This window comes from Nostoc sp. DedQUE02 (assembly GCF_034531035.1).
Classification (GTDB): Bacteria; Cyanobacteriota; Cyanobacteriia; order Cyanobacteriales; family Nostocaceae; genus Nostoc.
The window spans coordinates 85,441-200,783 of record NZ_JAVRBY020000003.1; the positions used below are offsets into that span (position 1 = coordinate 85,441).

At 41.3% G+C, this 115,343-nt stretch carries 94 protein-coding genes and 1 pseudogene (1 of these 95 running past the window's edge); 45 read left to right on the plus strand and 50 right to left on the minus strand.

Annotated features, from left to right (window positions below; all coding sequences use genetic code 11):
- Nucleotides 1-130: 130 nt before the first annotated feature.
- Complete coding sequence (locus tag RMX98_RS04390; RefSeq protein WP_322676671.1) at nt 131-805, minus strand: energy-coupling factor ABC transporter ATP-binding protein; 675 nt, start codon at nt 803-805, stop codon at nt 131-133.
- Between the two features lie 332 nt (nt 806-1,137).
- On the opposite strand from RMX98_RS04390, the gene RMX98_RS04395 reads away from it, so the two are divergent.
- The 3 genes from RMX98_RS04395 to RMX98_RS04405 all read left to right on the plus strand — a co-directional run bounded on the left by RMX98_RS04395 (nt 1,138) and on the right by RMX98_RS04405 (nt 3,207).
- Entirely contained in the window at nt 1,138-2,070 is a 933-nt protein-coding gene (locus RMX98_RS04395; RefSeq protein WP_322676672.1) for a Sll0314/Alr1548 family TPR repeat-containing protein, read from the plus strand.
- 244 nt (nt 2,071-2,314) lie between these two features.
- Nucleotides 2,315-2,767 carry a DUF3531 family protein gene (locus RMX98_RS04400; RefSeq protein WP_069070833.1) on the plus strand — a complete coding sequence of 151 codons (453 nt, stop codon included), beginning with the start codon at nt 2,315-2,317 and terminating at the stop codon, nt 2,765-2,767.
- An 8-nt stretch (nt 2,768-2,775) separates the two neighbouring features.
- The gene (locus RMX98_RS04405; RefSeq protein ID WP_322676673.1) at nt 2,776-3,207 is read left to right on the plus strand and encodes an NUDIX hydrolase; all 432 of its coding nucleotides are present in this window, start codon (nt 2,776-2,778) and stop codon (nt 3,205-3,207) included.
- 62 nt (nt 3,208-3,269) lie between these two features.
- Here RMX98_RS04405 and RMX98_RS04410 read toward each other — a convergent pair.
- From RMX98_RS04410 to ssuD, 6 genes and pseudogenes are all read right to left on the minus strand, one after another.
- A pseudogene (locus RMX98_RS04410) lies at nt 3,270-3,371 on the minus strand (toxin-antitoxin system HicB family antitoxin); the annotation flags it as partial.
- A gap of 4 nt (nt 3,372-3,375) precedes the next feature.
- Nucleotides 3,376-4,731, minus strand: a complete 1,356-nt coding sequence (locus RMX98_RS04415) for a (Fe-S)-binding protein (protein ID WP_322676674.1) — start codon at nt 4,729-4,731, stop codon at nt 3,376-3,378.
- 62 nt (nt 4,732-4,793) lie between these two features.
- Nucleotides 4,794-6,128 (minus strand): FAD-binding oxidoreductase, encoded by a 1,335-nt coding sequence (locus RMX98_RS04420; protein WP_322676675.1) that lies wholly within the window; start codon nt 6,126-6,128, stop codon nt 4,794-4,796.
- Between the two features lie 883 nt (nt 6,129-7,011).
- Complete coding sequence (ssuE, locus tag RMX98_RS04425) at nt 7,012-7,578, minus strand: NADPH-dependent FMN reductase (protein WP_322676676.1); 567 nt, start codon at nt 7,576-7,578, stop codon at nt 7,012-7,014.
- Nucleotides 7,575-8,213 carry a carbonic anhydrase gene (locus tag RMX98_RS04430; protein ID WP_322676677.1) on the minus strand — a complete coding sequence of 213 codons (639 nt, stop codon included), beginning with the start codon at nt 8,211-8,213 and terminating at the stop codon, nt 7,575-7,577. The genes ssuE and RMX98_RS04430 overlap by 4 nt, the downstream gene beginning before the upstream one ends.
- A gap of 27 nt (nt 8,214-8,240) precedes the next feature.
- Nucleotides 8,241-9,401, minus strand: coding sequence for an FMNH2-dependent alkanesulfonate monooxygenase (ssuD, locus tag RMX98_RS04435; RefSeq protein ID WP_322676678.1), 1,161 nt, complete (start codon nt 9,399-9,401; stop codon nt 8,241-8,243).
- 582 nt (nt 9,402-9,983) lie between these two features.
- Here ssuD and RMX98_RS04440 point away from each other — a divergent pair.
- Together RMX98_RS04440 and msrB are read left to right on the plus strand one after the other, a co-directional pair.
- A complete protein-coding gene (locus tag RMX98_RS04440; RefSeq protein ID WP_322676679.1) occupies nt 9,984-10,514 on the plus strand; it encodes an MgtC/SapB family protein in 531 nt (176 codons plus the stop codon).
- A 441-nt stretch (nt 10,515-10,955) separates the two neighbouring features.
- Nucleotides 10,956-11,450, plus strand: coding sequence for a peptide-methionine (R)-S-oxide reductase MsrB (gene msrB, locus RMX98_RS04445; RefSeq protein ID WP_322676680.1), 495 nt, complete (start codon nt 10,956-10,958; stop codon nt 11,448-11,450).
- Between the two features lie 567 nt (nt 11,451-12,017).
- On the opposite strand, the gene RMX98_RS04450 is transcribed toward msrB, so the two are convergent.
- Nucleotides 12,018-12,617, minus strand: a complete 600-nt coding sequence (locus RMX98_RS04450; protein WP_322676681.1) for an MBL fold metallo-hydrolase — start codon at nt 12,615-12,617, stop codon at nt 12,018-12,020.
- Nucleotides 12,618-12,807: 190 nt separating this feature from the next.
- Between RMX98_RS04450 and RMX98_RS04455 the strand changes: the two genes are divergently transcribed.
- Both RMX98_RS04455 and RMX98_RS04460 read left to right on the plus strand, forming a co-directional pair.
- Nucleotides 12,808-13,986 carry a pyridoxal phosphate-dependent aminotransferase gene (locus RMX98_RS04455; protein WP_322676682.1) on the plus strand — a complete coding sequence of 393 codons (1,179 nt, stop codon included), beginning with the start codon at nt 12,808-12,810 and terminating at the stop codon, nt 13,984-13,986.
- 480 nt (nt 13,987-14,466) lie between these two features.
- Nucleotides 14,467-14,838 carry a four-helix bundle copper-binding protein gene (locus tag RMX98_RS04460; protein ID WP_322676856.1) on the plus strand — a complete coding sequence of 124 codons (372 nt, stop codon included), beginning with the start codon at nt 14,467-14,469 and terminating at the stop codon, nt 14,836-14,838.
- Between the two features lie 123 nt (nt 14,839-14,961).
- Here RMX98_RS04460 and modB read toward each other — a convergent pair whose 3' ends face one another.
- Complete coding sequence (gene modB / locus RMX98_RS04465) at nt 14,962-16,812, minus strand: molybdate ABC transporter permease subunit (protein WP_322676683.1); 1,851 nt, start codon at nt 16,810-16,812, stop codon at nt 14,962-14,964.
- Nucleotides 16,813-17,106: 294 nt separating this feature from the next.
- Here modB and RMX98_RS04470 point away from each other — a divergent pair, with 294 nt between their 5' ends.
- Nucleotides 17,107-19,155, plus strand: coding sequence for a potassium channel family protein (locus RMX98_RS04470; protein WP_322676684.1), 2,049 nt, complete (start codon nt 17,107-17,109; stop codon nt 19,153-19,155).
- A 187-nt stretch (nt 19,156-19,342) separates the two neighbouring features.
- Here the strand turns inward: RMX98_RS04470 and RMX98_RS04475 are convergent, their stop codons facing one another.
- Nucleotides 19,343-20,245 carry a class I SAM-dependent methyltransferase gene (locus tag RMX98_RS04475; RefSeq protein WP_322676685.1) on the minus strand — a complete coding sequence of 301 codons (903 nt, stop codon included), beginning with the start codon at nt 20,243-20,245 and terminating at the stop codon, nt 19,343-19,345.
- A gap of 273 nt (nt 20,246-20,518) precedes the next feature.
- On the opposite strand from RMX98_RS04475, the gene RMX98_RS04480 reads away from it, so the two are divergent.
- Both RMX98_RS04480 and RMX98_RS04485 read left to right on the plus strand, forming a co-directional pair.
- On the plus strand, nt 20,519-22,027 hold the full coding sequence (locus RMX98_RS04480) for an FAD-dependent oxidoreductase (protein WP_322676686.1): 1,509 nt from the start codon (nt 20,519-20,521) through the stop codon (nt 22,025-22,027).
- 107 nt (nt 22,028-22,134) lie between these two features.
- Complete coding sequence (locus RMX98_RS04485) at nt 22,135-22,488, plus strand: DUF6464 family protein (RefSeq protein WP_322676687.1); 354 nt, start codon at nt 22,135-22,137, stop codon at nt 22,486-22,488.
- A gap of 83 nt (nt 22,489-22,571) precedes the next feature.
- Here RMX98_RS04485 and fmt read toward each other — a convergent pair whose 3' ends face one another.
- Nucleotides 22,572-23,576, minus strand: coding sequence for a methionyl-tRNA formyltransferase (fmt, locus tag RMX98_RS04490; RefSeq protein WP_322676688.1), 1,005 nt, complete (start codon nt 23,574-23,576; stop codon nt 22,572-22,574).
- Between the two features lie 971 nt (nt 23,577-24,547).
- Between fmt and RMX98_RS04495 the strand changes: the two genes are divergently transcribed.
- Complete coding sequence (locus RMX98_RS04495; protein ID WP_322676689.1) at nt 24,548-25,867, plus strand: hypothetical protein; 1,320 nt, start codon at nt 24,548-24,550, stop codon at nt 25,865-25,867.
- Nucleotides 25,868-25,976: 109 nt separating this feature from the next.
- Here RMX98_RS04495 and RMX98_RS04500 read toward each other — a convergent pair whose 3' ends face one another.
- The 4 genes from RMX98_RS04500 to rsmI form a co-directional block, all read right to left on the minus strand.
- The gene (locus RMX98_RS04500; protein ID WP_322676690.1) at nt 25,977-29,597 is read right to left on the minus strand and encodes a response regulator; all 3,621 of its coding nucleotides are present in this window, start codon (nt 29,595-29,597) and stop codon (nt 25,977-25,979) included.
- A gap of 871 nt (nt 29,598-30,468) precedes the next feature.
- Complete coding sequence (locus RMX98_RS04505; RefSeq protein WP_322676691.1) at nt 30,469-31,380, minus strand: hypothetical protein; 912 nt, start codon at nt 31,378-31,380, stop codon at nt 30,469-30,471.
- Nucleotides 31,381-31,438: 58 nt separating this feature from the next.
- Entirely contained in the window at nt 31,439-31,717 is a 279-nt protein-coding gene (locus RMX98_RS04510; RefSeq protein WP_289796500.1) for a GlsB/YeaQ/YmgE family stress response membrane protein, read from the minus strand.
- A gap of 481 nt (nt 31,718-32,198) precedes the next feature.
- Entirely contained in the window at nt 32,199-33,059 is an 861-nt protein-coding gene (rsmI, locus tag RMX98_RS04515; protein WP_322676692.1) for a 16S rRNA (cytidine(1402)-2'-O)-methyltransferase, read from the minus strand.
- A 156-nt stretch (nt 33,060-33,215) separates the two neighbouring features.
- On the opposite strand from rsmI, the gene RMX98_RS04520 reads away from it, so the two are divergent.
- The 3 genes from RMX98_RS04520 to RMX98_RS04530 all read left to right on the plus strand — a co-directional run bounded on the left by RMX98_RS04520 (nt 33,216) and on the right by RMX98_RS04530 (nt 36,062).
- On the plus strand, nt 33,216-34,103 hold the full coding sequence (locus tag RMX98_RS04520) for a sugar kinase (protein WP_322676693.1): 888 nt from the start codon (nt 33,216-33,218) through the stop codon (nt 34,101-34,103).
- Nucleotides 34,104-34,304: 201 nt separating this feature from the next.
- A complete protein-coding gene (locus RMX98_RS04525) occupies nt 34,305-35,165 on the plus strand; it encodes a 3'(2'),5'-bisphosphate nucleotidase CysQ (protein WP_322676694.1) in 861 nt (286 codons plus the stop codon).
- A gap of 579 nt (nt 35,166-35,744) precedes the next feature.
- The gene (locus tag RMX98_RS04530) at nt 35,745-36,062 is read left to right on the plus strand and encodes an RNA-binding protein (protein WP_322676695.1); all 318 of its coding nucleotides are present in this window, start codon (nt 35,745-35,747) and stop codon (nt 36,060-36,062) included.
- A gap of 235 nt (nt 36,063-36,297) precedes the next feature.
- On the opposite strand, the gene RMX98_RS04535 is transcribed toward RMX98_RS04530, so the two are convergent.
- The 5 genes from RMX98_RS04535 to RMX98_RS04555 all read right to left on the minus strand — a co-directional run bounded on the left by RMX98_RS04535 (nt 36,298) and on the right by RMX98_RS04555 (nt 44,023).
- A complete protein-coding gene (locus tag RMX98_RS04535) occupies nt 36,298-36,687 on the minus strand; it encodes a response regulator (protein WP_322676696.1) in 390 nt (129 codons plus the stop codon).
- 97 nt (nt 36,688-36,784) lie between these two features.
- Nucleotides 36,785-40,915: a PAS domain S-box protein gene (locus RMX98_RS04540; RefSeq protein ID WP_322676697.1), complete on the minus strand. Its 4,131-nt coding sequence runs from the start codon at nt 40,913-40,915 to the stop codon at nt 36,785-36,787.
- Nucleotides 40,916-40,928: 13 nt separating this feature from the next.
- Nucleotides 40,929-42,908 carry an ATP-binding protein gene (locus RMX98_RS04545; protein WP_322676698.1) on the minus strand — a complete coding sequence of 660 codons (1,980 nt, stop codon included), beginning with the start codon at nt 42,906-42,908 and terminating at the stop codon, nt 40,929-40,931.
- On the minus strand, nt 42,895-43,149 hold the full coding sequence (locus RMX98_RS04550; RefSeq protein WP_322676699.1) for a hypothetical protein: 255 nt from the start codon (nt 43,147-43,149) through the stop codon (nt 42,895-42,897). Before RMX98_RS04550 ends, RMX98_RS04545 begins: the two co-directional genes overlap by 14 nt.
- A gap of 373 nt (nt 43,150-43,522) precedes the next feature.
- The gene (locus RMX98_RS04555) at nt 43,523-44,023 is read right to left on the minus strand and encodes a fatty acid hydroxylase (RefSeq protein WP_322676700.1); all 501 of its coding nucleotides are present in this window, start codon (nt 44,021-44,023) and stop codon (nt 43,523-43,525) included.
- Nucleotides 44,024-45,504: 1,481 nt separating this feature from the next.
- On the opposite strand from RMX98_RS04555, the gene RMX98_RS04560 reads away from it, so the two are divergent.
- A complete protein-coding gene (locus RMX98_RS04560) occupies nt 45,505-45,651 on the plus strand; it encodes a ribbon-helix-helix protein, CopG family (RefSeq protein WP_094348756.1) in 147 nt (48 codons plus the stop codon).
- Between the two features lie 474 nt (nt 45,652-46,125).
- Here the strand turns inward: RMX98_RS04560 and RMX98_RS04565 are convergent, their stop codons facing one another.
- Complete coding sequence (locus RMX98_RS04565) at nt 46,126-46,305, minus strand: CopG family transcriptional regulator (protein ID WP_322676701.1); 180 nt, start codon at nt 46,303-46,305, stop codon at nt 46,126-46,128.
- Between the two features lie 440 nt (nt 46,306-46,745).
- On the opposite strand from RMX98_RS04565, the gene RMX98_RS04570 reads away from it, so the two are divergent.
- Entirely contained in the window at nt 46,746-50,291 is a 3,546-nt protein-coding gene (locus tag RMX98_RS04570) for an NB-ARC domain-containing protein (protein ID WP_322676702.1), read from the plus strand.
- A gap of 137 nt (nt 50,292-50,428) precedes the next feature.
- Here the strand turns inward: RMX98_RS04570 and RMX98_RS04575 are convergent, their stop codons facing one another.
- The 3 genes from RMX98_RS04575 to RMX98_RS04585 are packed head-to-tail and all read right to left on the minus strand — an operon-like array spanning nt 50,429 to nt 54,349.
- Nucleotides 50,429-51,400, minus strand: coding sequence for an SGNH/GDSL hydrolase family protein (locus RMX98_RS04575; RefSeq protein WP_322676703.1), 972 nt, complete (start codon nt 51,398-51,400; stop codon nt 50,429-50,431).
- Nucleotides 51,401-51,441: 41 nt separating this feature from the next.
- Nucleotides 51,442-52,581, minus strand: coding sequence for a 3-oxoacyl-ACP synthase III family protein (locus RMX98_RS04580; RefSeq protein WP_322676704.1), 1,140 nt, complete (start codon nt 52,579-52,581; stop codon nt 51,442-51,444).
- A complete protein-coding gene (locus tag RMX98_RS04585; protein WP_322676705.1) occupies nt 52,541-54,349 on the minus strand; it encodes a ScyA-related TPP-binding enzyme in 1,809 nt (602 codons plus the stop codon). Before RMX98_RS04585 ends, RMX98_RS04580 begins: the two co-directional genes overlap by 41 nt.
- Before the next feature lie 374 nt (nt 54,350-54,723).
- Between RMX98_RS04585 and RMX98_RS04590 the strand changes: the two genes are divergently transcribed.
- Both RMX98_RS04590 and RMX98_RS04595 read left to right on the plus strand, forming a co-directional pair.
- Nucleotides 54,724-55,416 (plus strand): haloacid dehalogenase type II, encoded by a 693-nt coding sequence (locus tag RMX98_RS04590; RefSeq protein WP_322676706.1) that lies wholly within the window; start codon nt 54,724-54,726, stop codon nt 55,414-55,416.
- A gap of 389 nt (nt 55,417-55,805) precedes the next feature.
- Nucleotides 55,806-56,675: a DUF5895 domain-containing protein gene (locus tag RMX98_RS04595; RefSeq protein WP_322676707.1), complete on the plus strand. Its 870-nt coding sequence runs from the start codon at nt 55,806-55,808 to the stop codon at nt 56,673-56,675.
- 93 nt (nt 56,676-56,768) lie between these two features.
- Here the strand turns inward: RMX98_RS04595 and RMX98_RS04600 are convergent, their stop codons facing one another.
- Nucleotides 56,769-58,052, minus strand: a complete 1,284-nt coding sequence (locus RMX98_RS04600; protein ID WP_322676857.1) for a murein transglycosylase A — start codon at nt 58,050-58,052, stop codon at nt 56,769-56,771.
- Between the two features lie 3 nt (nt 58,053-58,055).
- Nucleotides 58,056-58,310, minus strand: a complete 255-nt coding sequence (locus tag RMX98_RS04605) for a hypothetical protein (protein WP_322676708.1) — start codon at nt 58,308-58,310, stop codon at nt 58,056-58,058.
- Between the two features lie 338 nt (nt 58,311-58,648).
- On the opposite strand from RMX98_RS04605, the gene RMX98_RS04610 reads away from it, so the two are divergent.
- On the plus strand, nt 58,649-58,972 hold the full coding sequence (locus tag RMX98_RS04610) for a DUF4278 domain-containing protein (protein WP_322676709.1): 324 nt from the start codon (nt 58,649-58,651) through the stop codon (nt 58,970-58,972).
- 166 nt (nt 58,973-59,138) lie between these two features.
- Entirely contained in the window at nt 59,139-60,515 is a 1,377-nt protein-coding gene (locus RMX98_RS04615; RefSeq protein WP_322676710.1) for a serine/threonine-protein kinase, read from the plus strand.
- Between the two features lie 42 nt (nt 60,516-60,557).
- Here RMX98_RS04615 and RMX98_RS04620 read toward each other — a convergent pair whose 3' ends face one another.
- Entirely contained in the window at nt 60,558-61,472 is a 915-nt protein-coding gene (locus RMX98_RS04620) for a DUF3365 domain-containing protein (RefSeq protein WP_322676711.1), read from the minus strand.
- Nucleotides 61,473-61,649: 177 nt separating this feature from the next.
- On the opposite strand from RMX98_RS04620, the gene RMX98_RS04625 reads away from it, so the two are divergent.
- Nucleotides 61,650-62,501 carry a phosphate/phosphite/phosphonate ABC transporter substrate-binding protein gene (locus tag RMX98_RS04625; protein WP_322676858.1) on the plus strand — a complete coding sequence of 284 codons (852 nt, stop codon included), beginning with the start codon at nt 61,650-61,652 and terminating at the stop codon, nt 62,499-62,501.
- Between the two features lie 53 nt (nt 62,502-62,554).
- Here RMX98_RS04625 and RMX98_RS04630 read toward each other — a convergent pair whose 3' ends face one another.
- From RMX98_RS04630 to RMX98_RS04655, 6 genes are all read right to left on the minus strand, one after another.
- Nucleotides 62,555-63,325: a hypothetical protein gene (locus RMX98_RS04630; protein WP_322676712.1), complete on the minus strand. Its 771-nt coding sequence runs from the start codon at nt 63,323-63,325 to the stop codon at nt 62,555-62,557.
- 695 nt (nt 63,326-64,020) lie between these two features.
- Nucleotides 64,021-66,762: a GAF domain-containing protein gene (locus RMX98_RS04635; protein ID WP_322676713.1), complete on the minus strand. Its 2,742-nt coding sequence runs from the start codon at nt 66,760-66,762 to the stop codon at nt 64,021-64,023.
- A 555-nt stretch (nt 66,763-67,317) separates the two neighbouring features.
- Nucleotides 67,318-67,788 (minus strand): N-glycosidase, encoded by a 471-nt coding sequence (locus RMX98_RS04640; protein WP_322676714.1) that lies wholly within the window; start codon nt 67,786-67,788, stop codon nt 67,318-67,320.
- 232 nt (nt 67,789-68,020) lie between these two features.
- Nucleotides 68,021-69,256, minus strand: coding sequence for a DUF445 domain-containing protein (locus RMX98_RS04645; RefSeq protein WP_322676715.1), 1,236 nt, complete (start codon nt 69,254-69,256; stop codon nt 68,021-68,023).
- Between the two features lie 274 nt (nt 69,257-69,530).
- Complete coding sequence (gene ubiE, locus RMX98_RS04650; RefSeq protein WP_322676716.1) at nt 69,531-70,244, minus strand: bifunctional demethylmenaquinone methyltransferase/2-methoxy-6-polyprenyl-1,4-benzoquinol methylase UbiE; 714 nt, start codon at nt 70,242-70,244, stop codon at nt 69,531-69,533.
- 39 nt (nt 70,245-70,283) lie between these two features.
- Complete coding sequence (locus tag RMX98_RS04655; protein ID WP_322676717.1) at nt 70,284-71,222, minus strand: response regulator; 939 nt, start codon at nt 71,220-71,222, stop codon at nt 70,284-70,286.
- Between the two features lie 292 nt (nt 71,223-71,514).
- Here RMX98_RS04655 and RMX98_RS04660 point away from each other — a divergent pair, with 292 nt between their 5' ends.
- The gene (locus RMX98_RS04660; protein WP_322676718.1) at nt 71,515-72,603 is read left to right on the plus strand and encodes a RuBisCO accumulation factor 1; all 1,089 of its coding nucleotides are present in this window, start codon (nt 71,515-71,517) and stop codon (nt 72,601-72,603) included.
- A 403-nt stretch (nt 72,604-73,006) separates the two neighbouring features.
- On the opposite strand, the gene RMX98_RS04665 is transcribed toward RMX98_RS04660, so the two are convergent.
- Complete coding sequence (locus RMX98_RS04665; protein ID WP_322676719.1) at nt 73,007-74,236, minus strand: ATP-binding protein; 1,230 nt, start codon at nt 74,234-74,236, stop codon at nt 73,007-73,009.
- A gap of 178 nt (nt 74,237-74,414) precedes the next feature.
- Here RMX98_RS04665 and RMX98_RS04670 point away from each other — a divergent pair, with 178 nt between their 5' ends.
- Nucleotides 74,415-76,865: an ATP-dependent helicase gene (locus RMX98_RS04670; RefSeq protein WP_322676720.1), complete on the plus strand. Its 2,451-nt coding sequence runs from the start codon at nt 74,415-74,417 to the stop codon at nt 76,863-76,865.
- A gap of 254 nt (nt 76,866-77,119) precedes the next feature.
- Entirely contained in the window at nt 77,120-77,842 is a 723-nt protein-coding gene (locus RMX98_RS04675; protein ID WP_322676721.1) for a hypothetical protein, read from the plus strand.
- A 5-nt stretch (nt 77,843-77,847) separates the two neighbouring features.
- On the opposite strand, the gene RMX98_RS04680 is transcribed toward RMX98_RS04675, so the two are convergent.
- The gene (locus RMX98_RS04680; RefSeq protein WP_322676722.1) at nt 77,848-78,387 is read right to left on the minus strand and encodes a GrpB family protein; all 540 of its coding nucleotides are present in this window, start codon (nt 78,385-78,387) and stop codon (nt 77,848-77,850) included.
- Nucleotides 78,388-78,630: 243 nt separating this feature from the next.
- Between RMX98_RS04680 and rpmI the strand changes: the two genes are divergently transcribed.
- The 4 genes from rpmI (at nt 78,631) to RMX98_RS04700 (ending at nt 80,642) form a co-directional block, all read left to right on the plus strand.
- The gene (rpmI, locus tag RMX98_RS04685) at nt 78,631-78,828 is read left to right on the plus strand and encodes a 50S ribosomal protein L35 (protein WP_069069782.1); all 198 of its coding nucleotides are present in this window, start codon (nt 78,631-78,633) and stop codon (nt 78,826-78,828) included.
- Nucleotides 78,829-78,847: 19 nt separating this feature from the next.
- Entirely contained in the window at nt 78,848-79,204 is a 357-nt protein-coding gene (gene rplT, locus RMX98_RS04690; RefSeq protein WP_322676723.1) for a 50S ribosomal protein L20, read from the plus strand.
- Nucleotides 79,205-79,216: 12 nt separating this feature from the next.
- A complete protein-coding gene (locus RMX98_RS04695) occupies nt 79,217-80,032 on the plus strand; it encodes a transporter substrate-binding domain-containing protein (RefSeq protein WP_322676724.1) in 816 nt (271 codons plus the stop codon).
- An 85-nt stretch (nt 80,033-80,117) separates the two neighbouring features.
- Nucleotides 80,118-80,642 (plus strand): tetratricopeptide repeat protein, encoded by a 525-nt coding sequence (locus tag RMX98_RS04700; RefSeq protein ID WP_322676725.1) that lies wholly within the window; start codon nt 80,118-80,120, stop codon nt 80,640-80,642.
- A 132-nt stretch (nt 80,643-80,774) separates the two neighbouring features.
- Here RMX98_RS04700 and RMX98_RS04705 read toward each other — a convergent pair whose 3' ends face one another.
- Complete coding sequence (locus RMX98_RS04705) at nt 80,775-81,389, minus strand: hypothetical protein (protein ID WP_322676726.1); 615 nt, start codon at nt 81,387-81,389, stop codon at nt 80,775-80,777.
- Between the two features lie 559 nt (nt 81,390-81,948).
- Between RMX98_RS04705 and RMX98_RS04710 the strand changes: the two genes are divergently transcribed.
- Nucleotides 81,949-83,931, plus strand: a complete 1,983-nt coding sequence (locus RMX98_RS04710) for a primary-amine oxidase (protein ID WP_322676727.1) — start codon at nt 81,949-81,951, stop codon at nt 83,929-83,931.
- Between the two features lie 118 nt (nt 83,932-84,049).
- Nucleotides 84,050-84,619 carry a peptidylprolyl isomerase gene (locus RMX98_RS04715; RefSeq protein WP_322676728.1) on the plus strand — a complete coding sequence of 190 codons (570 nt, stop codon included), beginning with the start codon at nt 84,050-84,052 and terminating at the stop codon, nt 84,617-84,619.
- Between the two features lie 226 nt (nt 84,620-84,845).
- Here RMX98_RS04715 and mutS read toward each other — a convergent pair whose 3' ends face one another.
- From mutS to RMX98_RS04735, 4 genes are all read right to left on the minus strand, one after another.
- Nucleotides 84,846-87,440 (minus strand): DNA mismatch repair protein MutS, encoded by a 2,595-nt coding sequence (gene mutS, locus RMX98_RS04720; protein WP_322676729.1) that lies wholly within the window; start codon nt 87,438-87,440, stop codon nt 84,846-84,848.
- 86 nt (nt 87,441-87,526) lie between these two features.
- On the minus strand, nt 87,527-88,051 hold the full coding sequence (locus tag RMX98_RS04725; protein ID WP_322676730.1) for a hypothetical protein: 525 nt from the start codon (nt 88,049-88,051) through the stop codon (nt 87,527-87,529).
- An 8-nt stretch (nt 88,052-88,059) separates the two neighbouring features.
- Nucleotides 88,060-89,301: an ATP-binding protein gene (locus RMX98_RS04730; RefSeq protein ID WP_322676731.1), complete on the minus strand. Its 1,242-nt coding sequence runs from the start codon at nt 89,299-89,301 to the stop codon at nt 88,060-88,062.
- A gap of 189 nt (nt 89,302-89,490) precedes the next feature.
- Nucleotides 89,491-91,092, minus strand: a complete 1,602-nt coding sequence (locus RMX98_RS04735) for an alkaline phosphatase D family protein (RefSeq protein ID WP_322676732.1) — start codon at nt 91,090-91,092, stop codon at nt 89,491-89,493.
- A gap of 289 nt (nt 91,093-91,381) precedes the next feature.
- Here RMX98_RS04735 and RMX98_RS04740 point away from each other — a divergent pair, with 289 nt between their 5' ends.
- Nucleotides 91,382-92,284 (plus strand): ABC transporter ATP-binding protein, encoded by a 903-nt coding sequence (locus RMX98_RS04740; protein WP_322676733.1) that lies wholly within the window; start codon nt 91,382-91,384, stop codon nt 92,282-92,284.
- A 2-nt stretch (nt 92,285-92,286) separates the two neighbouring features.
- Here the strand turns inward: RMX98_RS04740 and RMX98_RS04745 are convergent, their stop codons facing one another.
- Nucleotides 92,287-92,967, minus strand: a complete 681-nt coding sequence (locus tag RMX98_RS04745; protein ID WP_322676734.1) for a tetratricopeptide repeat protein — start codon at nt 92,965-92,967, stop codon at nt 92,287-92,289.
- Nucleotides 92,968-93,588: 621 nt separating this feature from the next.
- Between RMX98_RS04745 and RMX98_RS04750 the strand changes: the two genes are divergently transcribed.
- Complete coding sequence (locus RMX98_RS04750; protein WP_196528493.1) at nt 93,589-93,915, plus strand: YbjQ family protein; 327 nt, start codon at nt 93,589-93,591, stop codon at nt 93,913-93,915.
- A 308-nt stretch (nt 93,916-94,223) separates the two neighbouring features.
- Nucleotides 94,224-94,856, plus strand: coding sequence for a hypothetical protein (locus RMX98_RS04755; protein ID WP_322676735.1), 633 nt, complete (start codon nt 94,224-94,226; stop codon nt 94,854-94,856).
- A gap of 237 nt (nt 94,857-95,093) precedes the next feature.
- On the opposite strand, the gene RMX98_RS04760 is transcribed toward RMX98_RS04755, so the two are convergent.
- Entirely contained in the window at nt 95,094-95,354 is a 261-nt protein-coding gene (locus tag RMX98_RS04760) for a hypothetical protein (protein WP_322676736.1), read from the minus strand.
- Between the two features lie 65 nt (nt 95,355-95,419).
- Nucleotides 95,420-96,103, minus strand: coding sequence for an iron-sulfur cluster biosynthesis transcriptional regulator SufR (gene sufR, locus RMX98_RS04765; protein WP_322676737.1), 684 nt, complete (start codon nt 96,101-96,103; stop codon nt 95,420-95,422).
- A 458-nt stretch (nt 96,104-96,561) separates the two neighbouring features.
- Between sufR and sufB the strand changes: the two genes are divergently transcribed.
- The 6 genes from sufB (at nt 96,562) to RMX98_RS04795 (ending at nt 102,894) form a co-directional block, all read left to right on the plus strand.
- Nucleotides 96,562-98,001 carry a Fe-S cluster assembly protein SufB gene (sufB, locus tag RMX98_RS04770; RefSeq protein ID WP_322676738.1) on the plus strand — a complete coding sequence of 480 codons (1,440 nt, stop codon included), beginning with the start codon at nt 96,562-96,564 and terminating at the stop codon, nt 97,999-98,001.
- 107 nt (nt 98,002-98,108) lie between these two features.
- Entirely contained in the window at nt 98,109-98,900 is a 792-nt protein-coding gene (gene sufC, locus RMX98_RS04775; RefSeq protein ID WP_322676739.1) for a Fe-S cluster assembly ATPase SufC, read from the plus strand.
- A complete protein-coding gene (gene sufD / locus RMX98_RS04780) occupies nt 98,900-100,270 on the plus strand; it encodes a Fe-S cluster assembly protein SufD (RefSeq protein ID WP_322676740.1) in 1,371 nt (456 codons plus the stop codon). Before sufC ends, sufD begins: the two co-directional genes overlap by 1 nt.
- Before the next feature lie 15 nt (nt 100,271-100,285).
- On the plus strand, nt 100,286-101,548 hold the full coding sequence (locus RMX98_RS04785) for a cysteine desulfurase (RefSeq protein ID WP_322676741.1): 1,263 nt from the start codon (nt 100,286-100,288) through the stop codon (nt 101,546-101,548).
- A 103-nt stretch (nt 101,549-101,651) separates the two neighbouring features.
- The gene (locus tag RMX98_RS04790; protein WP_322676742.1) at nt 101,652-102,260 is read left to right on the plus strand and encodes a hypothetical protein; all 609 of its coding nucleotides are present in this window, start codon (nt 101,652-101,654) and stop codon (nt 102,258-102,260) included.
- Nucleotide 102,261: 1 nt separating this feature from the next.
- Nucleotides 102,262-102,894, plus strand: coding sequence for a Uma2 family endonuclease (locus RMX98_RS04795; protein WP_322676743.1), 633 nt, complete (start codon nt 102,262-102,264; stop codon nt 102,892-102,894).
- Here the strand turns inward: RMX98_RS04795 and RMX98_RS04800 are convergent, their stop codons facing one another.
- Complete coding sequence (locus RMX98_RS04800; protein ID WP_322676744.1) at nt 102,895-103,761, minus strand: HNH endonuclease; 867 nt, start codon at nt 103,759-103,761, stop codon at nt 102,895-102,897.
- Nucleotides 103,762-104,025: 264 nt separating this feature from the next.
- On the opposite strand from RMX98_RS04800, the gene RMX98_RS04805 reads away from it, so the two are divergent.
- Nucleotides 104,026-104,658, plus strand: coding sequence for an Imm1 family immunity protein (locus RMX98_RS04805; RefSeq protein ID WP_322676745.1), 633 nt, complete (start codon nt 104,026-104,028; stop codon nt 104,656-104,658).
- Between the two features lie 24 nt (nt 104,659-104,682).
- Here the strand turns inward: RMX98_RS04805 and RMX98_RS04810 are convergent, their stop codons facing one another.
- Entirely contained in the window at nt 104,683-105,381 is a 699-nt protein-coding gene (locus tag RMX98_RS04810; RefSeq protein WP_322676746.1) for a Uma2 family endonuclease, read from the minus strand.
- Between the two features lie 112 nt (nt 105,382-105,493).
- Here RMX98_RS04810 and RMX98_RS04815 point away from each other — a divergent pair, with 112 nt between their 5' ends.
- Together RMX98_RS04815 and RMX98_RS04820 are read left to right on the plus strand one after the other, a co-directional pair.
- Nucleotides 105,494-107,071 carry a CPBP family intramembrane glutamic endopeptidase gene (locus RMX98_RS04815; protein ID WP_322676747.1) on the plus strand — a complete coding sequence of 526 codons (1,578 nt, stop codon included), beginning with the start codon at nt 105,494-105,496 and terminating at the stop codon, nt 107,069-107,071.
- Nucleotides 107,072-107,874: 803 nt separating this feature from the next.
- Nucleotides 107,875-108,150 (plus strand): TM2 domain-containing protein, encoded by a 276-nt coding sequence (locus tag RMX98_RS04820; protein ID WP_322676748.1) that lies wholly within the window; start codon nt 107,875-107,877, stop codon nt 108,148-108,150.
- 795 nt (nt 108,151-108,945) lie between these two features.
- On the opposite strand, the gene RMX98_RS04825 is transcribed toward RMX98_RS04820, so the two are convergent.
- Nucleotides 108,946-109,146, minus strand: a complete 201-nt coding sequence (locus RMX98_RS04825) for a hypothetical protein (RefSeq protein ID WP_322676749.1) — start codon at nt 109,144-109,146, stop codon at nt 108,946-108,948.
- Nucleotides 109,147-109,487: 341 nt separating this feature from the next.
- On the opposite strand from RMX98_RS04825, the gene RMX98_RS04830 reads away from it, so the two are divergent.
- Nucleotides 109,488-111,983, plus strand: coding sequence for a heavy metal translocating P-type ATPase (locus tag RMX98_RS04830; RefSeq protein WP_322676750.1), 2,496 nt, complete (start codon nt 109,488-109,490; stop codon nt 111,981-111,983).
- A gap of 223 nt (nt 111,984-112,206) precedes the next feature.
- Entirely contained in the window at nt 112,207-112,695 is a 489-nt protein-coding gene (locus tag RMX98_RS04835) for an FHA domain-containing protein (protein ID WP_322676751.1), read from the plus strand.
- A gap of 72 nt (nt 112,696-112,767) precedes the next feature.
- On the opposite strand, the gene RMX98_RS04840 is transcribed toward RMX98_RS04835, so the two are convergent.
- Nucleotides 112,768-113,115 carry a hypothetical protein gene (locus RMX98_RS04840; RefSeq protein ID WP_322676752.1) on the minus strand — a complete coding sequence of 116 codons (348 nt, stop codon included), beginning with the start codon at nt 113,113-113,115 and terminating at the stop codon, nt 112,768-112,770.
- 201 nt (nt 113,116-113,316) lie between these two features.
- Between RMX98_RS04840 and RMX98_RS04845 the strand changes: the two genes are divergently transcribed.
- On the plus strand, nt 113,317-114,237 hold the full coding sequence (locus RMX98_RS04845) for a TIGR01777 family oxidoreductase (protein ID WP_322676753.1): 921 nt from the start codon (nt 113,317-113,319) through the stop codon (nt 114,235-114,237).
- An 81-nt stretch (nt 114,238-114,318) separates the two neighbouring features.
- On the opposite strand, the gene RMX98_RS04850 is transcribed toward RMX98_RS04845, so the two are convergent.
- The 3 genes from RMX98_RS04850 to RMX98_RS04860 form a co-directional block, all read right to left on the minus strand.
- On the minus strand, nt 114,319-114,564 hold the full coding sequence (locus tag RMX98_RS04850) for a hypothetical protein (protein ID WP_322676859.1): 246 nt from the start codon (nt 114,562-114,564) through the stop codon (nt 114,319-114,321).
- A gap of 153 nt (nt 114,565-114,717) precedes the next feature.
- The gene (locus RMX98_RS04855) at nt 114,718-115,140 is read right to left on the minus strand and encodes a tetratricopeptide repeat protein (RefSeq protein WP_322676754.1); all 423 of its coding nucleotides are present in this window, start codon (nt 115,138-115,140) and stop codon (nt 114,718-114,720) included.
- 109 nt (nt 115,141-115,249) lie between these two features.
- A protein-coding gene (locus tag RMX98_RS04860; RefSeq protein ID WP_322676755.1) for an iron-sulfur cluster assembly accessory protein crosses the window boundary here: on the minus strand, nt 115,250-115,343 show its final stretch. The gene runs 263 nt beyond the window's last position; 94 of the gene's 357 nt are visible here — the last part of the coding sequence; the start codon falls outside the window, past its right edge; its stop codon occupies nt 115,250-115,252.

Here is a 115,343-nt window from a genome sequence, read left to right on the forward strand (position 1 = left end):
TTTGAGAGATTTATTTGATGCATTCTCTTAGTATTCTTATAGTTGTATTGGGCATTCTCCCCCTGCCTCCCCTGCCTCCCCTGCTCCCCCTGCTCCCCCTGCCCCCTGCCCCTTGTCCCCCTCTCTTTTCTCACACAATTGGTAAAGGTTCTTTAACTTTGGATTCTAGTGACTTTGGGTCTACTGATTCTAGTTCGCCGTGGTTGAGTGTCCAACAACGGTCTGCGATCGCTAACAGATCCCCAGCATCGTGTGTCACAATTAACAATGTCCAATCTTGTTTCAGTTTCGCTAATAAATTTACCAGTTGCCGACGCATTGACCAATCTAACCCAGCTGTGGGTTCATCTAATAACAGTAAATTTGGCTGGCGAATCAATTGCACTGCCAAAGCTAAACGTCGTTGCTGTCCACCACTCAAAGCATGAGGAGCAGCAGAAAGCGATAAATGCTCTAATCCCACTTCACTCAGGGCTTGTTTAACTCGTTCTGACCCTAATTCAGGATGTCCTAAACGCAATTCTTCTAAAATCGAACCACCGCAAAAGTGCCGCTCTGGAAACTGAAATACTAACCCGGCTAATTGTTGTAGCTGTTCGGCTATAAGTTCTTGTTCCCGCCAGAAGAGTGCGCCAGTAGTGGGTTCAGCTAGCCCCGACAAAATTTCTAGTAGGGTACTTTTACCCGAACCACTCGGGCCAATAATCAAACCTAGCTGCTGGGGTGCTAATTCTAAATTGATCGATTTGAGAATCGCTGTTGGGCACGCTGTGGGGTGATAATTTACATTTCGGAGATAAAGCATTTGTTAAGATTACCAAAAAGTCAGCAAATTACTAATTAGCTACACTGAAAGTGTCTGGAAAATTCTAGAAAAAAATTTACAGCGCATTACCTGGATTAACACCTTAATTTAGCAGCAAGAATTATCCACTTTTTCTCCATTGTGGCAGACTCAGCCTGAAATAATGGCTAGAGCAAGCCTGGAAACATGGAAAGATTACCAATATATAAGAAAATTTTGGTTGAAGCAAAGGCAAGTTAACACTTCGACTTCGCTCAGTGTAAAAATTAACCATTTTTGCATTCTAAGTAACACATACAACTATTTCAACCACAATTATTTTGAAGGTCAAAATGACTAATAGGTTTTCTTTGCCTCAATTATTAGTGTCTCCTAAACTCACTACCTTTGCTCAGACTGCTTTTACAGTTGCGATCGCACTTAATGTCTGGGTAAATCCCTCGCTGGCTGGCGATCCGTTTCGCGATCGCGAACCTCATCAAATTGGCGACCAAACAGAAGCAGCTTTTAAAGCAATTTTCCAACAGGGCAACTATCCAGCAGCACAGCGTTATCTGGAACAAGCACTATCCAAAGAGCCAAATGAACCTCTAGCTTATGCTATGAGTGCATCTTTGGCATACGGAAATAAGGATTGGGCTAAACTAAACACTTACAGTCAGAAAACTTTAGAAACCGGACAAAAACTGATTTCTAGCGATCCATTGCGTGGTAATTTATACACTGCTGTTGGTCATTTTTTGGAGGGAGCAGTAATTATCACCCGTGAGGGTACTGTCAATGGTGTGCCACAAGCTTTTAGTCGGCTGCGGCAAGTTTATGAATATTTAGACAAAGCCGAAGCAATTTCTGCCAACGATCCAGAACTGAATTTAATCAAGGGTTATATGGATTTATTATTGGCGGTTAATTTGCCTTTTGCTAGTCCAGATCAGGCAATTGGACGCTTAGAAAAAAATGCTGCTCCTGGGTATCTCGTGGATCGGGGTATTGCTCTTGCTTACCGGGATTTAAAACGGTATCCACAGGCACTAGAGTATGTCAACCGGGCGATCAAAATCACATCAGATAATCCAGAAATTTATTATCTTAAAGCCCAAATACTTAAACAACTGGGGCAAAGAGAAAAAAACCAGCAGATAATTCAGGAAGCGATCGCTAATTTTGACAAAGCATTGACCAAAAAATCTCAACTCCCAGGCGATTTAGTCAAACAAATTGAGCGTGAACGCAAAAATGCTGTTAGCCTTAAAAATCCTGGATAGTTGGGCATTGGCGATTAAGTTTTTTCTCTATCCCCTATGCCCCATTCCCGTTCGACTACGCTACCTCGGCTCCCTTCTCTACGAGAGGCTGCGCCCGAAGCGTAGCTATGCCGCAGGCTTTACGACTGCGCTACCTCGACTTCTCTACGAGACGCTACGCGAACGCTCGGCACAAGTCACGGCAAGCCCATGCTCTACTTTGATATGCTTATTTGCAGAAGAGTAATTGAGATATTAGACCAAAATGGAGATTCAGTTTCGCGAAATTAATCCTTTTGATATGTGGATTTGGCTGAAATTCAGCACAAATCCTTCTGCGCGTGAAAAGCAGTATGTAGAAGAAGTTTTCAATTCCTGGTTTTATTTAGGTAAATTGGGTGCATTTAATGCAGAAAATCTCCAGGTGCAGGACACTGGACTCGATATCAGCTACATGAATTATGATGAACAGGGATATGACAAAAGCCTGCTAGCACTGATGCACAACATTGGTGAGTTTGAATATGAGGGACAGTGGGGACGTTGTTGGTTTGACTTAGGAACCAGTGATGCGATCGCATTGGATATTTTAATCAACGCTCTCACCCAGCTAAGTCAAGAATATGTGACCATTGAAGAATTGTACATCGGTGGCGAAAATCCAGATTGGCCTATTGAGGATAGCGAAAGTCGTCCTCAGTCTATTTACGATAATTAGTTACCAAAATGAATAAAGCAGGGGAAATTCGGGTAATAGCCTTGGGGCTAATTCGGGATGGCGAACGCATATTTGTTTCTGAAGGCTACGACCCTGTAAAGCAAGATAGATTTTATCGTGCTTTGGGCGGCGGGGTGGAATTTGGCGAAACCAGCCGCGACGCGCTACAACGAGAATTTCAAGAGGAAATTCAGGCAGAGTTAAAGAATATTAAATATTTAGGTTGTATAGAAAACCTGTTTACATTTAATGGTAGACAAGGTCATGAAATTATTCAGCTTTATCAGTGTGACTTTGTTGATTCAAAATTTTATCAACTAGAAAGTTTAGTTTTTTCAGAATCACAAACACATAAACATAAAGCGTTATGGATGGATATTTCTCGCTTTAAATCTGGGGAATTCAGATTAGTACCTGAAGTATTTTTTGAATATTTATAAATCATCTGGAAATTTACTAAGATTGCTTTGCCGTTAATTAATGCAATCGCACTCAGCAAAGAGACAATATACTGGTTGAGACTAACGCCTTCTTGTTCAGAAGTCTCAGCTAAACGCCGATGTAAATAGTAAGGTGCGTTAAACTCAGTCTTAACGCACCCCAATTTACTACAATTTCAACTTTTCACCGCGAATTGAATAATCTAACAACTCCATCGGGTGAATAACTGAAATCTTCTTACCTTGCAACTGCAAATGCTTTGTAATCTGCAAAGTACACCCCGGATTAGCAGAAGCAATTAACTCAGCACCAGTATTTAACAAATTCTGCACTTTTTGCCGACCCAATTCTTCAGAAACTTCCGGTTGCAGCATATTATAAACTCCAGCACTGCCACAACACAAAGCCGCATCTATTGGTTCCCTCAACTTTACCCCTGGAATTTGCCACAATATCTGACGCGGTTGCACACTAATTTTTTGTCCATGCAATAAATGACAAGCATCTTGATAAACTAAATTCAAGGGTTTATCGCTCAGTGATGAAAGTTTTGCTGTTAAGCCAACAGTTGCCAAAAATTCTTGAGCATCTTTCACCTTAGCTGCAAAATCCTTCGCTTTTTCTCGATATTCTGGGTCATCTTCTAAAATGTGACCGTATTCTTTCAAAGTATGACCGCAACCAGCAGCATTGATAATCACGAAATCTACATCTGTTTTGGCAAAACTATCAATCATCTGTCTTGCTAAAGCTTTCGCTTGTTCTGTTTGTCCTTGGTGTTCGGGAAGGGCCGCACAACAACCTTGAGATTTGGGAATCACAACTTCACAACCATTCGCTGTTAAAACCCTCACCGTCGCTTCATTCACAGGTGAGAAAAACAGCCTTTGGACGCAACCCAAAATCACCCCGACTCGATACCGCTTCTCACCTTTAGCAGGAATCACGCTAGGCAAATTATTTTGAAAAGATTTGAGAGTAATTTCTGGCAGAATTGATTCCATTGCTGCCAAACGGGGCGATATTTTATTCAGTAAACCCGTAGCCCGAAAGAATTTATCAAACCCCAACTTTTGATAAACTAACAACGGAACTAATAAAACCCGTAAAAGATTGGGATAAGGAAACAGAGAAAATATCAGTTGACGAAAAAATTGATCTGGTAAACTGCGAGGATAATTTCGTTCAACTTGGTGACGAGTTGCAGAAATTAACTTATCATACTGCACACCAGAAGGACAAGTACTCACACAAGCAAGACACCCCAAACAAGAATCAAAATGTTCTACAGTTGCCGTATTGAGAGCAATTTCCCCCTCATTAATTGCATCCATTAAATAGATGCGTCCTCTAGGAGAATCCATCTCCTTGCCAAGCACCCGATAGCTGGGACAAGTCGAGAGACAAAATCCACAATGTACACAACTATCAATCAACTTCGGATCAGGCGGATGACCCTCATCAAACCCCTTCAAATTCTTTAAACTAGCCGTATTATTAACAGAATTGTCTGAAACTTGCATAATTAATTCTTTTCCCCTCTTCCTTTGCGTCCTTTGCGCCTTCGCGGTTCGTTTCTTATTTCTTAAATTCCACCCACAAACCGACCAGGACTTAAAATATTCTTATTATCAAACTGTTCCTTAATACGGCGCATTAACGGCAAAGCATTGCCCGTGTAACCCCAAACATCTATTTGTTCTTTAACAGCCCTTGGTGCTGACAAGATTGTTAAAAAACCACTACTCGCTTGAGTGCGTACGCGCAGCCCACCGCAGGCATCCCGCACCTTTAAAACTTGATTTTTACTCTCTAATTGTAACAAACCTAAACCACTACTAATATGAATCAAACCTAACTCCACCTGAGTCAAAATCTCCACAGCAGTAGTAGGTAACACTCCTATTTTGCAGGTAATTACTGATTCTGTAGCAGCAGTATGTATTCCTTCTTGCAATCTCTGCCATAGATTAGCCTCGTCATTATCAGCAAAAATTGCCCCATCTAAGCCCAACTTTTGCCCTACTTCCAAAACTCGATTTGACTGTTCCTTGACACTTTCACTAATACTTTGAAAGCGAGCAATTAATCCCAGTCCTTCACCCAAACCTAAGCTGGACACCAAGTTAGCTGATAGCAAATCAGCCTGAACTGGTGTTAACGCCGAACCTCGAAGGATATCAGCCGCTTGAGATACAGCCTCTGCATTACCTGTTAGTACCACCGTCCCTGATGCCTCTGCTAGCGGATACAGGCGAAAAGTTAATTGACTAATAAAGCCTAATGTGCCGTAAGACCCCGTAAGCAACTTCATCAAGTCATATCCAGCAACATTTTTAACTACTCTTCCTCCAGCTTTGGCGATTTCTCCATCAGCACGGACAAAGGTAATACCTAGTAACTGGTCGCGCACACTACCATAACGTTGCCGCAGAGAACCTGTATCACCTGTGGCAACAATACCGCCAATAGTTGCAGATTCTGGTGCTGTGGGGTCAAGGGCGAGAAATTGCCGCGACTTTGCCAAAAGTGCTTGCAAATCGGAAAATTTCATCCCAGCTTCTACCGTGACAGTCAAATCACCAGCAGCGTGTTCAATCAGTTGGTTCATGCGTTCTGTACTGACTACAACATCAATACCTTTGGCTAAACCACCCCAGTTGAGTTTACTGCCACTACCACAGGGGAGGACGCGCCAGTTATTTGTGTGAGCTGTGGCAATGACTGCGGCTAGTTGTTTTTGAGTGCGAGGATAGACAATACAAGTAGGTGATTTTCCAGAAGCTATAGCCTGTTGAATACGTTTTTTCTGACCGAGTTCGATATTTTCCCAAAGACAAACAGCATTTTCTTCGCCGACGATAGATGCAAAATCAGAAGCGCAGACGGCTTTTGGTCTGTCATTAGACATTGCTTTCATTGAGTTTATTTTTTTACGCCCTACATCTAATTTACTGGCTAAACTGACCAAAAAAGCACATCGCCATTAATATACGGTGGCTTCAATATGGGGAGCTTGTAATCAGTGCCAAATAAAAGCAGGTTTGTTCTTCAGGCGATCGCTACTCTTTTACAATAAATTCTTACAGTAGTCTGTAACTTTAACGTTGACGACAAATGATCTACCAATATGAAAATCAATAAATCAGGAGTCAGAATACAGAATTCAGAATTCAGAATACTCTACCGATAAAGGGATAGAGTTTTAGCTTGTTGAATATTTTATTTTTTTCGCTCACCAAGGACGTATATTCATTAATAACTCGTACAGAATTCATGCTGTTAGCGGATAGCTAAGGTTTAGCCCATTCTGACCGGAGGCGGAGCGTCTCCGGCTCCGCTCCTGATTTCTGAATTCTTATAAAATTTCAGGGGAAAAAGTAGTAGATGAGTGAAATTTACTCATCTACTACAGGTAGAGTTAGGAGACAATTTGCATATATACAAGATATTGTATAGAAAAAATTATGAATTACAAAGGTTTTATTTGAATACAATAAAAAAGTTTGGAGATAAATATGAACGTAGTATAGGACTCATATTTGATTTTTGAAAAAATTCGGTACACCTTAATCTTCCTTCTGAAATCCTCTTGCCTATTGCCTATTGCCTATTGTCTATTCCCTACTAAGCCAACTGATTTCAGTAATCAAACCGGATTCCTATATATTAATTTTAATATTGCGATAAAAGTGCAATTTTTGAGAGTAAATTTCTGTGGCTTTGATTAACTTTAAAAAAAGTAACAGATGGGTAAAAATTACCCCTCTGCTACAAGCAAACGGAGGTATAAACTTGATTATTTAATTGGCATGAACCAATTCTTGAGGTGCGGCGGCATCATATTCTACAGCTTTCACAAATTCTTTGAGAACGTCTTTGAGTCTTTGCTCAATTTCCTCATCTAACAGGACGCTGTTATCGGGTTGTCGTTGAATTTGTTTGTCTACTGCATAAATTGTAGCGAGGATATGCCGCGCTCCTAATTCAGATAACACAGGTTTCAGGGCATATTCAATTGCCAATAAATGAGCGATCGTTCCACCCAAAGCAATTGGTAACACGGGTTTACCTGTTAATGATTTTTGTGGCAACAAATCTAGAAATGTTTTTAGCACTCCTGTGTAAGCAGCTTTGTAGATTGGGGTGGCAATAATCACACCATCTGCCTTTGCTAATAATTCTTTTGGCTGTTCTAAAGCAGGGCTGTCGTAACGCCCAAAAACTAAATCTTCAGCAGGCAAATCTCGAACTGAAATAATGTCTACGTGCAAGCCTTCTTGTTGTAAAAGCTTGGCTGTGTATTCGACAAAACCGTAAGTTCGAGATGGATGGGTTGGACTACCTGCGATCGCTAGAATATTTGTCATTCAATTAAACTCCCAATTTCTGAAATGGGTTCAGTATGGTTTACAGTTTTGGTCTTCATAGCTGATGCTGTGTTGACCTTCTCACTCAGACGTTTGTGGGGACGGCGCAAACTCATACTTTCTACTTCCCAGATGTAACCATGAATAACCACATCTTGGGGAATTAAAGCAGAATTACGCAGTAATTCCACCTGCTGTATGCAGATTTCATCCACATCAGTAAACGTTTTGATCCATTTGGAAAAAACGCCTTTTGGTAGCTTCAACTCTGGCAAAGCGGGATCGACATTAACTCGATCCACATCAATACCTTGATTTCGCAATACCTCACTGAGAAAATCTCCTGATGCTGTCATCATGCCACATTCGGTATGATTAATAACGATGATTTCTTTGGTGCCAAAAAACTGTGTAGTTAACATTGCTGACCGAATCGCATCATCCGTAACTAATCCCCCAGCATTACGGAAAATATGAGCATCTCCTTCACCAATTCCCAATGCTTTTTCTATCGGTAATCGCTCATCCATGCACGCTAACACCCACAAGCGTTTATTGTTAGGTATTCCCAACTGACGACGCAATGCCCACGCTTCTTTTTCTGAGATTTTTTGGTCGATTTGTTGGTGCAGCATGGCTATTAATCTCCTAGTTCATAACTACTAGGATATGGACGTTGCTCTTTCTTGAAGCTTTTGCTTAGGGAAATCTTCATTTGCCACAATCTCGCCGAATGGACTTAAGACGTGTTGCTTCTCCACTGCGGGTAAATTATCTAATGGCAAATGGGGAAATAGAAGTTCTGCAACTCGATAAGCTTCCTCTAGGTGGGGATAGCCAGAGAGGATAAAGGACTCAATACCTAAAGAAGCATATTCTAATATCCTGGCAGCTACGGTTTGGGGATCGCCGACTAAGGCTGTTCCTGCACCACCCCGGACTAAACCGACTCCCGCCCACAGATTCGGGCTAATCTCTAATGCCTCACGATTACCGTGGTGTAATTGAGTCATTCGCTGTTGTCCAACTGAATCCATTCGGGCATAAGCTTTTTGAGCTTTAGCGATCGCCTCATCATCTACATATTTAATCAAATCATTCGCTGCATCCCAAGCTTCACTCTCGGTTTCACGCACAATCACATGTAGGCGAATCCCAAACCGCAAAGTCCGGCCTTCTGATAAAGCAAGTTTGCGAACTGATGCAATCTTCTCGGCTACTTGCGCCGGTGGTTCGCCCCAAGTTAGATAAACATCTACGTGCTTGGCAGCAATTTTTTGGGCGATGACAGAAGAACCCCCAAACCACAAGGGCGGATATGGCTTCTGAACAGGTGGAAACAGCAGCTTACCATCTTGGATATTAAGATAGTCGCCTTGGAGATTGGCTTGTTCACCACTAGCGATCGCTCGCCATACTGTCAAAAATTCATCTGTTAATTCATAGCGCTGATCGTGATCCAAATGCAAGCCATCTCCCGCTAACTCCACGGGATCGCCACCGGTCACGACATTAATCAGCAAACGTCCTCCAGAGAGGCGATCAAAAGTCGCCGCCATCCGTGCTGCTACCCCAGGTGATACCAAGCCGGGACGAATCGCCACCAAAAAACGCATCTGTCGCGTCAGTGATACCAGCGTTGACGCGACAATCCAAGCATCTTCGCAAGAACGACCCGTGGGCAGCAATGCCCCTGTATAACCAAGGTCATCCACCGCTTGGGCAATCTGCCGCAGATAAGGAAAGCTTACTGCCCGTCCGCCTGTAGCAGTTGCAAGGTAACGTCCGTCGCCGTGGGTTGGGATGAACCATAGTAGCTGCATGAGTCCTGTCCTTTTAAACTACGGCAATTCGATAGAAATACCGTGCTTTATTTATAGTTTTAACAATATCACATATCCTACTTAATCAAGCAAGATGTTTTTCATAAAACTCCGGTATCTCTATCAGACCAATGTATATTAGGCGTGTTCAATAAGCTAGCGATCGCAAAAATTGGGAAAGAGGAGGCAAGAGGCAGGAGGTCACTGAATCTCGACTCACAACGACTGCGCGGTAGTTGAATCTCGACTTCGCTCGATTACCGCGTAGTCGAAACTCAGTGCAAGTCGCTCGATTTCCGCGTAGTCGAAGTGAGGCAGAAGTTCTTTAATTTTGAATCTGGAATTTTGAATTGATTTCTCCTTGCTCCCTCATCACCTTCCTTCTGTCTCTAGGAAGAATCCAGCAATGGTGGCTTTGTGTATACTTATTTACTTATACGTAACCTTTTGTTAAATTAACCTTAATGTACTAAAAACCTATTGATTTGCTGTGCTTAAGCTTTCAGCTACAAAAGTGAGTAGCCATCCATCTCACTGCCAATAGGTGCAAAATTGTGTTCTATCTCTTGGAGAAATAAGGCAATGGGGCCGATGTTTATTGCTGCCAACGATTGGCCACATATAGCGTTTAGATTATCTTTGGCGCTCCTGGTTGGTTGCTTGATTGGATTTAACCGTCAGCAAGGAGGAAGGCCAGCAGGGATGAGAACATTCATGCTTGTGAGTATGGGGGCAGCACTATTCGTGATGATTCCTTTGCAGGCTGAGGGCGAGAGTCCCTATGCTGCTACCAATGCACTGAGTCGCACAATTCAAGGTGTAGCTACCGGGGTTGGATTTCTCGGAGCTGGATTGATTTTACAAGAGTCTCCGAGAAAATCTGCAACGCCAAAAGTTAAGGGTTTAACTACAGCCGCCTGTGTCTGGACGGCAGCTGGTTTGGGGGCTGCAATTGGTTGTGGTTTGTGGCAAATGGGATTATTAGGAGGCTTACTGACTCTGATTACCCTCAGTGGGGTAAAGCGGCTCAATCGCGCATTTGTATTTCTGACGAGCCAGGGTAAACACCGAACTACTGAGCATTTCAATACCTCTGATGAAGATGATGATTGACCGTAGTTTATGCTCCAATTGAAAACTATACTTGCTATTGTCCAAAAATCAGGTGAAATAGATCCGATTCCCACCTAGTATTTAGAGGTTGTTTGAAAAGTGTTTTGCTGTGACTTTAGGCACTTTAGATCCCCCCTAACCCCCCTTAAAAAGGGGGGAACCGGAGTCAAAGTCCCCCTTAAAAAGGGGAGCCAGTGCGGTCTTGGGGTTTCCCCAAGTGGAGCATCTGGCGTGGATTTAGGGGGATCTAAAACTTTTGATACCGACAAGAGGACTTTTCAAACATCCTCTTAGCTGAAAAATAATTTGTTGTTTCTTTGCTTATTTTAATCAGTTTATCAGGGCTAATTCAGAGCGATCGCTGATTATAGTCATTCATGTAGGGAATTCCGTACTGGAGTTGATTGTCCAGTGAAGCTGAAAATAGAAAATAATAGATATATGGACAAACGCTATTTTTTACAGGCTAGTGCAGTCATAGTCGGCACAGCATTGTTATCAAGGTATATCAAATGGGGGCCAGAAGCGATGACAACTTCTAGTAGTGGATTTGAAGTTACCAAACCAGAATCAGAGTGGCGCACGATTTTAACGCCAGAACAGTTTAATGTATTGCGTAAACATGGGACTGAACGCCCTTATACTAGCCCATTAGATAAGGAATACGACAAGGGTACTTATTATTGTGCTGCGTGTGAACAGCCACTATTTACATCTGATACCAAATTCAACAGTGGTACTGGCTGGCCTAGCTTTTTTAATCCAATTGAGGGTGCGATCGCCACTACTGTAGACAAGTCGTTGTTTATGACCAGAACTGAAGTGCATTGTAGTCGCTGTGGTGGTCATCTAGGTCATGTTTTTGATGATGGCCCTGCACCCACTGGCAAGCGGTACTGTATGAACGGCGTTTCGCTGAAATTTGAGCCTGCTTGATTAAGTTGCGTCACCGATAGCGTAGCATTAGCGAGTCAAGACCTTCTTGCGTCGCTAACGCTGCACCATCAAGCATCACATCCCGTCTTAACATCGCACACACAACTTAAATCATCAGATTTTGATACTTGACCAAGAGTGAATAAATTTTTGACAATAACTCTTCTTATTCAGTCCTACTGGACAAAATATTGTCAATGTAAAGAAATGCAACTCTTGGTCTTCGCTAAAACTATTTACCTAAATCGTCCTATTTGCTTGAATCTTTTTTCTCCTTTTTGTCTTTAGGATCTTTTTTAGGTTTTTTAGCTTCTTTATTACTTTTTCTTTCCTTAGACATTAGTGTTCTCCAGCTAGGTTAATCAGTGAAAGCTTCCACATTCTGCCGTTAAGGAATCAGGAGGTGGCTTACCTGATATTCTTTTAAGGTAGAAAAGAAAGTATTAGATAGAAATGCTACTAACTACCATCATACGGTGTTGTTTGATTTTCTTCTGACAGCCTTTTTATCTATTTGAACTAAAATCGCCTGTAGGGTAGCATAGCTAGCTGTGCTACCCTAATCATTTATAACGTCGCTACAAGTTCCTTTAAGCGATCGCGTCCATCCCGAAAGACTGGCCATCCATCCCCCACCAACACTGCTTCTACCCGACTCAGTTGAGCCAACCTCTGCACAGAAGCAACAGCCTCCTCTCGATTCAGCAGCTTGTCATCTGGTAAAATCGTCAAGCTACCCGCTTTACGTGCCCGGACTAAATCTCCTGTAATTAAAGTTGTCTCTTCTAGTAACAAAGCCAACTCACCGGGAGTTTTAGAACCTTGGAGTTCAATCACCTCTAGTCCTGGCACAAATTCTTCACCATCAGATAACCAGCGATCGCAAGGTATAGGAAAAGTGTCTTTTTCTGCTATTGGGCCTGCAATCTTAGCATAGGTTTGATCGGCAATTTCTTTACTTGCCCTGATATGTTCAGAATTCGTCAGCACAATCCAAACCACACCGCCGAGGGATTTTAGATGATTCCAATCATGGTTTGATAGGGCTACTGGGTCAATCAAGATGTTGCCATCTGGCCGAATCCAGGCAATCCCATTGAAATCAATATTTCTTGCCGGATTGAAATTAGACCAGCTATAAAGATCGGGACGGTGCAAAGATTTCATGATGATTCTGGATCAGTACTTCAATAATTGACTATTAATCTCAATAATTAAGTATATAGATTATTAAGGTTGCATTCCCTCTGGATCTAGAATTTGAGTATACTACGATAAATCTATCAACATTATAGGTTTCGTCTGGGTTACAGAAATTCACAGGATTTCGGCAATAAAGATCGACGGAGGTATAGGGGTGAGTGAGATTAAGCGCCAAAAAATATCAGCGAAGGCAGAACAGTTTACAGAGTCTGTGATTCGAGAAATGACGCGGGTAGCACTGCAATACGATGCAGTGAATCTAGCGCAGGGTTTCCCTGATTTTCCCTGTCCCCCAGAATTGAAACAGGCAGCATATCAGGCGATAGGGGCAGATGTTAATCAGTATGCCATTACTTGGGGCGATCGCCCGTTTCGTCATGCGATCGCTAACAAAGTCCGTTGGTATCTCGGCTTAGATATCAATCCCGAAACCCAAATTACCGTTACCTGTGGTTCCACAGAAGCAATGGCATCTGTGATGCTGGCAACAGTCGATCCCGGTGACGAAGTAATTGTATTTGAGCCATATTACGAAAACTACGGCCCCGATGCGATTTTAGCTGGTGCTATACCCCGCTACGTGACACTGCATCCTCCCCATTGGACATTTGATGAAGCACAGTTGCGTCAAGCTTTCAATGCCAATACTAAAGCTATTATTATCAACACACCCCACAATCCCACAGGTAAAGTCTTCACCCGTGAAGAACTTACCCTAATTGCTGAACTTTGTCAAAAATGGGATGTGCTAGCGTTTACAGACGAAATCTATGAACATATTCTCTATGACGGCACTCAACATATTGCCCTAGCGACTCTTCCCGGTATGGAAGAACGCACCGTTACTATTAACGGTTTATCTAAAACTTATAGCGTCACTGGATGGCGAGTCGGCTACATTTTGGCAAACCCTGAATTGACAGGGGCGATTCGCAAAGTTCATGATTTTCTCACCGTTGGCGCACCTGCACCATTGCAACGAGCCGGAGTTGCCGCGATGCAACTACCACCATCTTATTATGAAGAACTAGCCAAACTTTATCACCAGAAACGAGACAGCATTTTACAAATTCTAGACCAAGTTGGAATTCCCTATTTCGTTCCCAAAGGAGCCTATTACGTTCTTGCAGATATTTCCAAATTTGGCTATAAAACAGATGTTGAATTCACTTACCATCTGATTAAAAATATTGGTATTGCTGTAGTTCCTGGTTCCAGCTTTTTCAGTCAACCAGAAAAAGGACATTCGTTAATCAGATTTTGCTTCAGCAAAAGACCTGAGACATTACAAGCAGCGAGCGATCGCTTACTCAAATTGCAATCAAATCTATAAGCTAGATTATATCTTATGTAAGTTGTGAAAATTACTTTTTTTGAGGAAATTTACTTTTAAGTGCAGTTGAAATTCCATTATGAATTACGAGTTTTTTAGGACATATATCTTTAACTTAATAAAACCTGGGTTAATATAAATTTACAAATGCTTAGTTTAGGCATTCATTTGTTAAAAACAATAACATTATTTTCGAGTTAAATTTAACTCTAACTTTTGATCCCCGATATAAAGTTGACTTGCCAAAGGAAACCACACTTGTAAATGAGAGTTTCCAAACCTTAATGTATATGATTCTCCAGAAAAACAACACCAAACTAGTGTAGAATACCTGCAATTTTCCGGTAATTATATCGGGATAGTAGGCTTAAAAATTCTGCATTAAAAACCCCATTGACTCTTTAAAAGGATAAGACTAATGTGATGAGTAGTCCTACCAAGGACACTATCTATACATCAAAAAATCAGGAGGTATTTCCGATGATGATGATGATGGCTGAAACCATGACTCCAGAAATGCAAACTTGCATGGATGTTTGTATGGACTGTCATAAAATGTGCATGGAAACCATGACTCATTGCATGAGTAAAGGTGGTCAGCACATGGACAAGAACATGATGAGCATGATGAGTATGATGCGCGATTGCTCAGAAATGTGCATGATGTGCATGAATATGATGATGAGCGGTTCTGAGTTCATGGAACGCACTTGTATGCTTTGCGCGGAAATGTGCGATCGCACTGCAATGGCGTGTGAGATGATGAGCGATGACGCGAAAATGATGGAATGTGCTGCCGCTTGTCGCAAGTGTGCAGAGTCTTGCAGAAGTATGCACATGATGCCCGCATAATTCTACGACAATCTAGCAGAAGTTTCTCTGCAACCTAATATTCAAGCGCTCAGACTCTTTGGGTCTGGGCGCTTGAAGTAAAGTTATTTTGAAGAATTTCCCGCGTCCCGCACATCTCTGCGTTTATTCCATCAAAATCAAGCGCAGAGGATCTAAACGCACATACCAAGGAAAAGGTTTGTCTTTCATCGTCGCCCATTTTTCTTTGAAGACTTCAGCTTGCAGATGGTAATCTTGAGAATTCTTGCCAGCCGAGTGTAATTTAAGAAACAACGTCATTCGGTGGGGCGTTTCACTGGTTCGTACTATCCAGCAGGGAAAGGTATTTTCCTGCGATGAGTCGTTGGTAAAAATGAACTGATGGGCACGAATACCGATGTGAGATAATTCGCTTTTGACTGGCTCAATTACTTGCAGAGTACAATCCCAATCAATCGCTTCCACCTGTTGTGATGACTGGAGAACAGCACGGGAGAAGTTTTTGCATCCAGTGAGTTGGGCAACACTAACGGTAGCAGGATGCTGGAAAATCTCATGTTTGCTACCATAATGAACGGCTCTGCCATGCTCCAATACCAATAGATTCGGGCAAATCCGATAAGCTTCTTCCATATTATGGGTGACAAATAGAGTCACACCTTGGTAATCAGCTAGAGTTTCTGTCATTTGCTGCTCTAATTGACTACGTAGATGGGTATCAAGTGCCGAAAACGGCTCATCTAAAAGTAATGCTTCCGGTTGACTTGCCAATGCTCTTGCCAAAGCTACCCGTTGTTGTTGTCCCCCAGAAAGTTGGTGCGGATAGCGATCGCCTAATCCCTGCAACTGCATCGCTATTAACTGTTCCTCCACCTGCACCCGAATACTCCCAGCAGATAGGTTTTTGGGCAAGCCAAAAGCGATATTTTGCGCCACACTCATGTGGGGAAACAGAGCGTAATTCTGCACTAAAAAACCGATGCGGCGATCGCGGCTAGGTAAATTAATTCCTTGTTCTGAGTCAAACAAAACTCTGTCATTTAAAACTATACGCCCAGTTGTGGGCGTTTCTATCCCCGCAAGGCAACGCAAAATCATGCTCTTACCTGCTCCAGAACCTCCTAACAATCCCAAGGGTTGCTCATCAGTAGTGAAAGCAACTTTTAAATCAAAGCTAGGAAGTATTTTTTCAATATTGACAAACAATCCACCAGATTCAAAACTAGATTGCGGAGTATAAAGAATTTCTTCCCCTGCTCCACTTCGGCTACGCTCAGTGACCACCTGCTCCCTGGTTACTGAGCGGAGTCGAAGTATGCTCCCCGCTCCCCTCCTCTTTTCTCTCAATTCTTGCCAGAAGTTGACTGCAATAATTCCAGATAGAGAAATCACCATAATTGCGATCGCCCAAAACCAAGCCTCGTTCATTGCTCCCGCTTCCACCGCAAAATAAATCGCCATTGGGATTGTCTGCGTTTGTCCGGGAATGTTACCAGCCAACATCAACGTTGCGCCGAATTCTCCTAAAGCACGGGCAAAAGCGAGCATTGTGGCGGCGACAATGCCGGGTAGTGCTAAGGGTAAACTAATGCGCCAAAAGATTGTAGTTTCAGTTGCACCAAGGGTTCTAGCGACTCGTAGCAAGTTGCCATCTATTTGTTCAAAGGCTCCTAGTGCAGTTTTATACATTAATGGGAAAGAAACTACCGTGGCTGCGATCGCCGCACCATACCAAGTAAAGACGATGCTGAAGTCAAAAGCCCCCATAAATTTCCCTACAGGGCCATTTTTGCCAAAAAATAGCAGCAGCAAGAACCCGACAACTGTGGGCGGTAAAATCAGGGGCGCAATAAAGATACCCTCAATTAACGATTTACCTTTGCCACGATATCCCAACATCCAGTAGGCAGCAGCGATACCCAAAAAGAAGGTGATAAATGTGGCAAGTAATGAAGTTTTGAGTGATATCCAAAGAGGCGATAAATCCAATGGCATAGTTGCGTAGGGAAGAATTAGCTCAACTAATCCCTAATTTACCAACTTTGGCTTTAATATGTTGAAAAAAGTTGGTAAATTACATAACAATCAATCAAGGAAATCCCGAAAACTAGCCAAACTTTAAACAAGATTCGCCTTCAGTTAGGTATCAAATATCAAAATTCGATACGGTTTATGATCATTTGATACTCATCTTGAAACCAACTGGTAAAATTGTTAGAAATTACCGAAGTGTAAAAACCCTATTAAACACATCCTGTTAGCAGTATCGAATACTACCGTCAACAGAAAGTGCATCCCCCTCCTACTAGCAATCAAAAAAAACCCCAAGACCTTTTCTTAGTATGCGGACTCAAAAGTTTAGGTCAACATTGCGTAGCAATCCTCAAGGAATACGATGTTAAAGTCAGTGCCATTGAGGATGTGCAGCCCGAACATTGGGAAGTCCCAGAAATACCTAACTTACTAGAAAAGTTAATCATAGGAGACTGCCGCCAGCGAAGTGTTTTAGAGCGAGCAAATATATGCCAATGTCGTTCAATACTTTTAGTAACCAGAAATGAGCGGATAAATATAGAAGCTGCCTTTGCAGCACGCCGTCTTAATCCGCACGTTCGCTTGATTGTACGTTCTGACAAACAAAATTTCAACAAACTCTTGTGGGAAAATCTCGGTAATTTTGTTGCCTTTGAACCTACTCATCTTTCAGCTCATGCCTTCGCTCTCACAGCCCTTGGTTCTGAAGCTATTGGATATTTCACCTTAGAAGGGCAACTGTTGCAAGTAATAAAGCACCAGGTACAAGCGAAGGATAGTTGGTGTAATGGCAAGCCAGTACATAGACTCAATCTCACAACTCGCCGCATCTTGAGTCACAGACCCGTTTCATCTAACCCAAGCAAAGAATTGTTTGGCTGGAACCCAGAGGCAGAAGTACAGGTAGGAGACACGCTAGTTTACATTGATGTGGCATACGATTTAGCTTTCTCTGAACAACGTCGGCAATCTCATAACCAAAAGTGGCAGTGGGAACAGTTTATCCAAAATATCACAGCGAAAAATCTCAAGGATAAAATAGTGCAATTTTGGCAATCTTACTATCAAAGCCAAAATCAAATCCGGCGAATTGCAACAATCTATGCGATTACTGTACTCATCCTGTGGCTTGTTGGAATAATTCTTTATCGCTTATATTATCCTGACATCACCATCCAAGAAGCTTTCTATGCCACAGCAATTTTGCTCTTGGGAGGATACGGAGATTTATTTGGCGGTGTTGAGTTTGCAGCGCAATCAAAGCCCTCAGACGCTATCCCTTGGTGGTTGCGGTTGTTTAGCCTGGGACTGACGTTGACAGGTCAAGCTTTCGTAGGAGTATTATATGCACTCCTGACTGATGCTCTTGTCACTTCAAGATTCCATTTTTTCAATTCCCGCCCTCCAATACCACAACGCAACCATCTAATAATTATTGGCTTAAATCGCTTGGGACAGAAAGTGGCTGCTCTTTTGCAAGAACTTAACCAGCCGTTAGTAGGAGTTCATCCTACCACTCTCGACCAAGAAACTTTACCCGATATGCCCCTTGTCGTTGGTAATGCTACCGAAGCACTCATTAAGGCGAATATCTCCCATGCTAAAAGCATCATTTTAGTTGGGGACGACAATATGGAAAATCTGGAAATTGGTTTGATGGCTCATGCAATGAATCCCGCTACTACCTTGATAATCCGCTCTCAAGACCGCCAATTTAGTGATAATGTCGCCCCTCTATTCCCTTATGCTCAAGTTATATGTGGTGCGGCTTTGTCGGCAGAAGTTTTTGCTTGTGCTGCTTTTGGAGAAAATGTTTTGAGCTTGTTTCACTTGAATGAGCAAATAGTCATGGTGACGGAATACAAAATTGAAGATGGCGATACCCTGAATGGGTTGCTTTTATCTGAAATAGCATCTGGTTACAGTGTTGTACCGATTCTCTACCAAAAATATCAGCAAGACAATTACTCTTTAATGCCCTGGTATGATGTTAAGCTTGATGCTGGCGATCGCTTGATTGTTTTAGCTACAAGTACTAGTTTGCAGCGAATTGAATGGGGTGAAATGCTGCCTCGTCTTTGGCAGGTGCAAATTGAAAAAGCTTTAACTACAAATGCCATTATGTATGGTGCTGAAGAGATAATTTTGATTACAGGATGTAGTTCTACTAGCGCTAGGCAATGGATGAATAATTTACCGAGAGTGTTGCCGATATCACTTTATAAGCATCAAGCTCAACGTCTCGTGCGCGAGTTAACAAAAGTGCAAGTTTTGGCAAATGTTATCTACATTGGGCAACCTTAATCCTCCCATAACTATAAGTCATATCATCTGTGGATAATTATTGGAGTTTAGACTAAATAATCAAACTCAAAGCAAAAAATAAAAAACAAAGTTTATAGGTATTTATTGTAAAATAAAAGCACAACATTGTTGTGCTTTTATAGATTATTAGCATTCAGTTCATTGTGACAACCAGATAGTTTCTTAATTAGTCCAGGTGAGTGCTGTAGGCACTAAAACCGTAAGCCAAAGTTTCTTTTAAATTGTCTGATGGCTTGAGACTTCTGTTGATAGCATTAGCAAATGGTACTGGGATTCCTTTAATGGTTTCCGGCAAAATTGCATATTCTTGCGTTGGTTCGACAATGTATTGTGGACACTTCGTTTTCATGCCAGCAGTCGCCAACATTTCGTCTATTTCAACGGCTGAATATTGCTTAAGATAAACTGGATTTCTCACAAATGGGTTCAGCCTTCTAATAAAATTATGGATAATATGAGAAGGACAAGACTTATTGTGAAAGGAATGATTAAAAACAAAAATTCCACCAGGTTTTAGCACACGAGATATATCCGCTAGCAAATTTCTTAATTGTGCATCTGGAATATGCATAAACACGCAATTAGAAATTACTAAATCTATAGAATTATCTTCTAAAGGCAATATTTCAGCAGAAGTACAAATCAACTTAAATTCAGCTTCGGGGAAAAAATCATATTCTTGTTTAACTTTGATTAACCGCCGCAATAAAGGTTCAGAAATATCAATTCCATAATATTTCTCGCATCTCAAATTTTTCGCTTTAGAGAGATGTAAAGGTGCGCGACCATAACCAGAACCAATTTCCAGAATAGAACCGACAGATTTATTCAACGGAAATTTGTTCCAAGTACCTCCAGGCGTTCCAGTTAGCAGAGTGTAATCTTGTTTTATGGGCGATGTCTCTGCAACTTTTTCAATTTTTTGGGAACCATAATATGTTTTACCAATTGCGTCCCATGTTTTTTTATGTTGAGTATTATTTAATTGTTCATAGTCACTAGGAAAATAAATTCCATCTCGTAATTCAAAGTCATTCAAACTAAATTTTACGTTTGCTAATCGACTCATTATGATTATTCCTCATGAATAGCTAAGTCTGTTTTCTGTTATACTCCTAACTCAGCATTAACCGCAAGTGATTTTTTCGGAACCGCTTTCCCTAAACCCTTTTTTCAAGTCTATAACTATTTTAAATTTGATGGAATATGGAAAGAGTGCATAGATATCCACCTAAATCTCCTATTGCATCCAAAGAAAAACCGTTATAATAACAACCCGTTGCCTGATTAGAACACAAGTTCGTATACATTAATTGATGGACTGCAACAATTGGAGGCTCTGATGGTAGGAGGGTTACAACAAAAACGGGTGGTAGTTGTAGGTGCTGGTTGGGCTGGTTTAGGAGCAACTTACCATTTGGCAAAACAAGGTTATGATGTAACGCTTCTCGAAGCAGGCCCCTATCCTGGTGGATTGGTGGCAGGTTGGCAAACAGCAGCCGGAAAATCTGTTGAAGCTGGGATTCATGGGTTCTGGTATCCTTACAGAAATATTTTTTCCCTGATTAATGAATTAGAAATTAATCCTTTTACTACTTGGACTCGTTCTTCACAATATTCGCCAGCAGGTTTAGAAGTTGAATCACCAATTTTTCAAGATTTACCGCGACTCCCCTCGCCATTGGGAACTTTTCTCTACACTCAGTTTAAGCGGCTGCCACTAATTGACCGTCTCAGCGCCCTGCCTTTACTTTATGCGGTTGTTGATTTTGATAATTCCGATGCAGCTTGGCGGCGCTATGACTTTGTAACTGCCCGTGAATTGTTCAAAGACTTTAACGTTTCTTTCCGACTTTACCGCGATGCTTTTGAACCGATGTTATTAGTGGGCTTATTTGCCCCTGGTGAACAATGTTCAGCTGCCGCAACTTTAGGGATGCTTTACTTTTTCATTCTGGCTCATCAACCCGATTTTGATGTGGTTTGGTGTCGGGGAACTGTAGGAGAAAAGATATTTCGTCCTTGGGTGGAACGTATTGAAAAAGCTGGGGCGCGAGTGCTGCCAAAGCGTCGGGTTACAGACTTAATTGTTGATAGTAATCAAGTCAAAGGTGTGGTTTGCGGTGATGAGATTTTTGATGCAGATGCCGTGATTTTTGCGGTTGGAATCACGGGTATGAAGAAAATTGTCTCAACTAGCCCTAGTTTACAAAGCCGTGAAGAATTTCGTAATTTGAGCAATTTAGGAGCAATTGATGTTTTAGCAACACGACTATGGTTTGACCGTAAAATTGATATTCCTCGTCCTTCTAATGCTTGTTTTGGATTCGACGAAACTACAGGTTGGACGTTTTTTGATTTGAATGCTTTACATGATGAATATCGGGATGAACCGGGAACAGTAATTGAAGCTGATTTCTATCACGCGAATCAGTTTTTGGGTTTGAGTGACGAGGAGATTTTAGCAATAGTTCAGGGTTATTTAGCAACTTGTATCCCAGCGTTTCGGGAGGCAAAGATTATTGATAGCAGTGTAATTCGGCTACATCAGGCGGTAACTCACTTTGCACCTGGTAGCTATCGTTATATGTTGCCCGCGAAGACAAGCTTTGAGAATGTATTTATGAGTGGGGATTGGATTGTGAACCGTCATGGTTCCTGGTCGCAGGAAAAGGCTTATGTTACTGGTTTGGAGGCGGCGAATTTAGTGGTGTCTTATTTGGGAGAAGGTCAGCCATCTGAGATTTTAGCTGTAGAAGAGGATGAAGCGCATATCCAAGTGGCGCGATCGCTCAACCAAACTTTGCGTCACTTGAGCAAATCTATCCTACCTGACTTTTGGTTGCCTTAATCCGTAGGAACGCGAAGAGTTAATCAATAATTGTAATCTAAATTCGGTAAGCTAAAGAAAGCGATCGCGATACTATCCTTATAATGTAAATCAAATCACATCAGCTTATGGAGCCAGACTCTTTACAAACCGAGGTGATTCTGACGCATCCGCGTGAGTCCCTCGGTAAAGTGCAACTTGATTGGACACCCCAACCCGGAAATTATCTCGATTTTGAAGGTAAAACCTACGCGGTTTTAGAACGCCGCCATCGATACCAACTTAAAGGTGGGCGCTACCGCTTGCATAATATTGCCATTTATGTACAGTCTGCTAAACGACCATCTGAGAAAAGTTTGGTTGCGGGACGTTGGGTAATCGGTGATGCCACCTGCTGCTATAATGCTCATTCAGAACTCATTCGCTGTGCAGTCAACCCAGATGGCCCTTGCGAATCTTGCCGCTTTTATGAAAAGTCTTAGGAGAGACGCGATTAATCGCCTCTGTACAGGAATTAGGAGCTAAAAATTATTCTCCATAATCTCCCTTATCTCTTCCATCCCCGTCAGCTTCCTGTACCAAAAACTTCTCCCACAGTTAAGCGGCTACCATTAACAAAATCCCATCCCGACTGGGGACGTTTACCTGCTAGCTGAACCTCTCGTAACAGCAAGAAACCTTCCCCAGTTTGAACGATCGCGCCAATTCCTTTGACAATGCTGACTATAACTCCCGGCTTGTCTGATGTATTTGACAAATCAGGCAATTTATGGATTAATTCTTGTAATTCTGGTGGGAGTTCGCTATCGCCTACACAACCAAGGGGAGCAGAAGCAGTGATTTTCACCAGATTGTCACGAAAAGTAGCGGTGCAGTTAGGATAAAAGCCTCTGATTTGATTGTGTAATTGAATCGCGCTTTTAGACCAATCCAAACCATAATCTGGCTTTTGAATCAGAGGTGCATAAGTAGCTGCTAAATTATCTTGAGGAATTGGTTGAATTTCCTGGCGTTCCAACTTCAGCAGAGTTTCTACCAACAAATCCCCACCAATCGCAGCTAGTCTTTCGGCTAAATCTTGGGCGTTATCCAGTAATCCAATGGGTGTAGTGGCAATTTGTAACATTGCGCCAGTATCCATCCCCACATCCATTAACATGGTCGTGATCCCCGTTTCCTTCTCACCGTTATACAAGCACCATTGAATCGGCGCTGCACCCCGATATTTCGGTAAAATCGAGCCATGCACATTAATGCAGGCTAACTTTGGCATATTCAAGATTTTTGACGATAAAATCTGTCCATAAGCGACAACAACAAACACATCTGCATTTAATTGTTTGAGTTGGGTTAAAGTTTCAGTGTCTTTTTTCACCCGCTCAGGTTGCCATACTGGTAAGTTGTGAGCAGTAGCGATCGCTTTTACAGGTGATGGAGTTAGTTTATTTCCCCGTTCCCGGCGTTTATCTGGTTGGGTGACAACTGCTAGCACTTCAAATTCTGAATGATTCAATAACTTTTCCAAGGTGGGTACAGCAAACTGAGGTGTACCAAAGAATACAATTTTCATTAATAAATTAGTTGTTAATCGTTAGTCATTAGTTAATCGTAAGTGCGCTCTTGATAACTGACAACATTTTAGTTGTATGTTGAGATAGAATCTACTAACCTAGCATCTAGCCAGATCCTGTATTCGGGGCGATGCTTGGAAAACACAGTTGATTTACTGTAAATAATATTGGATGTTTGGTGGTACAATATCTTCGTATTGTTCAAACCAAAGGCTGCTTGATTAACTTAATAGTTAAGTTAACAAGTGTAACGGCTAGTATCAACTGCATCTGCCCATAGTGAACTTAATCACTTAGTGGTTTTTCGTTGCGAGTCGCTAAGGCATCTACCGAGTAAATTTTGTTGTGTTCTTGCTCATCTTCCCAAAATTGGTTTTAAATACAGTTGGGTTTCAAAAAAACTATTGCGTCTTCTAGCTATTTGTGTAGTTTAGATAGCAATTTATAACTTTGGGTTGCTGATAGCAATATCTTCTGAGTATGATGTATTATGCGTCCGCTTTCCCAGGTTTTTAATTAACGCCTCACGTTGACGATCGTGAAGGTTTTCGCTGTTATATTAGTGTGTTAAGTGGCTTATTCGCTGCGTACTAGCGATCGCTAGTACGATCCCCGATGGCTAAATCTCACTCTTGGTTGCAAGCGTCATTCCCCAAACTTTACCCTAAATATCCCTTAACCAATAACTATTTTTGGTGTGGTAGGGTAGAGCAACATTGTATATCTGTGTAGTAATTACTGAGTTCTCAGCATATTTACTATACTCGCATATTTTTGCAAAAAAATATTCAGTACCTGAGTAAGAAAAGGTGTAGACAATGACACTTAATTTTTGTAAAACTCTGCAAACTTTGAAGAAATTATCTCGTCAAAGTTTTTAGTTTCTTGTTATACATATAACTACTGTCTGCCCATTGCTGTATAGGTATTGCTTCTCACATAGCAACCGCCCCCTCTAGAGAGTCTACAAATGCTTAAATCCCTTTTGCTGTCAGGATGGTTCCGCGCGAAACCATTTCTCAATTACGTTGTCGTTGTGATACTGATCGCCCCTGTGTTAGGGGCATCGGCTCACTCCAACCCAGTAAGATCCGAAGTAGCTAAACTAATTTCGAGAACTGGAGAATCTGACTCTGTATCAAAGGAAATAGCCATAGTTGGGGAACCTGAGATAGCTGAAACATTAAAAACAGATCAAATCAACTCGAAAACAGAAGAATTTGACTCTGTGCCAACACAAACTACTGCTGTTCAGGAACCGCAAGTATTACCAGCAGAAAAAACTGAGTCTTTACCTGAAATAGATAATTTTGAGTCAGACAGCGATTTAACTATTCCTGATTCTTTGGCAGCAGTTGAACTCGCACCATTAACAGATGCTTCTGTTAGTCAACTTAATTTAATCCGAAAACTCAAAGCTGCTCATGTCAAGTCTTTGAAGGAAGAAAATTCTCTCTCTAGAGAAAAGTCTTTTACTCGATCGTTGACAGCAACTCAAGTAGCACCAACTCTTAGAGAATCACAACCAACTACAACGACGGAAATACCTGTTGCAGAACCAGTTGATGAATCCCAAGCAGAACAAATAGACCCAATAGGTAGTCCTCATCCGATTCCTTGGAAATGGATTACAGCTACTCAAGAGGCAATTAGTTCTAATGGTGGTTCTGGAGTGCGTCATTATCGCAGCGTACCTGTGGTTTCTCCAGATGGTAAATATGCTGTTTATAGCCGGGTGCAACTAGAAGTAAAACCCGAAATGTACAACAGCCGTGTCACCAGCGTTCTGTTTGTTCAAGATATGCAAACTAAGAAATTGTGGGTGATGGCTTCAACTACTCCAGTTAGCGATCCTTTATTAAAGGTAAAGGCTGTAAAAGCGGAGTCTTCAGAAGAAACTGATACGAGCGGTAAAATTGGGGTATTAGTTCCAGTTAGCTGGTCGGAAAAAGGCGATCGCTTCTTAGCACGCAAGTTTGAAGGTATATTTAACACAGGTGATTCTACAGATAGTGCAGTGATTTGGGATCGGCAAAAAAATCACGCTAACACCGTTGCTCCTGCTGATAATCAAGAACAGCATGATAAAATTGCCGTCTTGTTAGGTTGGAGTAAAAGCCAACCGGATCATGTGCTGTTTCGTGCAGGCGAATTGGGTGAGGAAAACTGGCCATTAATGCAAGTTGCTAATGATGGTAAGACTATCACTACAACGGATGACGATCAGCCGATTACTTTTGGTAAAAAGGTTACAGAAATTTGGGCAGGCCCACAAGTTGCCTACCGATAGGTATAAAAATCTTATATACTCCCATTCTTGCTACTGGCAAGAATGGGATTTTTTATGTGATAAATATTTTTAGCATTCTAGTTGTATATACACCCTATTCCCTACTCCCTTACCGATACAGCCAAACCCGAAGCAGTGAAAGTAGTTGCTCTGTATCTACAGGTTTGGTGATGTAGTCAGAAGCTCCAGCTTCGATGCATTTTTCCTTATCCCCTGGCATGGCTTTGGCAGTTAAAGCAATGATTGGTAGTGAGCGAAACTGTTGTTGCTGGCGGATGGCGCGGGTAGTTTCATAACCATCCATTTCCGGCATCATAATATCCATCAAAACTATATTAATGTCAGGATTAGTTTGCAGTTTCTCTATGCCATCTCTACCATTTTCAGCAAACAACACTTGCATTTGATAGCTTTCTAAAAAGCTGGTCAGGGCAAAAATATTTCGCAGGTCATCATCTACAATCAAAATTTTCCGATTAGCCAGCACCGGATCGGTTTGATGTAGTTGCTCTAGTATTTGCCGCTTTGGTGGGGGCAAATTTGCTTGCACTCGATGCAAGAATAGGGCAGTTTCGTCTAATAACCGCTCTGGCGATCGCACATTTTTAATAATAATTGTCTCTGCTAGTCCCCGCAATTGGGTTTCTTCTTGTCGGCTGAGTTCTTTGCCCGTGTAGACGATGATTGGCAGTTTTAAAAGTCTGGGTTCAAGCTTTATCTGCTCAATTAGGGCAAACCCGCTCATATCGGGCAGACCGAGATCGAGTACCATACAATCAAAGTGATGCGATCGCAAAATCGAGAGGGCTTCTGCTCCCGTACCCACTGCTGTACTCTGAACATCGCCGTTACCAATCAGTTCGATAATACTTTGGGCTTGCACAGGGTCATCTTCGACAATCAGGAGATTTTTTACCTGACGTTCAATAAAACCTTTAATTTCAGTCAATACCTGAGTTAGCGCTTCTGGAGACACGGGTTTTTGTAGATAGGTAATTGCTCCTAGCTGTAATCCCCGTTGCTGTCTTTCATCTACAGAAAGTATGTGTACTGGTATATGTCTGGTATCTGGCTTATGCTTCAGACGATCCAACACCGTCCAACCATCCATTTCTGGCATGTGGATATCTAGCATAATTGCATTGGGCTTAAACTGTTCTGCTAGTGCTAAACCTTGTTTACTCTGTAAAGCAACAATGGTTTTAAAGCCCTGCTGACGCGCCATATCTAGTAATATACGGGCGAATTTATCGTCATCTTCGATAATTAGCAAAATGCGATCGCCCGGTTGAATTATTTCCCGGTCGTCTGGTATTTCGCTGGAAAAATTACTAAGTACTTTTGCGGGTTTATAGGTATCCAATAGCACGGTTTTACTTTCTAGCATCGGCACTTCTTTTATGGTCGATGCTGCGTGGATAGAGGTGGTTGGCTCATGAGGTGGGATGATATTTTGATCATTCTTTTCCTGTCGCCTGGGCAAGTAAAGGGTGAAGGTGCTTCCTTGTCCGGCTTGGCTAACTAGTTCAATTCTTCCTCCCAACAGTTGAGCCAATTCACGGCTGATGGACAAGCCCAAGCCAGTCCCACCGTACTTGCGGCTGGTGGTGCCATCTGCCTGCTGAAATGCCTCGAAAATAATCTTTTGCTTTTCGGCTGGAATGCCTATACCTGTATCGCTGACAGCAAAAGCAATCATGAGATTATCAGCTTGGGCTATTTGTAACTTCACGCCTCCCTTTTCTGTAAACTTAAAGGCGTTGGCTAGAAGATTTTTCAGCACTTGTTGCAGGCGTTTAGAGTCGTTATAAATTGTCGGGGGTAACTTCTCATCCAGTTCTATAGTAAAACTGAGTTCTTTATTGTGGGCAACTTGCCGGAAAGTTTGCTCTAAAGATGTCTCCAAATCAGTAAAAGCAATCTGCTCAATATCGAGCGACATAGTACCCGACTCAATTTTTGCCAAATCTAGAATGTCATTGATTAACTCCAGCAAATCAGTTCCAGCCGAGTAAATAGTCCGGCTGTATTCTACTTGTTTCTCGGTCAAGTTGTTTAGAGAGTTATCTGCTAACAGCCTTGCTAAAATTAACAGGCTATTTAGTGGTGTCCGCAACTCGTGGGACATATTCGCGAGAAATTCTGACTTATATTTGGAAGACAACGCCAGTTGTTCAGCTTTTTCTTCCAAAGACTTCCTTGCCCGCTCAACTTCTTGGTTCTTACGGGCCACTTCCCGATTTTGAACTTCTAACAATTCTGCCTTTTCTTCTAGCTCTTCATTTAATTGTTGTAATTCTTCGTTAGACTGCTTGATAAGAAATTGTGATTCTTCTAACTCGTGTGCCTGTTCTTCTAAGCGTTGATTGCTTTGCTGTAGTTCTTCTTGCTGGGTTTGCAGTTCTTCTGTTAAAGCAATAGACTCTTCGAGTAGTTGCTGGGTTTGCAATTGTGAGGCGATGTTATTTAAAAATACACCCAGATTTTCACTCAATTGCTCTAAAAATGTCAGGTGCAAGTGGTTAAAAGGCCCAAAGGAGGCAAGTTCAATTACGGCATTTACTTGCCCCTCAAATAGTATAGGTAAGACAATAATATTTAGCGGTGGTGCTTCTCCCAAGCCAGAATTGATACGGATATAGTCACTAGGAACTTCCGTGAGCAGGATTCTTTGTTTTTCGAGGGCGCATTGTCCTACTAGTCCCTCACCCAAATGAAACTGATTTGCCAAGTTTTTACGTTCTTTGTAAGCATAACTACTCAACAACTTCAGTATAGGCTGGTCGTCTATTGAGTCCATAAAATAAAAAACGCCCTGTGATGCTCCAACCAAAGGTGCTAAATTCGATAAGATCATCCGAGACACGTTTTCCAGATTTCGCTGTCCTTGCAGCATCTGGGTAAATTCAGCTAAGTTAGACTTTAGCCAATTTTGCTCGTCATTTTTTTGAGTTGTGTTTCGTAAGTTAACGATCATCTGGTTGAAAGTGCGCGTCAACACACCAATTTCATCCTGGCGATCGCTATCTGGTAAACTTACCGATAAATCCCCATCCGCCATTTTTTCTGCTAAATCAGAAACTTGCTTTAGCGGTGCTGAGATATGTCTGGTCAGGGTGAATCCAATCAAAGCTAAGAGCAAAGAAAATAAGGGAATACTATAGACAATGCTGGCGAGCGTTTGCTGACCAGCTGCTTGCGCCTTATCGGAGCGCTGTTTCAGCAGTGCATTCTCTTCATTTTTCATCGCCTGGATAACTTTCTGGATATTATCCATCAGTTGCTTACCCTGGTCTGTCAGAACAGCTTTTTGAGAAGCTTCTAAGCCCTGGCTTTGCCGTAGCTCTATGACATCTTTCATTACAGCCATTCTCTCGGTTAGTAGTGGCTGCAAAATATCAAGCCGATTTTGTTGGTTGGGGTTATCTGCCGTTAACCTTTGAATTTCCCTAACTTTTTGATTTATTACTTGAATAGCAGCGTTATAAGGTTCTAAATAGCGCTCTTCTCCAGTGATAATGTAACCGCGTTGTCCTGTCTCAGCATTTGTCAGTTGCAAGTTGAGGTCTTCAAGCTGACTTAACACCTGGTAAGTATGACTTTCTTTGCGCGAAGTTTCAATGAGAGTATTGGTACTTTGGTAAGAGATTAGACCAATGGCGGTCAGAGTTGCCAAACTTAAGGCAAAACTTATTCCAATCTTGGTTCCAATCTTCAGACGGTTCAACATTATTCCAGGCAGCTATTCAAATTATTTTTGTTTTTGAGACTATTCTGATTATGTTTTCACTATCCTAAATTTATTTTGGATATGTTCGCGTGAGATATATCTAGTTTTTTGCACAGTAAACTTCATTATTTGCATTCTAGTATCTTTACTGATTTCACATGATTTTAAATAAGTATAGGAATTCGCTTTGATTTCTGTTCGCGTAGCTTGGCGTAGCCATACTGATTTAGGTTGTCAGGCAATAGGCAATAGGTAACAGGAAAGAAGGCTTCTTAGTTGTACTGAGTTTTTTCAAAAATCAAATATGAGTCCTATATCCTATATATATAACCTCTTACTTTTACACTCTTATAATTTAATTAATAATAAATAGATAGTATAACTTATTTCCAAATAAGTAACCACATTGTTTTTGCGATTAAATCTCGTGGTGGAGAATTAAACATTTGTTTTTGGTTTATAAATTTAGCATCAGACTTTACTAAAAAAATGTTGCTTTTTACGAGTGCGGTAATTGAGCTAGCAAGGCTCTTTGTTATAAACATTAAACAACTTTGCGGCTAGATAGTAAAATCAAGCAGCCTGATAGTTAAAATTAAGTTTATTAAAACGAAATTTCTAGAAAAGCTAAATATTATAGTGGCTTTTAGGTTGGAGATGACATCAATGCCATTGTACATCAATATACAAATCAACCGTCAGCTTGGCGAGCGCAAGCAGTATTCTGGTAGAAAGTTAAGCTTTTAAAAGGCAATATATACTCATCACAGAATGTAATTTATCAGACAAGCATATTACTTGTTCGATAAATTTCACAAATATGCACAATTATGGTATTTAGTCAAGCATCATATATGAAGTTGATGCTTGACTATAAATTTGTAATAGCCTGGCGATCGTTTCTAGTGGTATCAAGTTCAGATTGGCTATAGATACTAAAATCTTGGATCTTGTTACTCTCTAAAATAGCTCTTGCACCTGCTACATAAATATCAGTGCTTTTTAAGACTATGAGGTAATGATCAAGATTCAGATGATGCTCATAATATTTAGCTAAATCATCAGAAATTCCTAAATTAGTGTATTTATCTGGGGAACTACTAATATTTACCTCAGAAATACTATTTAGGTTAGTTGTATTTTTAGCAACTATTGAAACTTGATTCATCGGAAAGCCAGCCGTTCTCAGTTCAGTAAGGGCTTTTTCTGCATTTTGGCGCGTATAAAAAACACCAAGTGCATGTTTATAACGACTATTTGGGGTCAAATATGGCTCATAAACAGCCCATTGTTGGATATCACGGCGATTAAAAACCCTCTTAGCAAGGCGGATTTCTATATCTATACCGGTTACGATCACCAAATAGTAACCTTTAGAGACAAGATCGCTATAACCCTGTGCGGGCTTTTCAGAAATTCCTAAATTTAGGAACAAAGCAGGCAAACCACCTGCTAAAGTAGTAGCGATCGCAGTTACTTCTGCTCCAGCTAAAACGACTGGGCCTATAGCAGGAATTACCAAGAGGACTAAACCAGCCAATAAGGAAGTAAGACCACCTAAAGTACTACCAGTAAAGGCTCCAGCAGCATCTTCTGAAGATGTATTGCCAGTGTATTCTTTAATTGCAACACCAGCAATATCACTTTGTTTTTCTGTATTCCGTGCAATAACAGAAACTTTGTGCATTGGAAAATTAGAAGCTTTTAGTTCCTGAAGAACCAATTGTGCATCGGAATACCCAGCGAAAACTCCTATAGTTCTTCGCTCTTTTTCTAATGTCATTTTCTCGGCTTATTGCAGCTAGAAGTGATTCCCAAAACTGTTAGTTAATTGGAGCAAATTATACAGCTCGACGAGTCAGTAAACCCCAAAGGAAAATCAAGATCATAGCACCAATAACAGCAAATAAAATGCTTCCTAGTGATAAAGCACCTACAGATGCGGCGGCTGCTGAACTACTCCCTAGCAATACTTGACCTAAGTAACCCCCAAACACTGCTCCAAGGATTCCTAATATAATTGTGGATATAATACCGCCACCTTGGGTTCCGGGATAAAATAACTTAGCTAACGCACCTGCAATTAAACCCAAAACCAGCCAAGCAATAATGTTAGTCATACAATTTCTGCCTCTTTGAAAATCTGCTTTGTTTGCTTTTGACTATTTCATATTAAAGTTTGCCTCCAAATTTTCTGATCTATCTAGAGAACTAATATCAAAAATCTTTAGATATCATTTGAATATTCACTAGTTACTCTTCCAGAATAAATATACAAATTAGTAACATTTTCTACATTAGGCATCCTGCAAAAGTCCTCTAACACCCCTCCCTGCTTGCGGGTAGCGGAAACTATGAAGAAAGCCAAAGGCGGGGTGCAATACTGCTCGGATTTTGCATTTTTAACTCGGAATTGGGTTTGGGGAAAAGTTTAAAGGGTAAAGGTTAAAGGTTTTTTCTTTCCCCTTTTCCCTAAAACCCGACAAGTATTGAGGCGGTGTAGGGTTCTTTTTTTGATTTACGCAAGAAGTCTATTGAAGTATTTACAGAAGGTAAATAGATATTTGAATTTTTGATTTTCAAAAAAGCGATATCAGCCGTTTAAGACTCAGAACTCAGGACTATAGAAAGAGCGAGTTGATAGAGTTGGCGGCGGGGAAGAGAGGTAAATTTTGCTAACTGACGGCTAGCTTGCGATCGCGATATTCCCTGATTAATTAACTGTTTCAACTCGGCTTTCAACTCCTCCTCTGTCAGTTGGGGTTGAGTGGCTGTAATTCCCGCTACTACTAATGTATATTCACCTTGGGGTTCCCGTTGGCTGTAGTGAGCGATCGCTTCGGCAATTGTCCCCCGCCAAAATTCCTCATACAATTTAGTTAACTCTCGCGCCAGCACAATTTGGCGATCGCTTCCCCAAACTTCTGCTAAATCTTGTAAAGTATCTCGCAACCGATGAGGCGATTCGTAGAAAATCAATGTGCGAGATTCTGTTTGCAGAGATTCTAAATGTTCTTGTCTGTGTTGAGTTTTCGCTGGGAGAAAGCCTTCAAAGACAAACCGATCTGTTGGTAATCCAGCTGCACTCAAAGCGGTAATTGCTGCACTAGCGCCAGGAATAGGAACTACTGGAATTCCCGCCTCAATGCAGGCTTTCACCAGTTCATATCCCGGATCAGAAATACCTGGCATTCCAGCATCACTCACAAGAGCGATCGCTTTATTGTTAACTAAATGATCTAATAATTCTGGGATGCGGCTGGTACGATTGTGTTCGTGGTAACTCACTTGAGGTGTTTTCACTTGAAAATGCTGTAGCAGTTTCCCTGTATGACGGGTGTCTTCCGCAGCAATGATATCCACAGTTTGCAAAATTCGCACCGCCCGAAAGGTGATATCTTCCAAGTTGCCAATTGGTGTGCCGACAACGTAAAGTGTTCCTGGTTTTGGATCAGTTTGCATGAGCAAGAGTTAAAAATAATAATTTATGCACCTATACGAACATATAGCAATCCGATTTGATTTCTGAATCACTCGTAGAGGTAAGGGACTGGGGACTGGGAAGAAGGAATAAAGGTGTACTGAGTTTTGTTCAAAAATCAAATATGAGTCCTATATATGACAAATGGATCATCCAAAATTCAAAATCCAAAATCGGCAAGTGGTTTATTTGTCGGTTTAGTAACCTTAGATTTGATCTACCTTGCTGACTCTGCCCCAAATAATAATCAGAAGATTGTCGCTACTGACTATACTGTAGCGGCAGGGGGGCCAGCAACAAACGCGGCTGTAACTTTCAATTATTTAGGAAATCAAGCTACAGTTTTAGGTGTAGTGGGTTCTCATCCAATGACGCAGCTAATTCGAGGTGATTTGGCAAATTACAAAGTTGCGATCGCAGACCTTGAGCCTACCACTGATTTAGCACCACCTGTCTCCTCAATTATTGTCACTCAAACCACGGGTGAACGAGCTGTGATTTCTATCAATGCTGTCAAAACTCAAGCCAGCAGCGCATCTATCCCAGCAGATATTTTGCAAAATGTCAATATAGTTCTGATTGATGGACATCAAATGACAGTTAGTTATTCCATAGTCCAAATGGCTAAAATCAAGAATATTCCAGTAGTAATTGATGGTGGTAGTTGGAAGCCTGGATTTGAGCAAATTCTGCCGTTTGTAGATTATGCTATCTGTTCAGCTAATTTTTATCCCCCCAACTGCCAGACTGGAGAAGATGTTTTTGCATATCTGAACGGATTTAAGATTCCTCACATCGCCATTAGTCACGGACAAAAACCAATTGAATACTTGAGTCGCACTAAAACTGGTATCGTAGATGTGCCGCAGATTCAAGCGGTTGATACATTAGGGGCTGGAGATATTTTTCACGGTGCTTTCTGTGATTACATTTTAAAGGAAAGTTTTACTGATGCACTGGCACTGGCAGCTAATATTGCTGCTGATTCCTGTAAATTTTTTGGTACGCGGTGCTGGATGGATTAAAACTAAGGGCGCACCGCTCAGTTTATATCTTTTTACTAAGTAAGCCGACGGAAATAAATATAACTATATTAAGAAGGGTAAAGGGTAAGGGGTAAAGGGAAAATGGAAAAACTTTTCCCCTTTAACCTTTTTCCTTTCCCCATACAAAACTTTACATAGTTCGGTTTAATTGCGTCTACTTACTTAGATCGGGTCAAATTAATGAAAGACTTACAAGAAATATTAGCGCTCGCTCGTGAGATCGGTTGGGGTGCAGCAAATATACTGCGATCGTATTACCACGGCACTGCAAAAGACTCGAACTTAGAAGTACAATATAAAGAAAATGAGCCTGTCACCGTTGCCGATGTAGCCGTGAGTCAATACATTTTGCAGAGACTACAAGCAAATTTGGGTAACGAAGATTTTGCTTACATTAGTGAAGAAACTTACCAATTGCCAAGTAGTGATGCAAAGCCTTTCGCCCCTTGGATATGGATCATTGACCCTTTGGATGGTACACGAGACTTTATCAAAAAAACTGGGGACTATGCAGTTCACATTGCTTTAGTTAAGGAAACACGCCCAGTATTAGCAGTGGTGGTAGTACCAGAAGCTCAAAAGTTATATTATGCTACCAAAGGTGGCGGGACATTTGTGGAAACCTGCGATCGCTCTGTTCCTATACAAGTGTCATCTGGTAAACAACTGGAGGATTTCACTTTAGTCGTTAGTCGCTCTCACCGCAACCAACGGTTAGATTACTTGTTGCAAAACTTACCCTGTCAAAATCAGAAAAGTGTGGGTAGTGTCGGCTGCAAAATCGCCACTATTGTCGAGCAACAGGCAGATATCTACATTTCTCTTTCCGGCAAGTCTGCGCCTAAAGATTGGGATATAGCAGCCCCGGAACTTATTTTAACAGAAGCCGGTGGTAAATTTACCCACTTTGATGGTACTCCGTTGCAGTACAACACTGGTGATATTAATCAATGGGGAGGTTTACTGGCTAGTAACGGTGAATATCACGAAGTGCTGTGTAAGGAAGCAGAAAGAATATTGGTGCAGTTTGATCTAATGTAGAGACATATTAGTGCTACGTCTCTAAAAGGGGCGTTGCTGATTCCATGTATGAAAACGATTTTGCATAATACCAAAATCCTTGTAGAGACGTAGCAGTGCTACGTCTCTACATCTAGATTCATACTTCAATTCAGCAACGCCCTAAAAGGATTATGAATAACGCATATTTAATTTCACCACAAATGAGATATTTGAATATTAAGATTTTTTAATTTGTTTTAAAAATAAATATTTATGGTATATTACCAAGACTACCGATAATGAGATTTTACCCCTTAAGTTCACAGCTTAATTTTCAAAACACTAAATACCTGGGCGATCGCAAGTTAATATCGAATTTTCTGTTAAAAGTGTAACTTGTATATTACAAGCAACAAAAGCCTATGGTTGAAAGGTTTGTAAACCAGACCTGATAGTTTTATTTATGAATAAAATTCACTATAAGACGATATTCAAAGACTGGAGGCTGTGTTACACTCATGGACATAAAGATTATTTTCGGCTGAGTAACTCGTTTTGATTTCTAAAAACCGTCTCTCCGAATTTAACTCTCTACACTCCCTGAATTCGGAGATTTCTATGTCAATTTACGTCGGAAACCTGTCCTATCAGGTTACAGAGGATGACCTCAAACAGGCTTTTGCAGAATACGGAACAGTAAATCGTGTTCAACTACCCACAGATCGGGAAACAGGCCGACCGCGTGGGTTCGCTTTTGTGGAAATGGAATCAGACACCCAAGAACAAGCTGCCATTGATGCACTTGATGGTGCTGAGTGGATGGGACGTGATTTGAAAGTGAACAAAGCTAAACCTCGTGAGGAAAGAAGCAACTCCTCTCGTGGTAGCTGGGGTGGCGGTAATAATCCCCGCCGCAACAACAATAATCGCTACTAAGTCGATTCCTGAAAATTTAATTTCACATTTAGAGTCTCCAGCAGATTAAGCCAAAGGTTCCAGTCTGCTGGAATATTTTATTTTCAATTTAGCCTTGAGATGTGTCCGGTTCTTGAATTGAAAGTCGAAATAGGGTGATATTCAGAAGCAAGCTACGCCCATTGCGGATGAATTAGCATTACCAAGTACTGCGATCGCCTATGGTAAATTGCAGGCGATCGCAGGTGGTAAACATTCATAATTTTCCTGAAAAACCCAGCACCTGTATTGATTTTTCAAGTACTTCTTTGGGGCGAAATGGTTTAGTTAAATATAAGTCTGCACCAACCTCAATTCCTTTTTGTTTATCAAATTCTTGTCCCTTAGCTGTCAAGATCACAATATAGACATCAGTCATTTGCAGGTCGTGTTTTACAATATGGCAGACTTGCAGACCATTCATTTTCGGCATCATCACATCCAGAAAAACCAAACCTGGTTTTTCTGTTTTAATAGTTTCGAGAGCTTCTTCTCCATTTCTAGCAGTTATAAGTTCAACACCCTCATCTTCTAAAGCTTCTAAGGCTTGTTCCATTAAAATTAAGATATTGGGTTCATCGTCAACAATTAGAATTTTTTGAGTCATAGGAATTGGGGATTGGGAATTGGGAATTAGGGATTGGGGATTAGGGATTGGAGATTAGAAGAATTCCTTCCCAGTCCCCAGCCACCAGCCACAGTGATTACTGTTCGGACAGCATAATAAAAAATACATTTTCTAACTCCTTCTCAAACCGGAGGGTTTTCACCAAATCGGCTTCTTGAGAGAAGATAGAATCAATGATAATCATGTCAGGTTTGGCTGACAGAGCTTTATAAATGCATTCTTGCGGATCGGAGGCTTCAATCACGCTGTATCCTTGAGTTTGCAGTACATCTGATAGGGTTTTTAAGGCTGATGCATTTTTATCTACAACCAAAACCTTTTTATTAGAAATGCCTTGGTAAAGTAATGAGCCAATTTCATTGAGGAGTTTTTCTGTATCAATGGGCTTAGTGAGATAGCGATCAATGCCAATGTGGTAGCCCCGTTCTTTGTTTTCAATAATTGACAGAATAATGATCGGAATGTCTGCGGTGTGGGGATCATTTTTGAGGACGGCTGCCACATCGAAACCGTTGATTTGGGGCATCATTACGTCCAAGAGAATCAGATCGGGACGCGCTACTTTAATTTGATGAATTGCATCCATGCCGTCTTTCCCTTCGCGAACATTGTAGCCCTCATTTTCCAGTTGTTGACGCAGCAGTTCCCGAATGTTAGCGTCATCATCTACAACCAAAATGGTTTTACGGTTTTGGTTTAGCACAGCGTTTTTGGTGATGACGTGTTCTTTGAGTTGTTTGACTAGCGTATCCAAATTCAGATTAGCATTGGTTTTTTGATCGCTGGCGTAGGTGGGAATGATGAATGAGAATACGCTGCCATTACCTGGTTCACTTTCAACCCAGATTCTACCACCGTGATGATCGACGATTTGTTTACAGATTGGCAGTCCTAACCCTGTGCCTTTGGGTTTGTCGGTGAGGGTGTCGCCAACTTGGCGGAATTTCTCGAATACTTTCGGCTGGTCTTCAGGTGCAATACCAATGCCTGTATCGATGACGCTGATACAAACACCGTCGTTTTCTTGTTTGACGCGACAGGTGACACAACCAGATTCGGTAAACTTAACGGCATTGGAAATTAGATTGATTAAAACTTGTAGCAGACGGTTGCGATCGCCTATTATCTGAGGCAGTCCCGGTTCAATCTCGCACACCAACTGCAAGCCATTGGTTTCAAACAACCCGGCGGTAGAATTGCTTGCCCAATCGAGTAATTCGCTGGGATCAATCGGCTGCATCTGCCATTCCACCTTACCTGCTTCCATCTTGGCGATGTCCAAAACATCGTTAATCAAAGACGTGAGCCGTTCTGCTTCCGACACAATAATATTGAGATTGTCAGCCACCCGCTTAATCGTTTTCTGAAGCTTGCGGTCTTCGGTAGAAAGCATTGGGAACACATCGGTTTGCAGCTTTTCTTGAATGATCGACGCAAAACCGAGGACAGAAGTCAGTGGTGTCCGCAGCTCGTGAGAAACTGTTGAGATGAAGTCCGTCTTCATCTGGTCAATTTCTTTTTCTGCCGTCACATCCCGAATTAGCAGCGCCGAACCGAAGCAGGCGGCGGGTTCTTTTTCTGTCGTCTTCTTGAAAATGGCGGTTGCCACTGCCTGACCAATGCGTTCCTTGGTCAGTGCAACTTCGGCAGAGAACACCTCTTTAGGATGGGACTGAGTTCGTGTAACCAGCTCCGTTAAACCAGATATCGGCAATTCTCGGTAGTGACCATTGAGGGCGGTAGCTGTCAATCCATACATACTTAAAAAAGCAGGATTGAAGTGGGTGATTTGTCCGGTGATATCTGTCACCAACAAACCATCTGCTAAATTATCTAAAATGGCATTTAACCCCTGCGCTTCTGCTAGGGTATTTTGTAGGGCAGCCGTCCGCTCTATAACTCTAGCTTCCAATTCTTGATTCAGTTGCCGTAGAGAGGTTTCTGCTTGTTTACGGGCAGTGATATCGGTATTGATTTCCAGCACCGCGCAGGGCTGACCGTCGATATTCCGTTGCAGAGTCCATCGGCTTTGGACGGTAATCAGTTTGCCATCATGGGTAAGATGTTGTACTTCTCCTTCCCAATTACCTTGCTCTAATAACTCTGCGATGATTTCTTCTTTTGGTTTTGGAAAGGTTTTTTTGAGAAATGCCTGAATGCATTGGCCTTTCACTTCCTCACGTGTCCAACCGTAGAGCCTTTCCGCACCCTGATTCCAGTGAGAGATTTTGTCGCTCATATCGCGGACGATAATGGCATCGCTGGAATGATTTAACATATCCAACAAACGTTGATTTTCCGCTTCTGCCTGCTTGCGATCGTGAATATCAGTGCAAGCGCCAATCCATTCCCGAATACTGCCGTCTTCTTCCAGGACGGGGGCACCACAGACAGAGAAGTAGCGGTATGTGCCATCCTTGCCACGCAGCCGATATTCGGTTTGGTAGATACCTCGGTTTGCCACAGCAGCATTCCAAGCTTCTGTGGAACTGGCACAGTCATCGGGGTGAATCGGATTGAGCCAGCCCCAACCCTCAACTTCAGTTTCGCTCTGCCCCGTATAGTCCATCCAGGTAAGCATTTCTCTGCTGATTCCCAGTCCTTCCGGGGTAGCTCCCCAGATGATCTGTGAAGTAGCAGTTACTAAGGAGCGATATCGTTCTTTAAGACGCTGATTTTCGGCTTCTGCCAATTTGCGATCGTGGATATCGGTACAGGTACCAATCCATTCTCGGACGCTGCCATCGGCTTCTAGGATGGGAGTGCCACAGACAGAGAAGTAGCGGTATGTGCCATCCTTACCACACAGCCGATATTCGGTTTGAAAGAGACTCTGATTTGCCACAGCATTACTCCAGGCAAGGGCTGTGCGGGTACGGTCATCGGGGAAAATCGGATCGAGCCAGCCCAAATCCAGGATTTCATCTGCACTCTGACCTGTGTACGCTAACCAGGTAGACATTTCACTACTCACCGCCAGTCCTTCAGGGGTAGTCACCCAGACAATTTGTGAACTGGCAGTCACCAAAGAACGAAACCGTTCTTCGCTCTGTTGCAAAGTTTGTTCTGCTAGCTTGCGATCGTGAATATCGGTGCAGGTGCCAATCCACTCGCGGATGCTGCCATCTGCTTCCAAAACAGGAGCTGCATTGCCAAAAAAGTAGCGATAAGTGCCGTCTTTGGCACGAATCCGATATTCAAGTTGATAAAGACTCCGGTTTGCCACAGCAGCACTCCAAACTTCAGCACTGTAGGCACGGTCTTCGGGATGCATGACATCTAACCAGCCCCAGCCCATCATTTCGGCTGCACTCTGACCTGTATATGCCTCCCAACCAGCTATTTCAGAGTTCACCATTCCTTCCGGCGATGCCGTCCAGACCATTTGTGAACTGGCAGTTACTAAAGAGCGATACCGTTGTTCAAGATACTGCTTTTCGGTTTCTGCCAGCTTGCGATCGTGAATATCGGTGCAGGTGCCAATCCACTCCCGGACGCTGCCATCTTCTTCTATAACGGGCGCGCCCCAGACCCAAAAGTAGCGATAGTTGCCATCCTTGCCACGAATTCGGTATTCAATTTGATACATACTCAGGTTTGCCACTGCAGCACTCCAGACTTCTCCGGTATAGGCGCGATCATCGGGATGAACGGCATCAATCCAGCCCCCATTTTCCGCTTCAGCTAGACTTTGGCCTGTATAGGCTATCCAGCTTGCCAGTTCAAAGCAAATTCCCTCTGGTGTGCTTACCCAGACAATTTGTGTATTAGCTGTTACCAAAGAACGATATCGGGCTTCACTCTGTTTCAGTATTTGTTCGGTATCTTGGCGTTCCTGCTGGACGCGTCGAAGGTAACTGATGTCCTCTACACTACACCAGATCAGTCGCTCTCCATCTTTCTCAATCATCTGCCCAGAAATCCTCACCGGAACCAGATGCCCGTCTTTGTGGATGTACTCCTTCTCATAAGGCCCATAGCGACCAGTTCGTTCTAAGTCTTCTAGACTAGATTGCTCTGTAGCAGCATATTTTTCTGGGGTGATCTGCCAGTAGGCGAGATTCAGGGTTTCTGAAACTGTACGCCCTAAAATGTCAGCATAGGCGGGGTTGATGTTAATTAGCGTCCCATCTTTTCGGCATAGTGCTAGCCCAACAGGGCATTGTTCAAATAGGTAATTGTTGTATTCATCAAGTTGGTTAAACATGGTTGAGGTTTATTTAGCGGCGTATTTGGGTAGGGTTAGAACAACAGAACCAAGACAACAAAGTGGCGTAAAGCTTTAATGAAATTGGGTGGTGTTGAAACATCTGATAAAGTTGATCGGGTGATGCAGTTTCCACATCTGGACTGTGCTGTGAAAGTCGCTCGATCAGTTGAGTGTGCCGGATCAGCAAATCCGTCGGTTTTAGTATTGGAGTTGTTGATGGAATGAAGCCGTCGCTATCGGCTGTGGGGGATAATTTTACTGGGGGAATTGGCGAGACAGAGGTGTTATTTTCTTCTTCAGTAGCGTCTAACAATGCACAATTTATCGGAATCTGAATCCAGAATTCTGTCCCCTCACCCGGTTTAGAACGACACTTGAGCATTCCCCCATGTCTGTCTACAACAATTTGGTAGCTGATTGCCATACCTAACCCGGTTCCCTTACCAATATCTTTCGTGGTGAAAAAGGGATCGTAAATGCGGCGAATTACTTCCTCCTTCATACCTGGGCCGTTGTCGGCAATGCGAATTACAACCCATTGGTGGTCAATGGCTATGGTACGAATAGTGATTTGGGGATTGGGAGTTGGAGATTGAGGATTATTTTTGAGTTTCCAATTTTCCATGCTTTCTTCCAAAGCATCAATGGCATTTGCCAGGATATTCATAAACACCTGATTTAATTGTCCGGGATAGCATTCAATCAGAGGAAGTGTTGCATAGTCTTTAACAATTTCAATTGCCGGACGATGAACATCTGCTTTCAGGCGATGGTGGAGAATCATTAAGGTTCCATCGATGCCATCGTGGATGTTGACGGCTTTCATTTCAGCTTCATCATGGCGGGAGAAGTTTTTCAGGGATTGGACAATTTCGACGATGCGACCTGTGCCCAGTTTCATCGAATCTAGCAGTTTGGGAAAATCCTGGATGATAAATTCCAGGTCTATATTGTCTAACTCTGATTCCAGTTCTGGAGGAGCAACAGGTAGAAATTCTTGATACTTTTGCAACAGGTGTAACAAGTCTTTAGTGTATTCGGCAACATACTTTAAATTGCCGCAAATAAAATTAACTGGGTTGTTGATTTCGTGGGCAACTCCAGCAATAAGTTGTCCGAGACTGGACATTTTTTCGCTTTGGATTAACTGAGTTTGAGCTAATTGCAACTCATGGAGAGCTTGCTGAAGCTTCTGTGTTTGGGCTTTTGCCTGGAGAGCTACTTGAGTGCTTTGTTCGTAAAGCACAGCTTTGTCAATGGCGATCGCAGTTTGAGAGGCAAAGATACTCACAAGTTTCAGGTGTTCAGACTTGTAGCAGTCGGTTTTTTGCGTACCAATGGCGATCGCTCCCAGTACCCGCTCTTTGGCTCGCAACGGTACACAAATCATTGCACTAACGTGTTTTTGTCCCTCTAATCGAGGATCGGTTTGCACATCATTAACCAGTTCCGCCCGGTTAGATTGCACAATGCTGCCAATAATTCCCTTCCCCGGTTCCGGCTGACTGTGGTCAAAAAACAATCCAAATTCTGCAATTATCTCAAACGCAGTTGCATCTGGACTCAAAAGCAAAATCATCCCCGCAGATGATTCAATCAATTGACTCAATTCCTGAAGCACAAGTTGGCCAATTTGTCGCGTGTCCAAGCTTGTTGTGAGTTGAGTTGAGATATCCTCAAACAAATCAATTTCCTGGTATCGCTCCAGCAATTCTTTTGCAAGTTCTTTCTTCTCAACTTCCTGCTTTGCTAGAAACGAGAGCAAAGTTGCTAGTAGAGTTGCCTGTTCGCCCCCAACAACCCAACCGATGATTTCTCCTGACACCTCGATTGGATATCGGTTTTCCGTAGTTTGCTCCCCAATGCTAATTAGTTTCGTGCCGTCTACCAGTTCAATATCAATGGCAATGTTGAACTGGTAGACTAAGTTATGAAGGATAGATGGCAACTCTTTTTTGTTGAGAATCTTTCTCAAGCTAACTGCGGACATGAAACACCTCATCTAGAGCAATTTGTAAATTGACCGCATTCAAGCCAAATGAGTTATTAATTTTATTAAAAAAGGCAGGAGAAAAACTGCTCAAGGCTTGCAGGCTCGCTAACGCTGTGCTATTTGCCTCCTGCCTCCTGTCTGCTTCACTATAGTTATCGGTGTCCCTTCCCTGCGGGAGGCTCCGCGAACGGATAAGCAAGCTACGCCCAGCATCTCCAGAAAAGAGAGGAATTGTCATAGAAATCTAGCGATATAATAATTTACTAATTAGGACTAGTTTTCCCAAAAACATTAACGATATAACAACGAAGTTGAACGGGAGCAAATACCCTTAAACTCCCTGCCAAAGCCATTATTCTGTCTTTTTAACTCGCTTACTATTTGCTCGGTTCTAGAAAAACTATAAATAAATATTTACTGATTAGAGAAAGGTATAGACTTAAGTCTATGGGTTATTGATATCTCTTGGTTTACTACTCAGCAATTGGGAATCAGCACTTCGACAAGCTCAGTGTAAAACTGAAATGATCTTATTTGGTGTAGAAAAAGAAGCTGCGATCGCAGCTTCTTTTTGGACTTTTAAAAAGTATTTCGTTCAGCAGTAGCTTCAGTTAGATCCGAGAGTAGCGAAAACGAAGTCTAAGCAGTCGAAGCCAGCGTAACCATATTTGTGCAGGTAGTTCGAAGAAAGTGAAAATATCACCAAAGCCTAAATTAGTTCTGTGATGATGTAACCAGTGTCTCTCAGGAGTAGTAATAAATAGAATTTGGCATAAAATATTTACAGGCTTTGGAGTTTGCCAACCTAATACACTTATGTGTCTCCACCATACATGAAACTGACCAAGCAATAATCCAGAGATCACGCCAATGGGAGAGAAAGACCACAAGACTACTGCTATGAGTACATAAGGCAAAGCTCCCAAGATACCATCTAAAAGAACCTGGGGATTAAAAGTTAAAATAGCGTAGTGGCGGAAGTCTTTCTTCCAGGAGTGGTGCGTTTTTAAATGAAGGCTACCGAAAACGTGCTCGGGTACATGGTAAAAGAATGTAGATAGAAAATCGCCAATCAACAGTAATAACCAAGCAACAGCGATAGCCTCAAGCATTTGTACTCCTCAAGAATAGTTAAAAAAACTCCACAGAAAATATGATGCAAATGTCGTACTGTCAGCGCAGACAGCTAGTTTTTTGCTATGTAAGCAGCATCTGTGCGTCTTATGTGTCTACGCTCCAGTTAATTTGGCTCATATATGTAATTGGATTAGTTGCAATTTCATCAATCTCCCATCCTTAATGCAGTAAACAGCAACTCCTAAAAACCTCCAATTTGATTTCTAGCTTTGGGTTATTGCTAATAATACATCTTAAACCCGATGTAGATACAGTACTTTACCACAGTTACTACACAATCTTCTTACCTAAGGCATACAGCATAAGCAAAGGTTGAGTTAAAATTAGTACAAATTTAGGTTAAGACTTTGTTGAATATTGTTAATTATCAATTGATTTCAATTAAGCTGAAATCATTAATTTAATCAAAATGATATAAAGAGGTATTTTGCCAACATAACCTGAGTTATTCAGGTGAATAAAGTGGGTTTACAATCAAATAAAGATGCAGCAAAACTTGGAGGATCTAGAATTAATTAGATCCTAGAGATACTTTTTGTCAATTTAGTAATAATCTAGCTTTACCTGACATTCAATAATCAATAAACGTTGAAAATATACGGGGACTTATAGAAATTATCTTTTTTTTAAGCGCGTTTGAGTTCGCTTGTCCTTGTTGTAAACATAGGCGATTTTGCGCGTCATCCTTCTTTTGCGATCGCTGCTGCCTATGGCATGCTTCCCTCAGAAATACTGAATCGGTTCACCGCGTCAGGAATAAGGGCAAGCGTATTTTTGAGAGATATGAGTGAAAAAGAATAGACCTCTTGCAAAAATATATTTTTGCACTCTTATACCAATTTAATGTGAAGTTACACATATCTAGATCCCCCTAAATCCCCCGATAAATTGGGGGACTTTGATATGTTTTTCTGGTTCCCCCCTTTATAAGGGGAGCCAGCGCGGTCTTGGGGTTTCCCCAAGTGGAGCATCTGGCGTGGTTTCCCCCATGAGCGACTGGCGTGGGCTAGGGGGGATCGAATTCTATACAGCTTTATAAAAAATTGGTATTAGGGTAAAGGGAAAGGATTTTGAGTTTCTTTACCCTTTTCCTCTTCACCTTTACCCCGACTTTTGCCAAGAAGTCTAATGTAGAAACCTAGCAGTATTACATCTCTACAAGGGTTATGGATAACGCATATTTAACTGGAAATGTCTTTTGCTGCTATTCCACGGACTGAACAAATATCCCTACACTCATTTTGGCAAGTCCGGCAATTCTTAGTTCATTCAGCAAATCGTTGTTTCTATATCATTTATGAACAAGTTAGTAAAATATTAAAGCACATCTGCAATCTTTGTTTACAACCTGTCCTATTGAAAGGGTATCTCGGCATATTCAAAATTTAGGTTACTTTCCAGTTGGAAGGTAAAATCAGGATTTGAAGATATGATTACACGATTTATCTGTTTTAACATGAACAAAAAATGGGCGGTCAAGCGAATCACTATAAACCTGGCATCGAATGAAGCCAAGAACCTTGAAAAGTATTGTGAGCAGACAGGCAGACCAGCAACGGATGTGATTCGAGAGCTCATTCGAGCTTTGCCACTGACGAAATGAAAGTATATTTGCGAACCATGTCACTTTAGTTCATTCTCAAAATCTAAGTATGAGAATTTGGTTGAATTGGAGGTGTTAAATTAAGGAGTGGTAATTTATTGTGATAATTGAGAAAGACATAAAAATTTAGTCAAGACTTGCTGCGCCCGCCGCAAACGAGCGCAGCACGTCAAAGATAAGATGAAATGATAACTATTATTGAGTTGCACAATGAAGGCTGAGAAACTGTTTCTGTACCTTGGCGACTATTGTTATTTTGTTATCACTTCCGTCAAAGAATAATTTCTAACCTTCGTTTTTTAGTATTTTCGCAACAAACAACAGCATTGAAATAGCAAATATTCAGTTATGAGGGTATAATTTATGATTAGTGCTCTTGAATTATTCGCGTCAGAGTAAAGTTGAAAACCTTTATCCAACTACTTTAGCTATGACTCATCTATAACAAATGCTCTGCACATTTAGCGTGAAAAGTCAAGGCAAGGCTTGAATAAGTTCCCGAATCACATCTATTGCTGGTCTACCTGTCTGTTTACAATACTTTTCCAGGTTTTGGGCTTCATCTGATGTTAAGTTTAAGGTAATTCGCTTCAGCGCCCTTTTTTTAGTGGAGGTCGCCAAATGGGGAAATTTAAGTGCAGCAGTTTTATTCATTGATTGATAGGCTAGATGTATACAACGTTTCCTTATCAAGATTGCCAATTCTGAACTGTCTTTACCAGTGAAAATCGAGATTTTGAGATTGAACTTAAGCTTTACATCCGAAAAATATTACTGAAAACTCCAAGTATTAAATAATTAGTGCCACACGTAAACAATCTGCTATTACCCAAGTGCAAGAAGTATTCGGCTGAAGAATGATGTCAGCAATGCTCTACAGTCTAGGTTGTCTGTTGAGCAGGCGATGTTGAATTACTGAGACAAGTTAATTGCCAAAGGTAGTTTTCATTAGAAAATAATTTGGTAATATACCTGTTTTAAATCCTCTGCGACATGAGATTATTCGCTTGTTATAACTATCACCTCATATTTATAACAACCTAGTAGATAATTCCTTTTAATTAAAGATGATTATACGAACAGTGAGTTAATACATGACTTTACCGAATTGGAGACGCAAGCGTGGCGTTGCACTTACTACCAAAGGTTTACAAAGAATTAAGGAAGCAAAGCATGAGTCAGAAGTAAAGGAAAACTTTGGAAACAGATATACTCTTGAAGATATAAGTGCGCGCTCTGGTTTATATTCCGCTACCATCTCGAAAGTTTTAAATCGGGAAGGTGGAGTTGACAAACAGACTATTGAGAAGCTTTTCTCGGCTTTTTACTTAAAAATAGATAAAAGTGACTATTCAAGCTCAAATACTCGTCTAGATTGGGGAGAAGCTATCTTTAACTCAGTTTTTTATGGGCGTACAGAAGAACTTACTACGCTAGAGCAATGGATTCTCAATGAACATTGCCAATTGGTTGCACTATTGGGAATAGGAGGCATTGGTAAAACGACACTATCTGTTAAACTTGCTCAAAAAATTCAGGACAACTTTGAGTATGTGATCTGGCGATCGCTACGAGAAGCTCCGCCTGTTAAAAGTGTTCTCAGTAATATAGTCCAATTTTTATCTGAGGAACAGGAAACAGAAGGTAATTTACCAGAAAGCTTTGGCGATCGCGTATCGCGACTACTATATTATTTACAAAATCATCGCTGTTTGGTGATCCTTGATAATGCAGAATCAATTCTTCGCAGTGGTAGCCGCGCCGGACTTTATCGAGAAGGATATGAGCAATATGGTGAGCTTTTAAGACGGGTAGGAGAAGCAACTCACCAAAGCTGCTTGGTGCTGACTAGTCGTGAAAAACCTAGAGAAGTGGCATTATTGGAAGGACAAGCGTTACCTGTTCGCTCATTGCCACTAAGTGGATTGAAGGTGGCCGAAGGGCAAGAAATTTTAAAACTCAAAGGGCTATCGGCGGCAGATGATGAATGCAAAGTAATAATTGAACGTTATGCAGGCAATCCATTAGCGCTGAAGATCGTTGCCACTACCATTCAAGATATCTTTAATGGTAATATGACTAACTTTTTGCAACAAGACACGGCTGTTTTTGGAGACATTCGCGATATTTTAGAGCAGCAGTTTGAGCGCTTGTCAGATTTAGAAAAAGACATAATGTACTGGCTAGCGATTAATCGGGAGTCGATTACACTCTCAGAGTTGCGAGAAGATATTGTATCACCACTACCACAAGCAAAATTACTTGAGGCTGTGGAATCTTTAGGAAGGCGATCGCTAATCGAGAAGGCTACGCCTACACTCATTGAAAAAGCTGGATCACTTTTTACTCTCCAGCCTGTGGTTATGGAGTATGTCACTAGTAGATTGATAGAACTCGTCTGTGAAGAGATTGTTACTCAGAATATTGATTTATTCAGGTGTCATGCTCTGATGAAGGCAAGAGGTAAAGACTATGTTAAAGATACTCAAATTCGTCTGCTCATCAAACCAGTTATAAATGGGTTACTTAATGTCTTAAAAAGTAAAAAAAACATTGAAAATCAATTAACCAAAATTATAGTAAGCCTACGAACAGAATCTCCGTTAGAACCAGGATATACGGCTGGTAATATTTTTAATCTGCTTTGTCATTTAGAGACTGATCTAACTAGCTATGATTTTTCTTATCTAACGATTTGGCAAGCAGATCTTCAAGATGTAAATTTGCACAATGTAAATTTTACTCATGCCAATCTAACTAGATCTGTTTTTGCTGACACCCTGGGTGGGATGTTTTCGGTAGCCTTTAGCCCTAATGGAAAACTTATAGCTACGGGTGATACTAATGGAGAGATTCATTTATACCAAGTTGCGAACGGTGAACAACTTCTCACTTGTAAAGGGCATAGTGGTTGGATTTGGTCAGTCGCCTTCAGTCCTGATGGTCAGATTATTGCCAGTAGCTGTAATGACCAAACAATTAAGTTGTGGGACGCTAGCACAGGCCAATGTCTTCAGACTCTCAAGGGTTACAGTAATGGATTTGGGTTAATAGCCTTTAGCTCAGATGGTCGTATAATAGCCGGTGGGAGTGAAGACCAAACAATTAAATTGTGGGATGTTAACACAGGTCAATACCTCAGAATTTTAGAAGGACATGGTAATAGAGTGTCCTCAGTCGCGTTTAGTCCAAAAGATCATCACATTCTTGCTAGTAGCAGTGACGATCAAACCCTCAGACTGTGGGATATCAACACAGGTCGATGCATTATGATCTTGGAGGGTCACACAGGTTGGGTTTGGTCACTTGCTTTTAGCCCTGATGGTTATACACTGGCAAGTAGTTCTCATGACAAAACTTTGAAACTGTGGGATGTCAGCACAGGAATATGTCTTCAGACTCTGCGGGGTCATATTAACTGGGTACATTCCGTAGCTTTTAGTCCAGATGGTCAGACAATAGCGAGTGGTAGTGAAGACCAAACAGTGAGATTGTGGGATGTGAGTACAGGTAAATCCTTCAAAAAACTACAAGGGCATGGTTGTCGGGTGTGGTCAGTAGCCTTTAGTCCAGATAATTGTACAGTTGCTAGTGTAAATGATGACCAAATGGTAAAGCTGTGGGATATCAGTACTGGCCGTTGCCTGAAGACCTTGCAGGGTTATAGCAATAGAGTATGGTCAGTCGCTTTTAACTTAGACGGTCAGATTCTTGCTAGTGGCAGTAATGACCAAACAGTAAAATTGTGGGATACTACTACTGGCAAGTGTTTTAAAACTTTGTTAGGACATAAAAGCCGAGTCACATCAGTCGCCTTTAGTCCCAATAGTCATATTCTTGCCAGTGGCAGTGAAGATCAAACAGTAAAATTATGGGATGCTAGTACTGGTAGATGTCTCAAGACTTTGCGGGAACACAAAAATCGGATCACATCAGTCACTTTCAGCCCTGAAGGTACAATTTTAGCTAGTAGCGGTGATGACCAAACTGTAAAGCTGTGGGATATTAATACAGGTCAATGCATTAAGACATTCCAAGGACATACAGGTTGGGTTTGGTCAGTTGCTTTCAGTCCTGATGGTAATTACCTAGCTAGTGCTTGTCATGACCAAATAGTGAGGCTGTGGGATGTCAGCACAGGCCAATGCTTTCAAACTTTGCATGGTCATACTGACTGGGTATGGTCAGTCACTTTCAGTCCTGATAGTACCATACTTGCTAGCAGTAGTGGCGATCAAACAGTGAAGCTATGGAATATCAAAAATGGTCAGTGTTTGAAAACTTTAGAAGGGCATAGTAATTCTGTATACTCAGTAACATTTCAGGCTGAAGGTGGCATACTTGCTAGCGGCAGTGGTGATCAAACAGTGAAGCTCTGGGATGTTAGAAACGGTCAATGCCTCAAAACTTTGTCGGGACATACTAGATGGGTTTGGTTAGTGGCCTCTTCTAGCGATGGTTCCACTATAGCCAGTTGCAGTGAAGATGAGACAATTAAGCTTTGGGATATTTCAACAGGTAAGTGCATAAAAACTTTGAGAAGTTATAGACCCTATGAAGGTATGAATATCACTAACATTACAGGGATAACCGAGGCAACCATAGGAACTCTGAAAACTTTAGGAGCGGTTGAGCATTGAGAAAAGTTAGTAAATACAAAGGATAAATAAACGCGAATATTTTGAAAAACATTCAAAAATTTCAAGTCCTGCTTTTGCTGACTGATCTTAAAAACAAATATTCCTTTTTGTTGATCTACTGATCATAATTTAGGCAGCTATCTATGTTTCAGAAACCCAACTATACCTAAAGTACCAATGACTATTAGTCCTAATACTGGAGAAGGTTCAGGGATAGATCCTAGTTTCAGTGCTGAAAATGCTAATTCTGCAATGAGCTTATGAGTAGTGGTAGTGGGATGAACTTGATCCCAAAATAAAAATTCATCTGGAGTACAAGCAACAGGTTGCTTAGAAATATTTATGGGCACCACCGATAAATCCCCTATGCAAGAGTCGGTCACATTCGTGAACCCGAATTCTGCTGGAGTCGCAATCATTCTATTGTATAAGGAATCAACATCAAGAGAGATAATGTTAATATCAGAACCTAGCTTCTGATTCAGAAAGCTAAGATTTGCCCTCAATTGGGAATTATGTATACTGCTATAAGTCTTAAGTATGCTAGAAGTTTGATTACTGCCGCCTGTAACTGGGAAATTACCCAAATTTGGCTGGTTAACTACCATAATATCTTTAGCACCCACAGCAGCAAGTGCTTTCACCGCCCCAATTAAATTTGTGACCGCCTGGGTAGGGTTTGGAGAGCCACCAAAAAAGTAATCTAAATAATCATTAGTACCAGCCCATACAATATAGAGGGAGTTTGGATCAGCAGACTGGTTTGCTAAGGTAAAGTTGTTGATTTGTTGTTGTAATCCCGGTAGACTTTCTACCCCGATGTTCTCGAATCCTGTGGTTGCACCACCATAAGCAAAGTTAGTTTTGGGATTAAACTTTATCCCTAGATCGGATGCGAGATATTCTACCCAGATTGAACCATTGGAAAACCGGCCATTAAAGTACGATGAACTTGGAGGAATAGCTTCTTCTGTAGCACTAAATACATTACCTGTATCAGAGAAACTATCACCAAAGATAACAATCTCATCATAATTTTTTGCCAAAACTTTGGATGGAAATGTGAAAGATAACAGGAAAAGTGCTGTTGCGATAATTTTTTTTTGCACTGTCAACTTGTAAATAAACGTTTCAATCTTGATAGATTATTTTAATAAGAAATTATGCTCATGTTTCCAATATTTTTTACTGCTGAGTTGGATTCTTGGAGAGGGGCAGTACCTAATGCTACTTTGCCCCAACGGATTACACTTGCAGAAGCAACTCCTGCTGCACCATAGCCATAGATGAGAACCAGGTCATTTTCGCAAATCTTGCCCAGTTGTGCAGCATGGTAAAGATTGGCAACAGTGAGAACAGGCCCAATATTTGCATATTGGGGGAATAGGTTGAGCGTGCGCTTTGGGTCGATTCCTAAAACGCGTGTGCAGAAGCTAGCAAACCATGCAAACGGTGTATTGAAAAGAAAAAAGTCGATTTGCTCGTAAGTTACACCAGCAGCAACAGCCGCACCCATGCAACAAGTATGCAGAAGCCCCTCAGCTGTCTCGCTTAATACATTTTTCGCATGTTTGGGAAGCTCTATGCGAATCTGTGGATTACCTGGCTTTTCGCCCATAATATTTAAGTAAACAAGATCGCCTATGTTACCAGTATGAACCGTCTTAGTGCCAAGTATTCCCTGATTAGGTTCGAGTAAACCGATAACAAAAGCTCCAGCACCATCGCCAAGAAACCATGAGATGGTATTGTCTTCATCAACAAAGCGAGAGTAAGTGCATGAGATCACAACCAAAATATTACGATATTCTCCTGCACGTACTAGAGCACAGGCAGTTTGTAGCGCCACTGGAGTACTGCCGCATGAACCATCAAGATTCCATGCTGCGCCTTGCAGATTCAGTTTTTGAGCAAGGAAAGCAGCATTGCCAAAGCCGATTTGTTCAGGCCAAACTGAGGCAACAATCATGAGATCAACATCATCAGAAGAAAGCTTTGCTGCGTTCAGGGCATCCTTGGCCGCGCGATACTCTAGGGTTAGTGAAGACTCTTTTGAACCGAGTACCCATCGCTCAACAGTTCCACGAAAGGGATCTGAGAGATAGGGCATCATTTCTTGATCAAAGTCGTTGCTGGGGGTGGATTCAGAAAGTGAAAACAGCCTTGCCAAGCTTTTTTGTTCAGCCTGAGCCACCAAGTCAGGGTATTTTTCTCGGTAATAATCATTAGTACGTCTAACGCTCGGGCAGCTAACTGCGATCGCCCGAATCCCTACTGGTTGATTCACCATAACTAATCTCCTCTGAGTAATTCGTAGCGCCTTGCGAAATTAGACTATCGAGACGGCTTCCTATTGGTGCAGAACTAGTAGGTTCAATGAGTACATCAATAACAAACGGACGAGGCGATGCCATCGCTTTTTCTAATGCCGCCTGGATGTCGTACTCCCTTTCAACACGGATACCATCAGCTCCCATCCCCTGAGCAATCTTGACGAAATCCGCCTGGGGAATTGTTGCATCTATGTCGGTGAAGCCCAAATACGTCATTCCCTGTTTGCACATATTGTAACGCCCGTCGTTGAGTACAATCCAGATAGCGGGAATTTGGTATTCTACCGCAGTGTTTACTTCGCTGTTCATGAGCATAGCACCATCCCCGACAATCGCAACCACCTTGCCATTCCCTGCTAAGGCGGCACCTACGACACCAGTCACAAAATGTCCCATAGACCCGAAGCCTGTGCTGATTCGGAAACGAGAAGGTTTGGCAAATCGCAGCAGGTGAATTGCCCAAACCAACGAGTTACCGACTTCGGTCATGACAATTGCATTGCTTTGTTCGATAATCACCTGTTGAATCATATTCATAAGCACATCTGGTCGTACTTTTCCGTCAGCACGTGGATGGATTACATCGCGTTTTGATGGCAATAACGGGAGTTTTGATATGCCAGGACGATCAGGAAAGTACTTCAGTAATGCTTTGACAAATACTCTCACATCAGCATGGACGGCAAAAACTTCGACAGATGGGTACGCGGTTCCTGGTACTTCTGGGTCTATATCGACATGTAAAAAGCCTTTCCGAGGAGCCATCATTGGGTTCCAAAAGGAGGTCAGTTCACCCAAGCGTGTTCCTAAAACTAATGTTCGTAAAGGACGGTACTCCTGCATATACCTCAAAACCGACTCATGCCCACCGAAGCCAGTAACACCTACAAACTGAGGATGATCCTCAGGAAAAATACCTTTGCCCCGTGGTGAACACATCACCGCCGCTCCTGTTCTCTCGGCTAGGTGGCGAATCTCTTTTGCAGCACCCCGTGCCCCGAAACCTACCCAGATGGCAAACGGTTCCTCAGATAATAATCGGACACATTCGGCGATTGTTTCCTCAGTTGCTGTTGCTCCACTGTGAGATAGAGTTACTCGTGGCAATGATGTCTTTAGTAAAGTTGTCTGGATATTTGTAGGAATACTTATATGAGCTACGAATCCTCCTGGTTGTCCTAGTCCAAGGGCAAGCCTTCGAGAAACCTCTGTGAGTTCATCGCTGGATTCGAGAGTGGTTGCATAATGGAATATTTGCCCAGAAGTAAAAATCCCGGCACTAGGCATTGTGTAGGTGCTAGTTTCTTGGCAAGCCCACCGTCCACGCTGTGGTGCTGAGGTCGAAGCTGAGACAAAAATCACCTTAGCGCCCTCCCAACGAGCAGCTAATAGCCCTGTCAAAGCGTTGGTGATTCCTGGCCCTGTAGTAGTGAATACCACAACTGGGCGATCGCTAGCAAAATACGCTTCAGTGGCTGCAAAAGCTGCTCCAGCTTCGTGGCGAAAGTGCAGCACCTGGATGGAGCTTTGATGTAATGCAGCCCACATTGGGGCGATCGCGCCTCCCGAAACACCAAAGGCATACCGTACTCCCATCTCTTTCAGGATTTTTACCACTGCCTCTGCTACCGAAAAAGTTACGGTTGACTTGCTAAGAGATGGCTGTTTAGTGAAGTTTAATTGTTCAGTGGTATTCTCTTGTGTATCCTGAAATTTAACATCCATACAAACTATACTTAGGTATAATTTTCTTGTGGAATAACATTATCCCACACACTAAACTTAAGTAATATCAATTTTTTGGATAACACTCATAGAACTTCGGTTAACACTGCTCTCTAACGCAGCTGGTAACGATGAAAACCACTGAGTATTTTTACTTATCTGAAGACTCAGCACTAAGTCAGGTAAAACGACCTTAACGCTCTATGTTGCCAATGTTTGGGCAACCAATAGCCTGATATGGAACAAATGTTCAAAGACTTAAATAACACTGGATTGGCGATGCCTGCCGCGAGCTGCGCCAATGCAGATGGGTTCACCCGTCTTTTGGTTTATGAAAACTGAACACTACTAATCAAGCTCTGGAATATAAAAAGGTGATTAATTTCAATCAGTACAAAGCTTTAACTTTCGATTGTTACGGAACCCTAATCGATTGGGAGAATGGCATCTTAGGAGTGCTAAAGCCACTTCTAGGAGCAAATAACACTAATTTGGATGACGATCAAATTTTGGAGCTTTTTGCTGAATTTGAAGCAGAACTCGAAATTGGAGAATATCTCAAATATCGAGAAGTATTAAAGAGAGTAGTCCAGAAATTTGCTGAACGATTTGTCTTTGAGCCAACTGCTGAAGAACTAAATTCACTTGCCGATTCAATTCAACATTGGCTACCTTTCCCTGATACAATTGATGCACTTAGAGCTTTAAAGCAAAAGTTTCAGTTGGTAATTATCTCAAACGTAGATGACGATCTCTTTGCTTTCTCGGCAAAGCAATTGCAGGTGGAATTTGATCAAATAATCACAGCAGAACAGGTAAAAAGCTACAAACCCTCCTTAAACAATTTCAGACTAGCTATTGAGAGAATTGATTTGCCCCTAGAGCAGATATTACACGTTGCTGCTAGTGTATATCACGATATCGTTACAGCCAAATCCCTGGGACTATCAACAGTCTGGGTAAACCGTCGAGCAGAGCAAGGGGTTGGTACTAACTTACCAGCAGTCAGTCAACCTGATTTAGAAGTACCTGATTTGAAGACTCTCGCTGCTTTAAGTTCACAGTAATTTGCTGATTTGAATTTAATCAAGGGAGAAATAAAAAGTAGCATCTAAAAAGTATTCATCAGCATGGCTTAGGCGCTCCTCTATTACCTAAATATCAACATAGAGGCAATCAACAAATTTTTGCATAAGTCGTGATTGAGTGATTTTATCGCATTTTTGCGCGAAAATAGCAAAAAATTGCCGAGAGTATAGGGAGATGCCAAAGTAAGAATCTGTTGTTAAAAAACGAAACAGGGATTGCAACATAGATTGATTCTGTCTTACTCTGGAAAAACTACTATGCCAGTTTAAGTTCCTAAAGTTTGGGAACCACAGCACATAACTGGCTCTCCTTTCCTCAGCGCCCTGCCATAAACTTGTTCAATACAACACTTTGATAGCCTAAAACGATGAAAGCATCTGCTAATTTCGACTTTGAAGACGAGAAATTCAATGCACCGCCTTCTCAAGTCATCCCTTGGTGTCAGATGATTAATCCTCGGTATGGCACAGATGGCATACAATCCCACGGTTTGGCGATTAAGCTAGATAATGCTAAGGCTGTCGGCTTTGTACCAGATGATAATTGGCAGCAAGTGGAGCATGAATTTACCTCTGGAGTCGAAACGGTCTTTATTACTGCTACTCCACGGTTGGTTTTAGTGCGTCGGGGGCCATTGTCTGTTAAAGACCGGGAAAGTGGTCTAAAACTGGGTACGCTCAAAGAGAATTATGATGCTTTTTTAGCTGACAAACTTAAATTTAAAACCTTTACTCGCTATCTAATTTTTATAGTGGGTGAAAATCAAAAGTTTTTACATGAATCACCACTACAACTAACACTTAATGGTGCTGCCGGAGCGAGTTTCAGCAAAACCTACTGCGAATATCAACAAGGCAAAGTAGTTAGTGGATTTGTCGCTGAACTAGAAAAAGCTTATGCTGTTTACCGCAAGCAACCTTTAACACCAAAAGGCCCTTTATTCCATGCTCACGGGATTTTTTGCCCGATCATTGAGTGTGAAGAAAGAGGCATTGAACCAAATACAGTTCTGGTAGCTTCAACTGTAGACTATAAACATCCGACGGTAGGGACTTTAACACAATATTTAATTGCTTCTGATTCTCTTGAGTCTGCAATGATTTGTAAGACTTTTGAAGAATACAAAGATTTTGGGAAGGAACCTGTCAAATCAGAAACGCCTAAATTAGCAATGGCTGGAGTTTCCAACTCTTATGTTTATGCTGATGAAGATGATTTTGCTTATCCGCCGTATTAGGTGGGAGCAGGGGAGCAGGGGAGCAGGGGAGCAGGGGAGCAAGGGAGAAGAATCAGCACCCTTCCCCTCTGTCTCTTTCCAATGCCCAATGCCCTATTCTTTTAGAAGCAAATAATATAGTAAACCATTACCGCCTGTGATGCCAGCGCGATCGCCTGCTAGTTTACCAGACCCCATGAAATAATCCACCCGTCCGGGGCCTTTGATGGCGCTTCCTGTATCCTGATCGAGTACAAAGCGGCTGACGGTACGCCTCTCTAATTTGCCACCACCAGCAGGATAGGGAAATGAGTTGTAAATCAGCGCTAGCGCTCCCGGTGGCATGAGAGACTTATCTGTAGCAATAGAACGTTCTGCTGTTACTGGCACATGAATACTACCAGTAGCTCCTGTACCGCCTGTTTCTTGGAAGAAAATAAAACGTTCCCAGCGTGGCAGATAATTGCTCAACTCCTGCGGCTTTGCCCGGAAGTAACTAATCATCCGTGGCATTGTCAATCCTGATAGTGGAAGTTTGCCATCTTTGGCTAGTTCTTTGCCGATACTAGTCCAAGGGTAATCAGTTCCACCTGCATAGCCAACTGAGGTTGTTTTGCCATTGGTTAATTTAATTTGGGCAGAACCTTGGATATGTACCATGTATGCATCTAGGCGATCGCGGAACCAAAGCAGTTCTAAACCGCGTAACTTGCTCTTATTCCCTTTTAAACCATCCTTCCCTTCCAAATCTATTCGTTTTGGGTGGGGTTTGGGCCATTGGCTGAAATCAGGTGGCAGGCGATAAAGGGGATACTTATATATTGAAGTCCTAACACGGCTGGCGGTGTAAACAGGTTCGTAGTAAGCAGTGAATTTAACAGTACCCTTGCCATCGTTTCCCACAGACTGGTAGAAGACAAACTCCCTGCGGACAGCAGCTTGTAATTGCGCTGCTGACTTAGAACTGACAACCAGTTGGCGGAAGCGTACCAAACTCCGACGGACGCGATCGAGGGTAATTTCCTTCATAGGATAATTTTGATATGCTGCGATCGCCTCATTCTTCGTTAGGTAAAGCAGACTGTTATCAATGGAAGCCAACAACGCATTGCGATCGCCTCCGGTGGGCGAAGCGCCAACGCCTGTTCTACCTCCTTGACCCCAAATTTGCTCATCCCAACCCAAGCAAGTCGGCCGGAGTGTACAATCGCTGCCGATAGCAATTGGTTTTAGGGGCGGCGTTACTTCAGGAGTAATTGGTATTGGTATAGGCGAGAAATCGGGAGTAGTCGGTATTGGCAACGGCAGTAAGTTAGGAACCTGAGCAACAGCCGACCACAAAGGGTTTATAAGGGCAATTCCCAGACTCAAGGAAAGGAAAGCAAGGGTTTTTCTCATCATTTAGTTGAATCTTTCAACACTGGAACTAAAAACGGGTTCTACCCGGATTGCGACGATCCGAGAAGGGCGTATTACCATATATTCCCCTTGAATATTTTTGATCGGCACGCTAATAAAGTCATTAGAAGCAGATTTTGGCACAAGTTCGCCACTATACCACTTCTGAAACTCTTGGATAGTGGGAAAACGTACTTCTTCCCGGTGGCCGCTTTCCAGTAGGAGATATACGGCATATTCATTTGGAGTTCTAGGCATAAGAGTTGAATCATTTAAAAAACATTCAACCCATTGTTAACCACGTAACCCCCGAATGAAAAGGGTAAGCATACGGGAGGTTGGCAGCAGAGGCAGAAGGGGCAGAGGAACTGCGGACGCACAAAGGAAAATAATAATCAATGCTCAATACTTCGACTACGCTCAGTACAAGTGCTCCATACCCCATACCCAATCCCCAATAACTCTTCACTTTAGACGCTTAATCCCATAACCGGTTCCTTAAAAAATTTAAGTTTACATTAGTTGCATAAGTATCTAATTAACCTCTGATAAGTAATTGACATTGTTGAAAAATAGTTATTCAAAAGGGAAAAATTATGAAACTTTACTATCGTGGTCTGAGCTACGAATACGACCCAAATAAAGTTGACAGCAAAAAAACAGAACAGCCGTTTCAACCAGTTCCTCAACTGGGGTTAGCTTATAATTTGATGTACCGTGGCATTAACTATCGTGTTGATCCAAATTCTAAATCAGCAGAAGTTCCTTTACCACCAGAAGCCTATAAATTAAGCTTTAGAGGAATCACTTACTTTGTAAACAAAACTTCACTAGGAGAAGTTAGTATAGCTTCTCAACCAGTAACAACTTCCAAAGTTGAGGCACTACCAATTTCTAAGGAATTAAAGCTTCAACAATAATATGGCTGCAAGCCGATTTGGAGTCTAGGGAATCATGAACTTCTAGTAAAATCCTCAAAAAACCTTGAGCTTTCAGCACTATCGTACCTAATTTATGTCTCAACAAACCTTACCAAAGCTGGTAGTTGTGCCAAGATTAATTTGAGGACTTAAAACTTGTGACCCAATGTTAGGACAATTATTAGACGGACGTTACCAAGTCCTCCAAGTTTTAGGCGGAGGTGGATTTGGTCAAACCTACATAGCCCAAGATACCCATCGACCAGGTTTCCCAAAATGCGTTGTCAAACACCTTAAGCCTGTCACTCGTAGCCCTAAATTTCTCGAAACTGCTAGACGGCTATTTAACAGTGAAGCAGAAACACTAGAAAAACTAGGCAACCATGACCAGATTCCTCGGCTTTTAGCTTATTTTGAAGACAATCAAGAGTTCTTCTTGGTGCAAGAGTTCATTGAAGGACATACTCTAAAAGCCGAACTATTCCCCAATCAACGTTGGAGAGAAGAGCAAGTAATTCAACTGCTTGAACAGGTGTTGAGTATTCTGCAATTTATTCACAGCAACAACGTTATCCATCGAGATATCAAGCCGGACAATATAATTAGGCGGGAACAAGACGGTAAGTTAGTACTGATTGACTTTGGTGCTGTCAAACAAATCCAAACTCAACTGCTGACAATTTCAGGACAGACGGGGGCTACTATTATCATTGGCACCCCAGGATATATGTCTACAGAACAGGGGCAAGGTAAGCCCCGCCCCAACAGCGATATTTATTCCTTGGGTATTATTGGTATTCAATCACTAACGGGGTTACATCCGATAAACTTTCAGGAAGACCCAAATACAGGAGAAATTTCTTGGCAGCATCAAGCTAATGTCAGTTCTGAGTTGGCATCTGTGCTATCTAAGATGGTGTTACACCACTTTAAACAGCGCTATCAGTCTGCGGCTGAAGTTCTACAGGTGCTTAAGCATCTTGATACTAAACTAGAAGCACCATCACTTCAATCATTATCTGTTACACAACCGCCTCAAACTTCATTTTCTCAACAAAACTCAATTGGATATCCTGCTTCTATCCTGTCTGCGGAGAGTTACAACCGCTTGGAAACAATTCTTTTAGAATTTGTTGGCCCTGTTGCCTCAAGATTACTAAAACAAGTTGCGGCATCAGTACCCAATTTGGAAGAATTAATTAATCAATTAGCCCTTCATCTTCGAGTAAATCAACAAATTGATTTTAAGAAGAAAACAATATTTCTCCTAGAAAAACCTACTTTACTACAGGAATTTAGTAATCAGTCTGGAATTAAGTCGAATAATTTACCAAGTCAAGAGCTTCAAGTAATCAGTGACAGTTTTGTGAATCAGTGTGAGCGGGAATTGGCTAATTTTATTGGCCCAATAGCTAAGTTTTTAGTCCAAAAAGCTGTTAAATCTTCTGGTCAAATTTCTCGTGAAGAATTTGTCAAAAATTTAGCATTACAAATTCCCGATACTCAAAAAGCTTTGCAATTTCAGCAACGCCTACTCTCTTGATTTTTTAAATATTAAGTTTTTCTCTCTGTGAATTAAAAATTATCAATTTTGGCTATTTAACATCTCCAGAGCTATTTTTAAACTAGCTTTCATCCGATTAAATGCTTCCGCTAATCCGCCAATTTCATCATTAGAGCTTTCTTCAAAATCTGCGCTCATATCACCAATACTAACTTTTTGAGCTATTTTCTCTATTCTTCTAATACGGTGAATTACATATTTTTTGATTAAGAAGTTAGTTAAGAAAACTACGAGCGCAAAGATTGTAATTAAAAGCCCCATTATCAATATCCAAGCACGTCTTGCATTGGCAAAAATTTCTTGAGAAGGAACAGAGATTATTTGGGCAGAAACAATCTGATTGAGTTGCCAACCAAAACCATTTTCTGACCCATAAGTTGCCAACTGGGTTTTAGGAGCCTGATCGGGTGTAGAATGACATCGCAAGCATTTCTGTTGTGTAATTTTTAGTGGTTGTGCAATGTAAAATACTTCGCCTTCTGGGAAATTGCGAAAGCCTGTAATTTCTAAAAGTTTGGAATCGTTACGAAAACGCTCTACAAGTTGAGTTTCAAAATTATCAGCTTTATCTGCTAAATTAGTTGGATTAAGTGTTGCATCTTTATGAAAAAAGTTTTTAAATTCAGGCTTTTTACGAAAATTTTCAAAAACCTCTTTAGAGGAAAAAGTTGGCACTACTTCAGGTATGAACGTTGGGTGAGTTTCAATTCTAGGTTCTAATAAAGGATTTATCCGATTTTGTGTATAGTTTCTAACTGCGTTCACCATTTGGATGAGAATTTGTGCTTGAGAAGTTACTTCATTTTGCGCTCTCCCTTGAAGTACACTGGATAAGGCAATGCCACTTCCCAAAATACTGACTATGAAAACTAATATTAAAAGTAAGTTAAATTTAGCACCTATTTTTAAGTTTTTTAACGTAATGTTGTTCAACATAACTTAACCAACGAAATGTTACTTGAGTTGTTTAATATTTATTTATACCTAGTTTAAAAATGTCTCAAAAATATTTAAATAAATATTAACTTTTTACTGTAATATAACCTACTTAGGCAACAGTGATTATCTAAATTAGTCCTGAAATCCAAGTTAGTTCCTTAACCATAATTAATGATGTCTTTGCGATTTTCCCGTCGGTTATTTCTGTTTCATCTGCTAGGTTTTACATTTGTTGCCTGCCAATCAAAACCATTTGAGGGTACGCTAACCATTGGCGTTATTAATTATGGTGGAGGCGAACAGATAATTAACCAATATGCCAAATTCAATAGTTACTTGGGTGAAAAGACAAATGCATATATTCAGCTAGAGCCTGTTTTCAATGAAAATAGAGCGGTTGAACGTCTTGAGGCTCGTGCTTGGTCATTGGTATTTGCTCCACCGGGTTTAGCAGCTATTGCGATCGCACGCTACCAATATGTTCCCCTATTTCCTTTAATAGGTATTAGTAATTTGCGCTCTATCTTCGTTGTTCGCAAAGATAATCCGATAACCGACTTGAAACAGCTACAAGGTAAAACAGTGGCTTTAGGACAGTTAGGTTCAGCAACAGGATATTATTTACCTCTTTACAATCTTTATGGTACAACACTAGCTGACATCCTATTTGCACCCACACCCAAAGCGGCTCTAGAATTGGTTGCTCAAGAAAAAGCGATCGCTTGTGCCGTCTCGGAGGCAGAATTAAGCCTCTACGCTTCACAATTTGCCCCAACCGAATTTCGCATACTATTTAAAGACCCTCATTATGTACCATTAGGTGTAGTCTTGATTGGGCCGAATATAGAACTTAACCGTCAAGAGTTTATCCGCAAAGTGATGAGCGATTCACCTTCAGGTTTAGCTGAAGAAGTGGGGTATGTACCCAATGGACAAGTACCAGATTACAAATACATGATTTCTGTGGTTGATCGGGTAAGCTCAATTACTTCTCAACTCCAAAAAAAGCCTGTTCGTTTATTTTAAGGTTTAGCATTAGTCATTAGTGAATAACTAATGCCTTATACCCATTATCTTGCTCAAAAAAACAATTTGAATCTTGTTAGCTGGTTTTCAATAGTTCCTGTCAGAATTTTATTCAGTTCTGTGGTATCTTGAAATTGCAAAATTTGCTGTGTGGGTAAGTCGAAAGAAAATTGCCCTTCAAAGTCTGGGCGTTGCATTTGCGCTAGTAAAATCTGTTCAGATCGCTTACTTTGGATGGCATAGCCAATCTCAATACAAACATTCGGACTCGGAATTAATTGCGGTGCTTCTTTACCATCAATACTAGCAATGGAAGTGGTGTCAGCAATAAATAATAAACTCTTACGAATTTTTCGCATAATCGTGCGGTTAATTCGTACAGGCGCACCGCTAGGACGAGAGGATTCTATTAATGTTAGAGGAAGGCGCGATCGCAAATTTAAACTATCCAAACTTTTTCGCAGTTCTTCTCTAAGAACATTTGTTGCTGCGGCATACTCAGTTTGAGATGATAAAAAAATCGTTGGTTCTAACTGAGCCAACACTGCCTGCTTAGTAAAATAAATTTCATGACTAATCAAGTCAATATTAGAGACGCAATAACCACCACTACCTTCAACATAAAATTCAATATTTTCCCCTTCTAGATAGCGCCCAAACCAAGTTGATTTCTTAACTTCGTCACTTTCTTCCAAAAAATCTGCTCGCAATGCTGATTTCAGCAGGCTTTTTTTGCTTAAGCGAATGTCTGGCGGACGTTTTTCCAGTTCTGGAATCGGCTCATAATCCTGTAGATACCACGCTCTGAGCGCAATAATTGACATAAGACGCTATTTTAACTGTTTCTCGCTATTCAACTTCGTATAATCTTACACCAGAGGAGACTTTATTGTTAGACTTCTCTTTAAACACAACAACACCCAAACCTCTACTCTCTGAACTATCTCCTCTCCTTGTTTATCTTACGCAGGGATGTAATAACTTTCATCGCTTTTGTAAACAAGTAATGAAAATCAGTTACAGTGCCCCTTAATCTTCCATATTTGAGGAAACAGCAGTTTTCGCGTTGGGTGTTGCAGTGTGTTGACGAGACAGATGTAAGTTAAACAGCGCCTTTTACCTCTTACTAATATTCCAAATGCAGCTGTTATATCTGCCAGGGAAGCTTGTTGTAGTCGCTTCAATTATCAGATTATCACTTATGGGTGAGAGGAATTTTTTTTGCAACTAAACTTTACTTTTAAATTATTTTTAATCAAATTTAATATATTTCCCACTCTCAATAAATTATAAACCTTTATTTAGTTTATTTTTAATAAAATTCTCATCTATCTTTTGGATGAATTGGAAAATCGCTCAGTCAATTTTTAAGTTTTGAAACTAATAATTGAGTGTTAGCAATAGTTATTCTTCCCCTGCTTCCCCTGCATCCCCTGCTTCCCCTGCCTGCCTTAACAGATAAATTTCCTTAACTGAACTGTATTAGCATCCCAACTTCCCACTCCCTGTTCCTCTAACTTTAGTTAACTATTTTCGCTAGAGGCTTGATAGGAATCTCAATCCAGAACTCTGTACCTTTGCCAAGTTCTGAAATGCATTCCATTATTCCCCCATGTTTTTCGACAATAATCTGATAGCTGATTGAAAGTCCCAAACCTGTACCCTTGCCTACAGGTTTGGTAGTGTAAAATGGGTCAAAAATTCGCTTTTTCACCTCTTCAGTCATTCCGGGGCCATTGTCCTTAATACGAATTAACAGACGAGAATTGTCTGCTGAGACCTTAGTAGAAATCTCGATAGTTGGAATTTGGCATGAGTTATTCTCTTTGTCCCCCTCATTTGCCCACTGCTTATTCCCTATTTGTAGGGCATCTATGGCATTGCTGAAAATATTCATAAATACCTGATTCATTTGACCGGCATAGCATTCCACCAGTGGAATGTTGCCATAGTCTTTAATTACCTCAATGCGTGGAAATTCAGCATTTATTTTCAGTCGATGTTGCAAAATTAATAAGGTGTTGTCAATGCCTTCATGTATGTCAACGCGCTTGTTTTCAGCCTCATCCAAGCGAGAAAAATTGCGTAACGACAGCACTATTGAGCGGATGCGCTCAGTTCCTACTTGCATTGAGGTCATAATTTTTGGGAGGTCTTCTACCAAAAACCCAAAATCGATCGCTTCGATCGCGGCGTTAATTTCACTATGAGGATGGGGATAGTGTAGCTGATATAGACGTAAGATTTCTAGCAGTTGTTCGGTGTAGTCGCTGGCATGGCAGAGATTACCATAAATAAAGTTAACAGGGTTATTGATTTCGTGGGCGATACCTGCTATTAACTGTCCTAAGCCAGACATTTTTTCGGTCTGAACCAATCTTGTCTGTGTTTCTTGAAGTTCGTATAGGGTATGCTCTAACTGGGCAGCTTGATTTCTGGCTTCAGCTTCGGCATTAGAGGTTTGTTGGTAGAGTTGTGCTTGTTGAATGGCGATCCCAGCCTGATCTCCTAATTGTTGCAATAAATCAATTTCTGCATCCTGCCAATTTCTGGGAGCCTCACACTCATGGGCAATTAGTAAACCCCATAATTCCATACCGATATTAATCGGAACTATTAAGTTTGCTTGCACTTGCAGACTTTGCAAAAACTCTCGATGACAATCACTTAAAGAATCTGCTGAAACGTTGTTAATTACTCGTACTCGGCCCTGAAGATATAGACGCTCATACTCATCAGGAAAGCATTCTCCTGGTGCAGTCACTCCCAAAACTGATTGCCAATTGCCATTAATCTCTTCCACAATCACCGATTTACTCTTGAGTTCAAAAATCATCACCCGGTCAGAATTGAGCAGGGGACGCACTTCCCGAACGATGGATTGCAAGGTTGTCTGCAAGTCCAAAGTGCTGCGGATATGCTCTGTGACTTGCTTGAGTACTTTGCTAAACAGTAATGATTTTTCGAGTTCAGCAGTTTGCTCTTTCACTCGCTGTTCTAGGTTGGTATTCAGAGCTTGTACCTGTTTATAGATTTGCTGCTGCTGAATTGCCATTGAGAAATGATCCTCTAAAGCTTGCGCCAATAAAATGTCTCCCGGCTTCCACTCAGGCGCTTGCCCCTTTTTTTGCTCTCGCCAAACCTCAAAGGAAAGTTGGGGTAACAGTTGTCGCCGATTTTGTTCACATTGTCCGGCCCATAAGATTTCCGTTTCAAATTCAGAGCGAAAAATACTTAATACACCAATAAATTTTTCACGGTAATGTAGGGGAATCACCAAAAGTCCGCGAATTTTAGTAGAACGGAACGCTAAAGCCAAAATTCGCAAATGTGGTTCTTTGTAGAGGTCAGTGGTTGCCCAAATATTACCTTGTTTACACTCAGCCATCCAGTTTTGCCATCGGGGATGCTTTTCGATGATCTCGTTGTCTAACTCGTAGGGCAGTTTTGGTTGCTCACCCCAGGTGTATAGTTCGCTACTCTCTTGAATGTAAAGCCTGCCACCTACTCCATTGAAGGCAGTAATAACTTCTTCTAGCGCTGCTTGTAATTGGATTGTCGGTAGTTTATGTAATAGTGTGGTAACTCGGTTAATAGTAGCTTCTCGCTCTTGCTTGGCGTGGGCTTCAGTGAGTAGATTACTTTGACCGATCGCGATCGCCACCTGGTCAGCAACTTGCTGTAATACTTTTAGTTCCCGCTTCAAAATTTCTCGCGGTTCACTGTGGTGAGATACTAATAATCCCCACAATTTAGGTTCTGCTGATTGTTTTTGGGGGTCAGAATGTAAAATTGGCACTACTAACGAAGACTGCACGCCCATTGCCTTTAGGTATTGAATATGGCATCGGTCTACCTGTCGATAGTAAATATTAGTTTGGAGACGTTTGCCAGTTTCTTTTGAATGTAGAGGCGATAGCCCGATTGTCTCGTTTACCACATCCACAATCGAACGTTGCCCCACTAACAAAAACATCTCTCTGGCGGCTTCTGGAATATCATCAACTGGGAAATGTTGCCCCAATAAAGATGGCAGACGTTGTTCAAGAATAGATTCAGCAATGACTTCACCACTACCATCACCATCAAAGCGATAGACCTTTACCCGGTCTGTACCCAAAAATAAACGTACTTCGCTAACGGTAGTGGTTAATATCTCTTGAAGGTCGAGCGATCGCCGAATCTGTTTTATCATCCGGTGCAGTAAACTTTCTTGGTCTAAATTTTGCTGCACTGCGTTTGCTTTATCTCTAGGTATCATTATTTATATAAACCATAACTCTAGTATAATTTTTTATACATTTGTCTTCGATCAGAATTTTCAACTTACAATGCTTTGATTGTTATTCCATTTCAATAAATTCTTGCTATAGATGTGTTGCTAGGGGCGTACATCAGATATATTGCAAATATTTTTGGAAATGGATTAGAGGATATTTGAAAAGTATTAGATATTTTTCTTAATCCTCATAGTCCTGCTAAAGTTGATTTAGGGAGATATCAAACCGATGTATTATTAAAGACTTTCAGGTTATGGTCTAAAGTCTAAGTTAAGAAAATTTTAATCATTGACATTTATTAATTTTATATTCTCAATCATTAAACTATTGCAGTAATTTTACTTAAATTATTGTCTGAATAATTTCCTGAAATTAAAAATATTTTTTACCCTTTTTACGCATTAATTCAATTAATTGAGATTTGTTGAAATCAATAACTAGATTATTAATAATTTTGAAAAAATTTTTGTTTGGGGAATAGTAAAATTCCCCATTTAATTGCTGACTTTATGTTGAATGTAACTATTTTGATTAAATTATTCGTAAATTCTCGTTAAAGATAGTAAATTACGGATTTCTTCACGAACACTCATGAGAGTTTTACCGAGATGGTTTTGACCTGCTTTATTAGCACCACAGCCCCAAAAAGAATCGGTTGGGGAGTTTTCAACCAAAATCTCATCACCTGTCTTTAGGAGAACTTCTCTAATATCACTATGAGTGAGAAACTTTTTGAGTACAGCTTCTCGCATAATTTGAGTTTTGACTAAATCCCAGTCTTGACGGAGTTGGCGAGTGCTACATCTTCCCAAAGTGGCAGCTTCTTCTGGGGTGGCAGCCGCATGAATCAGGGGGATAATCGCTGCATCCGTGCTGCCAACAAACTTTTGTGCTTGATAATAATGTTCAACTGTTGGCCAGTAAGTACCCTCGATCTGGATTCCGTGAGGAGAAAAGTTAGAAAAACAGCCATAAGGCTGCCAAACCTTATAAAAGTAAATGGTCATTTGAAAATTGCTCTTTTATATATCAACTTCGAGGTAGTTCGGCTATGGGAACAGCCTACAGAAGTATTTTTGCACTATCCAGATTCAAAGAGTATTACAGAGAGACATTATGCACGAATCTGTAATTTATCAAGAGATTGAGGCAAAAGGCAATCGCTCAATTCGACTTATTTCAGAATATGGAGAGTTTGCAACTATAATTTGATAAAAATTTACAGTCAAAAATCAAAAATTAATATTGACTTAATATTAAAAACACTGTCTGCAATAACCCGATAACAAAACCCAAAACGCCGCCTAAAGTCACAATTGCCTGCAATTCATTTTTCACAATTCCCTCGATCGCAGCTTCTAAATCAGCAGGTGAAGTTGATTTCACACGATCCACTATCACCTCATCTATCGACAAAATCGGAATTGCTTGCGCCACAATTGCTTCTAAATCTTTTTCTAAATACTTTTCTAAAATTAGAGCCAACTCTTGACTCATGACTTCTAAAGAAGTACTTACAACTGGTGAAGTACTAAGACGATTCAGCAGCACTACAGCAATATTTTCCCAATCAACAGAATCAGTTAATCCTTGTAAAAAATCACTGCCACTATTTTGCAGGTAATGACGGACACTTTCGCGGGTGGTCTTTCGTAGCTGGCGCACCGTCCCCATTGGCAAGTTTTGTAATGATAAATTTTGCAGTAATTTCCTAATGCGATCGCGGATTTGTAAATCTTGAGTCAATTCCTGCAAGCGAGTATTAGCAGCCTCTTTTTCATCCAAACAAAAAGTTCGTAGCCGTGTCAGAGTATTACGTAAACCAAATAAATTTGCTACTACCCAATAAGTTCCACTGGTTTTTTCGCGAAAGCCTTCATCGATAATTTGAATTGTGCGATCGGTCAAAAAATCAACTATCGTTTGGCGCAGCAGATCCGGCGGTAAAACTACTTGTAACAACCAATCAGCAAGCCGCGTAGCTTGTTCTTCACTCAGTTGAAATTCCAGCAATATCTGGTCAAAAATTTGATTGATTTGCACTTCCAAAAAATCTTCACGTCGCGCTAAAACCTTGAGTAATCGTGGCAAGGATTCTCCTAGTAAATCCCGCAAAATTCCCGCTACAATTTGGGTACTTTTTTGATTTTTATCTGTTTGAATTTGTTCAATCGCCAGCCGCAACAACCAGAGAATTGCTGCTTGTACGCGTTCTGTTTGCAACAAACGCCGCGCCAGATTTTGCAATTCTTGTGGTGTCAGCAGTGACCCCATGATTGTATTGGAAATGTTCTTAGCCAGACGTTCCTGATTGCGGGGAATCAAGCCAGGGGTGAAGGGTACTCTTCGCCCAGCAATATAAATTGCTCGGTAAGGACGGAACAACATTTTGATGGCTATATCATTTGTGAAATAGCCAATAATTCCACCCAGTACAGGGGGAGACACATAAAGCCAAATATGAGACCAGTCCACAGGGTTTTGGATTTTAGATACTTCGACTACTTCGACTACTTCGACTACTTCGACTTCGCTCAGTACAGGTTCGCTCAGTACAGGTTCGCTCAGTACAAGTTCGCTCAGTACAAGTTTTGGATTTTGGATTCTAGATTAGAAATTAGGGATTGAGTATTGGTAATTGGTATTTGGCGGTTATTAATTGTTAGTTGCTTTTCGACTAACCACTAAAGATTTTCCATTACCCATTATCTATTCCGCAGTCCCCAATCCAAAATTGCAAATCTAAAATCTAAAATTTGCTGACTACCAGCACTCCCATCATACCGTTCGCAATGGGGTAGTGTGTGGCAACAGCAAAACCAACTTGACGAGCTAACTCCATTTGCTCTTTGCCGATGGGAAAGCGATCTAAGCTGGGACTGATGTAAGCATATTCTTCTTTTAAGCCTAAATAATTGGCAACTGGCACTACTAAACCATCCAGATACCATTGCTGAAAAGTTCGTAGTTGAGGATTACTTGGTCGATGAAAGTCTAAAATTGCGGCTTTAGCACCCGGCTTCAAAACACGGTATAACTCTTGGAGACTGCGGGGAATATCTTTAACATTTCTTAAACCATAACCCATTGTTGCGGCATCAAATTGGTTGTCGTCAAAGGGTAAATTTAGCACATCAGCTTCTACCCAGCCAATGCCTACGGCGGGCAAAGCCAACGCAGGCTGAGGGTACTGCTTTTGGGAGCGTTCTTTAGCTTTTTCTAGCAGGTTTTGGGAAAAATCCACTCCGTATACTTTGCCTGTTGCTCCCACGCGCCGTGCCAAACGTAAGGCTAGATCACCAGTACCGCAACACAAATCTAATGCAGTATCTCCTGGTTCAACTGCACTCCATTTTACTGCCATTTCTTTCCAGATTCGATGCTGCCCCAGACTCAACCAATCATTCAATTGGTCATAAACTGGGGCAATACGGTTAAAAATGGACTGAATTTCGTTAGTCATTGGGTATGGGGCATGGGGCATGGGGCATTGGGCAAATGACTAATGACAACTAGTCAGAGCGATCGCTACTAATTGTGCTGATAGTTTAATTAGCATTAATTCATCTTCTCGCAAAGTGCAAGGTTGTTTCCACTGTAGGGACAATACGCCCAAAAGTTGATTACGGTAACTAATTGGGATCACTAAATGTGCTTGCACACCCGTATTTTGGTAGTGAATAGCATCAACTAGTTTAGTATCTTTAAGTACATTTAAGGAAACTTGCATTTGCCCAGTGGCGATCGCTTCCTTTGTCAGAGGGTCTTGAGATAACCAATTCTCTATTGTACCTGCATCGCTGTAAGTTCCTTGAGTCGCAATCAGAGTATTTCCATCTGTAAGTTGTAGAATACAGCCTTCTGCCCCAAAAGTCTCACTCACAGCCCTAGCAATTGGAGCCAGAGTTTCTTCTAAGCTAGAAGCTGCTTGAGTTACTTGTACCAAAACACTCAACAGCGCCATTTGAGCATGAGCGCGGCGTAATTCTTCTGTGCGCTGCTTGAGTAAGTCGTAAGTTTCTGCTGCTCTTTGGACTACTGCCTTCAGTTCCCCTGGGTCCCAAGGCTTGGTAATATATTTATATACTTGCCCGGCGTTAATCGCTTCTACCAAATCTTCAATATCAGTAAATCCGGTGAGAATTATTCTTACCGTATCGGGAAACTGAGGTACTGTTTTGCTGAGAAACTCAGTTCCTTTCATTTCTGGCATCCGTTGATCGGAGATAATTACCGCTACCTCCCCTTCTGCTGCCAAAACTTGTAGGGCGTTTACTCCACTATCAGCTTTCAGAACATTAAAGTCGCGTCGAAATGTGCGATAAAGTAAATCGAGATTATCTGGCTCATCGTCAACTACTAAGATTTTCAGCTTTTTTGGTCGTTCGAGAGTCATTAATTGATATTGGATTTTATCAATTTCAACACTGGGATTATCCATAAGATATTTCCTTTAAATATTTACTCTCTTGTTATATTCCATACCAAGTTTAGTTGAGAATAGCCGAAAATCGCCAAGGGTTTATACTGAGTTATTTTGCATATTTTCAAACGCTAGGAGTCGACGCTACAGACAAAATTTGCCGCGTAATTCTTTTCTTGAGACTCCAGCCTTCTTTTATAAGTTTCCACAGATGAACTCAAGACAGTAGGTCTGGGTAGTTCATAGATTAGAATAAGACTTGCTCATGAGGTGTTAATTAACCTCTCAAGTTGAAGCTTGCACTCCGATTATGACTGATCTACCACCCAACGCTCAGAATCCCGAAGACAATACTACCAACGATGTAGCACAAGAGTTACTGCGAAGGCTGAGGCAAAAACAAGGCAACTGGGTGGAATGGGGAGCCGCGATCGCCTCGTTGCTAAAAACCGGTTACAACCCCCAAGAAATTTTTGAGGCGACTGGATTTGAGCCGATTCAACAAAATCAGGTGGTTGTTGGTTCTCAAGTTTACAATTCTTTGGAAAAGTTTGGAGTATCGGAAGCAACGCGATCGCACTATGCCACACGCGGCAGTGATGTTTTATATGAACTGCGTTTACTCACTCAAGAAGAACGCGCCGCCGCCGCCGAACTGATCTTCGCCCACAATGTTGATGCCGATGAAGCACGGGAAATAGCAAAAGCCCTGAAGGAGTTCTCTTATTACCGCACTTTGCCAGAAGGGTTTTCTGCCCATCCTGGGGATGCTGTTGCTCATCAAGTTTGGAAACTGGCACGCCAAAATGCAGATTTACAACAGCGATCGCGCCTAATTGCCAAAGGTTTACGCTTTGCTCACACGCCAGCAGCAAGGCAAAAAATCGAACAGCTACTAACTGATTTTACTACTGTTCCCCAGCGTCCAGCGCCAATTTTACCCTTTTACCGCCTGGAAGTTGAAGAACAATTACCCCGAATCTTACCCGTGGTTGGCGAGTTGCCTTTGTCACGGCAAGACTTGCAAGCTGTGCCCATAATGACAGAAATTGAACCATTTCGGTTGGTCAAGTTTTCTGGAGAGCAAGCTTGGGTGCCTTTACCAGGTTGGCAAGTGTTGTTGGCGGCAGAAGATCCAGTAGTGATTTTAGCCAATAGCGATCGCTTCCCCATCCAAACCCAAAGCCAAATCGGCCCCGTCGTAGTTGTAGTAGATCGTGCCCAACGAGAATGGGATGCCTCTAGCTACTTTGTTGTTGAAAACGGTGGTGAATTAGATTTTCAGTGGTTTGAAACTGAACCAGAAGTTCCTCTATTAGGACAAATTATCATCATCGTTCGTCCGAAGAAAATTCTAGATGAAGAATTAACTAAGGATTCCTGGCAGATTGACGAATAATTCGATTTTGGATTGAAGAAGAATTCAGAATTCAGAAATCAGCAATGTTGACGCTCTCTAAAAGACATTGCGCGTACAAAGTGCGGATTTGTTACTTTTTACTTCAAAATTCATTAGACTTCTTGGCATTTGTCGGGAAAAGGGGAAGGGGAAAGGGGGAAAGGTTTGTTATTTTCCTTTTCCCCTGGTTGGTGAGCTTGCCGAACCATAACCTTTACCCTTTTCCCCTCTCTGGCAAAAAGCACTTTTGCAAGAGGTCTATTCTATTAGCGGATAACTAAAGTTTAGCCCATTCTGAATTCTGAGTTTTATTTATACCAATTCAATTAATGATTGCAACACATCCTTGGGTAAAGTAAAGGCGCAATTCATCGCGTATCTACAAATTTTTTGCCAATTGGTATTACTTTTCTAAATCTTTGCTGCTAACAATTGTACTGCTCATTTGTTCTCGCAAAATTGCAACTTGAGAAATCATGATTTTCTCTAGCGCACCAGTTTCCATCTCTCTCATCCAACGAATCATTGATGAGAGAAATAGTTCTTTGAGGTAAGCAAAAGAAAAGCCTTCGGTTAATAAAACTATCTGACTTACAGCCTGCTCAGACAAGTTCATCGCGGTTTGTAATTTATCATTCCACAATGTGATGTAAGCTTCTCGCTCTGGGATAGCTGGTAAATCAAAATGATATTTGCGATCAAAGCGACTGGGGCGATCGCTAATTGCTGAATCTAAACGTTCTGGATGATTAGTGGTTGCTATGGTAACAATTCCTTGATTAGAGGCAAAACCATCAAGTTCATTTAAAAAGAAAGAGCGATTTTCATCATTCAATAGAGAGTCAATATCTTCTAATACTAAAGCACAAGGGGCAGACTGCCGTGCTTGTTTGAATACTTTACGGATATTTTCGCTATCAGTAGCATACTCAGACTTAAAGCTTTTAACGTATAGGCAAGGCTGCTGCATTTGATTAATTAATGCTTTAACCGTATGGGTTTTACCATTCCCCGGTGAGCCAATAAATAAAATACCACGTTTCCAAGGCACACTGTAAGTTGCGTAAGTCTCGTAGGATGCAAAGAAGTTTATTAGGTCATCTTGAATATCTTGCTTAAGAGTATTATGCAAGATGAGATTTTCAAAAGTTGCGCTCTGAATAGATTGAAATAGCTCTGGGTTTTTATCCCAGTAACCATCTTCAAAAACTAAAAGTTCATCACGAATTTGTGAGTTCCAATCACAAACTGCGGCGAAAAAATCTTGAGCTACTTCTGTGCTATTCGCCAAAATCCAAATATAGCGATTTTTACAATATCCTTCGTGCCAACTCATTAAGAGTACATCAAGTTTCTTTTCTTGCCATAAAACTTGAAAACTGGCATTTTCAGTATATTTATAAATTTGGTTTTCCATACCATTCCAACCAGTGAGTGTCTGGTTATGGATATGAGTATCATATTTAATTTTGCAGAGATTTGCCTCAGCATACTTTTCTAAATTGAACGAGCTATCATTACTTTCCAACAATGCTTTTTTAGGATAAATAGCTGCTAATTCCTGACTTACATGATAAGAAATAGCATCATTAGGTAAGCTAAGTGCTTTTGTAATTAGTTGTTTAATTTTCATGTGTATTTATTCTTTTGTTAGTTGGCACTAACCAAGATATCAAATTAGGATAATCTAATCTAACATTAAGATGTCAGTTTAGTAATAAAAAAAGTTACAGGTTGAAATCTTCCACTAAAAAATTGCTGAATACTGAATTCTGGCTGAGAAAATTCATCTTCAAAATATAAAATTTGATATGTCAGACTCTAAATTTAATGCTCCTGTGGCTCAAGAATCACTGCACTCAGAATTGTTTGAGCGATCGCCTGTTTCTTCTTTGCAAGAGAAGATTCTCGCAATCCGCGACAGTCTACGTCCTGGACAACAGCAAATGGCTGACTGGCAATCTGGCCCTTTGGCTATTTCTGCTGTTCCTGGTGCAGGCAAATCTACGGGTATGGCGGCGGCGGCAGCGATCACGATCGCACGCCAGTATGAGCGTTCATCCTTGCGCCGTCAATTGGTAGTTGTTACTTTTACTCGCTCTGCTGCTGCCAATATTAAAGCGAAGATCCGCAAAGATTTAAAGAAATTGTCTTTACCTCAAACGGGCTTTTTTGTCTATACTTTACATGGTCTAGCATTGAATATTGCTAGCCGCCATTCTGATTTATCGGGTTTGCAATTAGAAAATGTCACATTAATTACACCTACCCAAAGTCACCGCTTTATTAGAACTGCTGTAGAACAATGGATTGTAAATAATCCAGACCGATATTTGCGGTTATTAGAAGGTCATCAATTTGACGGAGAAGAGACAGAAAAATTGCGTCGCCAATCGGTGCTGCGAACAGAAGTATTGCCAGAATTGGCTAATACGGTAATTCATGAAGCAAAAAGTTCTGGGATATCGCCAGAATTGTTACGCGAGTGGAGTAAACAAACCACAGACGAATATGCAATTTTAAGCATAGCGGCGGGATTGTATGAGCAATATCAAAACTCAATGCGATCGCGTGACTTTATTGATTACGACGATATGATTTTAGCCGCACTGCGCGTTTTAGAAAACGACAGTGCGCGTCGGATTGAGCAAAATCAAGTATTCGCTGTCTTTGAAGACGAAGCCCAAGATTCTAGTCCCTTACAGACGCAGTTGTTAGAAATTTTAGCGAGTAATAGCGAATATCAGCGAGAGAATTCCCCACTCTTAACTCCTAACTCTCCACTCCTAACTCCTAACTCTCTACTCAGCACTCAGCACTCAGCACTCAATTTAGTACGAGTTGGCGATCCTAACCAGGCAATTAACTCTACCTTTACTCCAGCCGATCCGATTTATTTCCGGCAATTTTGCGAAGAGTGCGATCGCATCGAACGATTGGCAACGATGGATCAAGCCGGTCGCAGTACTAGAATTATCATTGAAGCTGCTAACTTTGCCCTCAAATGGATCAATAATCAGTGGTTAGCAACAACCAGCAACAAACAACAAACTCCTAACAACCGACAAGTACCATTTCGTTTGCAGACAATTCGCCCTGTTAATGCTGGCGATCCTCAACCTAACGCCAACCCCGCACCAGTGGGACGAGGATTGGAACTTTATACCCCGCGTGATATTCATCACACCGTTGAATTGTTATCTCAAAGGGTGATTGAGTTATTTGGCGAAGACCCAACACAAAATAGTGCAGCAATTTTAGTCAGAGAAAATCGTCAGGGAAGATGGTTAGCAGAGGCTCTGACACCTGTGTGCAAAGAGCATAAAATTATACTTTACGATGTGGGAGAACGCGATCGCCGTTCTCATGTCCCCCAAGAAATTTTGGCATTATTGCAATTTTGCGATCGCCCCCACTCCCCCGATTACCTCAAAGCCGCACTAGAAGCATTAGTACAGCGCCAATTAATTCCTACCCAAGACCTCAACGCCCTTGCTAGTCTGCCAGAAGAGTTTTTGTATCCTGGCCCCTTAGCAGTAACCCAGCCAGAAACAGTACAAAAAGCTGCAAAATTGTGTCGTAGTTTACTCCGCGCTCGTTTGGAATTGCCTTTATACCAGCTAATTTCCTTTCTCGCCTTGACTTTAAATTACGACCAGGCAGAATTGGCAACTGCTGACAAACTTGCAGAACGGGTAAACCAGCAGATAGCTGGCAATAGTTCGATGGCGGGAATGCTTTCAGCTTTAAGTGAAATCGTCAGTTCTGAACGGTTTGAACCAGTGGAAACCGAGGATTCGGAAGAACGTTATACCCGTCGCGGTCAACTGACAATTATTACCATGCACAAAGCCAAAGGGCTAGATTGGGACTATGTATTTCTTCCCTTTCTCCACGAAAACTTAATTCCTGGTAGATTTTGGGTTCCTCCCCAAAGCCAATTCTTGGGCGACTTTACCTTATCAGAAGTAGCCCGCGCCCAAATTCGCGCTATTCTTCATGAAGAATCTACCATACCGGATGTTAGTCAGGCATGGGAAGTGGCAAAGAATTTGAAAACATCTGAAGAGTATCGTTTGCTCTATGTTGCCATGACACGAGCCAAGCTTTTATTGTGGATGTCTGCGGCGCAGAAAGCCCCCTTTACTTGGAGTAAACCGGATAATTTACAAGAACAAGCGCCTTGTCCGGTTTTTCCAGCATTAAAGCGCCAATTCCCTGAATGTGTGATGAATTTAGCGGCAATGGTCAAGCAAGCATAAGGGATGGGGCATTGGCCAAACAGGGTATGGAGAAGAGACAAGGTAGACAAGCAAGAGGGGGAGACAAGGGAGAGACTTGTTCAATAATTCCTCCTTGTCCCCCTTGTGCTCCCTGTCCCTCTTCCCCTCTTGCCCCTCTGCTTTCCTTTCCCACACCCCTAATAAGGAAACTGAATTTAGAGTGCAACGTCAAACAAATTATGATTGCAATTGCAATATTATCTGTTCAATTTTTAACAATCAATACATAGTATATGAAATCCATCATCCAAGCATCTGCCGTAATTAAAAATACCTTCCAGTCACCCAGAGGAATATTCTTGACGCTAGTGTTGACAAGCTTGCTATCTTGTGGATTTGGACTCATTGAAAACAATTCTGCTAGTGCTATTCCTTACCCAGACAACACTCAAATATCCCAATCCCAAGCAAACGAGTTGCCGAAGGCGATCGCTAATAAAATTTTAGGAGATGCATCCTTCCGTTCCGGTGTACGTAAACGGGAATTAGAGATTACCCAAGTCACATCGAAAACCTTTGGTAATCCCTGTGAGTTCAAATTTGGAGAAGTTTGTACTAGGGAATACAACCCGATTGAAGGCTGGGAAGTAGTTGTCAAAGTCCGCCAAGATTCGTGGACTTACCATGTAGATAAATCTGGAAAGCAAAGAATTTTAGATCCGAAAGCGATTACTTTACAAACATTGCCCAAGGCGATCGCAGATGCAATTTTGAGCGATGCTTCAAACCGTTCTGGGGTAGAAATTGCTGATTTAAAAGTTACTCAAACTACACCAAAAACCTTTGGAAATCTCTGCCAATTCAACTTTGGCGAAGTCTGCACCCAGCAGTACGATCCTGTAGAAGGCTGGGTAGTGATTGTCAAGGTTAAAGAGCAATCTTGGACTTACCATGTGAATAAATCCACTTCGCAAATAATTTTAGATCCTAAAGCTAACGCCACTGAAAAAAGTTAAATAAATCAATGGCTTTGGCTTTTTTCTATATTCTCATTCCGTGCTTTGACCATCACAGCACGGATATACTCATTTTTTCCATTGGTATAAGCTTCGCGATCGCTCCGAAAACTTGCCGCCAAATCACGTTTTAGAGCTTCGTAACGTTTCGCCTCTTCAGGATGCTTTCTCAGATAGTCACAAAATAGCTTGCGTTCCCAAAATTCGCTGTCAATCTCGACTATGTGAACATGATGAGTACGTTGTTTTCCGTATGGTGGCATTCCTTTGACAAAAAACATTCGTCCAGGACGCGGATCTTCACGCCAATAAACATATCCTAAAGATTCTAAAGCTGGAATAGCAGATTTTGCATTTACTAAGGAACGTACTCCCAGCATAATGTCAATAACTGGTTTGGCAGCCATTCCTGGTACTGCGGTACTACCAATATGTTCAATTTCCACAACTAAATCATTGCCTAGTGCCTGCCAAATCCGCTTGGCTTCTTCTGTAAATAAACTCTGCCAACGTGGGTCATATTCGACTATATTGACTTCATCCATAGGTAAAGTTAATTTGCTCTACAGCGATCGCCGTTGGCTAAATCCTTTATTTAATTGCAGTTATCGCAATTTTAATATAAGACTCATATTTGATTGCGTGAAAAAAATCGGTATACCTTAATATTCTGAAATCCTCTTGCAAGAGTGCCTTTTGCCTATTGCCTACTAAGCCAAGTGATTTCAGTAATCAAACCGGATTTTAATAGTATATAATAATGGATCGTGTCGAATCAAAGCTAGACCATGCCTAAACTAAAGACTCGTAAAGCTGCGGCAAAGCGATTCCGTGCCACCGGTACCGGCAAAATCGTCCGTCGTAAAGCGTTCAAAAGCCACCTTCTAGAGCACAAATCTTCTGACAAAAAGCGTGGTATGCGCCAAAGTGCGCTTGTACATGAACGCGATGAACTTAACGTGCGCTTGATGCTCCCATATTTGTAAGTATTTTAGGAAATAAGTTATGACTCGGGTAAAACGCGGTAATGTAGCTCGGAAGCGCCGCAATAAAATTCTCAAACTAGCTAAAGGTTTTCGCGGTTCCCATTCAACTCTGTTTAGAACTGCCAACCAACAAGTGATGAAGGCGCTACGGAGTGCCTACCGCGATCGCAAAAAGAAAAAGCGCGATTTTCGTCGCCTCTGGATCACCCGCATCAACGCTGCTTCTAGACAACACGGCTTGAGTTATAGCCAGTTGATCGGTAACTTGAAAAAAGCTGATGTTCAACTAAATCGCAAGATGTTGGCGCAATTGGCAGTCCTCGATCCAGCTAGCTTCGGCAAAGTTGCACAATTGGCAAATCAAGCTAAAGGATAAAGGTGGCAAGGGATGTATAACAGATGTAACAGACGGCAAGCAATTACTCGGTTACATCTGGTATTATCCGCTACAATTTTTTGGATTTTCTGCTTTTCTCTAGTGGGGACGGGATTAACTGCATCTGCTAGCGAAATGTCAGAAATTCAGCAGCGTGGCTATCTAAATATTGCCGTTAAAGATAATTTGCGTCCCTTGGGATTTAAAGATGATAACGGGAATTTACAAGGCTTAGAAATTGACTTGGCAAAGCGTTTGGCAGTTGACTTAGTTGGTAAAGCCGAGGCTGTAAAATTTCAACCTGTAGCGAATCGCGATCGCCTCTCTGTAGTCTTAGACAAGAAAGTTGATTTTGCGATCGCTAGAGTCACAGCAACCGAGTCACGCAGCCGCATAGTTAGTTTCAGCGTTCCCTATTATTTTGATGGCACTGTATTAGTTACAAAAGATACCTCTTTGCAAAAGTTGAGTGATTTGGCAAAACAGAAAATCGCCGTCCTCAACAAATCTAGTACTATTGCTCAAGTGCGGTACTATGTGCCAAGCGCCGAGTTAGTAGGAGTGAATTCTTATGAAGAAGCGCGAGAGAGAATAGAAAATAATGCTGCTGCTGCCTTTGCCGCAGATGCTAGCGTTTTGAGCGGTTGGGTGCAACAATATCCCCAATATCGGCTATTAGCAACCAAGCTATCAACTGAACCCTTGTCTGTAGTAATGCCCAAGGGATTGCAATACGATGAGTTAAGACGAAGCGTGAATCAAGCGATCGCTCGTTACTTAGAAGAAGGTTGGCTCCAGCAACGCTCTCAATATTGGGGTTTACCGTAAATTGGTCATTGGTCATTAGTCATTCGTCATTAGTAAATAACACAAATGACAAATAACAAACTTTATAATATTTGTATTTGCAGCAATGGATAACAGTCTAGCCGTAATTTATCTCTCAATTTTTGTGAGTATACTCACACTTGCAGCCGTAAGTGTTTTTCGCCAGATTTTCAAAACTCGCAAGATTGAAAGCTCTTTTGCGAAGTTGCGAAAGAAGTTAGAGAAAGAAAAAGGTACGACTCAAGAATATTATGAGTTAGGCAGTATTTATTCAGAAAAAAAACTGTATTCCCAAGCAATACAATTGTTTCAAAAAGCTATCAAAGCTGCCCAAGAAGAGGGAGAAGAAAATATTGCCCCTATTTACAACGGACTGGGTTATATTTATTTTACCCAAGAGCAATATGACCTAGCAATTCGTAATTATAAAGAAGCCCTAAAAGCTAAACCAGACTACGTAACAGGGTTGAATAATCTCGGTCACGCATACGAGAAAAAAAAGTTAACTACTCAGGCGTTGCAAAGTTACGAGGAAGCACTAAAGTTTGATCCAAATAACCCTATTGCTAAACGTCGTGCTGAATCTTTACGTCGTTTGGTTTCTGCTTAATTGCTGAAGCGTCAAATAATTTTTGATTTGGGATTTTGGATTGAGCGACGATAGATTAGAAACTTCTAGGGCGTATTTCAATACGCCCCTAAAAATCTACAGATAATTTTGGATAATTTATTCCATAGCAGCTCAATTTTCAAATCTGAAGTAATCTACCCTAACTAAATCAGGTACAGAAGTGATTATCTGGCTACGTCCATCTGCGTCATAACCAAGAACTAAACCGAATCCTGGATTTTGAACTCGATAGCGATCGCCATACTTTAAAGAGTATTCTCCTAATAAATATTCAGAGTCAATGGCAGGATCAAACGCATCAAAATCAAGCATAAACTGACGTGCAAAATCCCAAATATTGCCAATCTCTTCGGCTGTTACTTGGCGACGACGCGACCAGAAGTATGCTGTTTGTTGGGCTTCGGATTCCTCATCATCTTCGAGATCATCTGGGTACGGAAACAATAGATATCGCTGCGACTGAATTCCATATTTATTAGAATCGTCAGTTAACTCACCATCTGACCCCCTGAAGTATTCAACCAATTCTCCGCCTTCAAACAAGTCATAGCCGATTTCGCCAGCAGTGTCGCTTACAAGCAGCTCGATAACTGTTTGTCCTAACTGTTTTGAAAGTTGAGCTAACTCGCTTGATTTCAAAATTGATGGATCAGACCAGTGGCCAGAAATCAGAATCGACCAAGGGTGTCCAACTAATTGATACGCGAACACAACAGCGCCTGACACTTCGATTTCTGCTCCGTTCACATTACGCTGGGATGCGATCGCTTTCTCAGTAAGGGCATCAGATAGCTGATTTAATGGTACTTTTACAAGTACAACGGCAGCATTTCGATCAATCGACTCAATACCCCGCCTCTAAGACCAAGGGCGTGTAAAATGCTCTGCTGCCTCACGTATGAATTGATCGTCGTCCATATTACTGTCCTTCACTGATGTTGATCCAGTTAACCTCTCTGGATAAATTATGAGCTACATCAATTAAATCAAGGAATATATTGGGTTTCACAATCAGAAACACTGTCAATACTACTCGGTTAAGCATTTTCAACTCAGAATTTGGTTTGGGGAAAAGGTTACTGGGTTTGGGTTAAAGGTTTTTTATTTCCCTTTTCCCCCGCCCCTTATCCCCAGAGGGGGCCCCACCTTCCCCTTTCCCCCAAAACCCGACAAGTATTGGGAACACTGTTGACAAATTAATTTTGCTTTAGCTTCTATATTTTATCGGGTTTCAATATTAGGCTTGGAAATAGATAACTATAAGTCTTTTGTAAAAATCTAAAAGATGATTAAGCGGCTAAAGCGTTTTTTGTGGCTAGCTATTCCCATCATTGTTGTCATTTCTATCTCACTCGGATTAATGGAAAAATTGATGGCTCAACAGCCTTCGATTTCTCATCCTCTGACTTCGCTGACTGAGGTAGAAATTAGCACAGCCGTTTCAACGATCAAAAGAGAAAAATCTTTGAGCGAAATGGCAGCTTTTCCACTGATTGCTTTAGAAGAACCAGATAAAGAAGAAGTTCTAAAATTTACACCTGGTAAAGCTTTTGGGCGAAAAGCTTTTTTGGTAATCTATGAGCGATCGCAAAATAAAACCTATGAGGGAATTGTTGATCTAACGAGCAAAACCTTAAGTTCTTGGAAAGAAATACCGTCAGTTCAGCCTGCGATCGTCATTCCAGAATATGAACTGGCAACTCAGGTAGTTAAAGCCGATCCTCGATGGCAAAAAGCGATGCAAAGGCGGGGAATTACCGATTTTGATCGTGTCAAAATCAGTTCATGGGCCCCAGGAATCCTGAATCAACAAGAAGAAGCGGCAGGTAATCGTCTTTGCCGCAGCTTATCTTATTACCAGGGACAAAACTGGAATTATTACGGTAGTCCGATTGAAGGAGTAGTAGCAACTGTCAATTTGAACACAGGTAAAATCGTCAGTTTCATTGACAAAGGAAACGTACCTTTCTCTAAAGAAAACTGGAATTATGATCTAAAATCTTTGGGCAAATTACTTTCAGCACCAAAAGCATTGAAACTTCTCCAACCCAATGGTAAAAGTTTCCAGATCAAGGACAATGAAATTAGCTGGCAAGGTTGGAAGTTTCGGTATTTAATGCATCCCCGTAGTGGATTGGCATTGTATCAAGTGACATACGATGATGGGGAAAAGGTCAGACCAGTTTTATATCGCGCTAATATATCGGAGATGGTAGTCCCTTACGGCGATCCAGATCCCACCTGGTCGTTTAGGAATGCATTTGATGTTGGGGAATATAATCTTGGTTTGCTAGCAAATACGATGGAATTAGGTAAGGAAATTCCTGAAAACGGCCTTTTACTGGATGCTGTATTTGCTAATGAGCAGGGAGAACCTTATAAGATACCAGGGGTTGTTGGTATCTATGAACGCGATCGCGGAATCCTGTGGAAACACTATGAGTACAATACTGGGCGTAATGATGTCCGTCGCAGTCGAGAATTAGTGATGACAATGACTACGGCTGTTGACAATTATGATTACAGCCTTAATTGGATCTTTCACCAAGATGGGACTTTGGAAGTCCAAAATGAGTTAACAGGTATCGTGCTGGCGCAGGGAACGGCTGCTCAAAAGCAATCTGAGGATGATTCTTATGGTCGGTTAATTGCTAAGAATATCTTTGGAGTAAATCACCAACACTTTTTCAACTATCGCCTAGATTTCGATGTCGATGGTCAGGCTAATTCTGTAATGGAAATGAACGTGAAAGCTTTGCCGATGGATGAGAAAAATCCTTTAGGAAATGCGATCGCAGTTGCAGAAACCCCACTCACAAAAGAAACTGCTGCTGTCCGCAATTTAGATATGAAAAGCAGTCGGGAATGGATGATTGTTAGTGCAGACAAAAAGAATGCTCTGGGTGCTGCACCTGGATATATGCTGATGCCTGGAGGAAATTCTATGTTTTTCCCCGTGGAAGGCTCAAAAATCCGTCAACGGGCAGAATTTGCGAATCATCACGTCTGGGTAACAAAATATAAACCTACTGAACTCTATGCTGGCGGCGATTATCCCAACCAAACTCAACCTGGACAGGGTTTACCAAAATATATTGCAGACGATGAGTCTTTGCTGGGTGAAGATATCGTGATGTGGTACACAATGGGCGTAACTCATATTCCGCGATCGGAAGATTGGCCAGTGATGCCTGTTCACCGAGTTGGATTTCAGCTAGTCCCTAGAGGATTCTTTAGCCGGAATCCAGCTATAAATTTACCTGAGTAAAATATTTGTTGGCTCAAGTTTCCTGCCTTCAGGTTTTTTTCATGTCTAAAGGCGGTAACTTGAATGCTGATAAACTTATATAGTTCAAATACTGGCACTGGTTAAAATAGGATATCTAATGAACTTTCCAGAAATTAATATTCCCGGTGATGGAACACTACACGCTCGTTTAATTACTTCCTTGGGTGACATTGTAGTTCGTTTGGAAGAAGAGCGAACCCCTAACACTGTCAAAAACTTTGTCGGTCTAGCAACCGGAACAATCGACTGGAAAGACCCTAAAACAGGTCAATCTGGTAAGGGAACTCCAGCTTACGATGGGGTTCGCTTTCACCGGGTCATCCCTGATTTTATGATTCAGTGTGGCGATCCTCTGAGTCGTTATCTAGATACAGCCAACCGATGGGGTACTGGTGGCCCAGGATATCAATTTGAGGATGAGTTTCATCCGGAATTGAGACACACTGGTGCAGGTATCCTGTCGATGGCTAATGCCGGACGCAGTACTAATGGTTCGCAATGGTTCATTACAGAAGCGCCAACACCTCACCTTGACAACAAACACAGTGTTTTTGGTGAAGTTGTCGAAGGTCTAGATGTAGTGAGCAAGATCGCTAATGTACCTACGACTAGAGATCGTCCGAATCAAGAAGTGGTGTTACAAAAAGTAGAAATTTTTCGACAGTAATTAACTCCTCGGTTTGTAGTAAGTAGCAAGGCTAAAATAAAGTTCACCTAGATTGCCGGGTTTCGACTCCGCTCAACCCTCGTCTTCTCAGGGATCGAGCATTGAGCGTTCGCGTAGCGTCTCCCCTTGGGAGAAGTCGAAATGCGTCTTACAAATGATTGCAACTTCCTACTTAAGCAATAAAGTCCTAATTTTCTAAGCACTTTATTGCTTACTACAAACTTGTTTATCCATCGAGATTTTGCAGCCCCATTGCAATTTTACTGTGTTTTTCAATTTGCCCCATGACTTGTTTTGCCCGTTGAATAACTACAGCTGGTAAACCAGCCAATCTTCCCGCTTCAATTCCATAAGACTTATCAGCACCTCCTGGTTGAACTTGGTGCAAAAAGATAATTTGGTCGGGTAATTCTTTCACTGTCACCTGATAGTTAGCCACATTCGGTATAATACTAGCCAATTCATTTAACTCGTGGTAATGGGTGGCAAAAATTGTCCGTGACCGAATATCCACTGCGATATATTCCGCCACCGCCCAAGCGATGGAAAGACCATCAAATGTTGCTGTGCCGCGACCAATTTCATCTAACAATACCAACGACCTAGATGTAGCATGGTTGAGAATATTTGCCGTTTCATTCATCTCCACCATGAAGGTAGATTGACCAGTTGCTAAATCATCAACTGCACCGACACGGGTAAAAATGCGATCGCATATTCCCAATCTGGCAAATCTAGCTGGTACAAAACTACCAATCTGCGCCATTAACTGAATTAATCCGACTTGACGCAAATAACAACTTTTGCCACTGGCGTTTGGGCCAGTAAGAATAATCAAATCGGGATTGTCATTTGTCCTTTGTCCTTGGTCATCCGCTAATGACTCTTGACCCAATTGCGTCGAATTCGGCACAAAAAATCCCGCAGGTAAAGACTGTTCCACCACCGGATGACGACCATCAACAATGTTTATCTCCCTTCCAGGCAAGATTTCGGGACGACAATAACCTTGATGCACCGCCAACTCAGCCAAACCACACAACACATCCGCCGCCGCCACTGCACGAGACAGATTGCGAATTACTTCCGCCTCTTGTGCTACCTCTTCCCGCAATGCCGTAAAAATCTCATATTCCAACTGATTTAAATCATCTCGCGCCGTCAAAATCCGGGCTTCCCGTTCCTTCAAATCTGGAGTGATGTAACGTTCCTCATTCGTCAGGGTTTGCTTACGGATATAATGAGCGGGTACTTGATCAGCTTTGCTGCGGGAAATACTGATATAATAACCAAAGGTTTTATTAAATCCTACCTTCAGTGTCGAAATTCCTGTCTTAGCTCTCTCATCAACTTCCAAGTTGGCAATCCATTGTTGGTCTGCTTCTACAGTCGCCTTTCTCTCATCCAACAGGGGATTTACGCTAGGGCGAATTAATCCGCCTTCTTTGATTAGTATGGGTGGCGACTCTACAAGATGTACGTGTAACTTTTGTGCCAATTCTTCCAACACACTTGGGACTTTCTGCAAAGCTTTCAGGAAAGGAGAACGCGTCTCAACTACTAAGTTGGATAATTCTGGTAAGCGTGAGAGGGAATCTGCTAAAGCCACTAAATCTCTAGCATTTGCTGTACCAGAACCCGCCCTGCCTGTGAGGCGTTCCAAATCATAAATTTGGCGTAATAACTGCCGCAAATCTTGACGCAGGGGCGTATTTTCCATCAATTCTTGAATGGTATCAAGACGTGCCCGAATGCCTTTAATATCGAGTAGCGGTTGCAACAACCACCGCCGCAAAGCCCGCCCACCCATCGCTGTACTCGTTTTATCTAATGCCCAAAGTAGGGAACCGTGAAAAGTACCATCCCGAACTGTTTGAGTAATTTCCAGGTTACGGCGGGTTTGATTATCAACAATTAGATAGTCGGTGACAGTATAGCTGCGGAGTCTTTGAAGAGTGACTGGGTTTTCTTTTTGGGTATCTTCCAGGTATTCTATAAGACCACCAGCCGCACGGACGGCGAGAGGAAGATGATCGCAACCGAGTCCTTCGAGCGATCGCACCTTAAATTTCTGCAATAATCTAGGTCTAGCTTCACCTTGAGAAAAAGGTAGTTGCGATCGCAAACTATAACAAAATGATGGTGGCAAACACTCCGGCAGATGTGGCGAAGTCTCTCCTGGACGCAGTAAACTCCCCAAATCAGGCGCATTTGTCGGAACTAACACCTCTGAAGGTTGCAAGCGCATTAATTCTTGGGTCAAATGTTCTAAATCACTGCCTTGAGTCGTAAGAAATTCCCCTGTGGAGATGTCTGCATAAGCTAAACCCCAATGATTTGCGGCAATTACTACTGCTGCTAAGTAATTATTGCGACTAGATTTGAGCATTCCTTCTTCTAGCAAAGTGCCAGGTGTAAGAATGCGTGTTACTTCCCGCCGCACCAATCTCCCAGCAGCTTCAGAAGCATCTTCCACTTGGTCGCAAATTACCACTGCGTAGCCTTTTTCTACCAGCATCGTCGCGTAACGTTCCCAAGCGTGATGTGGAACACCAGACATCGCCACCCGTCCTTGTTCCCCAGCTTGCTTACTAGTGAGAACTAATTCCAATTCTTGTGCTAGTTTTACAGCATCCTGAAAATAGCATTCAAAGAAATCTCCTACCCGATACAGCAATACCGCGTGAGGATATTTATCCTTCGTCTCGACATAGTGCAGGTACATTTGACTTAGCTTACTGCGGTCTACCTGTCGATGATCAGAAATAAAAGTACTTGCGTCGGGTTTGGTAGATGGAGTTTCAGAGTGAGAGGCGGTCATAGATGCTATCAAGTTACGCGCAGAAATTCCACAATATCCGATGATAACGTGATGTGAAAGTTGAATGGCGATCGCTCAAGGATATTTTACCTTTTTGTTCGGCTACTACGGCGCGTAGGTGCTGGGGTAGCTGGTTCATAAGCCTTGAGTCCTCCATCGCCCGTAAAAATTTCCACTTGAAAAGTGCTACTGGTTTTGGCATAATATTCAGCCACAGTCTTAATTGTCGCATCTCCGATAGAAATCTTTCTAGATGCTAGAGTAGGCCATTCAGTAGCTAAATGTTTCAATTGCTCTGAGTTCCAAAGTTCACCTACTTGAGTTTCAAAAACTCCCCAAGGTATAACTCCATCTGCTACTTTCACTAAAATATTACCGAAAGCTTGAGCAATTTCATATCGCTTAGAGTTAGCTTGGGCAATATGATTACCAGTTTCTATAATTGTTGCTATTGGTAGTATAAACTTTGCACCTTGTTTTTCTTCTTCTTGAAAACGGGCTTCAACTCTTTTTTTATCCCATTTATCTTTATCAGAACCACAAGTCTCTTTACCAGGTACACCTAAGTAGACGCAAAGTATTGATGTGTCAATAATCAAAACCTTTCTCATATTTAATGTTACTTATTATCAGAAAGGCTCTTTTCAATTGCACCTTTAGTTGCTAGTTTGCCTAAAGTACCCGATGCTAACAAAAGAGGAAGATTTTCAATATCTTCTAAAAGCGTAAGTTTGCTTTCTCCAGTTTCAGAATCGCGGTGTGCGACAACCACAAAAGGAACTATCTCCGGGCCTAAAGCATCAAGTAAAGCTGGATTATGGGTAGTCAGTAAAATATCAATTTTTCTTTTGCTGCCAATTTCCCGTAGTATTCTAACTAGCAATTCTGCACGTGAGGGATGAAGCCCATTATCTATTTCTTCAATTACTAGTTGACTGCCTTCTGGTCTAGTGAGTAGTGCTGTAATAATTGCTATAAATCGTAAAGTCCCATCTGACATACTTCTGGCATCAATCTCTGTAATATGACCGGGTTTCCATTGTTCCTGGCAATATAGCATAGCATCAGTTTTAAATCTGCCAACTTTTTCTGCCCATACTTTTTGAATATCAGCTTCTGGTAAAAATTTCATATAGCCAGATAGAGTTTCTTGAACTTCTATTTGCTGTTTTTTAGGCAATGCTGCTAGTACACCAGCTATATTGGAGGCGTCAGTTTCTAATTTTTCACCAATTGGTGAATAAAACCGCATTTTGGAGGGAATAGGATTTAAAATAAAAATATTTTTAATATAATAGAAAAAGTCCTCAATAATATTTTGTTCCATGCATATGTTTATACCTTCAATTATTTTTGGATTTGTCAGTATTGTTTGACTAGGTGTTACATTAACTTCAAGAGTATATTTATTATGTAACTCATAAATATATTTATGAGTCTCATTGAAAAAGCAAGCTTTTAAATAATCTTTTATCAGAGGATTTTTCTTTGAATTAACTCGATATTCTTGATAAGTTACAGATTCTTCTAAAACTTGAAGGAAGGGTTTTGTTTTTACTGTAATACTGTAAATATAATCAGTATTAATATCTTCTCCTTGTATGACAACCTTTAATGTAAATTTTTTTTTAGGTTTAAATGCAGCCCATTCTACACCCCCTCGAATTGAAGGGAGTATTGAATCACCGACTAAAGCTGGTTTAATATCCTCTCTTGTAAAGGCTATTTGTAAAACTTCCAAAGCTTCAACTACATTAGATTTACCACTCGCATTTGTACCAATCAAAATAGTCAATGGGTCAAGTGGAAGCTCGGCATAACGGAAACTTTTCCAATTTTCTAAAATGAGTTGCTTAAGCACGATCAACTCCAAAACTCTACCTACTTAAATTTAGCTCCTAACAGTGGCGTTGGCAAAGCCCGCCGCAGGCATCGCACAATTTTTTATCCTTCAACATCACACCCAAAAAACAACAAAGCCAGGAGACAAAGTAAAAAATTGCCTAATTACTCTATCTAACTGGCTACATCTCATTGTGATTTTGGCGATTTATTTTTCTGGCGGTAAATCTACACTGTAAATAGTCTTCCCTACCAAGTTACGCAATGTTACCGTCATTACCTTTGTATTTCCATCAATTTTGACTCCTCCAAAGAATTGCAAACCTTCACTTGGCGGTCGATTTGCTTTTGTACCTGGAGGAAGGCTTTGAAATACTAATTGTGGCCCAAAAGTATTTTCTAATTCGTTCGGCCCAAATGTACCAGAGTTAAGCGGCCCAGCAACGAACTCCCAAAAAGGCTTAAAGTCGGTAAATTGCGCTTTGGCAGGATTGTAATAGTGGGCTGCTGCGTAATGTACATCAGCAGTTAACCAAACAACATTCTGGATATTCTTGTTTTTGATAAATCGTAGTAAATCGGCAAGTTCTAATTCTCTTCCTAAAGCTGGGCCATCTCCATTAGCCCAAGCTTCAAAATCAGTGCTACCGTCTTTAACTATCAGCCCCAAAGGCATATCACTAGCAATCACTTTCCATGTTGCTTTTGATGACAACAATTGCCTTTTTAACCATTGCACTTGTTTTCTACTCAAAAAATCTGTTTCTTTACTTGGTACTGGCTGATTATTCGGGGAATTTGGCCCCCGGTAGGTGCGCTCATCCAGCATGAAAATGTCTAATAATGGGCCATAGTTGAAAGAACGATAAATTCTTGCTTTATCTGGATTATTGCTTTCATATCCAATAGGCAAATATTCTAAAAAGGCTTGTCTTGCCCTTTCGGCTAGCAAGTTAACATCCTTAACTTTATAACGGTCATCGTTGAGAATAATTTGCCCAGGATACCAATTGTTTCTTGTTTCGTGGTCATCCCACTGTGCCAATATGGGAACTTCAGCATTGAAACGTTTGATATTTTTATCCAACAAATTGTATATATAGTTGCCACGAAATTCTGTGAGAGTTTCTGCTACTTTTGATTTTTCTGGTGTAGTGATGTTTTTCCAAATAGTGCCATCGTCTAAAGTTACTTCTGATTGAATCGGGCCATCGGCATAAATGTTATCGCCCGAATGGATGAAAAAATCGGGATGAAGTTGGCGCATAGTTTCGTAAATTTTCATCCCACCGAAATCAGGATTAATACCCCATCCCTGACCAGCAGTATCGCCACTCCAAACAAAAAATACATTTCGTTCAAATTTGGGGGCAGTTCGGAAAGTACCATAAAAAGGAGCGCTGTGAGTCCGTTGATAATCTAAATCTTGGAAAATCACCCGATAAAATAATTTTTGGTCTGCTGGTAGATTCTTCAGATAAAGTCGTGCTGTAAAGTCGCTATCTTTTAAGGCATTAGGCCCCACAACTCGCTGCACATGGCGAAAAGACTCACTCGTAGAATATTCTACAATCATTTTGGCGGGGCGATCGCTCCGACTCCAAATCACGATGCTATCGTTAGATATATCTCCGCTTGTTACGCCATAAGGTATGGCAGGACGCATTTTATCAGAGGTGATAATTGCAGGTGCTTGGGCAAAAACTGGTGATTTAGCGATAAAATTTGTCGAAATAATTCCACCGGCTGTGATAGCTGAACGTAGCAAAAACTGGCGACGATTTAGCTTTAATGGGTGATGAGATTCCATACTCAATAATAGCAACTTTAACCTAAAGGATTACAGGATAAGTGTTTACCACACTTTGTTATGTCAACAAGTAAAGATTGAGTTATCTAAGGATTAATAAAATATATTTAGTTTGATGTAACCAGAATGGTAGTGTTGATTTAAGAATTTCTGTGAGTAAATTTATCCATGACAGAACAGAAAAGGATACAGAGCAACTAAATTTATTTATGAGTTTGTTAATTTTGAATTTTGAATACTTCGACAAGCTCAGTACAAGTTTTGAATTTTGAATTCGGAGCGAAGCGACGTGACTGCTGCTGTCTTTCTAGAAAACGTCTATAAATTTTATAACAATGTACCTGTAGTCAATGACCTCTCATTCCAAATTGAAGCGGGGGAGATATTTGCTCTACTTGGCCCAAACGGTGCGGGTAAATCAACCACAATTCGGATGCTGACTACACTCACGAAACCGTCCCAAGGACGGATAGAAGTAGGTGGATATGATGTGACACGCCAAGCAACGTTGGCAAAACAAAGTATTGGTGTAGTCTTGCAACAAGTCAGTGTGGATAACGATTTAACCGTCTGGGAAAATATGGAACTGCACGGGAGATTACATCGCATTAGCAACCCGCAACGACAAAAATTGATTAATCAATGGCTAGAGTATGTTGAATTAGCAGAAAAACGTAATGATTTGGTAAAAACCCTGTCTGGGGGTATGAAACGACGGTTACAGATTGCAAGAGCTTTATTGCATCAACCGCAAATTTTGTTTTTGGATGAACCAACGGTAGGACTAGACCCCCAAACGAGGCGACGCCTCTGGGAAATTATTCGAGATTTGAATAAACAAGGGATGACGATGCTACTGACGACCCATTATATGGATGAGGTCGAATTTTTGTGCGATGCCTTTGGCTCTACCAAGCCAGGACGCATCGGTATTATGGATAGCGGTAAGCTGATTTCTTTAGGAACTTTACAACAACTGCGTTCTGCTCACGGTGAAGGTTTAGTGATGAAACAATTAGGTGTGTCTGATGTGGGAAGTGATGGCGCTCGTACTTGGGAATATCTGTTTTTCCCATCTTTGGAAGCAGCAAATATCTACTTGAATGAACAGCCTGATAAAACTGGAATGATGGTGCGTCCCTCTAACCTGGAAGATATTTTTGTGGAATTAACGGGACGCCAGTTAGATTAACCTCATCCTCCTAACTGCCGCAGCATGGCTTCTACCCTTTCTACGCCATCTGAGTCATTACGCCGCTTGTACAAGTCACGGGCTTTCTGAAGCAAGCTGTTTGCTTGTTTGGCTTGTCGTCGCTGTTTATACATCGAACCCATCAACTCATAAGTCTGGGCGTTGTTTTTATCCAAGTCGATTGCTTGTTGGTATGCCCAGGTAGCAGCAGAATAGTCTCCCATACGCGATTGGGTTACAGCCAATCCTAAATAGGCGTTGACGTTGTTACGGTTCAGCTGTATGGCACGACGATAACCTTCTTTTGCCCCACGTGTGTCGCCCAAATTGGCTTTAATGTAACCCACAGCGTAGTAAAAATCACTATTGTTAGGGTTGATAGCGATCGCTTTACGATAAGCTGCTAATGCTGCCTGGTAATTTCCCTGTTGAGCGTATAAATACCCAATACCTGAATGGATTTTAGCATTCTTCGGATCTAAACTAGCTGCTTGCTGATAAACAGCGATCGCACCACCATAATCACCGGCATTCACTAACCTCCGTCCTTCCTCCAGTAATTGCTTTAACTCTGGGTTTTTGGCTTGCGCCACTAATACCTGAGCCTGAGCCACTGAAGGTATGGTGAAGGTAAAACATCCTAGTAACACCACACTAAACACGAATGATGTTGGCTTGTACACAGTAAATTTCCTGAAATTTTAGAGAACTTTTTTTCTTGTACATTAAAACAAAAATATGGACTTTTGAAAACTGTATTTATTCGTATTAATCAAGATATTAATAGTTCATTCACCTTTCCTTTACAATCAGCAGTGTCTAACTGAGTTCTCGCTGAAGGATGAAGTATCAGGTATCAAGGCTCAGATAAAGTTATCCTACATATAAACCAGTACAACTGTAAAATAATACCTTTTTTAATCAGTAGTTATACTTGTTAACCGAAAAATCCCAACAGACATTTGACTTCAGCTTAGATGTTGATGTATCAAGCTTATGGGGTTTTACATTCATTGCTGTTTTTTATTTCATTTAAAAACTTGCTAATTTTGTATTTAATTTTTCGCCTTTGATACTACCTTTACAGAAGTCATCATTCAAGCATCTACATCCTATTTTGGTTCCTACGCGGTAAGATAAATTTAATCAGTAAAATGTTCCTTTCAGTCCTGGCTTATGTTTAGGACAATACTAAAATTGTTTGAGAGGATGTTTTTCAAATCTGTGTTCTGTAATCTAAGTTACAATTGCTAAATACTTTGATAATAAATATCAACCTATATCCTAATTTAGGAGATTAATTTATGATTATAACTACTACTGATGTGATTCAAGGAGCCGTAATTGAGTCATATTTAGGTATTGTGACAGCAGAAGTCGTTTATGGCAGCAATTTCTTGCGGGACTTTTTGGCTGGTATTCGAGATATTATCGGTGGACGCACTGGTAGCTATGAGCGTCTATTTGAGCAGGGTCAACGCAAGGCACTAGAAGAATTAGAACAACGAGCACAACGTTTAGGAGCCAATGCTGTAATCGGCATTGAAATTGATACTGGCACAATCAATATTGACCAGTCAGGAGTTCTTTTGCTGATAACTGCCACAGGCACAGCTGTCAGAATGCGTTAATTTTTGGCGCTCTTTACTTTTGGCATTCATTACAAATCAAAGCTAATTTATCATAGGAGTTAATACTTATATTTTAATTTAAAGGTTTTACCTGAATTATTTATAAATAATTCAGGTATTAAAAAATAAAAAATTATATTAAAATTTGTGAAAAAGTAAAGTCTGTTTTTTTATCACTAAAGATAGACATATTAACTATTTCTATTGATAGATATAAAAATAGATGATTAAGTTATTTAATTTTAATCATAAACATGAATATACCTGAATTAGGAACTTTGCTGAAACAGCACTGGAGAACATAAGCTATGTCATACGTAAATCGTACAGGTAATGAAGGCATTGCTACTGAGCCTGTGATAGCAGGCCGAGTAGCTGAATATCATGATCTTGTTCGCTGGGGGCCAATTATTTCTGGTTTGTTGGTTTCCTTAGCTACCCAATTAATTTTGAGCGCTATAATTGGTGCGGTTGCGGCAGGCACAGTTGAAGGTTCAGGTGCACCTAGAACCATCGCCCCTAATGCTGCGGGTAACGCGGGGCTTTGGTCAACTATCGCTTTACTAATTTCCCTCTTTACTGGTGGTTGGGTTACAGCTCGTGCTTGTGGCCCAATGAACCGTAATACAGCTCTTCTTAACGGTGCAATTCTTTGGGCGACGACTTTGGCAGTTAGCTCATGGTTGTTAGCAAGTGGAGTATCTGGTGCTTTTGGTGTTGCTGCTTCTAACGCTGGAGAAGTCATAAACCAGGTACAACAGCAAGGTGGTGTTAATGTACCACAAGCAAACATAAGTGCCCAACAAGCTCGTGATGCAGCAGCTAATTTACGTTCGGGATTGTGGTGGTTTGTGTTTGGTTCTTTGTTAGGTTTAATAGCCTCAATGATAGGAGCTGTAACTGGCGCTCGTAGTCCTCGCGCTCACAATTACAATGCTTAAATAATTGATTGTTTGAAAAACCAAATGTTATTTATTCTAAACAAAAGCATCCTTTTTCAAGGTGCTTTTTATTATTTAAAAGTTGCATTTATAATCTCAGGCTGAACTGAACAGTATAGCAGCATATCTTATCTCTTAATATCGCGGTTCTAAGAAAGATTTCTATTTTTTAGAAGCGCGATATTTTATATGTTTATTTTATACAAGTAAATTCAACAAAAACTTTCCTACCCCAAATCACCATTTTAGATATGAAACTTCAATCCCCTGTTCACGTCGAATTTTGCTATCTTTTTCAAACCAGGCAATTATTTGCTGCGCTGTCAAATCTTCAATAGCAACGCTATACTCTTGGGCAATATGCTTCAAAAGCTTAAGCGATGAAATTGTCAATCTTGTTAAAAACTTTTCTGGAGAAGACAATAACGCCGCATCTACTTTTGCTGACTCTTCCAGGGTTAAAAATTGTGCTGATGGTTGCTGTGGTGGTACATCCATAAATGCTATCTCAAACTTAGTTGCTATTCAGTTATTATCCATTACCACGTTTATCTATGATAATTTTACTGACGAATTTGTACCAAATAGCCACAACGGTGTTCGCCATCAATAATCCAGTGGGTGCGTTCTACGGTACAATCAGGTAAGACGGCTGCAAACATTTCTAATTCGTGACCACAGATGCTAGGGAAAGACTCGGCAACGTTAGAAATAGCGCAGTTATGCTCCATTAAGATAAAGCGATCGCAATCAAAGGAGTCACTCACATCAACAGGGTGATACTCCGCCATGAAGCCTTCCGCTTTTCTCAACTCGACTAAGTTAGCTACCCGTTCTCGCAGCGAACCATTACCGACGCGATCGCGGTATTCTTTGGCTTTACGCTGCCACTGTTTCTCTAAAATCGATTTAAATTGATCGTCTCCTACGGTTTCGGCTAAGGTGTCTAGCAGCGAAACCGCAAAATTACCGTGGCCATCACCAAAGCGATCGCTCATTGTTCGGTGCAAGCGATCGCGTCCTTGACGACTCAGTTGATAAAGATGCTGCGGCCGCCCCATCCCCGCCGCCTGCACTGATGTAGAATACAAAACTAGCTCCTCCGTCTCCAAATCTTTGAGATGGCGACGAATAGCTTGAGGGGTAACGTCTAAAACTTCAGCTAGCTCCAAAGCCGTTGCTTTTTCGTGTTTGTGCAGATACTCTAGGATATCTTGCTTGGTTGAGGACTGGTGGGTAGTCGCCATCTTCATGTGGTGCGAGACGTTCAACGAACGCCCCAAAAATTAATTTCTTTGAAAATTTGACCGTGCCGATTTTGGATTTTGGATTTTGGACTTCGACTTACCTCGACTTCGCTCGGTACAAGTCGCTCAGTCGAACGATTTTGGATTAAAAAAGTTTTCTGGTATGTAGCCTGCTACGCGATCGTCAATCTAAAATCCTTGAGCCAAGCACCTTTGTGGTCTCTTTCAATCCCAAATTGCAAATCTAAAATCCAAAATTGTTTGACTTTGACAACATTGTTGTTGTTAATTTAGCGTAAAATGAAGATAGATTAAACAACATAGCTGTTGTTTTACTCTCCACCACTATTCTAGCAGCCGTGTAACCATTCCGTAACGGTAGATGGGAATCGGCTAAAGAAAACCGTCTCCCATCCTTATAGAGAGATTCAAGTTCCGAACACGAGAGATTATTACTGATGAGTGCCACTGTCAAAACCTTAGTCAACCAACCCTACAAGTACGGCTTTGTCACGGACATTGAGGCCGACACTATTCCGCGTGGACTAGACGAGGACGTTATCCGCTTGATCTCCTCTAAGAAGAACGAGCCGCAATTCATGCTGGACTTTCGCCTCAGAGCTTATCGCCAGTGGCAAAAAATGACGGAACCAACTTGGCCGAATGTCAAGTATCCGCCAATAAATTATCAGGATATCATTTATTACTCAGCGCCGAAACGTAAGAAAGAAAAGCTAAACAGTTTGGATGAAGTCGATCCAACTCTTTTAGAAACTTTCGAGAAGTTAGGCATTTCCCTATCTGAACAGAAGCGGCTGGCAAATGTCGCCGTTGATGCAATTTTCGATAGCGTTTCTGTCGCCACTACATTTAAAGAAAAGCTAGCGGAAGATGGCGTTATTTTCTGCTCGATTTCCGAAGCGTTGCAAGAACACCCAGAATTGATCCAAAAATACTTGGGTAGCGTTGTTCCTGTAGCTGACAACTACTTTGCCGCTTTGAATGCCGCCGTTTTTAGCGATGGTTCTTTTGTCTATATTCCTAAAGGCGTAAAATGTCCGATGGAACTGTCTACCTACTTCCGCATCAACTCTGGTGATACGGGACAATTTGAGCGGACTTTGATTGTCGCCGAAGAAGGTAGTTATGTTTCTTACCTTGAAGGTTGCACCGCACCGATGTATGACAGCAACCAGTTACACGCCGCCGTTGTGGAACTTGTCGCTCTGGATAACGCGGAAATTAAATATTCCACCGTCCAAAATTGGTACGCTGGAGATGCCAATGGTAAAGGCGGTATTTACAACTTTGTCACCAAGCGCGGTTTGTGTCAGGGCGTAAATTCCAAGATTTCCTGGACTCAAGTAGAAACAGGTTCGGCAATTACTTGGAAATATCCTAGTTGTGTATTGGTGGGTGATAACTCTGTGGGTGAGTTTTACTCCGTGGCGCTGACAAATAATATGCAGCAAGCCGATACGGGTACAAAAATGATTCATGTAGGTAAGAATACCCGCAGTACAATTATTTCTAAAGGAATCTCCGCAGGTAATTCGAGTAATAGCTATCGGGGTTTAGTGAAAGTTAATCCGACGGCTAAAGGCGCGAGAAATTATTCTCAGTGCGACTCGATGCTGATTGGGGATAATGCTCATGCTAATACTTTCCCTTATATCCAGGTGCAAAATAATACTGGGAAGGTGGAGCATGAAGCTTCTACTTCTAAGATTGGGGAAGATCAACTGTTCTACTTTGCTCAACGGGGTATTTCACCAGAAGATGCTATTTCGATGATGGTTAGCGGCTTCTGTAAGGATGTTTTCAATCAGCTACCGATGGAGTTTGCTGTGGAAGCTGATAAGTTGTTGAGTTTGAAGTTGGAAGGCAGTGTTGGATAACTGGAAGGAAGGATAAACACAGGGACATCGGTGTTCTGTGTTTATCTTTTGGAAGAATGACGAACCGCCAAGACGCCAAGAGCGCAGAGAAAGAGAAGGGAGAGAAGATGATTATTGAAAATAGTGAAGTTGTGCTGTCAGTACGGAATCTGACGGCTAATGTTGATGGGACACCGATTTTGAAAGGTGTGAATCTTGAGGTGCGATCGGGTGAGATTCATGCGATCATGGGGCCGAATGGTTCTGGTAAGAGTACTTTTTCTAAGGTGTTGGCTGGACATCCGGCGTATGAGGTGACTGGCGGTGAGGTGATTTTCCAGGGACAGAATTTACTGGAGTTGGAACCGGAGGAACGCGCTAGAAGTGGTGTATTTTTGGCGTTTCAGTATCCGTTAGAAATTCCGGGTGTGAGCAATTTGGATTTCTTGCGGGTGGCGTACAATTCTCGTCGCAAGGCGCAAGGTTTAGAGGAAATAGACGCTTTTGATTTTGACGATTTGATTGAGGAAAAGCTGGATGTGGTGAAGATGAATTCCAGTTTTCTCAGTCGGAGTTTGAATGAAGGGTTTTCTGGTGGTGAGAAGAAGCGGAATGAAATTCTGCAAATGGCGCTGCTGGAACCAAAGTTAGGAATTTTGGATGAAACTGATTCGGGTTTGGATATTGACGCGCTCCGAATTGTGGCGAATGGGGTAAATCAACTGGCAAGTCCAGACAATTCGACAATTTTGATTACTCACTACCAACGGTTACTCGATTATATTGTGCCTGATTTTGTGCATGTGATGGCGCAAGGGCGAATTATTACGAGTGGTGGTAAAGAACTGGCGCTGGAATTAGAGTCTCGCGGTTATGACTGGGTGCTGGAAGAATTTGCTGCTGCTGAGGTGGGTGTGTAATGAATATTCAAGTATCTCCTAGTCCAATACCTAATTCAAATGCAGTCAGTTTGACATCGATGTTAGATAGAGATGATTATCTAACTGGGTTGTTAAATAAAGTAACGGCAACGAAAACAGAAGGTTGGTTGCAGGAATTACGCCAAAGTGCTGCTAATTGGGTACGCCACTCGATTATCCCAACTACCCGCGAGGAAGAATGGCGATTTACTGATTTGTCGTCTCTGCGAAAGGTGCAATTTAATGTAGAGGCGGGAAATTTTGCGTCTGTAGAATTTGATATTTTACCAGAAGCGGCTAATAGTCGTTTGGTATTTGTTAATGGCGTTTATGCGCCGGAGTTATCCGCAATTTCAGATTTGCCAGATGGAATTGTGGTGAGTAATTTGGCTGGTTTGTCTGCGGTTGAGCAGGAAGGTGTACAGCAATATTTAGCTCAAGCTGAGGGAGCGCAGGAGGTTTTTACTGCTCTCAATACGGCTGGGATAAATGATGCAGCTGTGGTGTGGGTGAAGAAAAATGTGGTAGTTGAAACGCCAATTCATTTGGTGTTTATTTCAGTTGTGGGGAAGACGGCGACGATTTCGCAGCCGCGTTGTTTGGTAGTGGCGGAAAGTGGTTCGCAGGTGACGTTGGTTGAGGAGTATACGAACCGCAGAGGCGCAGAGAGCGCGGAGAACGGAGTTTATTTAACTAACGCGGTTACGGAAGTTTGGGTGGGTGACAATGCGGAAGTTAGTCACACTAGGGTTGAGTGGGAAGGTGCAGAGGCTTTTCATATTGGGAAAACTGCGATCGCCCAAGCTCGTGATAGTCGATATACTTGTCATACCATAACTTTAGGTGCAAAGTTGTCACGGCACAATTTGGAGATTTTGCAAACTGGCGAGCAGACACAAACTACTCTCAATGGTTTGACAGTGATTACTGGTAAGCAATTGTCTGATACTCACAGTGCGATCGCACTTAACTATCCCCACGGTACAAGTGACCAATTGCATAAATGTATTGTAGGCGATCGCGCTCATGCGGTGTTCAATGGTAAAGTTTTTGTACCCAAACCAGCGCAGTTAACAAATGCATCCCAGTTGAATCGCAATTTGCTGCTATCGTCTAAAGCCAGAGTTGATACCAAACCCCAATTGGAAATTACTGCGGATAATGTTAAATGCGCTCACGGTGCTACCGTTAGCCAATTAGAAGATGACGAAATATTCTATCTGCAAAGTCGGGGAATTGATGAAAACGATGCTCGGAAGTTGTTAATTAACGCCTTCGCTGCTGAAGTTATCAACAAAATACCAGTTCCTTCTCTGCGAGAAATCCTTTTAAACACAGTGAATAATCTCAAGTCCCTGACTAATGAGTAATAACGTAATCTACCAATGACTTTTACTCCTACCAAAACCCTTGCTGATAAAGTTCGCGCTGATTTCCCGATATTGCATCAGGAAGTCAACGAGAAACCCCTGGTTTATCTCGATAATGCTGCTACGTCACAAAAACCTTTGTTCGTATTAAATACCTTGCGTGATTATTACGAGCAATATAACTCTAATGTCCATCGCGGCGCTCATACTCTCAGTGCCAAAGCTACCGATGCTTATGAAGCGGCGCGAGATAAAGTTGCCAAATTCATTAATGCTGCATCTCGTCAGGAAATCGTCTACACGCGCAACGCAAGCGAAGCGATTAACCTAGTCGCTTATAGCTGGGGAATGAATAATTTGCAGCCGGGAGATGAAATTATTCTCTCGGTGATGGAACATCACAGTAATATTGTGCCTTGGCAATTGGTAGCACAAAAAACGGGTGCAGTACTGAAATTTGTAGAATTAACACCAGAAGAAACTTTTGATTTAGAACAGTTTAAAAAGCTGATTTCTGAAAAAACTAAGCTGGTGTCGGTGGTGCATATATCTAATACTTTGGGTTGCATTAATCCAGTAGAAGAAATTGCTGCGATCGCACACAAATACGGTGCTAAATTCTTAGTTGATGCTTGCCAAAGTGTTCCCCACTACCCTATTGATGTGCAGAAGATAGATTGTGATTGGTTGGTAGCTTCCGGTCATAAAATGTGCGCCCCTACTGGGATAGGATTTTTGTATGGCAAGTTGGAATTGCTAGAATCAATGCCACCATTTTTTGGTGGTGGTGAAATGATTGCAGAAGTGTATTTAGACCATTCCACATACGCAGAATTACCGCATAAATTTGAAGCTGGTACACCTGCAATTGGAGAAGCGATCGCACTTGGTGCTGCAATAGATTATCTTAGCAGTATCGGCATGGATAAAATCCACGCCTACGAAGCAGAATTAACAGCTTATTTGTTCCAACAATTAGAGCAAATTCCCCAAATTAGAATTTACGGCCCCAAACCAAATGCTAAAGGGGAAGGTAGAGCCGCTCTTGCGTCGTTCACAGCCGGAGAAGTTCACGCCAACGACTTATCTACATTATTAGATCAAGAAGGCGTTGCAATCCGTTCTGGACACCACTGTACTCAACCATTACACCGTTACTTAGGTCTTGCTGCAACCGCACGAGCAAGTCTATCTTTCTACAACACCCGTGAGGAAATTGATATTTTCATCAAAGCACTGAAAGAAACTCTCGATTTTTTTGCAGGTTTACTTGCTTAAAGTTACAAAATATTCCGATAGTGATTGTGCCAAATATCAGCAACATATCTTGCTAATAGTTGGCACAATTTAATTATCTGGATTATTTACAGGAGCAACTAAAGTGTCATACAGTGACTTTACTTTAGACAGAGTTAGAAAAACCTTTGGCTTAACTATTTCTGATAAATTTGATATATTTGCATCTGTACATGAAGTAGAGTGTCCACCATTACTTGCAGAACTATTGCGGGAGAATGTACCTTTAGCTCTTGCTAGTAATACCGAAAAATCCCGTTCAGAGATGATTATTGCACCTATTTTAATAGCTGTAAGGAAATATTTAAATAATCAAATAAGTTTATTTTCTGGTATTGACTTTACTGTTGATTCAGCACAAGGTTTAAATGGAAATTGCGATTTTATTATTAGCCGTTCACCAGAGTTACTAATTCTGAATGCACCAGTTGTCACAATTGTAGAAGCTAAAAAAGAAAATATTAATGCAGGATTAGGCCAGTGTGTCGCAGAAATGTTAGCAGCTAAATTGTTTAATGAACGTGAGGGTAATAACATTCAAACAATTTATGGAACTGTCACTACAGGAACCATCTGGAAATTTTTAAAGCTCATTGGTCAAGTAGTTGAAATTGACTTGAACGAGTATTATATTAATGACATAGGTAAAATTATTGGAATTTTATCTACTATTGTGACGGAAAAAGTATTGTAATATGCTTGTCAAGTCAACCCTTGCAGAACAAAGAACAGTCTTACACAACGTTAGCTGGGAAACCTTTGAAGCCTTGCTGAGAGATACAGGTGAAGATAGAGGTTCTCGGTTTGCTTATGACTGCGGTGTTTTAGAAATCATGACTCCACTTTTTGAACACGAAAACCCCAAAAGTAATTTTGGGAATTTTATTATTGCTTTAGCTGAAGAATTAGGAATTGAAATTAGAAGCGCTGGTTCTACAACATTGAAGCGGAAAATATCAAAGCAAGGAATAGAACCGGATACTTGTTATTATATCCAGAATGAACTAGCTATTAGGGGTAAGCAAACTTTAGATTTAGAAAATGATCCGCCGCCTGACTTAGCAATTGAGATTGACATTACCAGTAGTTCAGTTAACAAATTGGGGATTTATTCAGCGTTGGGTGTAGCTGAACTTTGGAGATATGATGGGCAAAATTTAAAATTTTATCAGTTGATAGAGGGGCAATATGTTGAGTGTAAGTTTAGTATTGCCTTTCCTATAGTATCAGTGAGTGAGATAAGCAGATTTATTGAGCAGAGTAAAAGTATGGGAGAAATTGCTTTACTCAAATCCTTTCGCGCTTGGGTTAAGGATAAAATAGGATAGTTATTTATAAATTATAAAATAATCTTTTTCATTAATTTTTATAAGACGTTTATTGTTTTCTTTCTCTTTAATTTCTACTTGGGCATAATGTAGTATTCTATGATGATTGGGGCATACAATAACAATATTGTTTTCGTTTTGTGAACCTTCCTCAGATAAAGGAATTAAATGATGTGCCTCAGAGTAAAAGATCCCATTATTTTTTTTAAATGTAAATCCACAATCTTCAAATTGGCAGCAATTATTATATTTATTTTTGATTTTTAATACTATATCTTGATATCTTTTTATTATTTGTATGATAATTTCTTCTCTCTCATTCTTTAAGTTAGGATAATCTTCAAAAATATTATTTCTTAGTTGTTGAGATTCTACCGCATTAATTGATTCTACAATTTCTTGAAAATATTTATCTTTACAGCAAATGGTTTGATTACAACGAGATTTCTGAATTTCTTCATTAAAATATTTTAATTCTAAAGGCTCACCTAGAATATTATTACAATTCCATTTTCCTATAACAGCACGCTCTTTTGTATTATCTGCTCGTAGAGTTATATTAGTCTTCGCAAAACACCACCACAACTTGTTGTCTTTAGAAAAATTTATCCATAAAGTATTTTCATCAGACAAATAAAAATGCCGAATTTCATTCTTACGACGTGTAACTATTTTATTGTCAAAATATTTCTTTAATTCTTCTTCAACTTCATTCCACTTATCCTTTGACTTACACTCAAGACAAATTTGATGAGATACTTCTATGTGTCCTAAACGAATAGTATTCTCTGTATAAATGCAATCTTTACGCCATTCGTTATGTAGACCAAGATTTATATATAAAATTTGATTGGGAGTAATTTTCATCAATCTGCTTTCTTATTCAAAATGTATAGAAAATTTGAGTTAGCAGACATATTACTTCCAAGCTAATTAAAATAAGGATACATTTTATGTCTGAAAACTCAATCAAATCTGTAATAGCATATAAAAGTGATTGTGCCAATGCTAATGCCACGAGTGAAGCGCTAATCTTTCTGGTATCACTGAATTCAGCTGTTGACTACTATAGAGACATAATAGAAATGGAGTATATGGGCGCCACAAATATTGCCCCTGGAGAAGATGGCTATGTGTTCAAATTCTCAAGAGACAACGCCGCAGCCTTCACCAGAAGACACGAAAGCCAATGGGGAATCCCCACGCCTGTTGACTCCTGAGCAAGTTCGGGCTGGGACAAATGTAATTATGAGCTATGCTGAACGACAGGCATTTCTCAAAAACTTTGAGATTGGTAAGTTACTTGGTTTTGATCGCTGGCCAGATTTGCCACAAAAAAGCCAAATAAGTTTAGTATTCAAGCTATCAGCAGAAACATGGCTTACTAATAGCAATCAAGGTGAATTAAGAAAAGATCCAAATTGGATTCAAATTGAAGCAGCTATCCGCGATTTAGATGGCAAAAACAAAACTTTAGTAACCTTGAAATCTGATGATGAGACTTACATGAATATTGGAGGCGGAAAGTCAGATAAATACGTTGTAAATGTGACCTTCAATAACACAAAATTTTATGTTTTAGTTAATTTATCTAAATCTGATGAAATAGAAAATTTTGTTGTTGCTGGACAACAAGTAAATTATCCTGCAAAGATGTGTGTTGATTTGCTTCACTGCTTACTAGCTGCAAGAACATTTACTGAATCAGGTAAACTTGAACCATTACTTTCTTGGGAAGAAGATAAATCATTAGTAACAGTGTAATCAAAGCGATCGCACCTCACAAAATCAACTCAAAGAATCTGGATCTATCCCCAACTTTCGCAATTCTTCTGCTAGCCTTTGAGCGCGTTCTTCAGCAGTGTTAGCACGTTGTTCGGCAGCGATCGCTAGTTCTTCTGGTGTTAAATATCTGACTCCTTGCTTGTCGTACCAATACAACCAATCCCGCGTAATTCCCTGATAGGTTCCCCGTTCATGACCAATTGCTAAACCTATCTCTGTTAACCAAACAGGATTTCCTCGCTGCAATACATATTCCCCATTTACTAACCGATAAATTTCTAAAGGTGGTTTTCTACGGCGTTGGGGATTATAAACAACATAATACAAAATCTCCATCTCAGCATACATTTTCTTTTTGGTGCTGTATTCCCCACGCCGTTTATGAGAAACTACTTCTAATGCCATGATTGGCATAACTCTTTCTTCCCACAACACATAACTCAAGCGCAAGTTTTCATCAAAAACTCGCTCGACTCCTAAGCTTAAAAATCCATCAGGTACAATCGGCGGTAGTTCAGGATCGTAATATATCCCCATATCAACCCCAAAAAACCAATCCATACGGCTTGTCCATAACCAAGCGAGGATGGCTTTGAGCAAGCTCGGAATTAAATCTTGTAGCTCATTGTCCACAGGTGTATAGTCCGAATCGGGCAGATCCTCGGCGGAGGGTAAGCAGTGCAATGGGTTGTAATTTAACATGGTGGGTGCGACGCAAACTTATAATATTGATGATATCTATCCACCTCTGACTTTTTATTGCGATAATTCCCAAGGGAGACGCGCTCTCCACTGGTCAGTTAAAGGGGGATAGATGACACTCAAGCGGTTGGTTTTATTTTTTGTGCTAACGCCGATAGCAGTTCTATTGGCAGTTTCGGCTTTATTCGGTAGTTGGCAAGAACCTCAGTTCCAAAGTCGCCTAGAACTATACCAAACCAATATTGCTCTACAAGCCCAAGCTTGGCAATCACAAGATAGCGGTGATGACAATCTCCAGGCGATTCGGGAAGCAATACTGGGTGAGCAACCCCTAGAAAGCGCTACAAAGCAGTATCAAGAGGCGCGTCAATCAGTTCAAGCTAATTTAGACAAAGTTAACAGCAAACTTGCACAATTACGCTCCCAAGCTGAAATAACTCCCACGCCTCCAAAACCTTTACCTGACGTTCCTCCGACTACTAAAACCTCTCGACGAGAAGAGCAGCAACAGTTACAGCAGTCTTTTAAGCAACTTGAAAAATTACTGGCTGAATTAGACTTGCGCTTGGGAATTTTACAAGCACAGCAAGGACAGACGGATACAGCCTTCAAGACTTGGAGCGAATTACAGCAACGCTCAGATATCAATCCAGATTTTGGCAAAACAGCTGCTGTATTGAGTGGACTCTGGAGCAATCCTTCCCGTCTACTTCCAAATGCTCAAGAACTGATTCAAAAGAATTTAGAAGGTTGGTTTCGCTCTACTGCTTTGGTTAAGTTATACCAACTCCAGCAACGACAAGATGCTTTATCAGCAGTAAAAGCTGCACAACAAGAATCTTCTGCTCAAGCAGTGTTGAAATTGGCGGTTATTGGCACTATTCCCACCTTGGCAGCTTTAATTGGTCTAATACTGCTAATTTTGGTATTTGCTCAACGGTTGGTGAAAGGAAAAGCCTCGTTACTAGCTCAAAATGCTGATATCCCTTGGTCAACGCCTTGGGATGGTGAAACGGTTTTGCAGGTTTTTATTATAGGCTTTTTCTTTATGGGGCAAATTTTTGTGCCCTTGGTAATATCGGTGCTACCCATCCCACGTCCGATTGTGGATGTGCGACTTCAAGCGTTTTCTGTCTTAGTTAGTTACCTATTGGTAGCATTAGGTGCGCTGTTAGTGCTGTATTTCTCTCTCAAGCGCTTTTTTCCACTACCGGAATTCTGGTTTCGTTTCCGTTTTCAAGATAACTGGTTTTGGTGGGGACTGGGGGGTTATTGCACGGCTTTACCTATAGTTGTGGTGGTATCTTTGATTAATCAACAACTTTGGCAAGGACAGGGTGGTAGTAATCCTTTGTTACAACTAGCCCTAGAAAGCCAAGATGGTGTCGCACTTGGCATATTTTTCTCTACAGCAGCGATCGCAGCTCCATTTTTTGAAGAAATTCTGTTTCGCGGCTTTTTGTTACCCTCTTTGACTCGCTACTTACCCGTGTGGGGAGCGATTTTTACAAGTGCTTTGTTGTTTGCGATCGCTCACCTCAGCTTGTCGGAAATTCTGCCACTGACTGCATTGGGAGTTGTGTTGGGAGTAGTTTACACGCGATCGCGCAACCTCCTCGCTCCTATGCTCCTCCACAGCCTCTGGAATAGTGGTACGCTATTAAGCCTATTTGTATTAGGTAGCAATTAATATCAGCATACTACTGTTGTCAAAAACAAAAATATTTGCTTTTATCTCCATAAGTAGGGACAATTAACTAATTACAATTGGTTATAAGCATAAATACTAGCTGAAAACCCAATTAAGATAATGGCAAAAGCAAATCAAAGAATGCTGTTAACATAGACAACAAACTATTTAGTTAAGCATTTATTCTCATTCGGATGATTTTAGCCATTTTCGAGATGTTAATTGTCTTCCCGAACCATTTTTAGCTGTCATAAATTGGATTACAATTCCGTTTTGCGCTCATCGAAGTAGGGATCGGCAACCAAAAAAGGGTTAGAAAGATATGGAAGATGCTTCTTGCGCTTCTAGATTCTCACTAGCCACACACTTTGTCTTGTCATTAGTGCAATGGCGTTTCACGCCCGCTAGAAGCGATGTCTACGATGGGCTATGCATCCGCAAAAGAATCCGGAAATAATACTGATGGACTTGTAAAAAGTGGTGTATGTAGCAGCTTTTGCTGAGAATTGAGAAAAATGAATCTCAAGGTAAATGTCTTACCTAAAAATCTGCAAAACTGCTGCACCAGGGTTTGCGATCGTCAAATCCCCCAAAAGTGATTAAGGAGCGCCAGATTTTTAGGCTATGCTGCAAGACATCTTAGTGTCCCTTATGGAATAGAATCACGCTGATTTTGGTTATTCATCTTGAGGCTAACTCATACTGAAAAATTAAAAATCTATTTATTAAGCAAGTAAATGTATTTAGTTTCATTACAATAAAGACTTTATTTTTATACTCACTTATCAAGGAGCAGCATTTATATGGCAAATCTCAATCCCAGTCACCCAACCAAACAACTTCTCGCTGGTTACTGTGGCATTATCCTCGGAGCATTTGGAGTTCATAAGTTTATTCTAGGATACGCTTCCGAAGGCTTTATCATGTTAGTAATTTCTGTAGTTGCGGGTTCTTTCACCTACGGCATCGCTTTATTAATTATGCAACTTGTCGGTTTAGTTGAAGGCATGATCTACTTAAACAAGTCCCCTGAAGAATTCGTAAATACCTACTTTGTGAATAAGCAAGGCTGGTTTTAGTACTTTGTCAAGCTAGTAATGAAGGTTTTGTAGTCAGCACTTTAATACTTAGAAAATAAGGACTAAAGCTCTTACTACAAACTTAATTACCCCTTAATTTAAACCTGATATAGCAATCCTAAATGAGTTGTGAAAACCCCAGATTCCTCTCTCTGCGTTCTCTGCGCCTCTGCGGTTAATTTATTTTTACAAATGCTTTAGGACTGCTATATAAAACTAATATTTGATGGCGTGAAAAAATCGGTACAACTCGAAAAGTCTGGTTCCCTAATCCTTGCTTATCGAGCTTCGCGTACCAGGCAAATACATTCAAAAATCAAATCAGCTTGCTTAAGCAGAAATTATACAGCGCTTCTACCTCTGAATATTTATTTTTATTAATATGCTCATTCTCAAACCTAAACAGCTTAACTGGGCAATATTCTTCTTGTTAGGCTTAGGATATTTTAGTGTTATGTCTCATTTGGAAATCAACTATTTCTTAAAAAGTTTGATTATGCTCGTGCCGATGCAGGTCGGAGCTATTATTTATGTAACTTATCTACGCTGGAGCCGTCGTTGACCAGCAATTTTAGATTTTGGACTTCGACTTACCTCGACTTCGCTCGGTACAAGTCGCTCAGTAGAACGATTTTGGATTAAAATAATTTTTGCTTCATATTCCGTCCCTTGTAGAGCAAATAGTGTGATGGAACCAATCTAAAAGATGCTCTTGCGAGGTTACTTCTCTGTAAGAGTACGCGGACTCGCTTTAAGCGTATCGCTGCGATAACGCGTAGCCTCTTCCCTTCTGCCCTACGCTGTACACACAAGTTTCTTAACCTGCAATGGCATTGCATTAACTAACAATGGCATTGCATCGACTGACAATGGCATTGCATCGACTGACAATGGCATTGCATCGAATAACAATGGCATTGCATCGACTAACAATGGCATTGCATCGACTAACAATGGCATTGCATCGACTGACAATGGCATTGCATCGACTGACAATGCTATTTCTCTCGTTCCGATACTTTGTATGAGAATGAGTCAAGCCCAATCAAGCTAGGTTTTTAGGACTTGTGTGTACACCGTAGCTCCCCAAGGGAGAAGAGAAGGCTTTACGCGACGCGTTAGCAAATCTAAAATCCTTGAACTAAGTCCCCTTTTAGGCAGAGCCAATCCCAAATTGCAAATCTAAAATCTAAAATTGTTTGACTCCTAGCAAAGTACATAAATTAATAATTTTAATATGGTTGACATTGAGTCATAGTTCCATATTTCGCCTACGCTCGAATTAGAGACGCTTTTAGTCAGGCGTTGAATTTCTGTAGCGAATCTAAACACAAGCCATGCAACTTGTCCCGAAAACTAAGCTAGCCCCAGAACTTGACCCAATTTTAGAGAAAATTATTCTTGATGTTGGGGGCATGAAGTGTGCTGGGTGTGTGAACGCAGTAGAGCGACAGCTAACCCAACATCCAGGAGTCAAGAGTGCCTGTGTGAACCTGGCGACAGAGGTAGCAGTTGTAGAGTCAGAAGCTGGTGCAGTAGATGCAGATGCACTGGCACAGCGATTAACAGGCGTTGGATTCCCAACTCAACCCCGAAAAGCTAGTGGCACAGTAGCAGGTGAGATATCTACCTTACCAGACCCAGCAGAACGACAACGCCAAGAAATGCGTTCTTCTGTAAGGCAGTTGGCGATCGCTGCAATCTTACTATTATTGTCGGGAAGTGGACATTTTGGTAATCTTGGTAGCTCGGTGCTGCCAGTGCTGAATAACATCTGGTTTCACTGTGGACTAGCGACAGTAGCACTATTAATCCCTGGTCGCCCGATTTTGATAGATGGCTGGCTAGGCTGGCGGCGAAATGCGCCTAACATGAACACCCTGGTAGGATTAGGAACGCTCACAGCCTACATTGCTAGTTTGGTAGCACTGCTTTTTCCCAAAATGGGTTGGGAGTGCTTCTTTGACGAACCAGTAATGATGCTGGGCTTTATTCTTTTAGGAAGGACACTAGAGCAACAAGCAAGAGGACGTGCCGCCGCCGCATTTAGAAAATTGCTAGCACTCCAGCCACTTTTAGCGCGATTGATTGCCAACCCAGAGAAAGCAGGAGCAGGGTCTTCTAGTGTAGAAATTCCTGCTGAACAGGTGCGTGTTGGTGAATGGTTGCAAGTACTGCCAGGTGATAAAATCCCCGTTGATGGTGAAGTGGTGATTGGTCAAACAACGGTTGATGAGTCAATGCTGACTGGAGAAGCAGTGCCAGTAATCAAGCAACCGGGAGATATAGTGACAGGGGGGACGCTAAACCAGTCAGGAGCGATCGCTATTCAGGCAACCCGGATTGGAAATGATACAACTCTAGCTCAAATTGTCGCCCTCGTAGAAGCTGCCCAAACTCGAAAAGCCCCAGTACAGAAATTAGCAGATACAGTCGCTGGTTACTTTACCTATGGGGTGCTGACAGCATCTGTATTAACATTTGGATTTTGGTACTTTTTCGGCACTCACATCTGGAGTGATATCACCATGTCTGGTGGTATAGAAATGATGAGCCACGCTCAACATTCTTCACTCCCCACTCGTCACTCCCCACTCCTAGTCAGTTTAAAACTAGCGATCGCAGTGATGGTAGTCGCCTGTCCCTGTGCTTTAGGACTTGCCACACCAACAGCCATTCTTGTTGGGACTGCTATGGGCGCAGAACGAGGTCTATTAATCAAAGGCGGCGACGTTTTAGAAAAAGTACACCAACTAGACACCGTAGTATTTGATAAAACAGGTACTCTGACCACAGGTAATCCTATCGTCACAGATTGTTTGTTAATTGAGGAATTGGGGACTGGAAAAGAGGCAGATGAGCAGGAGAAGAATACCCTAATTCAACTAGCAGCAGCCGTAGAAAGCGGTACTTATCATCCTCTAGCAAAAGCGATTCAGCAAGAAGCCCAGCGCCAACAGTTATCTATTCCAGAGGCTGTAGACTTTCACACCGAACCGGGATTAGGGGTATCTGCTGTGGTAACGGACACAGTTGTATTATTGGGTAACTGGGACTGGTTGAGTTGGCACGGCATTCCCATTAGTGAAACTGCACAACAGGTAGCACAGGATTTGGCAACAGATGGTAAAACAGTCGTTTGTGTTGCAGTTGGGGGAACTTTAGCCGGACTAATTGGTGTTTCTGATACCCTCAGACCAGATGCCCAATCCACTGTAGACAAATTGCGTCAGATGGGCTTACGGGTAATGTTGCTCAGTGGCGATCGCCTAGAAGCAGCTAGTGCCATAGCTAAACAACTAGGATTAGATAGTGCTGATGTAATCGCAGGTGTTCCACCAGCCAAAAAAGCAGCTGCAATAAAGTCTCTCCAGTTAGAAGGGACAAGGGGACAAGGGGGACAAGGAGACAAGGGGGACAAGGGGACGAAGAAAACTCTTCACTTCTCACTCAGCACTCAGCACTCAGTTGTGGCAATGGTAGGAGATGGAATCAACGATGCTCCAGCTTTATCCCAAGCTGATGTAGGAATTGCTTTACACTCTGGGACAGATGTGGCGATGGAAACTGCTGAAATTATTTTAATGCGCGATCGCTTAAACGATGTCGTCGAATCTATTCAGCTTAGTCGCGCCACCTTCAACAAAATTCGCCAAAATTTATTCTGGGCTTTTGCATACAACACAGTTGGCATTCCTTTAGCAGCTGGTGTTTTGTTCCCTAGTCTGGATTTTGTCCTTAACCCATCTGGTGCTGCTGCATTAATGGCTTTTAGCTCTGTTAGCGTCGTTACAAACTCAATATTATTACGGCGATTCGCTCATCACCCGTAGAATACTCCTTTACACAGAAAATTTTCTAGCACAAATCTTGGTTATTCCCATATAAAGTTAAACTGAGTCGGTATTCAGGTTTTACCGATTCACAAAGCTTTTTCAGATAATTACCAAAGCTATCATAGCTACTGGAGTAGAACCGACATGTTCTACTCTTTCAAGGTATCATGCAATTTTAAAGCTTATTTAGATCAGCAACACAGACTTATAGTACGCGAAAATGGCAGGATACCATACTAAACAAATCTTGATCAATCACAGTTCCACCGATTTGTCAATGGCAGCAGAAAATAATGAAAACCATCTACTGATTATTGAAGACGATCAAGGTCGCAAAGAATTTCCTCTAGAGCACCCCGTCTACTCTATCGGTAGAGATCGTGAATGTAATATCCGTTTGATGTCGCAGTTTGTCTCCCGCCGCCATGCCACATTAGTAAGATTGCCACGAGAGCATAATAGTCATAGCTTCTATTATCGGATTGTAGATGGCGATGCCAAAGGTAAGGCTAGTTCCAACGGTTTGATGATTAATGGACGCAAAATACCAGCCCACGATCTCAGAAATGAAGACGAGATCGTTTTTGGGCCTCAAGTACGTGCCATTTATTATCTTTTAAGAAACACTCAGCGTTTGGGACAAACGGATTCAAGTGAGTACGACATTACACTAATAAACCCCGGTATGGCCGAGGATTTAGAAGAGTGAGTTATAACTACCAATCACAATCTGACATTCCCACAACTTCAAGCGGTGGGAGTGTCAATTCAATCACCAAAGCTATCCGGCAAGACTTTCAATCAAATGCCAATGGCGGCTACTTTCAATCGCCTGCTTGATGAATTCAAACATTTGTCGGCAGTAATTATCTAAGTGGATTGGTAGTTCTTCATTTTTGATCACAATACTCATCCGGGTTTCTGTTTCAGTAGATTTTGATTTATCAATCAGTACTTCTACTGTTACCAATTTAGGAAAAGGAACATTGCCAGGAACCTGACGAGCGATAATGTAATCGCCTGTGTGGTATTGAATATCCAGCTGACAATCCTGTAGAAGTTCTACAAGTAACGGCTGTAGATGGTCACTAGGAACAGAAACAACAAATAAACAGGTATAGCGAGCCATAATAGCCCCACGCCTTGCAACACTCCGTCCATCCTATAATACCGAAGTATCTAAACAGAAAATCATTAAAAAAGCAAAGTTTTTAAGATCAGGCATTACCAAAATATACAGTCAACGAAGAGGCGGGAGGCTTCCTGCCTTCTTTGATAAGCTGAAAGTTTGATCAAAAACTTTACAATAAAGGTTTGGCTGAGGTAGAAAATGAAAGTCGCAATTACTGGAGCAACAGGATTTGTCGGTAGTCTTTTGGTACAAAGACTCCACGCAAAAGGTCATAAAATAGTAGTATTAACTCGGAACACTGCCTTTGCTCAAAAGGTTTTTCCATCTGAGGCTTTCCCCAATGTAGAGATTGTTTCCTATAAAACAAATGCATCTGGTTCTTGGCAAAGTGCGATCGCTAGTTGTGATGGCGTAGTTAATTTAGCAGGAGAACCCATTGGTGAAGGACGCTGGACACCAGAACGCAAGCAAGAAATCCTCAATAGCCGAAAGTTAGGTACACAAAAAATAGTTGAAGCAATAGCCAGCGCTAATCCCAAGCCAACTGTGTTAATCAACGCTTCGGCTATTGGCTACTACGGCACCAGTGAAACGGCAACCTTTGATGAAACAAGTCCATCTGGTAACGATTTTCTGGCCCAAGTCTGCCAAGCCTGGGAAGCAGAAGCGAGAAAGGTAAAAGATGCTGGTGTACGACTGGTAATTTTGCGTTTTGGGATTGTTCTAGGTAATGGTGGTGCTTTAGGTAAAATGATTCCACCTTTCAAACTCTTTGCTGGTGGGCCTATTGGCAGTGGCCGTCAGTGGTTTTCATGGATTCACGTAGACGACTTAGTTAACTTGATTTTGCAAGCTTTAACTCAACCGGAAATAGAAGGCGTATATAATGCTACTGCTCCTAACCCCGTGCGGATGGCAGATTTAAGCCAAACTTTGGGACAAGTGATGAATCGCCCTTCTTGGTTGCCTGTTCCTGGTTTTGCGATCGAAGCCCTTTTAGGAGATGGGGCTATAGTAGTTTTGGAAGGTCAGCAAGTCATCCCAAAACGTACCGTAGAAACAGGCTTTGAGTACAAATATCCTAATTTGCAACCAGCCTTAACACAAATTCTTAATTAAAAGGGACTGGGGATTAGGCATAGGGCATTTAAAAACTTTTCCCTGTTCCCTATTCCCCATACCTCATGCCCAATTCTTTGACTATTGACTAGAGAGAAATTTTTTGGAAACCCAACTGATAATACCACTGAGAATGGCACCGCCCATGAGGATGCCGATTGCTGGGTTAAATAAGGGTTGCCACAGTTTATGCCACAAATCCAAACCCAGGTTTACTCCCGCCGCATCACCGATCGCAGCGATCGCTAACCAGCCAAAGCCAAACAAAACTAAAAAAACATCGGCGACTAAAACCGTGTTTAGCCAATTTAACAATTTATCTTTCATGATTGGATTGGGAAATGGAGCATTGGACATTAGGCTTTGGGCACTTGTACTGAGCGACTTGCCTTAAGCCATTGGGAAAGAGGAAGGAGGAGTTCTTCAATTTTTAATTTTTAATCTTTAATTTTTAATTGATTTCTCCCCAGTTCCCATCCTTTACTTTTCAAACAGCCAATTTTTGACTTTTGTCAAACTCTGCCAATCTGGTTTTCTACTTAAACCGTCTTCAATACTATTTTTTATTTCATCACTCCATTCTTCATTGACAAAAATCAACTGTTGTGCTATGTCAATGTGTTCCCGCAAACCTTTTTGCTTTGTTTCCAGCATTGCTAAGGCGAGATTGATTCTAGCCTGGGGATCTTGTGGATTTAACTTAACTGCTTTCTGTGCAGCTTTGTAAGCCAAGTTGGGTTTGTTATCGAGTAGATACAACCACGCTAAACAAACCCAAGCAGCACTAGTTTTAGGAGAGCGATCGCACACTTCTTTAAATACAGGGATTAAAGATTCTGCTGATTCTCCTGCTTTATAGCGTTCTAAACCTGTATCAAATAGGGATTCAACTGTATTAGTCATTGGTCATTGGTCATTGGTCACTTGTACTGAGCGTAGTCGAAGTATTAGTCATTAGGCAATTGCAAATGATAAACGACAGATGACAACGGACAAATGACAACTGACAATATTACACCCCAAATGACTTACCGCAACCGCAAGTTTGGTTAGCATTAGGGTTAGTAAATTGGAAACCACCGCCAATCATGGCATCGCTATAATCG

Coding starts and splice junctions, on each gene's coding strand:
- RMX98_RS04390 (WP_322676671.1), bottom strand. CDS start 805: ATGCTTTATCTCCGAAATGTAAATTATCACCCCACAGCGTGCCCAACA.
- RMX98_RS04395 (WP_322676672.1), top strand. CDS start 1,138: ATGACTAATAGGTTTTCTTTGCCTCAATTATTAGTGTCTCCTAAACTC.
- RMX98_RS04400 (WP_069070833.1), top strand. CDS start 2,315: ATGGAGATTCAGTTTCGCGAAATTAATCCTTTTGATATGTGGATTTGG.
- RMX98_RS04405 (WP_322676673.1), top strand. CDS start 2,776: ATGAATAAAGCAGGGGAAATTCGGGTAATAGCCTTGGGGCTAATTCGG.
- RMX98_RS04415 (WP_322676674.1), bottom strand. CDS start 4,731: ATGCAAGTTTCAGACAATTCTGTTAATAATACGGCTAGTTTAAAGAAT.
- RMX98_RS04420 (WP_322676675.1), bottom strand. CDS start 6,128: ATGAAAGCAATGTCTAATGACAGACCAAAAGCCGTCTGCGCTTCTGAT.
- ssuE (WP_322676676.1), bottom strand. CDS start 7,578: ATGACAAATATTCTAGCGATCGCAGGTAGTCCAACCCATCCATCTCGA.
- RMX98_RS04430 (WP_322676677.1), bottom strand. CDS start 8,213: ATGCTGCACCAACAAATCGACCAAAAAATCTCAGAAAAAGAAGCGTGG.
- ssuD (WP_322676678.1), bottom strand. CDS start 9,401: ATGCAGCTACTATGGTTCATCCCAACCCACGGCGACGGACGTTACCTT.
- RMX98_RS04440 (WP_322676679.1), top strand. CDS start 9,984: ATGGGGCCGATGTTTATTGCTGCCAACGATTGGCCACATATAGCGTTT.
- msrB (WP_322676680.1), top strand. CDS start 10,956: ATGGACAAACGCTATTTTTTACAGGCTAGTGCAGTCATAGTCGGCACA.
- RMX98_RS04450 (WP_322676681.1), bottom strand. CDS start 12,617: ATGAAATCTTTGCACCGTCCCGATCTTTATAGCTGGTCTAATTTCAAT.
- RMX98_RS04460 (WP_322676856.1), top strand. CDS start 14,467: ATGATGATGATGATGGCTGAAACCATGACTCCAGAAATGCAAACTTGC.
- modB (WP_322676683.1), bottom strand. CDS start 16,812: ATGCCATTGGATTTATCGCCTCTTTGGATATCACTCAAAACTTCATTA.
- RMX98_RS04475 (WP_322676685.1), bottom strand. CDS start 20,245: ATGAGTCGATTAGCAAACGTAAAATTTAGTTTGAATGACTTTGAATTA.
- RMX98_RS04480 (WP_322676686.1), top strand. CDS start 20,519: ATGGTAGGAGGGTTACAACAAAAACGGGTGGTAGTTGTAGGTGCTGGT.
- RMX98_RS04485 (WP_322676687.1), top strand. CDS start 22,135: ATGGAGCCAGACTCTTTACAAACCGAGGTGATTCTGACGCATCCGCGT.
- fmt (WP_322676688.1), bottom strand. CDS start 23,576: ATGAAAATTGTATTCTTTGGTACACCTCAGTTTGCTGTACCCACCTTG.
- RMX98_RS04495 (WP_322676689.1), top strand. CDS start 24,548: ATGCTTAAATCCCTTTTGCTGTCAGGATGGTTCCGCGCGAAACCATTT.
- RMX98_RS04500 (WP_322676690.1), bottom strand. CDS start 29,597: ATGTTGAACCGTCTGAAGATTGGAACCAAGATTGGAATAAGTTTTGCC.
- RMX98_RS04505 (WP_322676691.1), bottom strand. CDS start 31,380: ATGACATTAGAAAAAGAGCGAAGAACTATAGGAGTTTTCGCTGGGTAT.
- RMX98_RS04510 (WP_289796500.1), bottom strand. CDS start 31,717: ATGACTAACATTATTGCTTGGCTGGTTTTGGGTTTAATTGCAGGTGCG.
- rsmI (WP_322676692.1), bottom strand. CDS start 33,059: ATGCAAACTGATCCAAAACCAGGAACACTTTACGTTGTCGGCACACCA.
- RMX98_RS04520 (WP_322676693.1), top strand. CDS start 33,216: ATGACAAATGGATCATCCAAAATTCAAAATCCAAAATCGGCAAGTGGT.
- RMX98_RS04525 (WP_322676694.1), top strand. CDS start 34,305: ATGAAAGACTTACAAGAAATATTAGCGCTCGCTCGTGAGATCGGTTGG.
- RMX98_RS04530 (WP_322676695.1), top strand. CDS start 35,745: ATGTCAATTTACGTCGGAAACCTGTCCTATCAGGTTACAGAGGATGAC.
- RMX98_RS04535 (WP_322676696.1), bottom strand. CDS start 36,687: ATGACTCAAAAAATTCTAATTGTTGACGATGAACCCAATATCTTAATT.
- RMX98_RS04540 (WP_322676697.1), bottom strand. CDS start 40,915: ATGTTTAACCAACTTGATGAATACAACAATTACCTATTTGAACAATGC.
- RMX98_RS04545 (WP_322676698.1), bottom strand. CDS start 42,908: ATGTCCGCAGTTAGCTTGAGAAAGATTCTCAACAAAAAAGAGTTGCCA.
- RMX98_RS04550 (WP_322676699.1), bottom strand. CDS start 43,149: ATGACAATTCCTCTCTTTTCTGGAGATGCTGGGCGTAGCTTGCTTATC.
- RMX98_RS04555 (WP_322676700.1), bottom strand. CDS start 44,023: ATGCTTGAGGCTATCGCTGTTGCTTGGTTATTACTGTTGATTGGCGAT.
- RMX98_RS04560 (WP_094348756.1), top strand. CDS start 45,505: ATGAACAAAAAATGGGCGGTCAAGCGAATCACTATAAACCTGGCATCG.
- RMX98_RS04565 (WP_322676701.1), bottom strand. CDS start 46,305: ATGAATAAAACTGCTGCACTTAAATTTCCCCATTTGGCGACCTCCACT.
- RMX98_RS04570 (WP_322676702.1), top strand. CDS start 46,746: ATGACTTTACCGAATTGGAGACGCAAGCGTGGCGTTGCACTTACTACC.
- RMX98_RS04580 (WP_322676704.1), bottom strand. CDS start 52,581: ATGGTGAATCAACCAGTAGGGATTCGGGCGATCGCAGTTAGCTGCCCG.
- RMX98_RS04585 (WP_322676705.1), bottom strand. CDS start 54,349: ATGGATGTTAAATTTCAGGATACACAAGAGAATACCACTGAACAATTA.
- RMX98_RS04595 (WP_322676707.1), top strand. CDS start 55,806: ATGAAAGCATCTGCTAATTTCGACTTTGAAGACGAGAAATTCAATGCA.
- RMX98_RS04600 (WP_322676857.1), bottom strand. CDS start 58,052: ATGAGAAAAACCCTTGCTTTCCTTTCCTTGAGTCTGGGAATTGCCCTT.
- RMX98_RS04605 (WP_322676708.1), bottom strand. CDS start 58,310: ATGCCTAGAACTCCAAATGAATATGCCGTATATCTCCTACTGGAAAGC.
- RMX98_RS04610 (WP_322676709.1), top strand. CDS start 58,649: ATGAAACTTTACTATCGTGGTCTGAGCTACGAATACGACCCAAATAAA.
- RMX98_RS04615 (WP_322676710.1), top strand. CDS start 59,139: ATGTTAGGACAATTATTAGACGGACGTTACCAAGTCCTCCAAGTTTTA.
- RMX98_RS04620 (WP_322676711.1), bottom strand. CDS start 61,472: ATGTTGAACAACATTACGTTAAAAAACTTAAAAATAGGTGCTAAATTT.
- RMX98_RS04625 (WP_322676858.1), top strand. CDS start 61,650: ATGTCTTTGCGATTTTCCCGTCGGTTATTTCTGTTTCATCTGCTAGGT.
- RMX98_RS04630 (WP_322676712.1), bottom strand. CDS start 63,325: ATGTCAATTATTGCGCTCAGAGCGTGGTATCTACAGGATTATGAGCCG.
- RMX98_RS04635 (WP_322676713.1), bottom strand. CDS start 66,762: ATGATACCTAGAGATAAAGCAAACGCAGTGCAGCAAAATTTAGACCAA.
- RMX98_RS04640 (WP_322676714.1), bottom strand. CDS start 67,788: ATGACCATTTACTTTTATAAGGTTTGGCAGCCTTATGGCTGTTTTTCT.
- ubiE (WP_322676716.1), bottom strand. CDS start 70,244: ATGACTAACGAAATTCAGTCCATTTTTAACCGTATTGCCCCAGTTTAT.
- RMX98_RS04655 (WP_322676717.1), bottom strand. CDS start 71,222: ATGGATAATCCCAGTGTTGAAATTGATAAAATCCAATATCAATTAATG.
- RMX98_RS04660 (WP_322676718.1), top strand. CDS start 71,515: ATGACTGATCTACCACCCAACGCTCAGAATCCCGAAGACAATACTACC.
- RMX98_RS04665 (WP_322676719.1), bottom strand. CDS start 74,236: ATGAAAATTAAACAACTAATTACAAAAGCACTTAGCTTACCTAATGAT.
- RMX98_RS04670 (WP_322676720.1), top strand. CDS start 74,415: ATGTCAGACTCTAAATTTAATGCTCCTGTGGCTCAAGAATCACTGCAC.
- RMX98_RS04675 (WP_322676721.1), top strand. CDS start 77,120: ATGAAATCCATCATCCAAGCATCTGCCGTAATTAAAAATACCTTCCAG.
- RMX98_RS04680 (WP_322676722.1), bottom strand. CDS start 78,387: ATGGATGAAGTCAATATAGTCGAATATGACCCACGTTGGCAGAGTTTA.
- rpmI (WP_069069782.1), top strand. CDS start 78,631: ATGCCTAAACTAAAGACTCGTAAAGCTGCGGCAAAGCGATTCCGTGCC.
- rplT (WP_322676723.1), top strand. CDS start 78,848: ATGACTCGGGTAAAACGCGGTAATGTAGCTCGGAAGCGCCGCAATAAA.
- RMX98_RS04695 (WP_322676724.1), top strand. CDS start 79,217: ATGTATAACAGATGTAACAGACGGCAAGCAATTACTCGGTTACATCTG.
- RMX98_RS04700 (WP_322676725.1), top strand. CDS start 80,118: ATGGATAACAGTCTAGCCGTAATTTATCTCTCAATTTTTGTGAGTATA.
- RMX98_RS04710 (WP_322676727.1), top strand. CDS start 81,949: ATGATTAAGCGGCTAAAGCGTTTTTTGTGGCTAGCTATTCCCATCATT.
- RMX98_RS04715 (WP_322676728.1), top strand. CDS start 84,050: ATGAACTTTCCAGAAATTAATATTCCCGGTGATGGAACACTACACGCT.
- mutS (WP_322676729.1), bottom strand. CDS start 87,440: ATGACCGCCTCTCACTCTGAAACTCCATCTACCAAACCCGACGCAAGT.
- RMX98_RS04725 (WP_322676730.1), bottom strand. CDS start 88,051: ATGAGAAAGGTTTTGATTATTGACACATCAATACTTTGCGTCTACTTA.
- RMX98_RS04735 (WP_322676732.1), bottom strand. CDS start 91,092: ATGGAATCTCATCACCCATTAAAGCTAAATCGTCGCCAGTTTTTGCTA.
- RMX98_RS04750 (WP_196528493.1), top strand. CDS start 93,589: ATGATTATAACTACTACTGATGTGATTCAAGGAGCCGTAATTGAGTCA.
- RMX98_RS04755 (WP_322676735.1), top strand. CDS start 94,224: ATGTCATACGTAAATCGTACAGGTAATGAAGGCATTGCTACTGAGCCT.
- RMX98_RS04760 (WP_322676736.1), bottom strand. CDS start 95,354: ATGGATGTACCACCACAGCAACCATCAGCACAATTTTTAACCCTGGAA.
- sufR (WP_322676737.1), bottom strand. CDS start 96,103: ATGGCGACTACCCACCAGTCCTCAACCAAGCAAGATATCCTAGAGTAT.
- sufB (WP_322676738.1), top strand. CDS start 96,562: ATGAGTGCCACTGTCAAAACCTTAGTCAACCAACCCTACAAGTACGGC.
- sufC (WP_322676739.1), top strand. CDS start 98,109: ATGATTATTGAAAATAGTGAAGTTGTGCTGTCAGTACGGAATCTGACG.
- sufD (WP_322676740.1), top strand. CDS start 98,900: ATGAATATTCAAGTATCTCCTAGTCCAATACCTAATTCAAATGCAGTC.
- RMX98_RS04785 (WP_322676741.1), top strand. CDS start 100,286: ATGACTTTTACTCCTACCAAAACCCTTGCTGATAAAGTTCGCGCTGAT.
- RMX98_RS04795 (WP_322676743.1), top strand. CDS start 102,262: ATGCTTGTCAAGTCAACCCTTGCAGAACAAAGAACAGTCTTACACAAC.
- RMX98_RS04800 (WP_322676744.1), bottom strand. CDS start 103,761: ATGAAAATTACTCCCAATCAAATTTTATATATAAATCTTGGTCTACAT.
- RMX98_RS04805 (WP_322676745.1), top strand. CDS start 104,026: ATGTGTTCAAATTCTCAAGAGACAACGCCGCAGCCTTCACCAGAAGAC.
- RMX98_RS04810 (WP_322676746.1), bottom strand. CDS start 105,381: ATGTTAAATTACAACCCATTGCACTGCTTACCCTCCGCCGAGGATCTG.
- RMX98_RS04815 (WP_322676747.1), top strand. CDS start 105,494: ATGACACTCAAGCGGTTGGTTTTATTTTTTGTGCTAACGCCGATAGCA.
- RMX98_RS04820 (WP_322676748.1), top strand. CDS start 107,875: ATGGCAAATCTCAATCCCAGTCACCCAACCAAACAACTTCTCGCTGGT.
- RMX98_RS04830 (WP_322676750.1), top strand. CDS start 109,488: ATGCAACTTGTCCCGAAAACTAAGCTAGCCCCAGAACTTGACCCAATT.
- RMX98_RS04835 (WP_322676751.1), top strand. CDS start 112,207: ATGGCAGGATACCATACTAAACAAATCTTGATCAATCACAGTTCCACC.
- RMX98_RS04840 (WP_322676752.1), bottom strand. CDS start 113,115: ATGGCTCGCTATACCTGTTTATTTGTTGTTTCTGTTCCTAGTGACCAT.
- RMX98_RS04845 (WP_322676753.1), top strand. CDS start 113,317: ATGAAAGTCGCAATTACTGGAGCAACAGGATTTGTCGGTAGTCTTTTG.
- RMX98_RS04850 (WP_322676859.1), bottom strand. CDS start 114,564: ATGAAAGATAAATTGTTAAATTGGCTAAACACGGTTTTAGTCGCCGAT.
- RMX98_RS04855 (WP_322676754.1), bottom strand. CDS start 115,140: ATGACTAATACAGTTGAATCCCTATTTGATACAGGTTTAGAACGCTAT.